At 49.8% G+C, this 115,343-nt stretch carries 109 protein-coding genes and 2 tRNA genes (2 of these 111 cut by a window edge); 33 read left to right on the top strand and 78 right to left on the bottom strand.

Translation table 11 applies throughout. The features are described 5' to 3' along the window. Positions 1 to 169 carry the 5' end (the start) of a cytidine deaminase gene (locus tag C7T94_RS07155; RefSeq protein ID WP_107214569.1) on the bottom strand. 320 nt of this gene lie to the left of the window's left edge, so only the first 169 of its 489 coding nucleotides appear in the window; it begins with the start codon at positions 167 to 169; its stop codon lies beyond the left edge, outside the window. A gap of 137 nt (positions 170 to 306) precedes the next feature. Between C7T94_RS07155 and C7T94_RS07150 the strand changes: the two genes are divergently transcribed. The 3 genes from C7T94_RS07150 to C7T94_RS07140 are packed head-to-tail and all read left to right on the top strand — an operon-like array spanning position 307 to position 8,585. Further along, the gene (locus tag C7T94_RS07150) at positions 307 to 5,319 is read left to right on the top strand and encodes a translocation/assembly module TamB domain-containing protein (RefSeq protein WP_107214568.1); all 5,013 of its coding nucleotides are present in this window, start codon (positions 307 to 309) and stop codon (positions 5,317 to 5,319) included. After that, positions 5,303 to 7,594, top strand: coding sequence for a translocation and assembly module lipoprotein TamL (tamL, locus tag C7T94_RS07145; RefSeq protein ID WP_107214725.1), 2,292 nt, complete (start codon positions 5,303 to 5,305; stop codon positions 7,592 to 7,594). Before C7T94_RS07150 ends, tamL begins: the two co-directional genes overlap by 17 nt. Positions 7,595 to 7,598: 4 nt before the next feature. Next, on the top strand, positions 7,599 to 8,585 hold the full coding sequence (locus C7T94_RS07140) for a YihY/virulence factor BrkB family protein (protein ID WP_107214567.1): 987 nt from the start codon (positions 7,599 to 7,601) through the stop codon (positions 8,583 to 8,585). Positions 8,586 to 8,587: 2 nt separating this feature from the next. Here the strand turns inward: C7T94_RS07140 and C7T94_RS07135 are convergent, their stop codons facing one another. Continuing rightward, the gene (locus tag C7T94_RS07135; RefSeq protein WP_107214724.1) at positions 8,588 to 10,477 is read right to left on the bottom strand and encodes a DNA topoisomerase IV subunit B; all 1,890 of its coding nucleotides are present in this window, start codon (positions 10,475 to 10,477) and stop codon (positions 8,588 to 8,590) included. A 154-nt stretch (positions 10,478 to 10,631) separates the two neighbouring features. Here C7T94_RS07135 and C7T94_RS07130 point away from each other — a divergent pair, with 154 nt between their 5' ends. Together C7T94_RS07130 and C7T94_RS07125 are read left to right on the top strand one after the other, a co-directional pair. Further along, positions 10,632 to 11,969, top strand: coding sequence for an APC family permease (locus C7T94_RS07130; RefSeq protein ID WP_107214723.1), 1,338 nt, complete (start codon positions 10,632 to 10,634; stop codon positions 11,967 to 11,969). 257 nt (positions 11,970 to 12,226) lie between these two features. Further along, positions 12,227 to 13,492: a DEAD/DEAH box helicase gene (locus C7T94_RS07125; RefSeq protein WP_107214566.1), complete on the top strand. Its 1,266-nt coding sequence runs from the start codon at positions 12,227 to 12,229 to the stop codon at positions 13,490 to 13,492. Positions 13,493 to 13,585: 93 nt separating this feature from the next. On the opposite strand, the gene C7T94_RS07120 is transcribed toward C7T94_RS07125, so the two are convergent. Both C7T94_RS07120 and C7T94_RS07115 read right to left on the bottom strand, forming a co-directional pair. Continuing rightward, a complete protein-coding gene (locus C7T94_RS07120) occupies positions 13,586 to 14,314 on the bottom strand; it encodes an acyl-CoA desaturase (protein ID WP_107214565.1) in 729 nt (242 codons plus the stop codon). Between the two features lie 60 nt (positions 14,315 to 14,374). Beyond that, positions 14,375 to 14,875: a cupin domain-containing protein gene (locus C7T94_RS07115; RefSeq protein ID WP_107214564.1), complete on the bottom strand. Its 501-nt coding sequence runs from the start codon at positions 14,873 to 14,875 to the stop codon at positions 14,375 to 14,377. A gap of 205 nt (positions 14,876 to 15,080) precedes the next feature. Between C7T94_RS07115 and C7T94_RS07110 the strand changes: the two genes are divergently transcribed. Continuing rightward, on the top strand, positions 15,081 to 15,977 hold the full coding sequence (locus tag C7T94_RS07110) for a nucleotidyltransferase family protein (RefSeq protein WP_107214563.1): 897 nt from the start codon (positions 15,081 to 15,083) through the stop codon (positions 15,975 to 15,977). A gap of 138 nt (positions 15,978 to 16,115) precedes the next feature. Here C7T94_RS07110 and dnaK read toward each other — a convergent pair whose 3' ends face one another. Further along, entirely contained in the window at positions 16,116 to 18,038 is a 1,923-nt protein-coding gene (dnaK, locus tag C7T94_RS07105) for a molecular chaperone DnaK (protein WP_107214562.1), read from the bottom strand. Positions 18,039 to 18,196: 158 nt separating this feature from the next. Beyond that, a complete protein-coding gene (locus tag C7T94_RS07100; RefSeq protein ID WP_107214561.1) occupies positions 18,197 to 19,396 on the bottom strand; it encodes a class I SAM-dependent methyltransferase in 1,200 nt (399 codons plus the stop codon). Positions 19,397 to 19,637: 241 nt separating this feature from the next. On the opposite strand from C7T94_RS07100, the gene C7T94_RS07095 reads away from it, so the two are divergent. Further along, complete coding sequence (locus C7T94_RS07095) at positions 19,638 to 20,192, top strand: 2'-5' RNA ligase family protein (protein WP_107214560.1); 555 nt, start codon at positions 19,638 to 19,640, stop codon at positions 20,190 to 20,192. Positions 20,193 to 20,310: 118 nt separating this feature from the next. Here the strand turns inward: C7T94_RS07095 and rplQ are convergent, their stop codons facing one another. The 31 genes from rplQ to C7T94_RS06940 all read right to left on the bottom strand — a co-directional run bounded on the left by rplQ (position 20,311) and on the right by C7T94_RS06940 (position 36,738). Next, entirely contained in the window at positions 20,311 to 20,895 is a 585-nt protein-coding gene (gene rplQ, locus C7T94_RS07090; protein ID WP_107214559.1) for a 50S ribosomal protein L17, read from the bottom strand. Positions 20,896 to 21,008: 113 nt separating this feature from the next. Next, positions 21,009 to 22,001 (bottom strand): DNA-directed RNA polymerase subunit alpha, encoded by a 993-nt coding sequence (locus C7T94_RS07085; protein WP_107214558.1) that lies wholly within the window; start codon positions 21,999 to 22,001, stop codon positions 21,009 to 21,011. Positions 22,002 to 22,080: 79 nt separating this feature from the next. Beyond that, the gene (gene rpsD, locus C7T94_RS07080; protein WP_107214557.1) at positions 22,081 to 22,689 is read right to left on the bottom strand and encodes a 30S ribosomal protein S4; all 609 of its coding nucleotides are present in this window, start codon (positions 22,687 to 22,689) and stop codon (positions 22,081 to 22,083) included. A 65-nt stretch (positions 22,690 to 22,754) separates the two neighbouring features. Beyond that, positions 22,755 to 23,144, bottom strand: coding sequence for a 30S ribosomal protein S11 (gene rpsK, locus C7T94_RS07075; RefSeq protein WP_107214556.1), 390 nt, complete (start codon positions 23,142 to 23,144; stop codon positions 22,755 to 22,757). A gap of 22 nt (positions 23,145 to 23,166) precedes the next feature. Continuing rightward, positions 23,167 to 23,544: a 30S ribosomal protein S13 gene (rpsM, locus tag C7T94_RS07070; RefSeq protein ID WP_107214555.1), complete on the bottom strand. Its 378-nt coding sequence runs from the start codon at positions 23,542 to 23,544 to the stop codon at positions 23,167 to 23,169. A 74-nt stretch (positions 23,545 to 23,618) separates the two neighbouring features. Next, positions 23,619 to 23,735: a 50S ribosomal protein L36 gene (gene rpmJ, locus C7T94_RS07065; protein ID WP_107214554.1), complete on the bottom strand. Its 117-nt coding sequence runs from the start codon at positions 23,733 to 23,735 to the stop codon at positions 23,619 to 23,621. Between the two features lie 2 nt (positions 23,736 to 23,737). Then, entirely contained in the window at positions 23,738 to 23,956 is a 219-nt protein-coding gene (gene infA / locus C7T94_RS07060; protein ID WP_079643278.1) for a translation initiation factor IF-1, read from the bottom strand. Between the two features lie 71 nt (positions 23,957 to 24,027). Beyond that, a complete protein-coding gene (gene map / locus C7T94_RS07055; protein WP_107214553.1) occupies positions 24,028 to 24,813 on the bottom strand; it encodes a type I methionyl aminopeptidase in 786 nt (261 codons plus the stop codon). Between the two features lie 9 nt (positions 24,814 to 24,822). After that, a complete protein-coding gene (gene secY / locus C7T94_RS07050; protein WP_107214552.1) occupies positions 24,823 to 26,157 on the bottom strand; it encodes a preprotein translocase subunit SecY in 1,335 nt (444 codons plus the stop codon). Continuing rightward, the gene (gene rplO, locus C7T94_RS07045; RefSeq protein ID WP_107214551.1) at positions 26,157 to 26,603 is read right to left on the bottom strand and encodes a 50S ribosomal protein L15; all 447 of its coding nucleotides are present in this window, start codon (positions 26,601 to 26,603) and stop codon (positions 26,157 to 26,159) included. The genes secY and rplO overlap by 1 nt, the downstream gene beginning before the upstream one ends. Before the next feature lie 101 nt (positions 26,604 to 26,704). Then, positions 26,705 to 26,884, bottom strand: coding sequence for a 50S ribosomal protein L30 (rpmD, locus tag C7T94_RS07040; RefSeq protein WP_204353223.1), 180 nt, complete (start codon positions 26,882 to 26,884; stop codon positions 26,705 to 26,707). A gap of 4 nt (positions 26,885 to 26,888) precedes the next feature. Next, positions 26,889 to 27,407: a 30S ribosomal protein S5 gene (gene rpsE / locus C7T94_RS07035; protein ID WP_107214549.1), complete on the bottom strand. Its 519-nt coding sequence runs from the start codon at positions 27,405 to 27,407 to the stop codon at positions 26,889 to 26,891. 18 nt (positions 27,408 to 27,425) lie between these two features. Beyond that, positions 27,426 to 27,779, bottom strand: a complete 354-nt coding sequence (gene rplR, locus C7T94_RS07030) for a 50S ribosomal protein L18 (protein ID WP_107214548.1) — start codon at positions 27,777 to 27,779, stop codon at positions 27,426 to 27,428. Between the two features lie 6 nt (positions 27,780 to 27,785). Next, complete coding sequence (gene rplF / locus C7T94_RS07025) at positions 27,786 to 28,343, bottom strand: 50S ribosomal protein L6 (RefSeq protein WP_107214547.1); 558 nt, start codon at positions 28,341 to 28,343, stop codon at positions 27,786 to 27,788. Between the two features lie 15 nt (positions 28,344 to 28,358). Continuing rightward, entirely contained in the window at positions 28,359 to 28,757 is a 399-nt protein-coding gene (gene rpsH, locus C7T94_RS07020) for a 30S ribosomal protein S8 (protein ID WP_107214546.1), read from the bottom strand. A 148-nt stretch (positions 28,758 to 28,905) separates the two neighbouring features. Beyond that, a complete protein-coding gene (gene rpsN, locus C7T94_RS07015) occupies positions 28,906 to 29,175 on the bottom strand; it encodes a 30S ribosomal protein S14 (RefSeq protein WP_107214545.1) in 270 nt (89 codons plus the stop codon). Further along, a complete protein-coding gene (gene rplE / locus C7T94_RS07010; RefSeq protein ID WP_107214544.1) occupies positions 29,168 to 29,740 on the bottom strand; it encodes a 50S ribosomal protein L5 in 573 nt (190 codons plus the stop codon). The genes rpsN and rplE overlap by 8 nt, the downstream gene beginning before the upstream one ends. Further along, positions 29,740 to 30,078, bottom strand: a complete 339-nt coding sequence (rplX, locus tag C7T94_RS07005; protein ID WP_107214543.1) for a 50S ribosomal protein L24 — start codon at positions 30,076 to 30,078, stop codon at positions 29,740 to 29,742. Before rplX ends, rplE begins: the two co-directional genes overlap by 1 nt. A gap of 1 nt (position 30,079) precedes the next feature. Continuing rightward, positions 30,080 to 30,448: a 50S ribosomal protein L14 gene (rplN, locus tag C7T94_RS07000; protein ID WP_107214542.1), complete on the bottom strand. Its 369-nt coding sequence runs from the start codon at positions 30,446 to 30,448 to the stop codon at positions 30,080 to 30,082. Position 30,449: 1 nt separating this feature from the next. After that, on the bottom strand, positions 30,450 to 30,704 hold the full coding sequence (rpsQ, locus tag C7T94_RS06995; RefSeq protein WP_010599901.1) for a 30S ribosomal protein S17: 255 nt from the start codon (positions 30,702 to 30,704) through the stop codon (positions 30,450 to 30,452). Positions 30,705 to 30,717: 13 nt separating this feature from the next. After that, the gene (gene rpmC, locus C7T94_RS06990) at positions 30,718 to 30,930 is read right to left on the bottom strand and encodes a 50S ribosomal protein L29 (RefSeq protein ID WP_107214541.1); all 213 of its coding nucleotides are present in this window, start codon (positions 30,928 to 30,930) and stop codon (positions 30,718 to 30,720) included. Positions 30,931 to 31,004: 74 nt separating this feature from the next. Next, positions 31,005 to 31,427 (bottom strand): 50S ribosomal protein L16, encoded by a 423-nt coding sequence (gene rplP / locus C7T94_RS06985; protein ID WP_107214540.1) that lies wholly within the window; start codon positions 31,425 to 31,427, stop codon positions 31,005 to 31,007. 51 nt (positions 31,428 to 31,478) lie between these two features. Then, on the bottom strand, positions 31,479 to 32,294 hold the full coding sequence (gene rpsC, locus C7T94_RS06980) for a 30S ribosomal protein S3 (RefSeq protein ID WP_107214539.1): 816 nt from the start codon (positions 32,292 to 32,294) through the stop codon (positions 31,479 to 31,481). 8 nt (positions 32,295 to 32,302) lie between these two features. After that, positions 32,303 to 32,662: a 50S ribosomal protein L22 gene (gene rplV / locus C7T94_RS06975; protein WP_107214538.1), complete on the bottom strand. Its 360-nt coding sequence runs from the start codon at positions 32,660 to 32,662 to the stop codon at positions 32,303 to 32,305. A gap of 7 nt (positions 32,663 to 32,669) precedes the next feature. Next, on the bottom strand, positions 32,670 to 32,936 hold the full coding sequence (rpsS, locus tag C7T94_RS06970; RefSeq protein ID WP_107214537.1) for a 30S ribosomal protein S19: 267 nt from the start codon (positions 32,934 to 32,936) through the stop codon (positions 32,670 to 32,672). Continuing rightward, positions 32,936 to 33,763 (bottom strand): 50S ribosomal protein L2, encoded by an 828-nt coding sequence (gene rplB / locus C7T94_RS06965; RefSeq protein WP_107214536.1) that lies wholly within the window; start codon positions 33,761 to 33,763, stop codon positions 32,936 to 32,938. Before rplB ends, rpsS begins: the two co-directional genes overlap by 1 nt. 18 nt (positions 33,764 to 33,781) lie before the next feature. Continuing rightward, on the bottom strand, positions 33,782 to 34,072 hold the full coding sequence (rplW, locus tag C7T94_RS06960; RefSeq protein WP_107214535.1) for a 50S ribosomal protein L23: 291 nt from the start codon (positions 34,070 to 34,072) through the stop codon (positions 33,782 to 33,784). A 1-nt stretch (position 34,073) separates the two neighbouring features. Beyond that, positions 34,074 to 34,703 carry a 50S ribosomal protein L4 gene (rplD, locus tag C7T94_RS06955; protein ID WP_107214534.1) on the bottom strand — a complete coding sequence of 210 codons (630 nt, stop codon included), beginning with the start codon at positions 34,701 to 34,703 and terminating at the stop codon, positions 34,074 to 34,076. Positions 34,704 to 34,708: 5 nt separating this feature from the next. Beyond that, positions 34,709 to 35,326, bottom strand: a complete 618-nt coding sequence (gene rplC / locus C7T94_RS06950; RefSeq protein WP_107214533.1) for a 50S ribosomal protein L3 — start codon at positions 35,324 to 35,326, stop codon at positions 34,709 to 34,711. A gap of 183 nt (positions 35,327 to 35,509) precedes the next feature. Further along, the gene (locus C7T94_RS06945) at positions 35,510 to 35,905 is read right to left on the bottom strand and encodes a DUF1634 domain-containing protein (protein ID WP_107214532.1); all 396 of its coding nucleotides are present in this window, start codon (positions 35,903 to 35,905) and stop codon (positions 35,510 to 35,512) included. Next, positions 35,902 to 36,738, bottom strand: coding sequence for a sulfite exporter TauE/SafE family protein (locus C7T94_RS06940; protein WP_107214531.1), 837 nt, complete (start codon positions 36,736 to 36,738; stop codon positions 35,902 to 35,904). The genes C7T94_RS06945 and C7T94_RS06940 overlap by 4 nt, the downstream gene beginning before the upstream one ends. Before the next feature lie 184 nt (positions 36,739 to 36,922). Here C7T94_RS06940 and C7T94_RS06935 point away from each other — a divergent pair, with 184 nt between their 5' ends. Further along, entirely contained in the window at positions 36,923 to 37,540 is a 618-nt protein-coding gene (locus C7T94_RS06935; protein ID WP_107214530.1) for a hypothetical protein, read from the top strand. A 248-nt stretch (positions 37,541 to 37,788) separates the two neighbouring features. Here C7T94_RS06935 and rpsJ read toward each other — a convergent pair whose 3' ends face one another. The 7 genes from rpsJ to C7T94_RS06900 form a co-directional block, all read right to left on the bottom strand. Next, positions 37,789 to 38,094, bottom strand: coding sequence for a 30S ribosomal protein S10 (gene rpsJ, locus C7T94_RS06930; protein ID WP_084237698.1), 306 nt, complete (start codon positions 38,092 to 38,094; stop codon positions 37,789 to 37,791). Positions 38,095 to 38,226: 132 nt separating this feature from the next. Then, on the bottom strand, positions 38,227 to 40,341 hold the full coding sequence (fusA, locus tag C7T94_RS06925) for an elongation factor G (protein WP_107214529.1): 2,115 nt from the start codon (positions 40,339 to 40,341) through the stop codon (positions 38,227 to 38,229). Between the two features lie 90 nt (positions 40,342 to 40,431). Continuing rightward, on the bottom strand, positions 40,432 to 40,899 hold the full coding sequence (gene rpsG / locus C7T94_RS06920) for a 30S ribosomal protein S7 (protein ID WP_107214528.1): 468 nt from the start codon (positions 40,897 to 40,899) through the stop codon (positions 40,432 to 40,434). Positions 40,900 to 40,918: 19 nt separating this feature from the next. Continuing rightward, positions 40,919 to 41,332 carry a 30S ribosomal protein S12 gene (gene rpsL / locus C7T94_RS06915; protein ID WP_107214527.1) on the bottom strand — a complete coding sequence of 138 codons (414 nt, stop codon included), beginning with the start codon at positions 41,330 to 41,332 and terminating at the stop codon, positions 40,919 to 40,921. A 350-nt stretch (positions 41,333 to 41,682) separates the two neighbouring features. After that, positions 41,683 to 42,060, bottom strand: coding sequence for a VOC family protein (locus C7T94_RS06910; protein ID WP_107214722.1), 378 nt, complete (start codon positions 42,058 to 42,060; stop codon positions 41,683 to 41,685). A gap of 138 nt (positions 42,061 to 42,198) precedes the next feature. Next, positions 42,199 to 43,011, bottom strand: coding sequence for an AraC family transcriptional regulator (locus tag C7T94_RS06905; protein ID WP_239494949.1), 813 nt, complete (start codon positions 43,009 to 43,011; stop codon positions 42,199 to 42,201). A gap of 6 nt (positions 43,012 to 43,017) precedes the next feature. Further along, positions 43,018 to 43,200: a hypothetical protein gene (locus C7T94_RS06900; protein WP_107214526.1), complete on the bottom strand. Its 183-nt coding sequence runs from the start codon at positions 43,198 to 43,200 to the stop codon at positions 43,018 to 43,020. 138 nt (positions 43,201 to 43,338) lie between these two features. On the opposite strand from C7T94_RS06900, the gene C7T94_RS06895 reads away from it, so the two are divergent. Then, entirely contained in the window at positions 43,339 to 43,764 is a 426-nt protein-coding gene (locus C7T94_RS06895; protein WP_107214525.1) for a MarR family winged helix-turn-helix transcriptional regulator, read from the top strand. A gap of 1 nt (position 43,765) precedes the next feature. After that, complete coding sequence (locus C7T94_RS06890; RefSeq protein ID WP_107214524.1) at positions 43,766 to 45,016, top strand: MFS transporter; 1,251 nt, start codon at positions 43,766 to 43,768, stop codon at positions 45,014 to 45,016. 23 nt (positions 45,017 to 45,039) lie between these two features. Here C7T94_RS06890 and C7T94_RS06885 read toward each other — a convergent pair whose 3' ends face one another. Continuing rightward, on the bottom strand, positions 45,040 to 45,549 hold the full coding sequence (locus tag C7T94_RS06885) for a phosphoribosyltransferase family protein (protein ID WP_107214523.1): 510 nt from the start codon (positions 45,547 to 45,549) through the stop codon (positions 45,040 to 45,042). 121 nt (positions 45,550 to 45,670) lie between these two features. On the opposite strand from C7T94_RS06885, the gene C7T94_RS06880 reads away from it, so the two are divergent. Beyond that, positions 45,671 to 46,378, top strand: coding sequence for a head GIN domain-containing protein (locus tag C7T94_RS06880; protein WP_162618582.1), 708 nt, complete (start codon positions 45,671 to 45,673; stop codon positions 46,376 to 46,378). 51 nt (positions 46,379 to 46,429) lie between these two features. On the opposite strand, the gene C7T94_RS06875 is transcribed toward C7T94_RS06880, so the two are convergent. The 4 genes from C7T94_RS06875 to C7T94_RS06860 all read right to left on the bottom strand — a co-directional run bounded on the left by C7T94_RS06875 (position 46,430) and on the right by C7T94_RS06860 (position 50,391). Beyond that, positions 46,430 to 46,822 carry a hypothetical protein gene (locus tag C7T94_RS06875; RefSeq protein ID WP_107214521.1) on the bottom strand — a complete coding sequence of 131 codons (393 nt, stop codon included), beginning with the start codon at positions 46,820 to 46,822 and terminating at the stop codon, positions 46,430 to 46,432. A gap of 11 nt (positions 46,823 to 46,833) precedes the next feature. Further along, positions 46,834 to 48,276, bottom strand: a complete 1,443-nt coding sequence (gene rlmD / locus C7T94_RS06870; RefSeq protein ID WP_107214520.1) for a 23S rRNA (uracil(1939)-C(5))-methyltransferase RlmD — start codon at positions 48,274 to 48,276, stop codon at positions 46,834 to 46,836. A 408-nt stretch (positions 48,277 to 48,684) separates the two neighbouring features. Then, positions 48,685 to 49,410: a YebC/PmpR family DNA-binding transcriptional regulator gene (locus C7T94_RS06865; RefSeq protein WP_107214519.1), complete on the bottom strand. Its 726-nt coding sequence runs from the start codon at positions 49,408 to 49,410 to the stop codon at positions 48,685 to 48,687. Between the two features lie 33 nt (positions 49,411 to 49,443). Further along, a complete protein-coding gene (locus C7T94_RS06860; protein ID WP_107214720.1) occupies positions 49,444 to 50,391 on the bottom strand; it encodes an NAD-dependent epimerase/dehydratase family protein in 948 nt (315 codons plus the stop codon). 533 nt (positions 50,392 to 50,924) lie between these two features. Between C7T94_RS06860 and C7T94_RS06855 the strand changes: the two genes are divergently transcribed. The 10 genes from C7T94_RS06855 to C7T94_RS06810 all read left to right on the top strand — a co-directional run bounded on the left by C7T94_RS06855 (position 50,925) and on the right by C7T94_RS06810 (position 61,326). Beyond that, positions 50,925 to 51,545 carry a gluconate 2-dehydrogenase subunit 3 family protein gene (locus C7T94_RS06855; RefSeq protein WP_107214518.1) on the top strand — a complete coding sequence of 207 codons (621 nt, stop codon included), beginning with the start codon at positions 50,925 to 50,927 and terminating at the stop codon, positions 51,543 to 51,545. Positions 51,546 to 51,564: 19 nt separating this feature from the next. Then, positions 51,565 to 53,265 (top strand): GMC oxidoreductase, encoded by a 1,701-nt coding sequence (locus tag C7T94_RS06850; RefSeq protein WP_107214517.1) that lies wholly within the window; start codon positions 51,565 to 51,567, stop codon positions 53,263 to 53,265. Between the two features lie 62 nt (positions 53,266 to 53,327). Beyond that, positions 53,328 to 54,485: a Gfo/Idh/MocA family protein gene (locus C7T94_RS06845; RefSeq protein ID WP_107214516.1), complete on the top strand. Its 1,158-nt coding sequence runs from the start codon at positions 53,328 to 53,330 to the stop codon at positions 54,483 to 54,485. 3 nt (positions 54,486 to 54,488) lie between these two features. Continuing rightward, complete coding sequence (locus C7T94_RS06840; RefSeq protein WP_107214515.1) at positions 54,489 to 55,541, top strand: sugar phosphate isomerase/epimerase family protein; 1,053 nt, start codon at positions 54,489 to 54,491, stop codon at positions 55,539 to 55,541. A gap of 33 nt (positions 55,542 to 55,574) precedes the next feature. Further along, positions 55,575 to 56,000 (top strand): c-type cytochrome, encoded by a 426-nt coding sequence (locus tag C7T94_RS06835; RefSeq protein WP_107214514.1) that lies wholly within the window; start codon positions 55,575 to 55,577, stop codon positions 55,998 to 56,000. 34 nt (positions 56,001 to 56,034) lie between these two features. Next, entirely contained in the window at positions 56,035 to 57,492 is a 1,458-nt protein-coding gene (locus C7T94_RS06830) for a Gfo/Idh/MocA family oxidoreductase (RefSeq protein ID WP_107214513.1), read from the top strand. Positions 57,493 to 57,552: 60 nt separating this feature from the next. Then, positions 57,553 to 58,227 (top strand): 3-keto-disaccharide hydrolase, encoded by a 675-nt coding sequence (locus C7T94_RS06825; RefSeq protein ID WP_107214512.1) that lies wholly within the window; start codon positions 57,553 to 57,555, stop codon positions 58,225 to 58,227. Between the two features lie 76 nt (positions 58,228 to 58,303). Further along, positions 58,304 to 59,539, top strand: a complete 1,236-nt coding sequence (locus C7T94_RS06820) for a nucleoside permease (protein WP_107214511.1) — start codon at positions 58,304 to 58,306, stop codon at positions 59,537 to 59,539. Positions 59,540 to 59,547: 8 nt separating this feature from the next. After that, positions 59,548 to 60,429: a hydroxypyruvate isomerase family protein gene (locus C7T94_RS06815; RefSeq protein WP_239494948.1), complete on the top strand. Its 882-nt coding sequence runs from the start codon at positions 59,548 to 59,550 to the stop codon at positions 60,427 to 60,429. Positions 60,430 to 60,453: 24 nt separating this feature from the next. Next, complete coding sequence (locus tag C7T94_RS06810; RefSeq protein ID WP_107214509.1) at positions 60,454 to 61,326, top strand: sugar phosphate isomerase/epimerase family protein; 873 nt, start codon at positions 60,454 to 60,456, stop codon at positions 61,324 to 61,326. 77 nt (positions 61,327 to 61,403) lie between these two features. Here C7T94_RS06810 and C7T94_RS06805 read toward each other — a convergent pair whose 3' ends face one another. From C7T94_RS06805 to C7T94_RS06780, 6 genes are all read right to left on the bottom strand, one after another. Beyond that, the gene (locus C7T94_RS06805) at positions 61,404 to 62,948 is read right to left on the bottom strand and encodes a S10 family peptidase (RefSeq protein WP_107214508.1); all 1,545 of its coding nucleotides are present in this window, start codon (positions 62,946 to 62,948) and stop codon (positions 61,404 to 61,406) included. Between the two features lie 87 nt (positions 62,949 to 63,035). Further along, complete coding sequence (locus C7T94_RS06800; RefSeq protein ID WP_107214507.1) at positions 63,036 to 64,568, bottom strand: SusD/RagB family nutrient-binding outer membrane lipoprotein; 1,533 nt, start codon at positions 64,566 to 64,568, stop codon at positions 63,036 to 63,038. Positions 64,569 to 64,592: 24 nt separating this feature from the next. Further along, positions 64,593 to 67,880, bottom strand: coding sequence for a SusC/RagA family TonB-linked outer membrane protein (locus C7T94_RS06795; RefSeq protein ID WP_239494947.1), 3,288 nt, complete (start codon positions 67,878 to 67,880; stop codon positions 64,593 to 64,595). A gap of 168 nt (positions 67,881 to 68,048) precedes the next feature. Further along, positions 68,049 to 69,104: a FecR family protein gene (locus C7T94_RS06790; protein WP_107214506.1), complete on the bottom strand. Its 1,056-nt coding sequence runs from the start codon at positions 69,102 to 69,104 to the stop codon at positions 68,049 to 68,051. 83 nt (positions 69,105 to 69,187) lie between these two features. Beyond that, a complete protein-coding gene (locus tag C7T94_RS06785) occupies positions 69,188 to 69,739 on the bottom strand; it encodes an RNA polymerase sigma factor (RefSeq protein WP_107214505.1) in 552 nt (183 codons plus the stop codon). 38 nt (positions 69,740 to 69,777) lie between these two features. Further along, positions 69,778 to 71,028: an alkaline phosphatase family protein gene (locus C7T94_RS06780; protein ID WP_107214504.1), complete on the bottom strand. Its 1,251-nt coding sequence runs from the start codon at positions 71,026 to 71,028 to the stop codon at positions 69,778 to 69,780. A gap of 363 nt (positions 71,029 to 71,391) precedes the next feature. On the opposite strand from C7T94_RS06780, the gene C7T94_RS06775 reads away from it, so the two are divergent. Further along, on the top strand, positions 71,392 to 71,988 hold the full coding sequence (locus C7T94_RS06775) for a GIN domain-containing protein (protein WP_162618581.1): 597 nt from the start codon (positions 71,392 to 71,394) through the stop codon (positions 71,986 to 71,988). A 72-nt stretch (positions 71,989 to 72,060) separates the two neighbouring features. On the opposite strand, the gene C7T94_RS06770 is transcribed toward C7T94_RS06775, so the two are convergent. The 5 genes from C7T94_RS06770 to C7T94_RS06745 form a co-directional block, all read right to left on the bottom strand. Further along, the gene (locus C7T94_RS06770; RefSeq protein WP_239494946.1) at positions 72,061 to 73,338 is read right to left on the bottom strand and encodes a sulfite exporter TauE/SafE family protein; all 1,278 of its coding nucleotides are present in this window, start codon (positions 73,336 to 73,338) and stop codon (positions 72,061 to 72,063) included. A 26-nt stretch (positions 73,339 to 73,364) separates the two neighbouring features. After that, positions 73,365 to 74,780: an arylsulfatase gene (locus C7T94_RS06765; RefSeq protein ID WP_204353221.1), complete on the bottom strand. Its 1,416-nt coding sequence runs from the start codon at positions 74,778 to 74,780 to the stop codon at positions 73,365 to 73,367. Between the two features lie 4 nt (positions 74,781 to 74,784). Beyond that, a complete protein-coding gene (locus C7T94_RS06760; protein ID WP_107214502.1) occupies positions 74,785 to 76,284 on the bottom strand; it encodes a RagB/SusD family nutrient uptake outer membrane protein in 1,500 nt (499 codons plus the stop codon). Between the two features lie 5 nt (positions 76,285 to 76,289). Next, entirely contained in the window at positions 76,290 to 79,400 is a 3,111-nt protein-coding gene (locus C7T94_RS06755) for a SusC/RagA family TonB-linked outer membrane protein (protein WP_107214501.1), read from the bottom strand. Positions 79,401 to 79,767: 367 nt separating this feature from the next. Next, positions 79,768 to 80,661, bottom strand: a complete 894-nt coding sequence (locus C7T94_RS06745) for an ATP-grasp domain-containing protein (RefSeq protein ID WP_107214499.1) — start codon at positions 80,659 to 80,661, stop codon at positions 79,768 to 79,770. Between the two features lie 88 nt (positions 80,662 to 80,749). Between C7T94_RS06745 and pdxR the strand changes: the two genes are divergently transcribed. Then, entirely contained in the window at positions 80,750 to 82,282 is a 1,533-nt protein-coding gene (gene pdxR, locus C7T94_RS06740; RefSeq protein WP_162618580.1) for a MocR-like pyridoxine biosynthesis transcription factor PdxR, read from the top strand. Positions 82,283 to 82,328: 46 nt separating this feature from the next. On the opposite strand, the gene C7T94_RS06735 is transcribed toward pdxR, so the two are convergent. From C7T94_RS06735 to C7T94_RS06720, 4 genes are all read right to left on the bottom strand, one after another. After that, positions 82,329 to 85,022: a TonB-dependent receptor gene (locus tag C7T94_RS06735; protein ID WP_107214497.1), complete on the bottom strand. Its 2,694-nt coding sequence runs from the start codon at positions 85,020 to 85,022 to the stop codon at positions 82,329 to 82,331. Then, complete coding sequence (locus C7T94_RS06730; protein WP_107214496.1) at positions 85,019 to 86,044, bottom strand: FecR family protein; 1,026 nt, start codon at positions 86,042 to 86,044, stop codon at positions 85,019 to 85,021. Before C7T94_RS06730 ends, C7T94_RS06735 begins: the two co-directional genes overlap by 4 nt. Before the next feature lie 44 nt (positions 86,045 to 86,088). After that, on the bottom strand, positions 86,089 to 86,712 hold the full coding sequence (locus C7T94_RS06725; protein WP_239494945.1) for an RNA polymerase sigma-70 factor: 624 nt from the start codon (positions 86,710 to 86,712) through the stop codon (positions 86,089 to 86,091). 413 nt (positions 86,713 to 87,125) lie between these two features. Beyond that, a tRNA-Asn gene (locus tag C7T94_RS06720) sits at positions 87,126 to 87,199 on the bottom strand. Between the two features lie 442 nt (positions 87,200 to 87,641). Here C7T94_RS06720 and C7T94_RS06715 point away from each other — a divergent pair. Then, positions 87,642 to 88,730 (top strand): PAS domain-containing protein, encoded by a 1,089-nt coding sequence (locus C7T94_RS06715; RefSeq protein ID WP_107214495.1) that lies wholly within the window; start codon positions 87,642 to 87,644, stop codon positions 88,728 to 88,730. Positions 88,731 to 88,807: 77 nt separating this feature from the next. Here the strand turns inward: C7T94_RS06715 and C7T94_RS06710 are convergent, their stop codons facing one another. The 3 genes from C7T94_RS06710 to C7T94_RS06700 form a co-directional block, all read right to left on the bottom strand. Continuing rightward, positions 88,808 to 90,412, bottom strand: coding sequence for a SusD/RagB family nutrient-binding outer membrane lipoprotein (locus C7T94_RS06710; protein WP_107214494.1), 1,605 nt, complete (start codon positions 90,410 to 90,412; stop codon positions 88,808 to 88,810). Between the two features lie 10 nt (positions 90,413 to 90,422). Next, entirely contained in the window at positions 90,423 to 93,467 is a 3,045-nt protein-coding gene (locus C7T94_RS06705) for a SusC/RagA family TonB-linked outer membrane protein (protein ID WP_107214493.1), read from the bottom strand. 945 nt (positions 93,468 to 94,412) lie between these two features. Further along, a tRNA-Asn gene (locus tag C7T94_RS06700) sits at positions 94,413 to 94,486 on the bottom strand. Positions 94,487 to 94,573: 87 nt separating this feature from the next. Between C7T94_RS06700 and C7T94_RS06695 the strand changes: the two genes are divergently transcribed. Further along, positions 94,574 to 95,488, top strand: a complete 915-nt coding sequence (locus tag C7T94_RS06695) for a PfkB family carbohydrate kinase (protein WP_107214492.1) — start codon at positions 94,574 to 94,576, stop codon at positions 95,486 to 95,488. A gap of 47 nt (positions 95,489 to 95,535) precedes the next feature. Here the strand turns inward: C7T94_RS06695 and C7T94_RS06690 are convergent, their stop codons facing one another. From C7T94_RS06690 to C7T94_RS06675, 4 genes are read right to left on the bottom strand one after another with little or no spacing between them, the layout of a single operon-like run. Beyond that, a complete protein-coding gene (locus C7T94_RS06690; protein ID WP_107214491.1) occupies positions 95,536 to 95,778 on the bottom strand; it encodes a cytochrome b5 domain-containing protein in 243 nt (80 codons plus the stop codon). Beyond that, complete coding sequence (locus C7T94_RS06685; RefSeq protein WP_107214490.1) at positions 95,765 to 96,457, bottom strand: lycopene cyclase domain-containing protein; 693 nt, start codon at positions 96,455 to 96,457, stop codon at positions 95,765 to 95,767. The genes C7T94_RS06690 and C7T94_RS06685 overlap by 14 nt, the downstream gene beginning before the upstream one ends. A gap of 36 nt (positions 96,458 to 96,493) precedes the next feature. Next, positions 96,494 to 97,027 (bottom strand): hypothetical protein, encoded by a 534-nt coding sequence (locus tag C7T94_RS06680; RefSeq protein WP_162618579.1) that lies wholly within the window; start codon positions 97,025 to 97,027, stop codon positions 96,494 to 96,496. Further along, positions 97,024 to 97,866, bottom strand: a complete 843-nt coding sequence (locus C7T94_RS06675) for a phytoene/squalene synthase family protein (RefSeq protein ID WP_107214488.1) — start codon at positions 97,864 to 97,866, stop codon at positions 97,024 to 97,026. Before C7T94_RS06675 ends, C7T94_RS06680 begins: the two co-directional genes overlap by 4 nt. A gap of 80 nt (positions 97,867 to 97,946) precedes the next feature. Between C7T94_RS06675 and C7T94_RS06670 the strand changes: the two genes are divergently transcribed. After that, positions 97,947 to 99,425 carry a phytoene desaturase family protein gene (locus C7T94_RS06670; RefSeq protein ID WP_107214487.1) on the top strand — a complete coding sequence of 493 codons (1,479 nt, stop codon included), beginning with the start codon at positions 97,947 to 97,949 and terminating at the stop codon, positions 99,423 to 99,425. Positions 99,426 to 99,528: 103 nt separating this feature from the next. Here C7T94_RS06670 and C7T94_RS06665 read toward each other — a convergent pair whose 3' ends face one another. Next, positions 99,529 to 100,059: an RNA polymerase sigma factor gene (locus tag C7T94_RS06665; protein WP_107214486.1), complete on the bottom strand. Its 531-nt coding sequence runs from the start codon at positions 100,057 to 100,059 to the stop codon at positions 99,529 to 99,531. Positions 100,060 to 100,185: 126 nt separating this feature from the next. Beyond that, positions 100,186 to 101,205, bottom strand: a complete 1,020-nt coding sequence (gene murB, locus C7T94_RS06660) for a UDP-N-acetylmuramate dehydrogenase (RefSeq protein ID WP_107214485.1) — start codon at positions 101,203 to 101,205, stop codon at positions 100,186 to 100,188. A gap of 188 nt (positions 101,206 to 101,393) precedes the next feature. Here murB and C7T94_RS06655 point away from each other — a divergent pair, with 188 nt between their 5' ends. The 6 genes from C7T94_RS06655 to C7T94_RS06630 all read left to right on the top strand — a co-directional run bounded on the left by C7T94_RS06655 (position 101,394) and on the right by C7T94_RS06630 (position 109,319). After that, positions 101,394 to 101,999 (top strand): TetR/AcrR family transcriptional regulator, encoded by a 606-nt coding sequence (locus tag C7T94_RS06655; RefSeq protein WP_107214484.1) that lies wholly within the window; start codon positions 101,394 to 101,396, stop codon positions 101,997 to 101,999. A 113-nt stretch (positions 102,000 to 102,112) separates the two neighbouring features. Further along, entirely contained in the window at positions 102,113 to 102,727 is a 615-nt protein-coding gene (locus tag C7T94_RS06650; protein WP_107214483.1) for a TetR/AcrR family transcriptional regulator, read from the top strand. An 11-nt stretch (positions 102,728 to 102,738) separates the two neighbouring features. Beyond that, complete coding sequence (locus C7T94_RS06645; RefSeq protein WP_107214482.1) at positions 102,739 to 104,067, top strand: TolC family protein; 1,329 nt, start codon at positions 102,739 to 102,741, stop codon at positions 104,065 to 104,067. Beyond that, on the top strand, positions 104,064 to 105,125 hold the full coding sequence (locus tag C7T94_RS06640) for an efflux RND transporter periplasmic adaptor subunit (protein ID WP_107214481.1): 1,062 nt from the start codon (positions 104,064 to 104,066) through the stop codon (positions 105,123 to 105,125). The genes C7T94_RS06645 and C7T94_RS06640 overlap by 4 nt, the downstream gene beginning before the upstream one ends. Before the next feature lie 61 nt (positions 105,126 to 105,186). Further along, entirely contained in the window at positions 105,187 to 108,387 is a 3,201-nt protein-coding gene (locus C7T94_RS06635) for an efflux RND transporter permease subunit (protein WP_107214480.1), read from the top strand. A gap of 110 nt (positions 108,388 to 108,497) precedes the next feature. After that, positions 108,498 to 109,319, top strand: coding sequence for a hypothetical protein (locus C7T94_RS06630; protein WP_239494944.1), 822 nt, complete (start codon positions 108,498 to 108,500; stop codon positions 109,317 to 109,319). A gap of 250 nt (positions 109,320 to 109,569) precedes the next feature. Here the strand turns inward: C7T94_RS06630 and C7T94_RS06620 are convergent, their stop codons facing one another. From C7T94_RS06620 to lpdA, 5 genes are all read right to left on the bottom strand, one after another. Continuing rightward, positions 109,570 to 109,815, bottom strand: coding sequence for a hypothetical protein (locus C7T94_RS06620; protein WP_107214478.1), 246 nt, complete (start codon positions 109,813 to 109,815; stop codon positions 109,570 to 109,572). Beyond that, complete coding sequence (locus C7T94_RS06615) at positions 109,812 to 111,215, bottom strand: radical SAM protein (protein WP_107214477.1); 1,404 nt, start codon at positions 111,213 to 111,215, stop codon at positions 109,812 to 109,814. Before C7T94_RS06615 ends, C7T94_RS06620 begins: the two co-directional genes overlap by 4 nt. Next, the gene (locus C7T94_RS06610; protein ID WP_107214476.1) at positions 111,208 to 111,981 is read right to left on the bottom strand and encodes a prolipoprotein diacylglyceryl transferase; all 774 of its coding nucleotides are present in this window, start codon (positions 111,979 to 111,981) and stop codon (positions 111,208 to 111,210) included. Before C7T94_RS06610 ends, C7T94_RS06615 begins: the two co-directional genes overlap by 8 nt. Positions 111,982 to 112,047: 66 nt before the next feature. After that, on the bottom strand, positions 112,048 to 113,232 hold the full coding sequence (locus tag C7T94_RS06605; RefSeq protein ID WP_239494943.1) for an MFS transporter: 1,185 nt from the start codon (positions 113,230 to 113,232) through the stop codon (positions 112,048 to 112,050). 95 nt (positions 113,233 to 113,327) lie between these two features. Then, a complete protein-coding gene (gene lpdA, locus C7T94_RS06600) occupies positions 113,328 to 114,734 on the bottom strand; it encodes a dihydrolipoyl dehydrogenase (protein ID WP_107214714.1) in 1,407 nt (468 codons plus the stop codon). Positions 114,735 to 114,982: 248 nt separating this feature from the next. Between lpdA and C7T94_RS06595 the strand changes: the two genes are divergently transcribed. Beyond that, on the top strand, positions 114,983 to 115,343 hold the start of the coding sequence (locus tag C7T94_RS06595) for a CocE/NonD family hydrolase (protein ID WP_107214474.1). Its footprint extends 1,505 nt past the window's final position; the window shows 361 of its 1,866 coding nt (coding positions 1–361); it begins with the start codon at positions 114,983 to 114,985; the stop codon falls past the right edge of the window.

The following is a 115,343-nucleotide window of genomic DNA, read 5'->3' as shown; positions in this document are numbered from 1 at the left end:
TCTCGCCGGTCTCAAGTTGCAGAGCCGCGCCTACCCGGAAACCCGAGTAAGGCGAATAAGAGCTCTCTGTCGCGGCGACTGCGGCTTCGCACAACCGGCGTTCTTGCTGATCCAGCTCCGAAACGTCGGTATGCCGGGTATAATTTATTTGCAGGCTTATTTTTTCCATTGTAGACAAGTTGACCCGAAAGGTCAAACAAAAGCTGATATTTTCGAACAATTTAAGTTATTTTTTTGTATTAATGGTGACGAAAGCGGCGCAACGCATAGCCCGGATTATATAATAACCGCAAACTGCCATTACCCTTGAACAAATATCTACGTAAAACCCTGAAAGTACTGCTTTGGACCGTTGCCATACTGATTATCCTGGTGGTCGGTTTGGCGGCCTCACTGAACATTCCTGCCGTTCAGAACTTCGTAAAAGACAAGGCCATAGCCTGGTTGAAGAAAAAAACAAATACCGAAGTCAGCCTGGAAAGCATCAAGATCGCGCTTCCCAAAGATGTGGTGCTCAACAAATTTTACATTGAAGACCGCAACAAGGACACCTTACTATATGCCGGAAAGCTCCAGGTAGATATCAGTCTGCTTAAACTGCTCAAGAACCAGGTGGAAGTAAATGATATCCAGCTGAAAAATGTGAGGGCCAATGTAAAGCGAATTGCGCCCGATACCAGTTTCAATTTTTCCTTCCTTGTCGATGCATTCGCCTCAGAGCAAAAAAAACCTGAAGAAGAAGCCAAAAAAGACACGACCTCTACCCTCAAATTTTCAGTCAGCAAAGTATCTTTCGAAGACATCGGGATCAATTACCGCGACGATGTGGCTGGTAACGATGTGCGCGTCTACCTTGGGGCTTTTAAGACACGCATCAAAGATTTCGACCTGGCCAATCAGCGTTATGTAATCAGCAGTTTTACGCTCGACAACACAAACCTTTCCTATCTGCAGCAAAAGCCCCTTGTGCACCTGGCCGAACACCTGGAAGAAAGCGTCGACACGGCCAAAGCATCATCCGGCAAGCTCCCTTTTATCGAGGTGGAAGACTTCAGTTTCAGACAGGTCAAGGTTCTTTTTAATGACCGGATCTCGAACATGAACGCCGATCTGAAGGTTGGCGATCTGGGGTTGAGCAATCTGTCTGTCGATCTGACCAACTCGAAATACAGCGTGAAAGACGCCCACCTGAACAATTCTGATATCCGTTTTGCTTTTAAACCGGCTGAGGTCAAAAAGGTGGACAAACAGCTTGACAAGCAGGAAGCGGCAGCCGCACAGCCCTCGCCGCTTGCGCTGGCTATTCAAAAGATCGCCCTGAAAAACAACACCCTGCGGTTCGACAATTTGGCGGCAAGGCCGGTCAATAGCGGCCTGGACTTTAACCACCTGCTGATCTCCGGCCTGAACCTGGGTGCAGAAGAGGTACGTTACGGCCAGGCAGGTATTCACGCCAGGGTTACCAATGGCTCCCTCAAAGACAAAAGCGGCTTTGTGCTGAATGAACTCAAAGGCGAAGCCATCTATACAGATAGACTGATCAGTCTTCAGAATTTTGTGCTGCGCACCCCAAATACCACGATTAACAACAAAACTGACCTGCGTTTCAGTTCCATGGACGACCTTACGAAACACCCCGAACGTGTTAAGATCGATCTGGAGCTGAAAAACACCACGATCGGGGTAAAAGACGCAGGCTATTTTTCTAATGCTGTACCTGCAGCATACAGAAACGAAAAGCTCCGCGTTAACCTGCGCATGAGCGGATACCTGAACAACCTGAACATTCCGCAGCTGCAGGTAAACGGTCTCAAAAGTACAGTCATCGACATCAGTGGCCGTGTAAAAGGCCTGCCCGATGTGAACAAAGCCTTCCTCGATCTGAATATTAAACGGTTTGCGCTGACCAAACAGGATCTGCTGGTTGTCGTTCCGCGCAGATCATTGCCGGCAAACCTGAGCCTGCCAAATGCGATTAGCATGAATGGAACCTTCAGGGGAAGCATGACCAACTTCAATACTGCCCTGCAGCTGCGCTCAGACATGGGCAATGCCAGCGTCCTGGCTAAAATGACCGGATCCAAAGGCCGCGAAAAATACGATGCCACGGTCAGGCTAGACAACTTCCATGTCGGGCGTCTTCTTCAACAGCAACCCAAACTGGGGCGTGTTACCCTGCGGGCCAAGGTCGCTGGTACAGGCATCGATCCGAAAACGCTGAACGCCAGGTTTACGGCAGACCTCGTAAATGCCTATTACAACCAGTATACTTACCGGAACCTGCGCCTGCAGGGCTCCTATACCCGGCAGAAGATCAGTGTAAAAGGCAGCATGCCAGACAGCAACGCAAATTTCAGGCTTGATGCTACCGCCAACCTTGCCGGTAAATACCCGGCGGTTAAACTTGACCTTGATTTGCGCAGGCTTGATTTGCAAAGGCTTAATTTCAGCAAAACTGAACTGGCCGCCCTCGGCCGCATTAAGGCCGATTTTTCGACTGCCGATCCAGACTACCTGAACGGCCGACTTGATGTAACCGGACTACAGGTAGCCAAAGACGGCCAGCGGTTCAACGTGGATACGATCGCCCTCCGGGCCGCCAGCAGCGCCACAGAAAACCGACTTACGCTGCGATCGGAGATTCTGGATGCGACGATCGATGGTAAATACCAGCTCACAAAAATCGGTGCCGCAATAGTCAACGAAATCAATAAGTACTACCAATTCGGTACGGTTGCCAAAATACCTGAACAGCGGATGCGCTTTTTTATGCGCGTTAAGAATGCAAAACTGATCCAGAATTTCGTGCCTGAGCTAACAACCTTCAAACCTGCAGTACTCTACGGATTGGTAGACACCCAGAAAGACAGCCTAAAGATCAATGCAGACTTTCCCGGCATTGTTTATGGCGACCTGGCGGTAGACAGCACACGGCTGGTCGTTGACAATAAAGAACAAAGGCTGGATTACCGGCTGTTTGTAAAAAGCGTAAAGAACCCCTCGATCCAGCTGTTCAATACAGAGGTTACGGGGAATGCAGCAGACAATAAATTGGGCGTAAATATTTTCCTGCGCGATAGCCAGGCTAAAGACAAATATGTTCTGGGCGGCACGTTCCAGTCGATCAATAAAGATTACCGCTTTAGCATGGATCCGGCCAAACTGGTGCTGGCGTACGAAAAGTGGACAGTTTCTGCAGACAACTTTATACAGTTCGGTAAGTCAGGCATTTTGGTCAACCAGTTTGAACTCGGCAACAACAACCAGTTGCTCGCTATAAACAGTACCGGCAGCACACCAAACTCGCCGCTCGAGGTGCGTTTCAAAGACTTCCAGATCGAAACAATTACCCGGCTGGCCGAAACAGATACCACCCTGGTTGGCGGACGCATCAATGGCAGTGCGACCGCGAAAGACCTGACCGGATCGCCCAAATTTGAGGCGAACCTCACCGTTGACCAGCTTCGGTACCAGAAAGATCAGCTCGGCACACTGCGTCTGGCCGTGAATAACAATACTGAAAACGCGTTTGAAACAAATATCGCGCTAAGTGGCACCCACGAATTGCGTGCAAACGGCTTCTATTACACGGCACCACAGAGCGCGCTTGACCTGACCGTTAACATTGACAAAATTGACCTGAAAGAAATAGAAAGTCTTTCGGGCGGACAAATCAGGCAGGGAACAGGTAGACTCACCGGTCAGTTAGCCGTAAAAGGCGCATTGACTGCGCCCCGTGTAAACGGCAACCTGACCTTTAAAGAAGCCGGCTTTAATGTGGCGATGATCAATTCCTTTTTCCGTTTGCCGAACGAACGCATTTTGTTCGATGATCAGGGCATTGCATTCGACAACTTCACGCTGATCGACTCGCTCAACCAAAAAGCCGTGATCAAGGGTCGGGTGTATACGCAGACCTTCCGGGATTTCCGCTTCGGGCTTGACATTACCACCGATAACTTCCGGGCGCTGAACTCGACGGTGGCAGACAACGAACTGTTTTACGGCACGGTTTACCTGAGCAGCAACATCAAGGTACGGGGCGACCTGAACCGGCCCGATGTGGATGCAGATATCCAGATCAAAGACAAAACGCGATTTTACTTCGCCATTCCGTCGAATGACCCGTCAGTGATCGAGCAGGACGGCATTGTGCAGTTTATCGATGAAGATGCAGCGCCATTTAACGGCAAACCGGCCCTGAATGTAGACAGCCTGACCAAATCGCCGGTAACGGGCATCAGCTTCAGCGCAAATATTGGCATAGACAAAGACGCTGAATTTAATGTTGTTGTGGATCCTGCCAACGGTGATGCACTGCGGGTGAAAGGCGAAGCCGATCTGAACGCAACGATGGACCCAAGCGGTAAAATCAGTCTGACTGGCACCTATGAACTTGCGGATGGCGGTTATAACCTGAGCGTAGGGCCGCTGAAAAGAGAATTTAAAATCCAGAACGGAAGCACCATCACCTGGACGGGAGAACCTACAGCCGCGAACCTGGATATGACCGCGATTTATGACGTGGAAGCCGCCCCAATAGACCTGGTTGCAGACCAGATTGAGAACCGCTCCACGCTTGAACAAAACCGGTTCAAGCAAAAATTCCCTTTCCGGGTGTTGCTTAACCTGGATGGCGAACTGATGAAACCGGCAATTAGTTTCAAGCTTGAAATGCCCGAGGGCCAGGGCGGCCCGGTGCGTGCAGAAACAGAAACCAAAATCCAGCAGGTAAATGCGAACGAGAACGAGTTGAACAAACAGGTCTTCGCCTTGCTTGCCCTGGGACGCTTCATTGCCGACAACCCCTTCCAGAGCCTTGCCGGCGGCGGCGGCGTATCTACGCTTGCGCGTCAGAGTGTGAGCAAGTTGCTGACCGAGCAGCTTAATAACCTCGCTTCTGACCTGGTAAAAGGCGTTGACCTCAATTTCGGTGTAAACTCAACTGAAGACTATTCGACCGGACAGCTGGAAAATAAAACCGACCTGGAAATAGGTTTGTCGAAACGCCTGCTGAATGACCGCCTTACTGTTTCTGTAGGCAGCTCTTTCGGGCTTGAGGGGCCAAGACAGGAAAATCAAAAGACCAGTAATATTGCCGGTAACGTCAACATTGAATACCTGCTTTCGAACGATGGGCGCTACAGGCTTCGTGCCTACCGCCGGAACGAATATGAGGGAGTAATAGAAGGACAGATTATTGAAACGGGCGTCGGCTTTGCGCTGGTTGTCGATTACAACCGCTTCCGGGAAATTTTCCAGCGCAGCCGTGAAAAGAAAAATAAAGAACAAAGACCAAGGGATGACAAGAACAACTAGCCGTTTATGCCTTCTGCTGGGCGTCGGTTTACTCACGGCCTGCAGCAATATCAAATACCTGAAACCGGGACAGAACCTGTATACCGGCGCTGAGATCAGGATAAATCCGGATTCTTCGGGCCGAGTTAAGGATGAGAAATCGCTGAAGGCCGAACTGAAAGGCAAGACCCGTCCAAAACCAAATAAAAAAATTCTCGGTCTGAGGCCGAAACTATACATCTATAACCTTGCCGGCGAGCCTAAAAAGAAAAAGGGTATCAGGCACTGGCTGCGTACAAAGGTGGGCGAACCGCCGGTACTTAGCAGCGAAGTACGCCTAAAACTGAACAACGACGTGCTGCGCAGTTATCTGATCAGCCAGGGATACCTGCAGGCGGCCGTAACCGGCGACACGGTGACCAGGAAACGCAAAACAAAAGCGATCTATACTGCCAACACAGGTCAGCGCTACACCATCAATAAAGTCACTTTCCCGCCAGATAGCTCGCCCGTTGCGGCAATCGTGAATGCGAACAAAGAAAAGTCCCTCCTGAAACCAGGCTCCTATTACAGCCTGGATGTCTTCAAGCAGGAACGTGAGCGCATCGATAACGACCTCAAGGAAAGGGGATTCTTTTATTTTGGTCCGGACTACCTGATCCTGAAAGTAGACAGCACCATTGGTAAACACCAGGTAAACGTAAATTTGCGCGTGAAGGAAACGACACCCGATGCCGGGCTCAAACCTTATACCATTAACGATATCCGCATTTACCCTAATTATTACCTGAACCGCGACTCCATTATCAGGAGGACGCAACCGCTGGAGTATAAAGACTTTAAAATTTATGACCGCCGGAATACCTTTAAACCGCGGGTATTCGAACGCATGATCTTTTTTAGCAAGGGCGATACGTACAGCAGGAAAAACCACAACCTTTCGCTGAACCGCCTGGTTAACCTGAACACATTCAAATTTGTAAAGGCCGAATTTACACCGCTTGACAGTTTCAAAAACAACCAGCTTGACCTCAGCGTTTACCTGACTCCCTTAAAAAGAAATTCCCTTTCGCTTTCGGTAACCGGAACCAGTAAATCCAACAACTTTGTCGGGTCAGAAGTCACCCTGACACAGCTTACACGCAATGTGTTCAGGGGAGCCGAGCAGCTTAATATCAGTGTAAGCGGCGGCTTCGAAACGCAGGTCAAAGGCACACAGGCTGGCGTAAGCTCGTATTCGCTGAGTGCTGAAGGCAAACTATCGTTTCCGCGCTTCATTACGCCTTTCTTCGAACCCAGGAGCACGAGTGCCTTTGTGCCGAAGACCAATGTCAGTCTTGCTTTCCAGCTGTTGAACCGGGCAAATTATTTCTCGCTGGGCTCTGTAAAAGGCGAATTTGGTTACAACTGGAAAGAAAGCGCCTTTAAAGAACATGTGCTGAACCCGATATCGGTCAACTTCGTTAAACTGATCAGCCAGACAGATTCCTTCCGCCTGGCCAGGCAAAACAACCCGGTACTGTTCAGCACCTATGAAAACCAGTTTATTATCGGTTCGAACTATACATACACCTATAACAACCAGATTGACCAGACCCGACGCAACAATCTGTTCTTTATGGGCAATGTGCAGACGGCGGGCAATGTTGTAGGGCTTTTCTTCAAAGAAAAAGAAGACGGTTCTAAACGTCTGTTCAACACATCGCTAACCCAGTTCGTGCGATTCGAAGCTGACCTCCGGGATTATTTAAAGATTAACCGTGGCTTGATCTGGGCAAACCGTCTGAACCTAGGTTATGGTTACGCATATGGCAACAGCAGTTCGCTGCCGTTTGTACGGCAATTTTTTGCCGGCGGCAGCAACGACATCCGTGCTTTTGCAGCCCGGTCGCTTGGCCCGGGTACGTATCGTGTAAACCCGAATGCCCTGTTTGCCGACCAGGGTGGCGATGTGAAAATGATGCTGAACACCGAATTGCGTGCAAAGCTGGTCAGCATCCTGTATGGGGCAATTTTTGTTGATGCCGGTAATGTCTGGCTGCGGCGCGAAGATCCGCTCAGGCCAGGCTCCCAGTTCAGGCTTTCAAAAGCGCTTGACGAACTGGCCTTAGGCACAGGTGCCGGTTTACGTGTCGACGCCAGTATCTTCGTGATACGGCTGGACCTGGCCTTCCCGATTCGCAAGCCTTACCTGCCCGAAGGACAGCGCTGGGTCATAAATGATGTTGCTTTTGGAGACAAGGGCTGGCGAAAAGAAAACCTGATCCTGAACATCGGTATTGGCTATCCATTCTAAGAACATGACACTGGCAAAAATAAAGAAGTTTGGCAAGGAGACATTTCAGCTCCTTGTTGCCGCAGGTAAAGGTTTTAGCGAAGATCGGGTGATGAAGTTGAGTGCCGCTTTAGCCTACTACACACTGTTTTCATTAACCCCTCTCCTGCTCATTATTCTATCAGTAACAAGCATTATTTATAAAGAAGAAGCACTCAGGGGCCAGCTCTTTGGTGAGATCAATGAATTTGTAGGAGCAGAGGCAGCATCACAGATCCAGGGCTTTGTTAACAATGCAAACCTTTCGGGCAAAAGTTCAATCGGACTAATTATCGGTATTGTTACCCTGATCATGGGTGCAACGGCGATTTTTATCGAAATCCAGGACAGCATTAACCTGATCTGGAAAGTAAAAGCCGTGCCTAAAAAGGGGTGGAAAAAACTCATTACAAACCGGCTGTTGTCGTTTTCCCTGATTATTTCGATGGGTTTTCTGTTGCTGGTCTCGCTCATCGTGAATAGCATTGTATTAAGCTTCGGCGATAAGATCCAGCATTTTCTTGAAGGCTACCTGCCGGGAATAGACAGTACCACCACCTTCATTGTGATGATCGTAAACAATGTGCTTACCTTCACCATTGTCACGACCATATTTGCCATCATCTTCAAAGTGCTGCCCGACGTGGTCCTGAGGTGGAAATCGGCGCTTGTTGGCGCCGGCTTTACCGCTTTACTTTTTGGTCTCGGCAAGTGGGCCATAGGTCTATACCTGGAAAAAACGAACCCCGGGCTTGCATTTGGCGCCGCGGGGTCAATTATCGTGATCCTCACCTGGATCTATTATACAGCCGTCATCCTGTATTTCGGGGCTGAGTTTACACAGGCCTTTGCAGAGAAATTCGATGAGGGAATCAAGCCGACAAAGTATGCTGTGCACCTGAAAACGGTTGTAATTGAAAAAGAAGTCAGCCAGTTACCCCCGCAGCATCCCGAAGAAACAGCTGGGAGTTAGCATCAAGCCACTTCTTCGGTTACAACCGGCTCACTGAGCTCAATGGCTTTCTCTGGCTGTATCTCGTCTTTCTCAATACGCAGGTTTCTGATAATATGCTGCTGACGCTCCGGTGTATTTTTTCCCATGTAATATTCCAGCAGGTTTTTAATGGTCTGCTCTTTGAGAATAACCGGGTCAAGCCTGATGTCTGCGCCGATAAACAGGCCAAACTCTTCAGGCGAAATCTCGCCCAACCCCTTAAACCGGGTAATTTCCGGCTTGTTGCCAAGTTTTTCAATTGCATTGCGGCGTTCTTCTTCACTGTAGCAGTAAATCGTTTCTTTCTTGTTGCGCACACGGAACAGCGGCGTTTGCAGGATATAGACATGCCCTGCCCGGACCAGGTCGGGGAAAAACTGCAGGAAGAAGGTCATCATCAGCAAACGGATGTGCATACCATCCACGTCCGCATCGGTTGCAATGACAATGTTGTTATAGTGGAGGTTTTCAATTCCGTCTTCAACATTAAGCGCATGCTGCAGCAGGTTAAACTCCTCGTTCTCATAGACCACCTTTTTGGTCAGTTCATAACAGTTAAGCGGCTTTCCCTTCAGGCTGAAAACCGCTTGTGTCTCCACATCGCGCGACTTGGTGATTGAGCCTGAGGCAGAATCTCCTTCGGTGATGAAAAGCGTTGTTTCATAACGGCGTTCATGGGTTGAGTTAAAATGCACCTTGCAATCGCGCAGCTTTTTATTGTGGAGCGAGGCTTTTTTGGCGCGGTCGTTCGCTAGTTTTTTGATACCAGCAATATCCTTCCTTTCACGCTCGCTTTGCTGAATTCTCTTCAACAGGGCCTCTGCTACGTCGGCATGTTTGTGCAGGTAATCATCAAGTTCCTTTTTAACGAAATCGTTTACGAATGTGCGTACGGTTGGGCCATCGGGTCCCATATTCAGCGAGCCGAGTTTCGTTTTGGTCTGGGACTCGAAAACCGGCTCCTGCACCCGTACAGAAACTGCTGCGATAATAGACGAACGCACATCGGCTGCGTCAAACTCTTTTTTATAAAATTCCCGTATCGTTTTAACCACCGCTTCGCGGAAAGCCGCCTGGTGTGTGCCGCCCTGGGTGGTGTGCTGCCCGTTTACGAACGAGTGGTAGTCTTCCCCGTATTGCTGGCCGTGCGTCATGGCAACTTCGATGTCATTCCCTTTCAGGTGGATGATCGGGTAACGCAGGCTATCCACGTCAGCTTCACGCATGAGCAGGTCGTAAAGACCCCGTTCTGAGAAATATTTCTGGTTGTTGAAATTGATGGTGAGGCCGGTGTTGAGGAACACATAATTCCAGATCATCTTCTCAACGAAATCTGGTATAAAATGGAAATTCCTGAAAATGCTTTCGTCGGGAACAAAATTGATGGCGGTACCGTTACGCTGGGTCGTTTCAATTTCAGGGTGCTCCATGCTCAGTACGCCCTGCGAAAATTCCGCTTTCTTGGTCCGGCCATCGCGGTAGCTTTGAACGGTAAAAAAAGTGGAAAGAGCATTTACTGCTTTTGTACCCACGCCGTTCAGACCGACCGATTTCTGGAAGGCATTGCTGTCGTACTTACCTCCGGTATTAATTTTTGAGACGCAATCGATCACCTTTCCAAGCGGAATGCCACGGCCATAGTCGCGCACGCTCACCTTCTGATCAGAAACGTTGATCTCAATGGTTTTACCCGTCCCCATCACAAATTCATCAATCGAATTATCGACGATTTCTTTCAGGAGCACGTAGATCCCGTCGTCGGCAGAGGAGCCGTCGCCGAGTTTACCAATATACATGCCCGGCCGCAGTCTGATGTGTTCTTTCCAGTCGAGCGAGCGAATACTGTCATCATTATAGGTTGCTTCAGCCATGTGTTTACTTTTTGCAGTCTTTGTTTGCGGGTCACCGCCTGATGATCCAGGCGGATTTTTCAACATGCAAAGTTAGGCTTTTCTGCATGCCTGCAACTTGTAAAGTTTCAACAAATACACAATTACCCGTATCTTGCCCGCCATAAACCGCAACATGAAAATCAAAAAACAGCTCTCCCTGTTCGACCTGGCCATGATCGTCGTAAGCCTGGTTATCGGAATGGGAATTTTCCGTACGCCGGTCAACGTGGCTGCCAAAGCGGGTACCGAAGAATTGTTTTTTGGCGCCTGGATAGCCGGCGGCATTGTGGCGCTTTGCGGGGCGCTGACTTTTGCAGAGATCGGCTCCCGTTATCCGTTAACAGGCGCGTATTATAAAATCTTTTCCATAGGGTACCATCCGGCTGTCGCCTTTTCCATTAATTGTATTGGTATCGTTTCGTCGGCGGCATCGGTTGCGGCAGTCAGCCTGATCGGGGCTGAATACATCTGCAGCGTTATCCTCCCGCCCGGAGCGGCAGACCAGGCTTACCGGAGCGGCATCGCCATCGGCAGCCTGCTTGTGTTGTATGGTGTCAATTTACTGGGCCTGAAGGCCAGCTCGAAAACGCAGAACGTGCTGACGATCGTAAAGATCGTCACGGTATTGGTGCTGATCTGCGCCGTGTTTTTTGTACCGCAAGCGGCCACCCCCGCCCGCACCGTGCAACCTGTGGGCAGCTGGCAGGACTTCGGCAGGCTGCTGGGACTGTGTCTCATTGCCGTTTCCTTCAGTTTCGCAGGCTACCAGGCAACGATCAATTTCGGCGGCGAAACCAAAGAAGCCAAGCGGATTCTGCCGAAAGCCATCATTATTGGTCTGCTGCTGATCATTACGCTCTACCTGCTCATCAACTTTGCTTATGTGTGGGTCATTGGCTTTGAGGCGCTCGGCTCGGCAAAAAGCATTGCAGCCATTCTGGCCGGCAGCATTTTCGGCCCCAAAGGTTACACCGTTCTTTCGGTTCTGATCTTCGTTTCTGTTCTTGGTTATGTCAATGTAAACCTGCTGAGCAATCCACGCATTATGTTTGCCATGGGGCAGGAACACGCGTTGCCGGCTGTGTTCGCGCAGACAAACGGGAAAAACAATGTCATGGCTGTAAGCCTGAGCGTGTACACGGCGATGGCCGTACTGATCATCTTTTTCGCCAAGACCTTCGATAAGATTTTGAACTACACCATATTTCTTGAATGTATCAGCATGGCAAGTGGTGCGGCAACCATTTTCATGCTCAGGAAGGCCCAGGCAGCAGCAGATGATTCAACGTTTTACAAGGTCAGCTTCTATCCTGTTGTGCCGTTGCTTTTTATCTTAGCTTATGTGTATGTGGCCATCAGTATTTACGGTGACGATCCGGCGGCAGCCCTGACCGGTGTGGCGGCGTTTATCGGATTTGGTATTCTTTATTTTATTTTTCAAAAGCTGACGCGAGGGAAAAATGCCATGTAGCAAATCGTTGGGTTTGTATGCACGGTCTGTTCATTGGCAGTCCAGCGACTCACTAAATTTATTATTTTGATTTTTTTTATTAAAAAATTTAACTTAAAGTTGGTAACTTTACGAAAGTTACCAACTTTGCAGGACTCGAAGTGTATCCGGCGCAGCCGTGACATGTCCATATAAGCTCCCAATTTTCCCATCCCGCCTTTTTACCGTATCTTTGCGGCGCAGATGCCGACAGAGCGTATCTGATTTATTTAATTGACATGTCATTCGAAAAATTGAACCTGATCGCCCCGATTGCTGAGGCACTCCAGAGCGAAGGTTATACCAAGCCTACCCCTATTCAGGAACAGGCGATACCCAGTATCCTCAAACTAAAAGATCTTCTTGGTTGCGCACAAACAGGAACCGGTAAAACCGCTGCCTTTGCCATTCCCATGCTGCAGATTCTGCACATGCGCCACCGCCAGAAACCAAAAAAGGCAATTAAAGCCCTGATTCTTACGCCAACCCGCGAACTGGCCATCCAGATCCAGGAAAGTTTTGCAGCCTATGGAAAAAATCTGCCAGAGAAATCGACCGTGATCTTTGGCGGCGTAGGCCAGCAGCCCCAGGTGGACGCGCTGAGGCGGGGTACAGACATTCTGATCGCTACGCCCGGACGCTTACTTGACCTGATGAACCAGGGACACGTGAACCTTTCCGATCTCGAAATTTTCGTTCTTGATGAAGCCGACCGCATGCTCGACATGGGTTTTATCCACGATGTCAAGAAAGTTGTTGCCAAACTTCCGCAAAAAAGGCAAACGCTATTCTTTTCGGCCACCATGCCCCCTGAAATTGAAAAACTGGCCAACACCATTTTAAATAATCCGGTAACGGTAGAGGTAACCCCGGTTTCCTCTACTGCCGAAACCATCAACCAGTCGGTTTATTTTGTAGACAAAGGCGAAAAGAAGAAATTGCTGATCCACCTGCTGCAGGACGAAAACATCGTTACAGCACTGGTGTTTACACGGACAAAACATGGCGCCGACCGCATTGCCAAAGACCTGTGGAAAGCCGGCATCAAGGCCGAGGCTATTCACGGCAACAAGTCGCAGAACGCGCGGCAGCGTGCATTGACCAACTTCAAAGACAAAAGCACCCGCATCCTTGTTGCAACAGATATTGCGGCCCGCGGCATTGACATCGACGAGCTGACGCACGTTTTCAACTATGACCTGCCCAATGTGCCTGAAACCTATGTACACCGCATTGGCCGTACCGGACGTGCCGGCGCGAGCGGTCATGCCATTTCTTTCGTAGACTCAGAGGAAAATGAATACCTGATCGATATTCACAAACTTATTAAACGCACCATCCCGATTGTGGAAGATCACCCTTACCCGCTCAGCTGGCAGAACATGCTGGCCAAGAACGAGGTGAAACGTCCTGCACAGCAGAATTCAAAAGGCGGTACAGGCAGCGGACCTGCGAAAAACGGGAACAAGAGACGTTACCACAGTCGCGGGAACAGACACCATTAAACACACAAAAGCCACCGATCAGTCGGTGGCTTTTTTATTTAAAACCATTTCTATGCCCCGCCCCAGGCATCGGGCGGGCTTCCGGCCATCCGGCTAAACTTTCCTGATGCGAATGATCCGCATCCAATGCAGCATTTTCATGACCGGGTAAGTCGGATCAAATTCGAACCAGCGCGAAGCAAAATTCGGACTGTTAGGCCGTTTGTGGTGGTTGTTCTGAAAAAGCTCGCCGAGCATCAGAAAGTCCAGCGGCAGTGAGTTTTTACTATGGTCATCGTTATCATGGTTCGAATAACCGTATTTGTGCCCGCACCAGTTAACAACTGCTCCGTGAATAGGCCCCATGAGGAAATGAACCGGAAGCAACAGATACATCCACCAGTGCGTAGCGAAAGTCACGTAAAAAGCGATGTACAGGAGTGCAACCCCAACGCGCCAGAACCAGGAATCGCCTATGCGGTCGATCAGCGGCCATTCAGGGTACTTACCACGAAAAGCCGGTTCCGGTTCAATCTTGAAACGCAGGTAATTCAGGTACATGTTTTTGGTTGCGATCATCATACCGAACACATCTTTAAAGAAATGCGGAGAATGCGGATCCTTTTCGGTGTCGCTGTATGCATGGTGCATGCGGTGCAAAATGGCGTAAGCCCGAGGGTTTAAAAAAGAAGAACCCTGCGCAATCAATGTGAATGCATAAAAGAACCGTTCCCAGAACCGCTCCATGCGAAACATCTTATGGGAAGCGTACCGGTGAAGAAAAAAAGTTTGGGAAAAAAGTGACAGGAACCAATGCGTAAGAAAAAATATTAAAATGATCATTTATGTGTAGTCTACTCTTAATACGCAAAAAGCGGGGCTTTAGTTCTTGTTTTTTTAATCTTATCTGCCAAAATCATCCTGAACGCGTACAATGTCATCTTCGTCTGAAGGATTGGATGCATCTGTATGCTGCCAGATCTCTGCGACAACACCCCAATCGTCAAGCCCAATCAGACGGTGGCGTTCGCCCTGCTGCAATTTGATCTGGTCTTTTGGGCCATAAGTTTTCAGTTCTCCTTCTTCGTCCGTATCGCTGATTTTAATGCCAACTGTACCCGTAACGACCTGCCAGATCTCCGCACGACGATGATGATACTGCCAGGACAGCCGTTTTTCCGGGCCCACAACAAGGATTTTAGGGCTTAACTTGCCGCCAATTTTCAGGCTGTTTACATCAAGACCGTCAAAATACGTGTCTGCAAACTGCTGAGCCTGCGCTTCATCGAGCACGAAGAAGCCACCCCATGGCCGTGTATCATCTCTGGTCACAACATTGAAACCTTCCAGCTTTAGTCGCTGGGCTACATTGTCGAAAATTTCGTTCTTTGCTTGAATACTCATTGTTCAGTGTTTAAGTTCTGGCAGGTTCGCTGCCAGGGCCTGCAAAAATAACAAAATTGTCCGGGCCGGCAAACGTGCAGCGTGCAGCCGGGATGTGTGGTGCGCGGCGGCGTGCGGGCGATAACCGCATGAATGACAGTTAGAAAAAAGACATTTTTTTGGCACACTTTACCTGAAGGTTCCATTGAATTGTTATTTTCGTTGCATGAAACCAACTTTATTAATCTTGGCAGCCGGAATGGCGAGCCGCTACGGAAGCATGAAACAAATCGATGGTTTTGGTCCGAATGGCGAAACGATCATAGATTATTCCATATACGACGCAATTCAAGCCGGCTTCGGTAAGGTTGTGTTTATCATCAAAGAGGAGTTCCTTGACAACTTCAAAGCGATCTTCGAACCAAAACTGAATGGCAAGATCGAGACTGATTACGTATTTCAGAATTTTGATCTGAAGCAATTTGGTATCAACGAAGAAATTTACCGGGAAAAACCTTGGGGAACAGCGCATGCCATTCTTTCGGGGCGTAAGGTGATCAACGAGCCGTTTTGCGTAATCAACGCAGACGATTACTATGGCGCTGATGCATTTAAAAAGATGGTAGAGTTCCTAACCTCAGAAGCCAATGGCAGCAATTACAGCCTGGTCGGCTATGAAATCAGCAAGACACTTTCAGAGTACGGATCGGTATCCCGGGGCGTGTGCAGCGTGGAGAACGATAAACTTACCGACATCAACGAACGCACCAAAGTTTATAAAAAAGGTGACGTTATCGTGTATGAGGAAGATGGGAAAGAGTTTCCACTTGCTCCGGATACGCGTGTGTCCATGAATTTCTGGGGTTTCACGCCCGAGGTATTTAAAACGACTGAAGATCTGTTTGTTAAATTTGCCCAGGATAACAAAGAAAAGCCGAAAGCAGAATTCTTTATTCCCCTGGTCGCAGACCACCTCGTCCAGACACAAACAGCAGATTTCAAAGTGATCCCGACCAGCAGCAAATGGTTTGGCGTAACTTATAAAGAAGACAAGCCGATTGTGCAGGACAGCATCAATGAACTGGTTAACAATGGTACCTACCCTGAAAACCTCTGGGCATAACAGTTTATCTTAAACATCAAGCCGGTTATTGAACGCTCAATAACCGGCTTTTTTGTTTCGAACAGTGGCGCAGCCTGTACTTAACGCAAAAAAGCCGGTCATCATTACTGATAACCGGCTTTCGTCTTGTACAACAATCTATTTTTTATCGTCTTCTTTTACTTCTTCGAAGTCCACATCGGTCACGTTGTCGCCGCCTTCCTGTGGCTGCTGTGCTCCGCCCTGTGGCTGTTCGGCGCCGGGCTGCCCCTGCGGATCCTGACCGGCTTTGTACATCTCTTCAGAAGCTGCATTCCATGCATTCTGCAGTTCGGCCTGAGCCGCATCAATGTCTGCAAAATTGCGGGCGGCATGCGCATCTTTCAGTTTCTGCAGGCCTGCTTCGATAGGCGCCTTTTTGTCTGCAGACAATTTCTCACCAAACTCTTTCAGCTGTTTTTCTGTAGAGAAGATCAGGGCGTCTGCACCGTTGATTTTATCAGCTTCTTCTTTCGCCTTTTTATCTGCGTCGGCATTTCTTTCTGCCTCCTCTTTCATCTTTTTGATTTCCTCGTCGGTAAGACCTGAAGAAGCCTCGATACGGATCTTCTGCTCTTTTCCGGTCGCCTTGTCTTTAGCGCTCACATGAAGAATACCATTTGCATCGATGTCGAAAGCAACCTCTACCTGTGGAACACCTCTTGGTGCCGGCGGAATGCCGTCGAGGATAAACCTGCCGATGGTCCTGTTCTGGTTTGCCATCGGGCGTTCGCCCTGCAGAATGTGTATCTCAACCGACGGCTGGTTATCTGCCGCTGTCGAGAATGTTTCTGATTTTTTTGTAGGAATGGTCGTATTTGCCTCGATCAGTTTGGTCATGACACCCCCCATGGTTTCGATACCCAACGAAAGTGGGGTAACATCCAGCAGCAGGACATCTTTGACATCGCCGGTAAGTACACCACCCTGAATTGCTGCACCGATTGCAACAACCTCATCCGGGTTTACACCTTTGCTTGGTTCCTTGCCAAAGAATGCTTTTACAGCTTCCTGAATAGCAGGGATTCGGGTCGAACCGCCTACAAGAATAATTTCATCGATATCTGATGTGCTCAAACCGGCATTTTTCAAAGCCGAACGGCAGGGATCAATGGTGCGTTTGACCAGGTCGCCTACCAGCTGTTCAAATTTTGCACGGCTAAGGGTACGAACCAGGTGTTTCGGACCGGTAGCGTCAGCTGTGATGTAAGGCAGGTTAATTTCTGTCGAAGTCGTACTAGACAACTCAATTTTTGCTTTTTCAGCAGCTTCTTTCAGCCTTTGAAGCGCCATCGGATCCTTGTGCAGATCCATGCCGTTTTCGCTCTTGAACTCTTCGGCTAGCCATTCGATCACGACGTGATCAAAATCATCGCCACCAAGGTGTGTATCGCCGTCTGTACTTTTTACTTCAAACACGCCGTCGCCGAGTTCCAGAACCGACACGTCGTGTGTACCACCACCGCAGTCGAACACAACGATCTTCATGTCCTTGTGCGCTTTGTCAAGACCATAAGCCAGTGCAGCCGCAGTTGGCTCGTTAATGATACGTTTTACATTCAGGCCGGCAATTTCGCCCGCCTCTTTGGTTGCCTGACGCTGCGCGTCGTTAAAGTAGGCTGGCACAGTAATGACCGCTTCTGTTACTTCCTGACCCAGGAAATCTTCTGCGGTTTTTTTCATTTTCTGAAGTACCATGGCAGAAATTTCCTGCGGGGTATATTTGCGGTCGTCGATCTCAACGCGCGGAGTATTGTTATCTCCTTTTACAACCTTATAAGGAACGCGAGCCACTTCCTTGCTGCTCTCGTCAAAGCTGCTTCCCATAAAGCGCTTGATCGAATATATCGTTTTTGCCGGGTTGGTGATCGCCTGGCGCTTCGCCGGCTCACCAACTTTACGTTCACCGTTGTCTGCAAAAGCAACAATAGACGGTGTAGTACGTTTACCTTCACTGTTCGCGATAACGACTGGCTCGCTGCCTTCCATTACTGCAACACAGGAGTTGGTTGTTCCTAAGTCTATTCCAATTATTTTTCCCATCTTGATGTATATTTCCTTTTCGTTTCGTGTTTCCTCTCTATAATCAAGGGTTGTGCCAAGAGATTTTTAGCATCAAATTGTCATTATTCCGACGTTATGATACAGCACAAGGCAAACCCTGACTGTACTGCGCTGACACCTTGTCAGAAAACGAGCAATCAGACTTCGTGTCTTTCATGCAGCAACAAGCCTTGCAGGCGTTGCCTGGTTATGCCAAAATTTGTCATGGTTTCTTCGATCCGCCCTCGCAGTTCAGACAATTGGCTACCGCCCGGACACTTGCTGCGGATACCCACAATGAGCACGTTTTTTGGGGTGTGTGCGTCTGATATAAATTCAAATACCCGGGTTTTGTATCCTGCATATTCGAGCAGCATGGCGCGCAAACCGTCTGTAACCATTTCTGCCTGCCGTTCCAGGAAGATACCGTGCCGGGTAAGGAAAGACACCTGGTTTAGCTGCCTATTCTTCTCCATTTCGCGGCGCACCTCTTTGTGACAACAGGGCGCAACCACGATCAGTTTCGCCTGCGCCTCGATACCTTTGTAAATGGCGTCGTCTGTGGCCGTGTCGCAGGCATGAAGTGCAATAAGCAGGTCCGTACGGTTAGCCGGGAAATCTGAAATGTTTCCCTGTTCGAACCGGAGATTTTCAAACCCTGTTTCGGCCGCAATCTGGTTGCAGAGAGCGACAAGGTCTTCACGGTATTCGACACCGGTTACTGTTGCTGGTTTGGCCAGCACATTGGTGAGATAATCATATAAGGCAAAGGTCAGGTAACCTTTTCCCGAACCCATATCGGCCACCTGGCTGATGTCTCCCGCCTCGCGGATCAGCGGTTCCAGCAGCTTGATGTATTGATTAATCTGTTTATATTTATCCTGCGCATGTTTTAGCACCTGACCGTCGTTCCCGGTTATGCCGAGTGCACGCAGGTAGGGCTGCGCGCCGTTCGCGATAGGCCGCTGTTTAACATGATCATGCCCTGTTCCCGGCCTGACGGTCTTCGTAGCCGGCTGCTGCCTGCATTTCCAGCCAGATTTGACGTGGTGTTCAAAGATATAATCGGCGGTCAGACTGAAGAGGGTGGCGATCCTGAAACCTGTTTGAAGCAGACCGGCAACCTGGGCAGTACCCGCGTCAAAGTTCAGGTTCTTAACAATGTCCCGCGTTCGGTACCTGAACGTAAAAGCCAGCATGGGCTTACGTTTAACCTCCACCTGGCGAATCAATACCTGCTTCAGGTCCTGCTCGGGGCCCTGGTAATTGCCCAAAGACAGCTTGACAAAGTTATCGGCCTGCAGGGTCTCGTTCAGAAGCGAGGTGAATGTTTCGGGGGTATCGGGTAGTTCATGCATCGCAGCAAAGTTACGACTTTGGGACGGCAGTCGAGCAGCATCCAGGCAAAGTGGCAATTGTCAGGAAAGCAGCTGCAGCACCGTACTTTGCGCCGGCCCCGTGCGCCGCTATAGCCCTCTGCCCGGGTTTGGCCCGCAAGGCCTGTGCGAATCTGTAAAGTCTGTTCCCTGCATGACGCTTTGGGCATAAGCGGATTGACGCACACTTGACAAATACTAATATATTTAGTATTTTAGCCTGATGGAATCTTTGTACCTTCTCGCAATCCTGCCGCCGGCAGAACTCTCAGCACGTATACATGCCATTCGCCAGGAATGTGCCGAGGCGTTCGGCACCACGGCTGCACTGCGGCCACCGGTTCACATGACCCTTGCTGCGCCACTTAGAATGGATAGCGCACGCGAAGACAGCCTGTTGCGCAGCTTAGAAGCTGCTTGTAATCAGAGCCCTTTTAACATCGAACTGGAAAACTTTTCCGGCTTCGAGAATACTGCCGTTTTTATAAACGTAAAAAAAACGCCACAATTGAGCCGTCTGCGCCAGGAGATTATGAGGCGCCTGCCTGTAAAAGGCCCGGTAGGTCCCTTTCATCCGCATTTTACGGTTGCCTACCGTGACATTGCGGAGGTTTATCCCATGATCATGGCACGTTACCGGCGCAGGAAGTTCTTTGCTGCCTTCGTATCGTCAGGTTTTACGTTGCTTAAGCATGACGGCCAAAGCTGGCAGCGCTTCCATGAATTCAGCTTTTTGGCTGGGCCCCGGCAACTTAGCTTGGATAACCTGTTTGCCTGAACACCGCCTGGCTCTAGGTCCTGACTGGGGCAACTGCCGGCCGGGAACGCCGACACCGGCATGCATAAAAAAACCCGGAACAATGTTCCGGGTTCTCATCAGATGGTATATGTAAGACTTATTCGCCTTTACCTTCTTTGTTTTCTTCAGTTTCTGAAGCAGGTGTTTCTGCAGCAGGTGCTTCCTCAGCAACCGGAGCTTCAGGAGCCTCTTCTGCAACTGGTGCAGCCTCCTCTTTGGCTTCAGCTTTAGGCGCATCAGCCTTCTTGGCAGCACCGGCTTTGCTTCTTCCGCGACGGGTAGTTTTCTTCTCTTCCTTCGCAGCAGCATCTTTGCCGTAAACTTCATTGTAATCAACCAGTTCGATCAGCGCCATCTCGGCGTTATCGCCCATCCGGTTGTTCAACTTGATGATGCGGGTATAACCACCCGGACGGTTAGCAACTTTCTCAGCTACCTCGCGAAACAGGATGCTTACAACCTCTTTGTCCTGCAAATAAGTAAATACAGTACGGCGCGAGTGTGTCGTGTCGTTCTTTGACTTAGTGATGATCGGCTCTACATAGGTGCGCAGTGCTTTTGCTTTTGCAAGGGTTGTTGTAATCCTTTTGTGCAGGATCAATGATGAAGCCATGTTGGCAAGCATCGCTTTGCGGTGGCTGTCGGTTCTTCCGAGGTGGTTTACTTTTTTACCGTGTCTCATTTCGTTTTAATTGGGTGCATACCGTCTCTTGCCGAGGGAATTATGCACCGTGAATAACTTTGTTTATTCTATGCCAGGCCGCTGCAGGGCACCCCGCTGCGGCAAAACATTCTTTATTCTTCGTCCAGCTTAAATTTGGACAGGTTCATACCAAAAGATAGACCTTTTGATTTTACAAGCTCCTGGATCTCTGTCAGTGATTTCTTACCAAAGTTCCTGAATTTGAGCATGTCAGCTACATCGTAAGAAACCAGGTCAGCCAGTGTACGGATGTCTGCGGCTTTCAGGCAGTTCAGCGCACGTACAGAAAGGTCAAGGTCAACCAGTTCAGTTTTCAGGATCTTGCGCATATGCAGGATTTCCTCATCAACTTCCTTGGTTTCTTCTTTGGTTTGTGATTCAAGCACCAGGTTCTCATCAGAGAACAGCATAAAGTGCTGGATCAGGATCTTTGCAGCTTCCTTAAGCGCTTCTTCCGGATGGATAGAGCCATCGGTGGAGATGTCAAGTACCAACTTCTCATAGTCGGTCTTCTGCTCTACACGATAGTTTTCAATGGTATATTTTACATTCTTCATTGGCGTGTAGATCGAATCGATCGCAATCACGCCAACAACCGCATCACTTGATTTATTTTCTTCTGCAGGAACATAACCGCGACCTTTGTTAATGGTCAGCTCAACCTCGAGGGTTACTGATTTTTCCATGTTGCAGATCACCAGGTCTGGGTTCAGAACGGTGAAGTTATTTGAAAACTTAGTGATGTCGCCGGCTTTGAACTGGTCTTGTCCGTTAACGATAATGAAAACTTTTTCAGAATCGCCGGAATCTCCGGTTTTTTTGAAACGTACTTGTTTCAGGTTCAGGATGATCTCGGTTAAATCTTCAACAACACCTTTGATGGTCGAAAACTCATGCGAGACACCAGAAAACCGAATGGTCGTAATGGCATACCCTTCCAGTGAAGAGAGTAAGATTCTTCTGAGGGCATTACCGATTGTCACACCGAAACCGGGTTCTAAAGGACGAAATTCAAATGTACCATCGAAATCTGTTGATTTCTGCATGATCACCTTATCCGGTTTTTGAAATGCTAAAATTGCCATTTATAATGTTTCTTTTTCGTTAGTAATTATGTAAAGCCAGAAATGCCAATTGCCTTTACAGGCAATCGACACTAACAGTTTACTTAGAGTAAAGCTCGACGATCAGGTTTTCCTTGATGTTCTCAGGAATCTCATCGCGGTTTGGATAAGTAAGGAACTTTCCGCTTAACTCGTCAGCGTTCCAGTCTAACCAGGAAAACTTGTTGATCTTCCGGCCGGCAACCGAAGCAGAAATAGCTTCGAGCGACTTAGACTTTTCGCGAACAGCTACCACGTCGCCGGCACGCAGCTGGTACGATGGAATGTTCACTACTTCGCCATTAACGGTGATGTGTTTGTGGCTAACAAGCTGCCTTGCACCAGAGCGGGTGGTCGAGATGCCCAGGCGATACACAGTGTTATCAAGACGGGCTTCCAGCAATTGCAACAGGTTATCACCGGTAATGCCCTGACGTGATGAGGCCTTTTTGAACAGGTTACTGAATTGTTTCTCCAATACACCATATGTGTATTTTACTTTCTGCTTCTCCATGAGCTGGATTGCATACTCTGATTGTTTACCTCTCCTTTTAGACACACCATGTTGTCCTGGAGGATAATTTTTTCTTTCTAATGCCTTATCTGGGCCGAAGATCGGCTCTCTGAATTTACGGGCGATTTTGGATTTTGGTCCGGTATATCTTGCCATTGTCGTATATTTTAAAGTATCGTCCGGCCTCTAACCGGCGACTCTTAGCTTTAAAAACTGATTGATTAAACTCTTCTTTTCTTTGGAGGGCGGCAACCGTTGTGCGGAAGCGGTGTAATGTCTTTGATCGACATAACTTCGATACCTGCAACCTGCAGGGTACGAATTGCCGACTCGCGACCAGCGCCTGGTCCTTTAACGAACACTTCAACCTTACGGAGACCCAGGTCGAATGCAACCTTTCCGCAGTCTGAAGCAGCCTGACCTGCTGCATAAGGTGTGTTCTTTTTAGAACCCTTGAAACCCATTTTACCAGCAGAAGACCATGAAATAGTCTGACCGTTGTTGTTGGTCAGTGTAACGATGATATTGTTAAAAGTAGCATTGATGTGCGCCTGCCCAACAGGTTCGATCACAACAATACGCTTTTTGGTAACTTTTTTACTCTTAGCCATGATTATTGTTTGATACTACTTGTTATTTAGTAGCTTTTTTCTTGTTTGCAACTGTTTTTCTCTTGCCTTTACGGGTACGTGAGTTATTCTTTGTACGCTGGCCACGTGAAGGAAGACCCTTTCTGTGGCGAAGACCACGGTAGCAACCAATATCCATCAAACGTTTAATGTTCAGCTGAACTTCAGAACGCAGAGCACCTTCTACTTTGATCTCGTCGTTAATAATGGTACGGATGGCTGAAAGCTCGTCGTCAGACCAGTCCTGTACTTTCTTGTTGAAATCGATACCTGCCTGCGTTAAGATACGCTGTGCAGTTGACCGGCCTACACCATAAATATAGGTCAGCCCGATTTCTCCTCTTTTGTTTCTTGGTAAATCAATACCTGATATCCTTGCCATGCTTTTGTTATTTTAAAGTATCGTCCGGCCTCTAGCCGGCGACTCTTAGCTTTAAAAATTGATTAATTTTCTCTTTAACCTTGACGTTGCTTGTATTTCGGGTTCTTCTTGTTAATCACGTAAAGTTTCCCTTTACGGCGAATTACCTTGCAATCAGCGCTACGCTTCTTGATTGATGATCTTACTTTCATTGTTATTTATATCTATAAGTGATCCGGCCTTTCGTTAGGTCGTAAGGCGACATCTCCAGTTTTACTTTATCGCCAGGAAGAATTTTGATGTAGTGCATCCGCATCTTTCCTGAAATATGTGCAATGATCTCATGACCGTTTTCCAGCTCTACCCGGAACATGGCATTTGATAATGCTTCTTTAATTACGCCGTCTTGTTCAATTGAGGCTTGTTTAGCCATATTTTATTGATTTTTACTTAATTAGCTGCTTCTAAACAGGGTTGCAAAATTAAATAAAAAAATCTAAATATTTATTTTTTTTGTTGCAAAACTTCTTCTATAGGCAAAAAGCTCGACAACACGTCCGGTTTGCCCTTCCGTACAGCCACCGTGTGTTCAAAATGTGCCGATGGTTTATTGTCTTTTGTCGTAACCGTCCAACCGTCCTGCCAGAACTTTACACCGGCTACGCCGGCATTGATCATCGGTTCGATGGCGATCACCATGCCTTCTTCAAGTTTTACGCCGCTGCCGCGTTTGCCGTAATTCGCTACCTCCGGTTTTTCATGGAGGGCAAAACCCACACCATGCCCGACCAGTTCGCGCACCACCCCAAAGCCGTTCGACTCTGCATGCTGCTGACAGGCGTAACCTACATCGCCAACACGCATTCCTGCTGTTGCTTTGCTGATGGCCAGGTCCAGGCATTCCTTGGTTACAGTAACCAGCTTCTGCTTCTCAGCACTTACCGCTCCGATTGAAAAAGTATAAGCTGAATCGCCGAAAAACGCGTTCTTGATCACACCGCAGTCAACCGAGATCAGGTCCCCTTCCTGGATCACATAATCACTTGGAAAGCCGTGTACCACCTGTTCATTCGGTGAGATACACAGGGAAAAAGGAAAACCATTGTAGTTGAGGAAGGCAGGCACCGCACCATGGTCGCTGATAAACTCATAAGCCAGCTTATCCAGCTGCAGGGTGGTTACACCCGGCGCAATGACCTTTGCTACTTCGGCAAGCGTCAGGGAAACCAACATTGCGCTTTCCCTGATCAATTCAATTTCTTCGTCAGACTTGTAAAGGATCTTTGACATGCGTTCCGATTACAACGCGGCGTTGCTGCCTGCTGCTGGAATACCGGTACGTCCGGTTACCCGGCCGGTTTTCATTAAACCATCGTAGTGACGCATAAGGAGGTAACTTTCCACCTGTTGCAAGGTATCAAGAACCACACCTACAAGAATAAGCAGTGAGGTTCCGCCGTAGAAGTGCGCAAACTCAGAGGCGATTCCAAACTTCACAGCCACAGAAGGCAGGATGGCGATAATGGCCAGAAAAATTGCTCCCGGGAAAGTGATCTTTGAAATAACATCATCGATGAATGATGAAGTAGCTTGTCCTGGTTTAACTCCGGGAATAAAACCGCCGTTCTTTTTCATATCATCAGACATCTGGGTCGGGTTAACCGTAATGGCGGTATAGAAAAAGGTAAAGGCAATGATCAGCACAGCAAACGTGACGCTGTACGTTACCGAAGTATAGTCGCTGTAGGCGCTTAGCCAGCTGTTCTGCAGGGATGGGAAAAATCCGGTCAGGCCCGCAGGAATAAACATCAATGCCTGGGCAAAGATGATCGGCATAACGCCGGCCGCATTTACTTTAAGGGGAATGTACTGACGTACACCGCCAAATTGTTTGTTGCCGACGATTTTCTTGGCATACTGCACAGGGACTTTACGCACGCCCTGTACGATCAGAATGGTAAACATGACGACCGCAAACAGCGCTACGATCTCAACAACCAGCGCGATCAGGCCACCACCTTGTCCGGCAGCACGCGAGGTCACTTCCTGTTGCAGTGCAATTGGCAAACGGGCAATGATACCGACCATGATGATCAGTGAAGTACCGTTTCCAATGCCCTTGTCTGTAATTTTTTCGCCCAGCCACATCACGAATAATGTTCCTGCCGTTAGTACAAAGGTAGACAGGATATAGAACAGTGTGTGGTTAATCAGGATGGCTTCTTCAGGAACCTGTGTTTTTACATAACCAACAGATTGTACGATGGTAATGGCAACGGTCAGGTAACGGGTTATTTGGTTTAGTTTTTTGCGTCCGCTTTCACCTTCTTTCTGCATTTTCTGGAAAGAGGGAACGGCGATACCCAGCAACTGCACCACGATTGATGCAGAAATATACGGCATAACACCGAGCGCTACGATAGACACCTTCGAGAAGGCGCCACCGGCAAACATATCTAACAGGCCGAGCAGACCTGATTTTTGATTTTGGCCCAACAGATTCGCATCAACACCGGGTAATACAACCTGGCATACGAACCGGTAGATAACAAGAATTAAGAGCGTAAATAAGATACGCTCTTTTAATTCTTGAATTTTCCAGATATTACTTAAAGTAGTAAATAGCTTTTTCATTACAATTTTTCGATTGACCCGCCGGCTGCTTCGATCGCTTTTTGTGCCGATGCTGAGAAGGCGTGTGCTTTAACATTCAATTTAGCTTTAACTTCGCCGCGGCCCAGGATTTTAACCAGGTCGTTTCTTGAAACAAGACCGTGCTCCTTTAAAGTAGCGAAATCTACGCTTTCTAAATTGAATTTTTCAGCAAGACCCTGAAGTACATCCAGGTTTACACCAACGTATTCGGTACGGTTAATCGGCTTGAAACCAACTTTAGGTACGCGACGCTGAAGTGGCATCTGGCCACCTTCAAAACCTACTTTCGTACTGGTTCCTGAGCGGGATCCGGCACCTTTATGACCACGGGTTGAAGTACCGCCACGGCCTGAACCTGTACCACGACCAATTCTTTTTCCACCTTTAACAGAACCTTTTGCAGGTTTCAGATTACTTAAGTTCATTTTTGAAACTTGTTGTGTTGCCCTTCGCTTTCACTAATCAGGGTCAACGATTAAACATGATGAAAAGCTGTACCCATTGTTCAACGGGCACAGCTTTCCGGTTATATACTTTCTACCGCTACGAGGTGATTCACTTTTCTCACCATCCCGATGATCTGGGGAGTAGCTTCAACCTCTACAGATTGGTTTATTTTTGACAAACCTAAAGCCTGAACGGTTTTCTTCTGGCGCTCGCTTCTGTCGATAACGCTCTTGATCTGGGTTATTTTAATCTTAGCCATTTGATTATCCGTTAAATACTTTGTTAAGATCAACCCCACGGTGCTGGGCAACCGTATAAGCATCGCGCATTTTGGTCAGCGCGTCTACAGTTGCTTTAACCACGTTGTGCGGGTTAGATGAACCTTTTGATTTAGCAAGTACGTTGTGGATACCTGCACTCTCCAATACAGCACGCATCGCACCACCGGCAATAACACCGGTACCAACAGCAGCTGGCTTGATCAGGACGAAACCGCCCGAAAATTTACCGATCTGCTCATGGGGAACGGTACCATTCAGAACCGGAACTTTTACCAGGTTCTTTTTGGCGTCGTCTACACCTTTTGCAATGGCTTCTGTTACCTCTTTGGCCTTACCCAGTCCGTAACCAACTACACCGTTCTCATCTCCTACAACCACGATGGCAGAAAAGCTGAAAGTACGGCCGCCTTTGGTTACTTTGGCAACACGTTGAATGCTAACCAAACGGTCTTTCAACTCGATCTCGCTAGACTTAACTCTTTTTATATTGATAGTTGACATTTTGATCTCTGTTATGAATTAAAATACTAAACCACCTTCACGTGCACCTTCTGCAAGTGATTTGACACGTCCGTGGTACAAGTAACCATTCCTGTCAAAAACAACTTCTTTTACACCGGCAGCAATGGCTTTCTCTGCGATCAGCTTGCCAACAGCCATTGACTGTTCAGATTTGTTGCCAGTGGCAGAGAAATCTTTTGATAAGCTGGAGGCTGAAACGATGGTACTTCCGGTAACATCATCGATAACCTGTGCGTAAATGCCTTTATTGCTTCTGAATACCGATAAACGTGGGCGCTCAGCAGAACCGGTAAGTCTTTTTCTGATCCCTTTTTTGATACGATCTCTTCGTGATAATTTTTTACCTGCCATGATTCCTTATTTTTTAGATGCTGATTTACCTGCTTTTCTTCTCAATACCTCACCTACAAACTTGATACCTTTACCTTTGTATGGCTCTGGTGCACGCAGCGAGCGGATTTTTGCCGCTACCTGGCCAATCAGTTGTTTGTCAATGCTCTCTAAAATGATCTTTGGCGTCTGGCCTTTCTCAGAAGCGGTCGTTACTTTAATTTCTTTAGGCAACTGGAACACGTAGTGGTGCGAGTAACCAAGAACGAGATCAAGCGTGTTGCCCTGGTTGCTGGCGCGGTAACCCACACCTACCAGTTCCTGCTCGAGCTTATATCCTTCGGTTACGCCAACAACCATGTTGTTGATCAATGCGCGGTACAAACCGTGCAGTGCTTTGTGCCTTTTTTGGTCTGAAGGACGAGCGACTGTTAAAACGCCGTCTTCCTGTTGTACAGTGATGTCTGAATCAACTGCTTGGTGTAATTCTCCTTTCGGACCCTTAACCGTTACCACGTTATCGTTTGAAACCGTGATGGTCACACCTGCGGGAATTGTAATTGGGGCTTTTCCTACTCTTGACATTGTGTTTTTCTCCTCTTAATAAACGTGACACAATACCTCACCGCCAATATTCAATTTGGCTGCTTCCTTGTCGGTCATTACACCTTTGGAAGTAGATAAGATTGCGATACCTAAACCGTTTAATACTCTTGGCATATTGTCTACGCCGGCATACTGTCTCAAACCTGGTTTACTTACTCGCACCAATGTACGAATAGCAGGAATTCTTGTAATCGGATTGTACTTCAGGGCGATTTTGATTGTTCCCTGGGCATTGTTGTCCTCAAACTTGTAATTCGCGATGTAACCTTTGTCAAAAAGTACTTTGGTAATTTCCTTTTTAAGGTTTGATGCAGGAACTTCTACAACTCTGTGGTTGGCCTTGATGGCGTTCCTTACTCTTGTTAAATAATCTGCTATTGGATCTGTATTCATTATGGATTTGTTGTGGTAGTGGTTTCCTCTCCAATATTGACGGACCTTCTACCGGTTAAAATTCTGTTGTATGCACAAAAGGCTGAAATCCGGATACAAAGCAGGCCCAAGCCCGCTTTGTTCTCCGGTTTTATTTCCTTCTGACTGTTTACCAGCTTGCTTTCTTTACCCCGGGGATCTTGCCTGCGAGTGCCATCTCACGGAAAGTTACCCTGGAGATACCGAATGTACGCATGTAACCACGCGGACGGCCGGTCAGCTTGCAACGGTTGTGTAAACGTACCGGCGATGCGTTCTTTGGCAGTTTGTCCAAAGCTTCGTAATCTCCGGCTGCTTTCAATGCTGCACGTTTCTCTGCAAATTTTGCCACCAGTTTCTGGCGTTTTAATTCGCGCGCTTTTACACCTTCTTTAGCCATTGGTATTGTTATTTTGATTTTTAAATGGTAAACCGAATTGTTTCAGTAATTCCAGCGCCTCTACGTCAGAATTCGCCGAAGTTACGAAAGTAATATCCATCCCTAAAATTTTATTGATCTTATCAATGTTGATCTCAGGGAAAATGATCTGCTCAGTGATACCGAGTGTATAATTTCCTTTTCCGTCAAAGCCTTTGTCGTTGATGCCTTTGAAGTCACGGATACGTGGCAGGGCTACAGCGATCAGGCGGTCCAGAAACTCATACATGTTGTTGTCGCGCAGTGTTACACGAACACCAACAGGCATGCCTTTACGGAGTTTGAAGTTCGAGATATCCTTTTTAGATTTGGCACCTACAGCCTGCTGACCGGTAATGGTGGTCAGTTCAGCGATCGATGTATCCATGATCTTTTTATCGGTTACCGAGAAACGGCCAACACCCTGGTTGATCGAGATCTTCGTGAGTTTAGGAACCTGCATAACCGTTTTGTAGTTAAACTTTTCCTTGAGATTGTTAACAATCTCCTCTTTGTATTTGCTCTTAAGTCTTGGTGTCTGTGCCATTATTTGATCTCCTCTCCTGAAATTTTAGCTACTCTTACCAGTTTGCCGTCTGCATTCAGTTTCCTGCCTACACGGGTGGCTTTGCCTGTCTTTGGATCAACCAGCATCAGGTTTGAGATGTGAAGAGGAGCCTCTTTTTTAATGATACCGCCATTCGGGGTAGCTGCATTCGGTTTGGTATGTCTTGACACCAGGTTGATGCCTTCTACGATGGCTTTGTTTTTATCGGTCAGTACCTGCAGTACTTTACCCTGCTGGCCTTTTGAGTCGCCGGCAATTACTTTCACTAAATCACCTGTACGGATCTTTAATTTTGGATTTGCTACTTTCTTTTCCATTTTATAATACCTCCGGTGCTAATGATACAATTTTCATAAATTGTTTTTCACGTAATTCCCTGGCAACCGGGCCAAAAATACGTGTACCGCGCGGCTCGTCCTGTGCATTCAGCAATACTGCTGCATTGTCATCGAAACGAATGTAAGAACCATCTTTCCTTCTGATCTCTTTCTTTGTCCTTACCACCACTGCTTTAGAAACGGCTCCTTTTTTGATGTTACCTGAAGGAAGCGCGCTCTTTACGGTTACAACGATCTTGTCGCCGATAGATGCATAACGCTTGCCGGTTCCACCAAGCACACGGATAACCAATACTTCTTTTGCGCCGCTGTTGTCAGCAACGTTTAATCTTGATTCCTGCTGTACCATTTTATTTAGCCCTTTCTAAAATTTGTACCAATCTCCAGTTTTTGTTCTTACTCAGCGGACGAGTCTCCATGATCAATACCGTATCACCGATACCACATTCGTTTTTCTCGTCATGAGCCATAAATTTGGTAGTCTTCTTTACAAACTTACCATAGATCGGGTGTTTCACTTTACGCTCAACTGAAACCACAACAGATTTATCCATCTTGTTGCTTACTACCAAGCCCGTTCTTGTCTTTCTTAATTGTCTTTCCATTTCGACGCTAAAATTATTTAGTTTCTGAAGCTGACCCGGCTTTCTTAACCGCAGTCAGTTGAGTGTTTAAGCGGGCAATATCCTTTCTCACTTTTGATATCCGCGAAGGATTTTCAATAGCTGAGATGGTGTGGGCAAACTTTAACTTGGTCAAGTTTTCCTTTTCTTCCGCAATTTTAGCTACTAACTCCTCTTTTGAAAGCCCTGTAATTTCTGAGTTCTTCATTTTATTCTTCTTTTACGTTGACAGTTGCAGGTTTGAGATGGCCTCAAGCGCCTGCTAACCTCAACTTTTGAACTTTATGCTTCTACGTAATCTCTACGTACTACAAATTTTGTTTGAATCGGTAATTTCTGAGCGGCTAAACGCATCGCTTCTTTGGCAATTTCCAAAGGCACGCCTTCAGCTTCGAAAATTACACGTCCGGGTCTCACTACCGCAACCCAGTATTCAGGGGCACCTTTACCTTTACCCATACGTACTTCTGCAGGCTTTTTGGTTACCGGCTTGTCCGGGAAAATCCTGATCCATACCTGGCCTTCACGTTTCATATAACGTGTTACGGCGATACGGGCAGCCTCTATCTGCCGACTGGTAATCCAGGTAGCTTCCAGGGACTTGATTCCGAAAGAACCGAATGCAAGCTCAGCCCCACGGGTGGCTAAACCTTTCATCCTGCCCTTTTGCATCTTCCTGAACTTCGTTCTTTTTGGCTGTAACATTTTCTTTTAAAATAGGATCGTTTAAAAAACGATTATGATAAACTGAATTAATTATTTGCGGGGACCTCTGTTTTGTCCGCCGCCTCTGTTGTCTCTTCCGCCACCACGGTTGTCTCTGCCACCGCCACGGTTGTCTCTGCCACCACCACGGTTATCTCTGCCACCGAAAGAAGCCGACTCTGAACGAGGACCGCCTTTGGTGTTCGTGTTGGCTGCACCGATGTTCGGCGACAGGTCGCGTTTACCGTATACCTCGCCTTTGCAGATCCAAACTTTAACACCGATTTTACCATAGGTTGTCAAAGCTTCTGCCAGTGCATAATCGATATCGGCACGGAAAGTATGCAGGGGAATTCTTCCTTCTTTGTACTGCTCGGTACGTGCCATCTCGGCACCACCCAAACGGCCCGAGGTCATTACTTTGATACCTTCAGCACCCATACGCATGGTAGAAGCGATTGAAGATTTCATGGCCCGGCGGAAAGAGATTCTTGCTTCCAGTTGTTTTGCGATGCCTTCAGCAACCAGCTGTGCGTCCAGTTCCGGTCTTTTGATCTCAAAAATGTTGATCTGAATTTCCTTTTTTGTCAGTTTCTTCAGCTCTTCCTTGATCTTGTCAACCTCCTGGCCTGCTTTACCGATCACGATACCCGGACGGGCAGTGTGAATGGTTACAGTGATGCGTTTCAGCGTGCGCTCGATCACTACTTTAGCTACGCCACCTTTTGCAATACGTGCAGAAAGGTATTTTCTTATTTTTTCGTCCTCAACTAATTTATCGGAGTAGTTGTTGCCACCGAACCAGTTAGAATCCCAACCTTTGATGATTCCTAATCTGTTACCTATTGGATGTGCTTTTTGTCCCATTTCTCCTATTAGTTTTGAGTTTCTTGATTTTTGCTGTCTACAACCAGCGTAACATGGTTAGACCGTTTGCGGATCCTGTAACCACGACCCTGAGGTGCTGGTCTGAGGCGTTTAAGCTGGCGGCCACCATCTACAGTCGCTGTCTTCACGTACAGTTCACTTTCTTCAGGGCGGGCACCTTCGTTCTTGTTTTCCCAGTTTTTGATCGCAGACAACAGGAGTTTCTCAACTCTGATTGCTACTTCTTTGTTGGTGAATTTTAAGATATGCAATGCTTTCTCCACACGTTCACCTCTGATAAGATCTACAACCAGGCGCATTTTGCGCGGTGAGGTTGGACAATTATTTAATTTTGCTACTGCTTCCATTGTCTAATTATTTTTTCTTTTCAGCGTGTCCTCTGAATGTACGGGTCGGAGCAAACTCTCCCAGTTTGTGACCTACCATGTTTTCTGTTACATACACCGGGATAAACTTGTTACCGTTGTGTACTGCGAATGTATGACCAACGAAATCCGGAGAGATCATTGATCTGCGTGACCAGGTCTTGATTACAGACTTTCTGCCTGCGTCATTCATAGAGACGACTTTCTTCTCTACGTTATGGTCAATATAGGGTCCTTTTTTTATCGAACGAGCCATTATTTTTTCCTTCTCTCTATGATGAAACGATTAGAATATTTCTTGAGCGTACGGGTTTTGTATCCTTTCGCCAGTACACCTTTGCGTGAGCGTGGGTGACCACCTGATGAACGGCCTTCACCACCACCCATAGGGTGATCTACAGGGTTCATGGCAACACCACGAACGCGCGGGCGACGACCAAGCCAGCGTTTGCGACCAGCTTTACCCAATACCTCATTTGCATGGTCGGAGTTTGATACGGTACCAATGGTAGCCATACAATCTGCCAGGATCATGCGTGTTTCACCCGAAGGCATTTTAACGATGGCGTACTTGCCGTCGCGGGCTGCCAGCTGTGCATAAGCACCTGCCGAGCGGGCCAGCTGAGCACCTTTACCAGGGTGGATCTCCAGGTTATGGATGATCGAACCCAAAGGAATGTTCGCCAGTTTCAATGCATTACCTACCTCAGGTGCTACCGATACACCAGACACCAGGGTCTGACCTACCTGAAGACCTTCAGGAGCAATGATATAACGTTTCTCGCCATCTGCATAATGCAGCAGGGCAATGCGCGCAGTACGGTTCGGATCGTATTCTACAGATGCTACTGTAGCCGGAATATCAAACTTATCACGTTTGAAATCGATCAGACGGTAAGATTTCTTGTGGCCACCACCCAGGTAGCGCATGGTCATCTTACCACTGTTGTTACGTCCACCGGACTTCTTTATTACTGATACAACCAATGATTTTTCGGGCTTGGTTGCTGTGATCTCCGTAAATGAAGCACCTACCCGGAAGCGGGTGCCCGGAGTAACCGGTTTAAATTTTCTTAAGCCCATAGTTATAAATGATTCTTATTAAATGTTTGCGTAATAATCAATTGTTTCTCCTGCTTTCAACGTCACCACGGCTTTCTTGTATTTCGGGCTGCGGCCTGAAACAAATCCTGCTTTGGTGTAACGTGATTTAGCTTTACCATCTACTACCATGGTATTGATAGCAACGATGTTTACGCCATACATTTTCTCGATCGCTTGTTTGATCTGAAGCTTGTTTGCTTTATGATCCACTTTGAACGTGAAGCGGTTAGACTTTTCTGTTAATGCAGAAGCCTTTTCTGTTAATATTGGTTTCTTTAAAATCTCCATATTACTTGGCAAATGCCTCCTCCAGCGTTTTAACAGAATCAGCGGTCAACAAAAGCTTGCCGGCGTTCAATACGTCGTACGTGTTCAGCTCTGCAGCTGTGATCACTTTTGCTTTTTGGATGTTTCTGCTTGATAAATAGATATTGTTGTTTTGCGCAGGTAATACCAACAGGGTCTTTTCATTACCCAGGTTAAGGGCATTAACCAGGTTGATATAGTTTTTGGTTTTGATTGAATCAAAGCTGAAATCTTCAAGCACCACAACATTGTTGTCTTTTGCTTTGTACGCAAGCGCCGATTTACGGGCCAGCGACTTCAGTTTACGGTTCAGTTTGAAACCATAGTCACGGGGCTGCGGACCGAAAACACGACCACCACCATTAAACAATGGCGATTTGATATTTCCTGCACGGGCACCACCGGTACCTTTTTGTTTGTACAATTTGCGGGTAGAACCTGCAATTTCATTACGCTGCTTAGCTTTGTGCGTTCCCTGGCGCTGGTTGGCAAGGTATTGCTTCACATCTAAGTAAATCGCGTGGTCGTTAGGCTCAATCCCAAATACCGACTCAGGAAGCTGCACCTTGGCACCTGTTTCTTGTCCTGAAATGTTTACTACTTTAACTTCCATCTTGCTTACTTATCTAAGATTACGTAAGATCCTTTAGCTCCCGGTACGGAACCACTAACTACCAGCAGGTTTTGCTCTGCGTAAACTTTCAGCACCTGAAGGTTCTGAACCTTTACCCTGTCGCCACCAGTCCTGCCCGCCATGCGCATTCCTTTGAATACACGTGAAGGGTAAGAAGACGCACCCAGTGAACCTGGCGCACGCATCCTGTTGTGCTGACCGTGGGTCTGCCCGCCAACACCACCGAAACCGTGACGTTTCACAACGCCCTGAAATCCTTTACCTTTTGAGGTTCCTACCACATCAACGAAATCGCCTTCCTGGAACAGATCCACAGTAACAACGTCACCCAGCGTAAGCTGAGATTCGAAAGTTGTGAACTCTACCAGTTTGCGTTTCGGAGTGGTGTTCGCTTTCGCGAAGTGACCTTTCAAAGGAGAAGTGGTGTTTTTTTCTTTCGCTTCATCGTATCCGAGTTGAACTGAAGCGTAACCGTCTGTCTCAGCGGTCTTTACCTGTGTTACTACACAAGGCCCAGCTTCGATTACAGTACAAGGTATGTTTCTACCCTCTGCATCGAAAATACTGGTCATTCCTACTTTTTTTCCAATAATTCCTGACATTTTCTATTTTAGTTTAACACCCATCGAAGCAGTAGGGCTTCGTTCAAGGTGGTTGTACATCCCCCTAAAAGGGACGGCAAAAATAGGAAAGAATTATTAATTTTCAAATAGTTAGCGAATTATTTTTGCAAATAGTTCGGGCGAAACACCCGGGCTTCTGCAGCGGTCTGCGAGCCTCCCCCCTTAGTGCGTAAAACCCCCGTTCATGCTGAGGGCAATGATAGCCAGAATGACCAGGCCAATCCCCACATACAGGTAGTCGCGTTCAATCAGAAAACCGAAAATTGAAAAAACCACCCGTGCAATGGGTGTGAAGATCAGCAATAGGATACCGAACTGGATCACCGCCATGCCGTCCAGGCTGAACAAGCCTTTCAAAATACCGCCAATAGATGCCAGGCCGGCCGGCTGCGGCCGGAAACTCGCATAGTCGACGGCTTTCCCAGCATGCCCGGCCATGAAGATTACACCACCAAGCAGCACAATGGCCAGTGAGGTGTACACGCCAACCCGAAGCAGCGTGCCAATAATCACCTGGATGTCTTTGTCGCCAATGTAGTGCCTCGGTTCCTTTTTCATATTTTTCCTGAAAAGCCGTTATAGATCATCTGCAGTGCGAGGAAAATAATGACTACAGCAAAGACTTTTTTCAGCAGACCTGTATTTGTACGCAGCAGGACCCGCGACCCAACCTGTGCACCGGTGAGTACGCCAAGCGCCACCGGCATGGCAATACCCGGGTCGATCTGTCCCCGGTGCAGGTAAACCACTGCACTTGCCGCCGCGGTTACCCCCATCATAAAATTACTGGTCGTGGTCGATACCTTAAAGGGAATACGCATGATGTTGTCCATGGCAAGCACCTTCAGCGCGCCAGAGCCAATGCCCAGCAGGCCCGATAGGGTTCCGGCAAACAGCATCATGAGAAAGCCGCCAGACACGCGCTTTACTGTATAAGGGTGCTGCCGCCCCGCGTCAGGATAACTCCCATTCAACTTGAGCCGGTCTGCAAGGCCGCTGCTGACCAGGTTATCGCTCCGGTCTGTCTTTTTCTGCAGCCCGGCAAGCGCAGAAAAGATCAAAATGCAGCCAAACACCACCGCGATGTAACCCGGGTCCAGGTAAACCGCCAGAATTGCGCCGATCACCGCACCGACCGTCGTGGCAATTTCCAGGAACATGCCGATGCGGATATTGGTGATCCCTTCCTTAACATAAGCCGCGGCAGAACCCGAAGACGTAGCGATCACCGAGATGATCGAAGCACCGATGGCATAATGGATGTCTACCCCCAGCACGAGTGTAAGCAGCGGGATAATGATCACGCCGCCGCCCAGACCGGTGAGTGAGCCCAGGAAACCCGCCAGTAGTGACCCAAAGAGCACAATAAGCGTAAAAACAACCACGGTCATGGGGCAAATATACCATCTGCCGGTGCTCCAGAAGAATATAAAAAGACAAATTAAAATCTAGTTTTTTGCTGGTTTTTATAGATTTTAGCTGCTTTTGGCGAAGGGCTGGCGGCCACTAAAATCCCTTCACGCACAATAAATCTGCCTAATTTTTGTTAACTTACCTGAACCGTATATTTAAACCATGAACAGAAAAACTACGCTGACAACGCTTATTTTATTTTTCATCAGTTTGACTTTTTGCCAGGGACTGAACGCCCAGGTACGTGATACCAGCCGCAACACTGACCCTTCCTTGCGTGGCCAGTACAATTTCATGCTTTCTAAATCGCGCAACATGAACGGCTACAGGCTGATCAACCCGAGCCGCCTGTCGGCCTTGTGGAAAAACGCAAACGATTCGCTGCGCGCAGAACGCAGTCAGCTGGCTGCTGCCAGGAAAAAGATCCGGGAACAGGAAGCTACCATCGCAGCGCTGAACAAAGACATTACCGGAAAGGAAAGCTCGCTGAACGAAGCGACCACCCGGGTCGATGAGATCCGTTTCCTTGGCATTCCGTTTAACAAAAGCACCTACAGCACCATGGTATGGGCCATCATCATCGTTCTTGGGGCCGTGCTGGCGTTCATCATCTTCCGGTCGGCCAGTTACCGCCGGGAGGCGCGTTACCGCGTTCAACTCTTCCAGGAAATATCTGAAGAGTACCAGCAGTACAAGATCAAGGCAAACGAAAAAGAGAAGAAACTGGCCCGCGAACTGCAGGACGAGCGAAACCGGATGGACGACCTGCGGGGCAGATAACCGGGCCGCCAATGGTCATTGCGAGCCGGTTGGCCCGCACGTCATGAATGGTTTGCACGGCCTGAGCAGGCGCTTTGACAGCGCAGACGACAGGAATCCGGCCCGATCCGCAGCAGCCAGCTCAAAATGTATGGAAACCACCTGGGCGTGTCCAATCGGCTGCTGATTTACATGAAGACAGACCAGGCGGGCCTAAAAATAAAAAATCCCGGCTGTTGGGCCGGGACCTTCTTTAACCTTCTGCGAAATCACACCTTGATCTCAACTTCAACGCCGCTTGGCAATTCGAGTTTCATCAGGGCATCTACAGTTTTAGAGTTGGAACTGTAGATATCCAGCAGCCTTTTATAGGCGCACAGTTGGAACTGCTCACGCGCTTTTTTGTTTACGTGCGGTGAACGCAAAACGGTAAACACTTTCTTTTCGGTAGGCAACGGAATCGGACCGCTAACCACTGCGCCTGTAGGCTTTACTGTCTTTACGATTTTTTCTGCTGATTTGTCAACCAGGTTGTAATCGTAAGATTTCAATTTGATTCTGATTCTTTGGCTCATCTTATTTGTTATATGGGGCCGTTGTTAGAGCTATTTATAACAGCGACCGGATTATGTTTAGAAAACAATGGAAGAACAACGGCCGGGCCTGGGAAAACCGGGACGGCCTTTGTTCTTCCGGTCTATACCGAATTAGTCGGTAGATTTTACTTTACCTTTTGATTTGGCGATTACTTCGTCCTGAACGTTTTTAGGTGCAGGCTCGTAGTGATCGAATTCCATCGTCGAAGTAGCACGACCTGAGGTAATGGTACGCAACTGGGTTACATAACCAAACATCTCAGAAAGTGGAACCAGGGCTTTGATTACCTGCGAACCGTTACGGGTATCCATGCCTTGCAGCTGGCCACGGCGACGGTTAAGGTCACCCATTACATCACCCATGTTTTCTTCAGGAGTCAAAACTTCGATCTTCATGATCGGCTCCATCAGCACAGGTTTACACTTCGGCAATGCCTCACGGAAAGCTGAACGGGCAGCGATCTCAAAAGACAGGGCGTCAGAGTCGACTGCGTGGAATGAACCGTCGATCAGGCGAACCTTCATGTCAGGAAGCGGGAAGCCTGCCAGTACACCATTGCTCATGGCTGCAGCGAAACCTTTTTCAACTGAAGGAATAAACTCACGTGGAATTGAACCACCTACGATCTCGTTCACGAACTGCAGACCACCTTTTTCGAAATCAGCATCGATCGGAGAAATGATAACCTGGATATCGGCAAATTTACCGCGACCACCGGTCTGTTTCTTATAGGTTTCACGGTGCTGTGTTGTACCGGTGATGGCCTCTTTATAAGCAACCTGCGGAGCGCCCTGGTTAACTTCTACCTTAAACTCGCGTCTCAGGCGGTCAATCAGGATGTCCAGGTGAAGCTCGCCCATACCAGAGATCACAGTCTGACCAGTTTCCTCGTCGGTCTGTACCCGGAAGGTAGGATCCTCCTCTGCCAATTTACCCAAAGCAATACCCAGTTTATCAACGTCTGCCTGAGTTTTAGGCTCAATGGCCAGACCGATAACCGGATCAGGGAATACCATAGACTCGAGGATGATCGGGTTTTTCTCATCACACAGGGTATCGCCTGTTTTGATGTCTTTAAAGCCTACCACCGCACCGATATCACCGGCACCGATGTTATTGATCGGGTTTTGTTTGTTGGCGTGCATCTGGAAGATACGTGAAATACGCTCTTTGTTCTCCGAACGGGTATTGTACACGTAAGAACCGGCATCCAGGTTACCTGAGTAAACGCGGATGAAACACAGACGGCCTACAAACGGGTCAGTTGCAATTTTGAACGCAAGGGCAGCAAACGGCTCTTTCACGTCTGGTTTACGGGTTACTTCTTCACCGTTGTTCGGATTGGTTCCGGTTACACCGGCAGAATCCAGTGGAGAAGGAAGCAGTTCCATCACCAGGTCAAGCATGGTTTGCACACCTTTGTTTTTGAATGACGAACCGCATACCATCGGTACGATCTTCGCATCAAGTGTGGCCTGACGCAGGGCGTTCAGGATTTCACGCTCAGTGATCGAAGCAGGGTCGTCGAAGAATTTCTCCATCAGGCTTTCGTCGTACTCAGCTACAGCTTCGAGCAGTTTCTCACGCCATTCAGTAACCTCGTCGGCCATGTCGTCAGGAATCGGAACTTCGGTAAAGGTCATCCCTTTATCGTGCTCATTCCAAACGATACCGCGGTTGTTGATCAGGTCTACCACACCTTTAAATGCATCTTCAGAGCCGATTGGCAACTGAAGCGGCACCGCGTGGCTGCCCAGCATCTCACGAACCTGCTTAACAACTTTCAAAAAGTCAGCGCCTGAACGGTCCATTTTGTTCACGAAACCGATACGCGGAACTTCATAGTTGTTTGCAAGGCGCCAGTTGGTCTCAGACTGCGGCTCAACACCGTCCACAGCCGAGAAAAGGAACACCAGACCGTCAAGTACGCGCAGCGAGCGGTTTACCTCTACGGTAAAATCCACGTGGCCGGGAGTATCGATGATGTTGATGTGGTATTTGTCGCCCCTGTAATTCCAGTTTACGGTTGTGGCCGCAGACGTAATGGTGATACCGCGTTCTGCTTCCTGAACCATCCAGTCCATTGTCGAAGCACCTTCGTGAACTTCGCCAATTTTGTGGTTAACACCCGCGTAATAAAGAATACGCTCGGTGGTTGTTGTTTTACCGGCATCGATGTGTGCGGCGATACCTATGTTTCTGGTATATTTTAAGTCTCTTGACATTTTCTTTTAATTTCGAAAGAACGAACCGATATGAAGATCAAAGCAGCTGTGCCGCTTCAGTTTCCGGCATCCGGCCGTCCAGTCATTTAATTAGAACCTGAAATGTGAGAATGCTTTGTTGGCTTCAGCCATTTTGTGCGTATCCTCTTTCTTTTTCACAGCGGCACCTTCACCTTTGGCAGCAGCAACGATTTCACCGGCCAGCTTCTCTTTCATGGTCTTCTCGCCGCGTTTACGGGCGAAAGAAATAAGCCATTTCATACCCAGCGCTGTTTTACGCTCAGGCCTTACCTCGGTAGGAACCTGGAAGTTTGCACCACCCACACGGCGTGATTTAACCTCTACAGCAGGCATAACATTACTTAAAGCACGTTTCCATACCTCAAGGCCGTTTTCATTTGCTTTTTTCTCTACCAGGTCTACTGCATCGTAGAAAATAGAATAAGCGATTGATTTTTTACCGTCGAACATCATGTTGTTCACAAAACGGGTAACCTGAACGTCGTTAAATTTCGGGTCAGGAAGAATGATTCTCTTTTTTGGTTTTGACTTTCTCATCGTGATTTTCCTCCCTTAATTATTTCTTTTTGCCTTTTGCAGGAGCCGCAGCTGCTTGTCCTGGTTTAGGGCGTTTAGTACCATATTTAGAACGACGTTGGTTACGGCCATTCACACCTGATGTATCCAATGCGCCACGAATGATGTGGTAACGTACACCTGGTAAGTCTTTTACACGACCACCACGAATCAGAACGATCGAGTGCTCCTGCAGGTTGTGACCTTCGCCAGGAATGTAAGCATTCACCTCTTTGCCGTTTGTCAAACGAACACGGGCTACTTTACGCATGGCTGAGTTTGGTTTTTTAGGGGTAGTGGTGTACACACGTGTACATACACCTCTTCGCTGTGGACAGCTGTCCAACGCCGGAGACTTACTCTTGAACTCCAGTGCTACTCTACCTTTTCTAACTAATTGTTGAATGGTTGGCATTTTGCTCTTTTTGTTTTTTCTCTTTTTTTATTTAAAAACTTTACCCCTACAATAAGGGACTGCAAAAGTAGAACAATTCTTTTTAAAAATCAAGATGTTATGGAAATTTCGCAGCGCGCTGGGCGCATCACACACATGTACCCGCCGCAGCAGCGGTTTGACGATGAGAGGCTTGCGTAACGGCTTACCGCCATGACCCTAATGGTCAGGAAAGCAGCGCCCTGCACATCAGTCCTGCAGTCCGGCTGTTCGCTGTAGCCCTCATACTTCGGGGCTGCCGCTGCCATCCGGTTTAGAAATGCCTGATTGTGCTGTCCATGCCTGTGCACCGCCCCGGGCCTAGCCGGCGCCTATTTGCGCGGCGCATAGGTAACCAGGTCTATACCGATGCCGTTCGGATCCTCGATGGCAAAATGCCGGTCTCCCCAGGGTTCATCGCGCAGTTCGATCCGTATGGGCACGCCCTTCTTTTTTATGTCTGCGTACCAGCGGTCCACGTCTGCCACTTCGATGGTCAGGTACGTCCCTTTGCCGGCATAAGCCGGCTGGAAAAGCGGCTGCTGCGACGGGTGGTCGGGCAGCAGAAAACTGAGCTCTGCCTCCGCTCCGGGCGTGTGCAGCAACAGGTAAAATTCGTTTTCAAACGTAACACCGAAGCCCAACACCCCGGTATAAAAAGCTTTGCTCTCGGCCAGCTTGCTCGTAATCACTCCTGCATTTAATTTCATTGTACTGTTTTTTTTAAGTTGACCGCGTGTCTGCGCCTGTGCATTCGCCAGCACCAGAACAAACAGCGGTATAAAGAAAGATTTCATATCGGCAAAGTTCAGGCAGGAGACCGGCAGCCCATTGTAAAAAACGGACAATCAGCGCCCGAAGGCATGACCCGGCGTAACGCCGTACAGGTTTCTGAACTCTTTGATGAAATGCGCCTGGTCATAGTAACCGGCATCAAGGAACACCTTGTTGTATTTAAGGCTCTGCGCGGATGGTTTGGCATGAAGCACGTGCTGAAAGCGAACCACCTTGCTGAAAGTCTTCGGCGTGTCGCCAACGTACTGGGCAAATACCCGCCTCAGTTGCCTGGCACTCAGGCCAGTGTTCAGTTCTGTTTCGATGTTCAGCACACCCGAGCGTTCCAGGATCATGGTAAGGGCACCATAAAAACGCATGTCGGCCCGGGCAACTGCGCCCAGCCGGCCCAGAAAATATGCATCCAGCAGGGCGGCCAGCTGTGTAACCGGCAAAGCCGGGTCTGCCTGCGCGGCTAAAAAAGCAGCAAGCTGCGGCAGCACGCTGTCAAGTGCTTCGTACCGGTTGCTTAGTTCGGCAGCATGCACACCAAAAAGCAGCGGCAGCATGCCCGGCAGGAAGCGGATGCCGATATAATCGAAACTGTTCTCGAGCGCAAACTCGGTATAGCGGCGGCAAAAACCCATGACATACGCTGCCGCCGGATTGCACCTTTCCAGGTAAATGTCAATACAGCCATCTGCCACGACCCGGTATACAAAGGGCTCCTGGAGTTGTTCGCGAGTCTGCAATTGCCAATAACAATAAATGTAAGGCTGCAGTTCGGGAGCGGGCAGGTGCTCAACATAGCCAACCTGTCCGTTATGCCCGCTAACCGTTGGCTGAACCGGCACGTACAGCCTTCGTATAGCTGAAAGCACTGTCACCGGCAGTTACTTTTTGATCACGATCTCCCGGCCGGTTACCAGGCAGAACCTGAACAGCCGGTAAATTCCTTCATCGATCACTTCGACCGATTCGACCAGGCCGGTCTTTGAAAAGGTATCGGTCACTACATCACCAGCCTTTACTGACTGCAGAACCTCCTGCGGGGTATCCTCATTTAATCTGATCATGCAAAATGGAGCAGCTGGTGCCGCCTGTACAAACATACCGATAACCTTTCAAAAGGAAGAAGCAGGCTTGCCTTCAAAAGACAGAAAGATGACATGTAGTAAAGAAAATTAATTAAGTTACTTTAGTATATTTGCGGCATGACAACAGCAGAAAAGGTTTCAGCATTCAGACTGGGTTTATTCAGACTTGCCCGCCTGTTGCGCAGGCAGCGACTCGACCTGCCGATTTCGCACACAGAATTTAACATCATGGCATTGCTTGGGCGCAGGCAACGGGTACTTCCCTCTGAAATTGCCACCGAGGAAAAAATTTCCGCCCAGGCCATCTCTCAAAACCTGAACGCATTGGAAAACCAGGGCCTGATCATCCGAACAACCGATCCGGCAGACCGCCGCAGGGCACTCATCTCGCTCAGCGAACAGGGCCGGGAGCTCCTGGACCAGATCAAACATGACCGGGACGCCTGGTTGCTTGCAGCCATGCACGAGCGGCTTGACGCGGCTGAGCGTGACCAGTTGCTTGCGGTATGGCCCTTACTTCAGAAACTTACAACCAACGAATAAGATGTTCAGATCGTTCAGGTACTATAATTACAGATTACACTTCAGCGGACAGGCCCTTTCCCTGATCGGCACCTGGATGCAGCGGGTGGCGATTAGCTGGCTGGTTTACCGGGTAACCGGCTCAGCCTTCATGCTGGGTCTGGTGGGTTTCCTCGGACTCATTCCCTCGCTGGTGCTGGCACCTTTTGCGGGCGCGTTTGCCGACCGGAACAACAAATATAAAATCGTGCTGTGGTGCCAGGTGGCTTTTATGGCCCAGGCGGGTATGCTGGCGCTGCTCACCTTCAGCGGCAATTACAACATGGTGCTCATTTCGCTATTGAGCCTGATGCAGGGCGTTGTCAGCACATTCGAAACCACCGGCCGCCAGTCGCTGGTAGCCGAGCTGATCGGTAACCGGGACGACCTGCCCAATGCATTGGCCCTGAACTCTTCGGCCTTTAACGCAGCCAGACTGCTGGGCCCGGCACTTGCGGGGATTGTGCTGAGCACATTTGGCGAAAACGCCTGTTTCCTGATCAATTTTCTTAGCTTCATCCCTGTAATTACCTGCCTGCTCTTCATGCGGCTCGAGCCTTATGTACCGCAAACGCTAACCGGAAACACCTGGCACGGGCTGAAAGAAGGATTCCGCTACCTCGAGCGCACCCACGACATTTCCTCGCTCATTGTGGTTCTGGCTCTTTCCAGCTTGCTCGTTATCCCATTTTCGACGCTGTTGCCGGTTTTCGCGAAAGACATTTTTAGCGGCGATGCAACCACTTTCAGCTGGTTTGAAAGTGCCGGCGGCCTGGGCGCCCTGATCGGTGCCGTTTATATGGCCAGACTTAAGGGCGCGAAAAAACTGCGCACCATCGTGATTGGCGCAAACCTGATTTTTGCCCTTGGTGTAATATTCCTTTCCTTCTCCCCCACCCTGTGGATGGCCCTGATCTTTACAGCGATGGCCTGTACCGGCCTGATGACGCAGAATGCGGCCATCAACACCTATATTCAAACCCACGCAGCACCCGAAATGCGGGGCCGGGCCATCAGTTATTACATCATGGCTTTCCAGGGCGTGCTGCCGGTGGGCACCCTGCTCATTGCAACGGCTGCCCATTTCTTTGGTACGCAGGCAACTGTGCTGGCCGAGGGACTCATCGGCCTGCTTATCATCGGGCTGTACGGCCGTTACCTCAGGAAGAAAAAAAGTATGGAAAAAGGCCGCATCATTCCCATGGCCGAATGGTGGAGAAAATTAGCCAGCTGAATGCCGCAGGCAGGAGTGAAGGATCAGGAAATGTAAACGGCGTCTTCCTGGCCTTCCACATCCATCACAACATCTACATGTTCTTTCAAGATCGTGGCGAGTTCAAGCCCGACATAGTCGGTGGCAATTGGAAATATTTTATGACTGCGATCTACCAGTACCACGGTCCTGATCTTCTTGTGCGGGGTATTTAAGAACAGTCCGAAACCGTAGGCCAGCGTTTTGCCGCTGTTCAGTACATCATCGACCAGGATAATCACTTTTCCGGCCCATTCGGCTTCCTGCAGATTGGTTTTGGCCATGAGCCTGCTGCTCTCGCGCTCAAGATCGATGCGCATCATGGTCACTTTAAACCTGGCTATTTGCTCCAGCACCTGTTGCAGCCGCACGGCAACACGGTAACCGCGTTCCCAGATTCCTGCAAGAACAACTTCTTCTTCGTCCATATTGTCTTCCAGGATCTGGTAAGCGATACGGTCTATCTTTTGCTGAATTTGCTTCTGGTCAAGGATCAGTAACTGCGATGCTGGCATGGCGCTGGGTTTGAATTGCAAAAAGAATGATTTTGAGCTGGAAAATCAAGTACAAAATATTATTCGGTTTGTGCAACCTTTCTGGCTTTCGCGTCGTCTAATGAAAAAAACCAGACAGATCATGAAAAACTTATTTTACGGCAAACTCTTAGGCGCCCTCGCACTGGGCCTTGTCAGTCTCCAGTCCGTCGCACAATCCCGGCAGGTGGCATTGAAAAATTACACAGGCATTTCGGTTGCAAGCGGCATTGACCTTTATCTAAGGCAGGGCGCAACGGAAACAGCCGTGATCGAGGCAGATAGGGATATTTCCGAGCAGGTGCTTATCGAGCAGCAGGGTGAGTCGGTAACGATACGGTTTAAAAATGGTTTCAGCTGGAAAAACGTATTTAACAGCAAACCGGTAAAGGTATACGCTTCTTACAAAAACCTGAAAGCGATTACCGCTTCGGGTGGAAGTGATGTGTTCGGCCAGAACGCGGTCAAATCGGCAAGCTTGTACCTGAAGGCCTCGGGTGGCTCTGACCTTAAACTGCAGGTAGCCTGCAGCAACCTGAAAGTCGAGGTATCCGGCGGCTCTGATGCAGACCTGAGCGGAAAAACCACCAATATGTCACTCAGCGCCAGTGGCGGCAGTGATATCGATGCCTTCAACCTGGTTTCAGATTACGCGCAGATCCGCGCGGCGGGCGGCTCTGACGTGAATGCGCGGGTTAATAAAGCCCTTGAAGCCGGAGCAAGCGGCGGAAGTGATGTAACATTTAAAGGCGAAGCGACTCTAAAGAAAACAACATCCTCGCACAGCGGCGATGTTAAAAGAGCAAAATAAATTTAGGTTAGTTTTTAGTTAAACGCCGGATGTGGATGCATCCGGCGTTTTTTATGCTTTGTAGGGATAATAAACGAAGTTGGCTCCTTCAGGAACGATGACGAACAGACACATGAAATCTTCGGGCTTTTTATAGCTTTTCAAAAACTGTTCTTTCCTTTTCGGATCGATCACCCCCTTTTCAATAAACTCTTCGAGGGTTGAGGCATGGATGGTCCATTCTGTATTCAGTTCCTCTTTATCCAGGATCATTTCTCCCAGGTTCACCTGGTGCTGGTGGGCCACAAACACCGGATGGGCAGATATGCCCTCCACCATGATCTCGACCGCCACCTCTTTAATCGATTCCATATAAAACCGCAGGTCTTTTTCGAGACTCAGCAATGGGCTTTTCTTTTGCTCTTCGCCGGGGGCTCCCGCTCCCAGCAGGTCTTCTCTATCCATTGATCTTCAATTTATCGTGGCAATGTGTTTAGTTCCAGCAAAACGACGTTCTCGACGTGCTGGGTGTGCGGAAACATATCTACCGGCCTGATGCGCAGCACCCGGTATTTGTCTGCGAGCAGGGCCAGGTCTCTGGCCTGCGTAGCGGCGTTGCAGCTTACATAAACAATACGCGGCGATTCCATTTCCAACAGGCGGGCCACCACATCGGCGTGCATCCCTGCCCGCGGCGGGTCGGTAATGACCACATCAGGCTTGCCGTGCTGGCTGATGAATTCTGCCGTCAGGATATCTTTCATGTCGCCTGCATAAAAGACCGTATTTTCAATCCCGTTCAGGACCGAGTTAAAACGGGCATCTTCTATCGCAGTGGGTACGTATTCAATCCCAACCACCTGTTTCACCTCGGGTGCAATAAAGTTGGCAATGGTGCCGGCGCCGGTATACAGGTCGTAAACAAGCTCGTCTCCCCTGAATCCTGCAAATTCGCGGGTTATCTTATAAAGTTCCCAGGCCTGCAGCGAATTGGTCTGGTAAAATGATTTGACACCGATCTTAAATCTGATCTCACGGGCAGTATCTCCGCTGCCCGCCAGCATTTTTTCAAAAATATGGTCGCGGCCCGCATAGAGTTTCACCTCCTGGTCAAAGATCGTATCGTTTCGTTTCTGGTTTTCGATATATAGCCATGACGTCACTTCGGGAAATCGCGATACCAGGAAAGACATCAGGCCAGCGATCTGTTCGGCAGAAGCATAAGCAAAGACCACGGCAACCATAACCTCGCCCGTACTGCTGGTGCGAATAATCAGATTGCGCAACGTGCCTTCATGATTACGCAGGTCATAAAAACTCAGTCCATGTTCGAGTGCATAGGCCCGGACCTGGTTGCGAATGCTGTTTGATGGCTCATCCTGCAGCCAGCAATGGTTGATATCAAGGATCTTATCGAACCGCAAAGGAACATGAAAACCAAGGGCATTTAATTCCAGCGCCTCATCGCTGCCCATATCGTTCTGGTCCAGCCAGCGTTTATTTGAAAACGTAAATTCCAGTTTATTCCGGTAATATTTGTTTTCGGGTGCGCCCAAAATCGGTTCCATCTGGCTGGTATCTACCTTGCCCAGCCGCTCAAGGGCGGCTCCGACCGAACGTTGTTTGAACCGGAGCTGTGCATCGTAATTCATGTGCTGCCATTTACAGCCGCCGCAAACCCCGAAATGTTCGCAAAAAGGCTGGGTGCGATGCTCTGAAGCGCGCTCCAGTGTGTCGATAATGCCTTCGGCAAAGTTCTTTTTCTTGCGCAGCTGACGAATGCTGACCACATCGCCGGGAACAGCCTTTTCAACAAAATAAACCATATCGTCGGCCTTCCCGACACCCTTGCCTTCTTCTGCAATATCTATGATCTCGATCCCTTCAATGATCCGGATCTCGGTATTCTTTTTTCTCATGAAGCCGCAAATATACGGACTTGAGGGGAAGGATGGTAGTCAGGAAAAACAAAGGGGTATTGCTGAAAGCCCTGCCAGGCCAGGCACAGTCAGATCGGGGCGGCTGGTAGCCGCAACTAAGGAAAGTTTGGGGCGGCAATGTGTTACAGCGCCATGACCCGAGCGCAAAGGCGAAGCATCCAGTGCGGTATATTTTCAAGAAAATCAAAAGAAAAATCGAACTTCTGATCTATATAAACGCTAAATTCTAAAGTTTCCTGACTCATGATTAAATACATTGACTGCTTGCAAGATAACGATTTAAACCAAAAACCAAAGTAGTTCAATTGTAATTTAATACAACCTTAACGGTATTAAAACGAGAAAGCCCCGGCACAGGCCAGGGCTTCATATGTTAGTATGGGCGGGCTATCCGGCCATGTTGTTATATACCGCCTGAACATCATCATCCTCTTCCAGTTTATCGATGAGTTTGAAAACATCGGCCGCCTGTTCTTCACTTACTTCGGTTGTCGAAAGCGCGATCCGCTCCAGTTTTGCGCTGGTCAGTTCAATGCCTTTTTCTTCAAGGGTTTTCTGCATTTTTCCGAAATCCTCAAAAGCAGTCTGCACCACGGCTACATCGTTTCCCTCTTCATCAGACTCGACATACAGCTCTTCAAGCCCCGCGTCGATTAGTTCGAACTCCAGTTCTTCCAGATCCATCTCGCCCGGGTTAAAACGGAAAACGGACTTGCGGTTGAATATAAAATCCAACGAACCGGTTTTTCCCAGCGTGCCGCCGGTCTTGTTGAAATAGCTGCGCACGTTGGCAACGGTACGGTTTGTATTGTCTGTAGCGGTTTCGATCAGGATGGCCACGCCGTGCATGGCATAACCCTCGTATACATGCTCCTCATAGCCCTTTTCGTCTTTACTCGATGCGCGTTTGATGGCTGCGTCTACCCGGTCTTTTGGCATGTTGACCGCCTTTGCATTTTGAATGGCGGTACGCAGCCTGGAGTTTGATTCGGGACTCGGGCCGCCGTCTTTTACAGCGATAGCGATCTCCTTACCAAGGCGCGTAAATTGTACGGCCATTTTCGCCCAGCGTTTAAATTTTCTTTCCTTCCGGAATTCGAATGCTCTTCCCATCTTCTTATGATCTGGATTTGGTTGATATCGTAGTTAGCTTTTTGTCAGGTTGCGCAGCATGTCTGTTGTCATTTTCGCCAGGTCGAACTCAGGTTTCCAGCCCCAGTCTTTGCTGGCAACACTATCGTCGATTGATTTCGGCCAGCTGTCTGCAATAGCCTGCCGGGGGTCGCTTTCCGTATACTGCAGGCTGAAGCCCGGTATATGGTTCTTAATTTCGGCAGCGAGAACCTCGGGAGTAAAACTGAAACCGGTCAGGTTGTAACTGGAACGGATGCTGATCTGTTCTGCGGGGGCTTCCATTAATTCGATGGTACCGCGAATGGCATCGTCCATATACATCATTGGCAACTCGGTTTCTGCGTTGAGAAAACAATTGTACGTTCCTTTTTTCAGCGCGTCGTGAAAAATATGGATCGCATAATCGGTTGTTCCGCCGCCCGGGGCAGCTTTCCAGCTGATCAGGCCGGGATAACGTATGCTGCGTACATCAAGCCCGTAACGCTGGTGGTAATATTCACACCAACGCTCGCCGGCCAGTTTACTGATGCCGTAAACCGTATTTGGGTCCATGATACAAAACTGGGGCGTATGCTGTTTCGGTGAATTGAGACCGAAGGCAGCGATCGAACTGGGCCAGTATACTTTAGCGGTTTTGTAAGTAAGGGCCAGGTCAAGGATATTTAACAGGCCGTTCATATTGAGATCCCAGGCCAGCTTGGGGTTTTGCTCGCCGGTTGCAGAAAGCAGCGCGGCCAGCAGGTAAACCTGCGTAGGTTTATAACGTGCAAAAAGATCGGCAAGCGTATCTTTTTCCAAGACATTAACGAACTCGAATGGTCCGGCGTTTTTGATGTCGTAGTCGGGCCGGCGAATGTCACAGGCGACCACGTTGCTTTCGCCGTGGGCCTTTCGCAGTGTATGCACCAGCTCGGTACCGATCTGGCCGTTTGAGCCAAGAACAAGTATAGTTTCCTGCATGTATATCTGAATTTGAGCAAAGGTATAAATTTGGCCATTATGCAGGTAAGGAGTTTTATTTTTCTTAACTGAAATGCAGGCTCGCAACTTCAGGGCCAGGTGCTTAGTCATGTTGAATCATCCGGGATTCCGGTCTTACAGAAAAAAAAGCGAATGCAGGCGGCCTGTTGTTTCAAAGTTTATTTGGTCGAAAACGGGTACGGGGCGGGACGTTCAGGCCGCAGCAGGCTGTAATAAAAAAAGTACATCTTATTTGCAGATAATTATTTGCACTATGAGGCGTTTTCTTGTTACATTTAGCAAACGAATAAAACCGGAGAGCCAGCAGAAAAGTCGGAAAAGACGATTCTAAAACCATTTATCAGGCCAAACAGAACTTGTCCAGAATCGTAACAATCCTGTTTCAGCAAGGATACTTAGCGTATAATTTACACACTCTTCGGTATTATTAATTATCATTACTTCCCCAAAATGCGGCGCCAGCTGCACGGTGGAGCAACAGTTATAACGAGTACCAACAAATAAACAACAAAATGCACAGGAGAGAAGCATTAAAAAATGTAGCCATTCTGATGGGCGGCGCCCTTTCGGCTACAACCCTCAGCGTCATTTTTGACAGCTGTAACGCGCCTTCCAAAGATTCGGATAAGCTCATCTCGGCCGATCACCAGGCGCTGATCACAGAGATGGTCGACGTCATTCTGCCTAAAACGTCGAGTCCGGGTGCAAAAGAAGCAGGCGTAGGCCCGTTTGTGGCCATGATGATCAAAGATTGTTTCCCTGCGGAGGCCCAGAAAGTTTTCGTTGACGGTCTGAATGACATAGACAAACGCGCAGAAAAGGCACATAACAAAAAATTCGTTGAGCTTGGCACCTCCGAAAGAAACAAAATCCTCTCGGAGGTTCGCGACGAGACGGTAAAAACCATGGCTGCCGACAAGGAAAAGGCTGAAAAGGAGAAAACCAGCGGAGACAACGCATCGAAGAAAGAAAAAGAAAAGAAATCTTATTTCTTTGCCATGTTGCGCGATCTGACCATTCTCGGCTTCAGAACTTCTGAACTGGGCGCCACCAAGGCCTTTGCTTATGTCGATATCCCTGGCCGCTACGATGGCTGCACTGACATGAAACCTGGTCAAAAACTCTGGGTATAACCACAAACGAACAAAACATATGAATTTAAATATCAAAGCAACAGCTGAGAACACCTACGATGCCATCGTAGTGGGTTCAGGCATCAGCGGCGGCTGGGCAGCAAAAGAGCTGACCGAAAAAGGATTGAAGGTACTTTTACTTGAGCGTGGCCGCAATATCGAACATATAAAAGATTACGATACGGCTATGAAAAAACCCTGGGAGTTCCAGCACCGCGGCTGGCTAACCCAGGAGCAGGTGGCCTCTCACCCTGTGCAGAAACGTGATTACCCGTATTCTGAGTTCAACGAAAAATTCTGGGTTAACGACCTGGAATGCCCATACACCGAAGTTAAACGTTTCGACTGGTACAGGGGCTTTCATGTTGGCGGCAAATCGCTAATGTGGGGACGCCAGAGCTACCGCCTGAGCGATTTGAACTTTGAAGACAATGCAAAAGACGGTCACGGTGCCGACTGGCCCATCCGTTACAAAGACATTGCGCCATGGTATGATTATGTTGAAAAATTTGCCGGTATAAGCGGGCAGGCCGAAAACTTCCCGCATTTTCCCGATGGCCAATTCCTGCCTCCGATGGAGCTGAACTGCGTGGAAAAATCAGTTAAAAAACGGGTAGAAGAACACTATAAAAAACAACGCATCATTACCATAGGCCGTGTAGCCAACCTGACCAAGCCGCACAACGGCAGGGGCAACTGCCAGTACCGCAACCTGTGCAGCCGCGGCTGTCCGTTCGGCGCCTATTTCAGCACGCAGTCCTCTACCCTGCCGGCTGCCGTAGCAACCGGAAATCTGACGCTCCGTCCTTTCTCTATCGTAACCGAGGTCATTTATGACAAGGAAACCCGGAAAGCAAAAGGCGTACGGGTGATCGATGCCGAAACCAACGACACCATGGAGTTTTTCTCTAAGGTGCTTTTCCTGAACGGCTCTACCCTGGGCACCACCTTCCTGCTGCTTAATTCAACTTCGAACGAGCATCCTGAAGGACTGGGCAACGGCAGTGGCCAATTGGGTCACAACCTGATGGACCACCATTTCCGCTGCGGTGCATCGGGCGAGGTGGAAGGCTTTGAAAACAAGTATACCTATGGCCGCAGGGCGAACGGTGTATATGTACCACGTTATCAAAACATTGGCAGCGACAAGCGCGATTTCCTTCGCGGCTTCGGTTACCAGGGCGGCGGAAGCCGCGGCGGCTGGCACAAAGATGTTGCCGAGCTGGCATTCGGGGGCGACTTCAAGGACCAGATGACGACTCCCGGAATCTGGACCATGGGTCTGGGTGGATTCGGTGAGACCCTCCCTTACTACGAAAACCGCGTCTATATCGACAAATCGAAAAAAGACAAATGGGGTCAGTATGTCCTGGCGATCGACGCTGAGTTTAAGGATAACGAAACCAAAATGCGCAAAGCCATGATGGACGATGCGGCAGAAATGCTCGAGGCTGCAGGTGTTAAAAACATCAAGACCTACGACAATGGTTCTTTCCCAGGTATGGCGATCCATGAAATGGGAACCGCACGCATGGGTAAAGATCCGAAAACTTCTGTCCTTGATAAATGGAACCGCATGCACGAAGTTCAGAACGTTTATGTAACTGACGGATCATGTATGCCTTCTATTGCCTGCCAGAACCCGTCGCTTACTTTCATGGCCCTGACTGCACGTGCAGCAGATCATGCGGTGAACGAACTTAAGAAAATGAATGTTTAAGCTTTAAAGCGCTTTTCGGAAAGGCAAAGGGCCACAAGCTGTTTGCCTTTCCTTTTATACTTATGAGAAGAAAAATCAGAATGGGCATGATCGGTGGTGGCAAAGACGCCTTTATTGGCGCCGTTCACCGCATTGCCGCCAACATAGATGGCCAGATCGAATTCTGCTGCGGTGCGCTGAGCGCCCATGCCGACATTGCCAGAGAGTCTGGTGAGGAACTCTACCTTCCTGCAGACCGCATTTACACAACGTACCAGGAACTTTTTGAAAAAGAAAGCGCACGGCCCGCAGCCGAGCGCATGGATTTCGTAACCATCGTTACGCCTAACTTTGCACACTTTGAGCCCGCTATGATGGCGCTCGATCACGGCTTTAACGTAGTGATTGAAAAACCGATCACCCTGAACCTCGAGCAAGCCAAACAGCTGAAACAAAAGGTTGAGGAGACCGGGCTTACCCTTTGCCTCACGCACACCTACTCAGGTTACCCCATGGTGAAACAAGCCCGGCAAATGGTGAAAGAGGGAAAATTCGGCAAGATCCGCAAGGTAATGGTCGAGTACCCTCAGGGCTGGCTGAGCCGGCTCAGCGAACGTGAAGGCAACGCACAGGCCGCCTGGCGCACCGATCCCGCTAAAAGCGGCAAAAGCGGCTCAATGGGCGACATCGGCACACATGCCGCCCACCTTTCAGAATACATTACAGGTCTGAAGATCACACAGGTTTGCGCAGACCTGAATATCGTCGTGCCAGGACGCGCGCTTGACGATGACGGCAACGTCCTGTTGAAATTTGATAATGGCGCCAGCGGCGTGCTGGTTGCAACACAAATTGCCGCAGGCGAAGAAAACGCACTAAAAATTAAAGTCTATGGTGAAAACGGCGGCCTTGAATGGCACCAGATGGAGCCGAATACCCTGCTTATCAAGTGGCTGGACGAACCGGCACAGGTTTACCGTGCAGGCCAGCCATACCTTTCAGACATTGCGAAACACAACCTTCGCGTACCGGGCGGGCACCCAGAGGGTTACCTGGAAGCCTTTGCCAACATTTACCGCAATTTTGCCCTGACGCTTCAGGCGAAAGCTGCCGGCAACACCCCGACCGAAGAAATGCTTGATTTTCCTTCAGTCGAAGACGGAATCCGTGGCATGGCATTCATAGACAATGTCGTCGCCTCCAACAGTTCGGACCAGAAATGGTATGACCACAAAATTTAAGCGATGACAACAATTAAAGGACCTGCCGTATTCCTGGCACAATTTATTGGCGACACCGCACCTTTCAACTCACTGGAAGGAATTTGCAGCTGGGCTGCCGAACTGGGTTTCAAAGGCATCCAGATGCCTACCCTGGACGAACGTTTCATTAACCTTCAGCTGGCGGCTGAAAGCAAAACCTATGCTGACGAACTCAAAGGCCGGGTGGCTGCTTTCGGGCTGGAAATCTCTGAGCTTTCCACGCACCTGCAGGGGCAACTTGTTGCAGTTCATCCTGCATACGACGACATGTTTGATGCCTTTGCACCCAAAAACCTGCATAAAAACCCGGTTGAGCGTCAGAAATGGGCTGTTCAACAAATGAAGTATGCCGCTAAGGCCTCTGAGAACCTGGGTCTTAAAGCGCATGCCACTTTTAGTGGCTCCCTGTTGTGGCAGTTTTTTCACCCCTGGCCGCAGCGTCCTGCAGGCCTGGTCGAAGAAGGTTTCCGGGAACTGGGGAAACGCTGGATGCCGATCCTCAACGCCTTCGATGAATCGGGTGTTGACGTATGTTACGAAATTCACCCCGGCGAAGATCTTTTTGACGGGCAAACCTATGAAATGTTCCTGGATGAAGTGGACCAGCATCCCCGTGCCTGCCTGCTTTACGATCCTTCGCATTTTGTGCTGCAGCAGCTGGATTACATCCAGTATATCGATCTTTACCACGAGCGCATTAGGGCTTTCCATGTAAAAGATTCGGAGTTTAATCCAACGGGCCGCCAGGGAACGTTCGGCGGCTACCAGAACTGGGCAAACCGGGCCGGACGCTACCGCTCTCCCGGTGACGGACAGGTTGACTTTAAAACCATATTCAGCAAACTGGCCCAATACGATTACCAGGGCTGGGCGGTTATGGAATGGGAATGCAGCATTAAAGACGCAAATGTCGGTGCACGCGAAGGCGCCGAGTTTATAAAAAAGAACATCATTAAAGTAACCGAACGTGCGTTTGACGACTTTGCAGCTTCAGGCGGCGACGACGAATTCAACCGCAAAGTACTCGGTCTCTAGACGTAAGCAGGAGACCACAAATTCCAACAACACATGAAAAAAACGATTTTCACACTTGTATCCATGGCCGCCATTACCCTTTATGCCTGTGGTGGCGGAGAGAAAAAGGAACAGACCACGGCAATCGGTCAGGAAGAACAAACCGAGGCAACAACAGATACGTCGACCACTTCGGGCAGCGCTGCCGCCTCTTCAGGCGCGAACATGCCGGGCGAAAAACTGATCGCTAAATCAGACTGTATCGGCTGCCACAACAAAACGCAAAAAGTAATCGGGCCATCTTATCAGGACGTTGCGGCCAAATATGAAGCGACCGACAAGAATATCGACGATCTGGCAGGCAAAATCATCAAAGGCGGAAAAGGCGTTTGGGGCGAAGTGCCCATGACTCCGCACCCGACCGTGAGCCAGGACGATGCCAAAGAGATGGTCAGGTACATCCTGTCCCTGAAAAAATAACACCCAAAAAAACCATATTATAACCAAAAGAATCATGGAAAAAGAACCACAAAAGGCCAATCCAACGGGCCGGCGCGACTTCCTCAAAACTACAGCAGTAGCGGCGGCCGCATTTATGATCGTACCCCGCCATGTACTGGGCGGTCCCGGTTTCCTGGCCCCCAGCGATAAGCTGCTTGTTGCAGGTATCGGTGCCGGCGGCAAAGGACAGTCTGACATTGCCATGTTTGCAAAAAGCGGCAAGGCTGACATCGCTTTTCTCTGCGACGTAGATACCCGTCGTGCTGCGAACAGCGTAAAAAACTTCCCGAAAGCAAAATTCTACAAAGATTTCAGGGAAATGATGGACAAGGAGCACAAAAACTTTGATGCAGTTTCTGTATCAACTCCTGACCACAACCACGCCATTCAGGCATTGGCAGCCATGCAACTCGGCAAACACGTTTATGTGCAAAAACCTCTTACGCACGACATTTACGAAGCCCGTATCCTGACTGCAGCGGCAAAAAAATACAAAGTAGTTACGCAGATGGGCAACCAGGGTGCGTCGAACGACGGCCCGCGCCAGATGAAGGAATGGTATGATGCCGGCCTGATCGGCGATGTACATACCGTTTACGCCTGGACAAACCGGCCGGTATGGCCACAGGGTATTCCATGGCCAACCACCAAAGGCCAGGTTCCTGCCGAGCTTGACTGGGATCTGTGGCTGGGTACCGCTCCTTACAAAGATTATGTCGATAAACTGGTACCGTTCAACTGGCGGGGATGGTGGGACTACGGCACCGGCGCCCTGGGCGATATGGGCTGTCACCTGCTTGAAGCACCTTTCAGCGTACTTAACCTGAAATACGCCAGCGAAGTTGAAGCCAGCGTTGGTTCGGTATATGTTGACGAGTTCAAACGCGGCTATTTCCCTGAAAGCTGTCCGCCGTCAAGCCACGTAACCCTTAAATTCCCAAAAACCAACAAAACTAAAGGCGAAGTTACCGTTCACTGGATGGACGGAGGTATTCAGCCCGAGCGTCCTGAAGAATTGCAGGCAAACGAGACCTTCGGCGACGGCGGTAACGGAACCCTCTTTATTGGAACCAAAGGAAAAATGATGGCCGAAACCTATAGCGCGAATCCGAAATTGCTTCCTCTTAGCCGGAATAAGGACATCAAAGTTCCGCAGAAATTTAAACGTGTACCCGGCGGAGCCGACGGACACTATGCACAGTGGGTGGAAGCGGCCATTGCCGGCTATGGCAAACAGGAAGTGAGCTCGCCATTTGAAATTGCAGGTCCGCTTACAGAAGCCCTGTTAATGGCCAACCTCGCCATACGCGGTTTTGACATCAAAGAAACCAAAAACGGCAAAGACAGCTATCCTGGCCGTTATGTGAAATTGCTGTGGGACAATGACAACATGAAAGTAACGAACCTGGATTCGGCCAACCAATTCGTGAAACGCGAATACAGACAAGGCTGGAACGATCTGAAATTGTAATACCTTGCCGGCTGCATCAGCTAAAACCTTTATGCAGCCGGCCTTTCAAGAAAAAACGATATGAAAAAATCTTTTGTAGTAGCCGCACTCCTGCTGGCTACCACGTATGGTGCGCAAGCACAGAAGGGCTTCAAGTCCCTCTTCGACGGAAAAACTACCACCGGCTGGCACACTTACAACAAATCTGCCGCAGGCAGTGCATGGCAGATCGATAACGGGGCGCTGATGATGAACCCCGCCACTAAAGAGGGCCGCGGCGATCTGGTTACTGACAAGGAATACAGCAACTTTCACCTTAAACTGGAGTGGAAAGTTGCGGAGGGCGCAAACAGCGGTATTATCTTCTTCGTTCACGAAGATCCGAAATTCCATGCTACCTATTCGACCGGTCCTGAAATGCAGGTGCTTGACGATGACAAGCACCCCGACGGCAAGATCAACAAACACAATTCCGGCGACCTGTACGACCTGATCAAAAGCAGCTCAAGAGCTACCAAACCGGTCGGTGAATGGAACCTGGCAGAGATCATTGCTAAAAACGGCAAGCTCGAGCTGAAACTGAACGGCAAAAGCCTGGTAAAGACCACCATGTGGGACGACAACTGGAAAGCGCTGATTGCTGGGAGCAAGTTTGCCAAATGGGAAGGCTTCGGTGCATACAAAAGCGGAAAGATCGCACTGCAGGACCACGGCGATAAAGTCTGGTACCGCAACATCATGATCAAAGAGCTTTAAGCAGATAAGTTTTGAGAAAATGGGCAACAATTGTTGTCCATTTTTTTTATTTTTAGAACCTAACTCTACAAACCAAATGAATTCTTCTACACGTTTCAAACTGTCCTTTATGATGTTCCTCGAGTTCTTTATCTGGGGAGCATGGTTTGTTACCCTCGGAACGTTCCTGGCCAACAACCTGAAGGCAACGGGATCTGAGAGTGCAACCGTATTTTCGACACAATCGTGGGGCGCCATTATTGCTCCCTTTATTATCGGGCTGATTGCCGACCGCTATTTCAATGCAGAGAAGATCCTGGGCATTCTGCACCTGGCAGGCGCATTCCTGATGTACCAGATGTACCAGGCTACGGATGTGAGCGTGTTTTACCCATATGTACTGGTGTATATGATCCTGTATATGCCTACCCTGGCCCTGGTTAATTCGGTATCATTTAACCAGATGAAAGATCCCGAAAAAGAGTTTTCAAACATCAGGGTGTTCGGAACCATTGGCTGGATCATTGCCGGACTGTCTATCAGTTTCCTTTTCCACTGGGATTCTGCAGAAAATATTCAGGCAGGCATGCTGAAGAATACCTTCCTGCTGGCAGGTATCGCATCGGCCGTGCTGGGTTTGTTCAGTTTTGCACTTCCTGCTACACCACCGAAAGCTGTTAAAGGCGAAAAAGTAAAAGTCGGCGAACTGCTGGGCCTCGACGCCCTGAAGTTGCTTAAAGATAAAAACTTTGCAATATTCTTTATTTCTGCCATCCTGATCTGTATTCCACTGGCATTTTACTACCAGAATGCAGGTTTGTTCCTGGCTACCATTGGCGTTGACAATCCCACAGGTAAAATGGCTATCGGCCAGATCTCAGAAGCAGCATTCCTGCTGCTGATCCCCGTATTTTTTAAACGCTATGGCTTCAAAAAAACGATTCTTGTCGGCATGCTGGCCTGGGCAGTGCGTTATGTGCTTTTTGCTTATGGAAACGCGGGTGACCTGGCCTTTATGCTGCTGCTGGGTATTGCATTGCACGGTATCTGTTACGACTTTTTCTTCGTCTCCGGACAGATCTATACAAACTCCAAAGCGGGCGATCGCTATAAAAGTTCTGCACAGGGTCTGATCACGCTGGCTACCTACGGTGTGGGCATGCTGATCGGTTTTGAAGTAGCAGGAATGATCACAGATACTTACAAAACCGGCGATTCCGTTCAATGGCAAATGGTCTGGCTGATTCCGGCCGGTATTGCAGCGGTTGTATTTTTGCTGTTCGCGGTTCTCTTCAACGATAAGAAAGAGAAAGAAATTCCCGCAACCATTTAGACCCGCAAGTGAAAAAGGGCATTAGCAGGCGGACCGTTGTCAGGCAACTCACTGTAGGAGCCATGGCGATCGGTCCGCTTTCGCAAGTATCCGTACTTGCAGCAGAACCACAAAACAGAACCACCTTGAAAGGAAATATTCATCATTCCGTATGCCGCTGGTGTTACGGAGACCTTGACCTTGACACGCTTTGTACCGAGGGCAAGAAGATCGGCCTCAAAGCAATCGACCTTGCAGGCCCCAAAGACTGGCCGATCCTGAAAAAGCACGGACTTGACTCGTCCATGTGCAATGGCGCGGAGATCAACCTGGTAGATGGCTGGAACGACCCGAAGTTTCATCCGGTGCTCATCAAAAACTACAGTGACATGATTCCGAAAGTGGCGGCAGCAGGTTATAAGAACCTGATCTGTTTCAGCGGCAATACACGCGGAAAAACCGATGAAGAAGGCTGGCAGAACTGCGTAACCGGCTTGAAACAAGTGCTGCCGCTGGCAGAAAAGCATGGGGTGGTGCTCGTGATGGAACTATTGAACAGCCGCGTAGACCATCCTGATTACCAGTGTCACCACACAGCATGGGGCGTTGAACTGGCCAAACGGCTTGGATCAGAAAACTTCAAACTGCTGTACGACATTTACCACATGCAGGTAGATGAGGGCGATGTGATCGCAACCATTCGCAAACACCACAGGTACATTGGCCATTACCATACAGCCGGCGTACCCGGCCGGCACGAAATCGACGAAAACCAGGAGCTTAATTACCCGGCCATTATGCGGGCAATTGTTGCCACGGGGTTCAAGGGTTACGTAGCACAGGAGTTTATTCCCGCAGCAAAAGACAAGCTGGCTTCGCTGCAGCAGGCCATCCGCATTTGCGATGTGTAGAGATCCCTATTAAAAAACGATGATATGAGTACCAGGAGAACATTTATGAAACAAGCCGGCGTAGCCGGAGCCGCGGCTCTGCTGCTTCCTTCCTTTGCCTGCGGCACTGCGCGCAAACCCGTCGGCCTGCAATTGTACACACTTCGCGACCAGTTGCCGAAAGATGTAAAAGGCGTGATTGCAAGGGTCGGCGCTGCAGGTTACAAAGAGGTTGAAACGTATGGTTTCGATCTGAAAACAGGTTTTTGGGGCATGCCTGCCAAAGATTTCAAAACATTGCTTCGGGACAACGGGCTGCATGCGGCAAGCGGGCACATGGGCGTAGACAGTTTTATTGAAACAGGGAACACAGATGAGCTGAAGGCAAACATCGAAGCAATGAAAACCCTGGGTGCGAGTTACGTAACCGTTGCCTGGCTGGGCGAACAGGTGCGAAAATCGGCCGATGACTACAAAAAGATTTCAGAGAAATTCAACCAGGCCGGCGAAATGGCGAAAGCTTCGGGACTCGGTCTTGCCTATCACAACCATGATTTCGAATTTCACAAACATGGCGACACCACCGGTTACGAGATCATGCTGAAAAACACTGACCCAAAACTGGTCAAATTTGAACTCGACCTGTACTGGGCAGTACGGTCTGGCAACCACCCTACAAAATTGTTTGGGGCACACCCTGGCCGTTTCGTGATGTGGCACGTGAAAGACATGGACAAACTGAAACCGGAAAATAATACCGAGATCGGCAATGGAGATATTGATTTCAAAGAGATTTTCGCGAAGGCCCGGCAATCAGGCCTCGAGCACTTCTTCGTAGAACAGGAAAGCAATTACCGGCCAAACGAGCTGGACTCAATCAAAGTAAGCTTTGATTACATTAACAAAAACCTGATTTAACAAGCTGTAAACTAAAAAGCCCCCTTTGGTTCTGTACCAAAGGGGGCTTTTTATTGATCCTGCTGGGAAAGCTGGCGCTAAAATTTTGCAGCCTGACCTTCCTTCGGTAATGCTTTCAGAATAAAGGTGCGGATGTTCTCATTGCCTTTTTTCAGGTCCTCTTTGCGCAGGTACATCATGTGGCCGCTGCGGTAACCTTCCCAGCTCAGGCGGTCTTTAAGCCTGCCCGATGCATCGAGCTGCCACAGGTTGTATTTGGCATTAAAATAATCACAGGCGCCATCATAGTAACCAGATTGCACCAATACGTGCAGATAGGGGTTCTGGGCCATGGCCTGTCGCAGGTTCTCCCCGGTATTGTCGCCCGTATTGTCCCATGGATGCACAGAACCGAACATATTGTATTTAAGATCCGTTTTATAATTGAGTTCGTTGCGCAAATACATGTTAATGGCCGGGGTAAACGAATGCAGCCATGAGGTCAGTTCCGCGTTGTAATCAGGCCGGTCGCCGGCATCCTGCCGGTCTATGCCCAGGTAGCGGGAATCGAGCCGGCCGATCGTAAAGCCCCGCTCACGCAACAGTTCTTTCCAGAACAGGTTTGTTGAAACCACCAGGTTATTCTGCAGGATCACTTTTTCAGACAGGCCTGAGTAGCGCGACATTTTCGCTGCGATGGCCTTTTTGCGGGCGTCGTCAAGTGTGCTGCCGCGCGAAATGGCGGGGATCAGCTCGTTCATGGTAAACTCTTCCACCTCCGGCAGCATGGCGGTCAGGTCTTTCTGCTGAAGGTCTGCCGGGAGCGCTTTGTGATACCAGGCCGCCGCTGCGAAATAAGGCCAGCGCAGTGCTGCATCGACCGGGCCGCCGCGCTCAATGCCCAGTTCAGTGGGCGATACCAGGATCACGCCGTTCAGGTACATCCACTGTGAGTTCTGCAGTTCAAGCGCCAGGCCACTGACACGCGTTGTTCCATAACTCTCTCCGATCAGGAATTTTGGCGAGGCCCAGCGGTTGGTTCTGGTTACGAAGGTATTGAGCCATTCAGCGAGGTATTTAATATCGGCACGCACGCCGAAAAATTTGCTTCCGGGTATATCTTTTGAGACAGCACGGCTGTATCCGGTATTGACCGGATCAATGTAAACGATATCGGCCACATCCAGAATGGAATAAGGGTTTTCTTTGTATCCGTAGGGCTGAACGGGATAACCCTCATCGTCAATCTTTAGAACAACCGGTCCGGTGTAGGCAATATGCATCCATACAGACGCCGAGCCGGGACCACCGTTGAAAGAAATAACCAGCGGACGCTTATCACGGTTTTGCACGTCAGAACGCTCGTAATAGGTATAAAAAATTCCGGCAATCGGTTTTCCGTCTTCGTCCCAAACGGGCAGTGTTCCGGCAGTTGCTTTATAAGGCACGCTCTTGCCGTTGATGTTGACCGTATGGCGGGTCTCGGTCGCACTTTCGGTTACAATGGTTCGGCCTGGGCTGGCTTCTTTACCTTTCTGCGCCGCAGCTGCAGACGGTGTGCCGGCGGCTTTCGGGTTACTTTCCTGTGCTACCGCAGCCAGGGAAAGACAGGCTAATGCCAGACTTATCATACGTTTCTTCATAATCGTCAGGTTTGGGACTTTAAAGATCGAAAAAACAAAAAACCCGGCAAATTTATGCCGGGTTTCTGTCTGTTCATAACAGGTTTATTACTTATCCCACCAGACCCTTCCGGTCAGGTTGTCTCCTCCGGGAACGCTGTTCCTGGCAGGGTTGTAGTTGTCGGGGTTGGTATTGGCCTCAGATTGCGGGTAGGGAAAGCGCCTCGGAATAGTTCCCTGTGTTACATTACCCACATAATTTACCGGAGTCAGCGCCGGAAACCCGCTGCGCCTCCAGTTTGACCACGATTCGTAGAAATCGAACATGGTGTTTGTCAACATCCAATACTGCGTATTAATCTGGTTCAGACCCGTGGCCGGGTTATAGGGAATGTTCGCATCAACGTAAGCAGCGGCAGCCGTTTCACTGACCGCGGTCAGGCCATACTGGCTTAGGTAAGTAATGGCGGCAACAACACCAGCTTTATAATGCGCAGCGGCGCTGCCCGCAATGCCCCAGCGTTGGGCCGCATCGGCCAGCAGCAGTTCTGACTCCCCGTAGGTAAGAATAAATGTCGGGGTATTGAGGCGCAGCATGGCTTCGGCCGGTCTGGAATAATCGGCTATCGTCGTGTATCCCGGAGCGCTCGAAATATCTCTTCCGGCAACACCGCTCAGGTCATAGCCATTTGGCATGCCTTTCTGCGCTGCCGCTGCGGTGTTGCTGCCAACGCGCGCAATTACCGAAAGCCGTGGATCATTCGTGTTTTTCAGCAGATCAATAAAGGTCCTTGACCACTTGACATTGTCAGCCTCGGGGCTGCCTAGCAGCACCTGTGCATTCCTGTTTACTGTTGGCCGGCCGCCGCTTGCGTCATGCGCCAGCAGGGCATTGTCTGCATTGCTGGTCATGGTTTTCCCGATGGCCTTCGCCACGTATGCTTTGGCTGTATTCTCGTCGGCTTTGCTTAGGCGCATGGCTGCCCTGAGCATCAGGGTATACCCAAAGCGCTTCCATTTGGCGATATCGCCGCCCAGGTAAGCATCGCCGCTGGGCTTGTCTTTAGCCGGATCAAGTTTGTTTGCGGCGTCTTCATATTCGTTCAGGATGTCTTTGTATATGGCTTCCTGTTTATCATATTTCGGAAAATAAGTTTTGCCATAGTATCCCAGTCCGGCTTCTGAATAAGGTACATCACCATAGATGTCAGAAATGCGCTGCAGGATCAGGGCACGCATAATGCGGGCAATCTGGTGCAGGTTCGCATACTGCTCTTTGCCCTCGGTCAGTTTAACAAGGTCTACCACTGGCTTTACCTGCTCAGGGTAGGCAACTGCCCAGTACGAAGCGGTGTAGTCCGCATTCAGCAGGTACTTGTCGCCGGCCCAATAACCGATCACGGTAGACAGTCCCTGCACCATCGTGGAACAATAGATCAGGTTGGAACGCCAGGTTTCATAACTGAAATCGAAACTGCCGGTATAGGTAAGCTGAGATGTAGTAAGCAGGTAATTCGGATCGAAATTTCCTGGCCCGTATGATACGGGATCTGTATTTAATTTTGCAAAATCTTTGGTGCAGGCAGACAGGAAGAGGCTTGTGCTCAATGCCACCGCTAAGAATCTATAGATCGTTTTCATGAATTTCTCTTGTGGGGTCAATAATTAAAACTTTACATTGAGGTTAAAACCAAAGGTTCTGACCGGCGGTACGCCGCCCAGCTCAAGTCCCTGGGTAATGCCTGCATAACTGGACTCCGGATCGATGTTCTCAGTTTTCTTCATCAGAATAAACAGGTTCCTTGCTACGAAACTCAGGTTGAGCCCTTTAATGTGGTTGTTGAAATATTTAGCCGGGAAGTTGTAGCCCAGCACGACCTGCCTGAATTTGATAAAGCTGGCATCCTGCACGAGCATACTTGAAACGCGTTGCACCATCGTGCTGTAATAAGTATTGGCATTGGTTGCGCCAGAGGGCCCGAATCCGGATTCCCTGCCTTCGAGGGTTGCCTGATGCAGGCCATTGAAATAGCCGTAATAATCGGTGGCAGAGAAGATCTTGCCGCCAAATTTGCCATCGATCAGGAACGCCAGGTTAAAATTATGATAGCTGAATTCATTGTTCCACCCGGCGGTGTATTTGTGGTATGCCGAGCCATAAGGCACCAGTTCGCCCTGTACGGGAATACCGCTGGCATCGCGCACAATGTTTCCCGACGCATCATACTTGTAATCAAAGGCCATAATCTGGTTTGATGGTAAACCGACGATATTCCGTGTGAAACCATTACCGGTACGGGAGATGGCTACAGCAAGCTGCGACTGTCCTGCCGCCAGGGTCAGCACTTTATTGTTATTCAGAGACGCATTAAACGAGGAAGTCCAGGTCAAACCTGCCGACTTAACCGGCTGACCGGTCAGCAACATTTCTACACCCTTGTTCTCAATTTCCCCGATGTTGAGGTAAACGCCGGTATAACCTGAGGTAATAGAAGCCGGCGCCGCCACAATTTCATTCCTGGATTTTTTATTGTACCAGGCCAGATCCAGGCTGATGCGGTCTTTAAGAAAACGCAGTTCAGTACCGATCTCGAGCTCAGACGCTTCAGATGGCCGGAGGGCGCTGTTCGGAATGGCAACGTTTACAATATTGCCAAGGGGTTTACCATTCAGCTGCGGACTGAACAGGCCGTAATTGAGCAGGGTTTGGTAAGGGTCAACACCCGAGCCAACCCGCGCATAACCGGCCCGCAGTTTCCCAAACGAAAGCCAGGAAGGCTGAGCCAGCTCTGAAAATACAAACGAGCCGCTTACTGCCGGATAAAAAATGCCCAGTTCTGAAGAGGGGGCCAGCGCCGAGAACCAATCGTTCCTGCCACTTGCGTTGAGGTACAGGTAACCTTTATAGTTCAGCTCAACGGTACCGTAAACCGATTGCACTTCTTGTTTAAGGTCGGTATAGGTGATGCTTTTGCTGGCCGCATTCATGATGTTATAGACATAGGGAACCAGGAAGCCAGTACCAAATTCTGTGTTGGTTTCGGCGCGCGACTTGCGCAGGTTGGCGCCTACATTGGGGGTAATGGTCAGGTCATTGCCTGCTTTGAACGTTTTACCGATCAACACATCGGCATTCCATTCAGAAACCGTAGCAAACCGCTCCTGGATGTTCCAGGGTGCTTGTGCATAATAACCGGCTCCGTTCGGAACAACACCTGTGTAACGGTCCTTGTAAATGTCCTGCCCCATCCTGATCTGTCCGAAAAGCCCGTTCTCGAACGTATAACGCGCACTGGCTGATGCGATCAGGCGGTTGCGGTCGGTATTGTTAACGAACTTATCGGTCGCAAACCAGGGATTAGTTGCGTAGTTGTTGTTTGTAAACAGGAGTTCCGAGCCGTCAGGGCGGGTACCTGGTTTCAGGGTATTGACATCAAGACTGCTTGGCAGAAACATGACCTGGAAATTGGCATTTCCTGCGCCATCTGCCAGCACGGGCCGGTTTTCGGCTTTGTCGATCACATAATTGACCCGCGCATCGATCGTGACCCTGGGGCTTGCGTTAAAGTTACCGGCAAAATTAAAGTTCTGGCGTTTCAAACCGGAGTTTGGTACGACCGAATGGTTGTCCAGATTGCTGGCAGAAAAACGTACAGAGCCACCGTCAAAGCCTTTGCTGAAGGAAAGTGTATTGGTAAAAGTTCCTCCCTCGCGGTAGAAATTCTCCATGTTGTCCTTTTGCGCTACATACGGGCGGGCTACCCCATCAAACTGTACCACACTGCTGCCATCCAGCCTGGCTCCGTAACTGGCATTGCCGGCATTAAATGCGGCAGCGGCAGTTGTCGGCTTTACGCCATTGGCGCCATTGCCATACACATATTGCCAGTTGGTCAGGTCCATGATCTGCTCTGAGACATAGTTGCTGTTAAATTCAATTTGGCCGGCGCCTTTGGCTCCGCTTTTCGTGGTGATGAGGATAACCCCGTTTTTGGCCCGCGAGCCATAAAGCGCGGCTGCCGCGGCGCCTTTCAGTACCGACATCGATTCGATATCATCAGGACTGATGTTCGATATCCCATCGCCCATATCAGGCGAATTGTCATATTGACCGCCGGTATTACCGCTGCGTACGTTATTGATCGGAATGCCGTTTACCACAAAGAGCGGCTGGTTATCTCCGCTCAGGCTCGCGTTGCCGCGGATCAGGATATTCGTCGAGGCGCCGGGACCACCCGAGACCGAGTTTACGTTCAGGCCCGCAACTTTACCCACCAAAGAATTGGCTACATTCAACTCGCGTGCCTGGTTCAGGTCGCTGCCATTGACCTCTGTTACTGAATAACCCAGTGACCGTTTTTCTTTTTTGATACCCAATGCCGTGACAACCACTTCGCCGAGCTGCTGTGGATCTTCTTCCAGTACGATGCTCAGCGTGCGCTGGCTGCCCACCACAATTTCCCTGCTCATGTAACCGGCATAGGAAATAACCAGTGTTGCGTTTTCGGGAACAGACAGGCTGAAACTGCCCGAGGCATCGGCCGAAGTACCTTGCCGGGAACCCTTTACAAGGATGCTTGCACCTGCAAGCGGTTGCCCTGTCGCATCCCTTACCGATCCCTTCACCACCACATCGCGGGTAATGAGGTCTGCACGGGTTATGACGATGAGCCCGCCATCAGATACAGCATAGCCTAAATTGGTGTTTTTCAGTATGGTAGCCAGTACATCGGTAATGGGGGTCTGGTCTACCTTCAGCGTAATGTCTTTATCGACCGGCACATAGGTAGAGCTGTACACAAAGTGATAAATGCTTTGCTTTTCAATGATCTTCAGAACTTTCGAAAGCTTTGTGTTTTTCAGGTCGAGTGATATCTTATCTTGCGAAAAGACAGCTGCCGAAACGTGAAAGCAGCTGAGAAACACAATGACACAAGTGAGTTTGATGAGCATAATCAGTTTCAAAACCTTCTGTCTGAGAGGGCGTTTTTTGAATAAGTAATAATTAATCATATTTTTGTTTTTTGGTTGCGTAAAAAATTGGCAGATCCATGTTTGCGCAAGACTGCCAATGATCAGATCAAAAAAATTGATTGGGCGGTGCGCCAACACCGTCCTTTCTTATTTTGAAATGAATACTTTTTCTCCTTTTATTTCATAATCGAACTTTTCCACCTTTTTTAATGCATCAAGAACCTGCCGCAGGTCTTCATTGCCTATGGTTGCCGTAAAATGATAGTCTTTCAGATCCGGATCGCGGAATTTGATTTTCACATCGTACCAGCGTTCCAGCGTTCGGCTGATGTCTTCGAAGCGCTGATCGTAAATTTCCAGCCGGTTGCGTACCCAGGCCGTTTCAACGATACTGCTGTCTTTAACCCGGGTATAGTGGTTAATGGTAATCTCAGAAGTTTTAGCAGCCTGCAAGCCACCCCTTTTCTTTCTCTCCTCGCGGAAAATGGTTACTTTTTGGCTGGGTTTGAGCGTTATGCTGCCGCTTTTAATGTGTATTGGCTGCATGCTGATCGAGCCCCTGATGAGCGTAGCTTCTGAAAAACGTTCGTCAGGATAAGCCTTGACATTAAAAACCGTGCCCAGTACGCGGATATCAAAATCTGCTGTCTGCACGCGAAACGGCTTTTTACTGTCGTGTGCCACTTCGAAGTATGCTTCGCCCACCAACCGCAGTTTTCGCTGGTCATTATTAAACCCGGGCAGCAATTCGATACGGCTCTCGGCATTCAGGACCACGAGACTTCCATCCTGAAGCGTGATGCGTTTTTTTTCACCTTTCTTTGTCGCAAAAACGCTCCGGTAAGCGGTTTCGTCTGCGCCGGGCCCGGGTTTGCGGCTCAGGAAGATGGCCAGGAACCCGGCAATAAGCAGAATGGCTGCAGCAGCAACCCAGCGCGCCAGGCTAAAAGGTGTACGCCTTACTTGCTCAGACCTGGACACACTATTCCTAAACCGCTGCAAGCTGACCTCAAGCGGCTGTTTGTTTCCGCTTAAGATCGTGTACAACCTGCGCGCCTCTGCCACCGCGCCGGCCTTTTCCGGGTGTGCCGCGATCCACTTTTCCCAGTAAGTTACACATGCCGGATCTTTGCCTGAACAATATAGCTGGAAACTATTGTCTATCAGGAAGTCTTCGGCCTGAAAGTTACTGCGGTCGGTCATCGTGCTCTTTTTATTACCAGTGCCCGTAACCTTAACTTTTTCCTAAAGATTTTTTTATTTTTTTTTAACCCTGGCAGGGATCCCTACCTGAGTGCCTTGCGAAGCACCTTCAACGCATCGTAGATCGTGTTGTAAGCGGTTTTCACTGACTGTTGGGTTTGCGCAGCAATCTGTTCATAACTCAGTCCTTCAAAAAATTTGAGGTGTATGAGCTGCTTTTGTCTGAAGGTCAGTCCCTCGAGTGCAGTTTTCAGCTTGTAACGAAGCAATTCATCGGTCTGAACGATCACGATAAATTCCTCATAGCTCAGTTCGGTCCACTCTCCTTCAGCACCGGCACGAAAGAGCGCTTCGTGCACGCGCCGTTTACGCTCGAGCATACGCAGCAGCCGGCGCTTCAGGAAAGTGCGCAGGTAAGCTTCCACATTGTCTACGCGGCTAAGTCCTTCATGCTTCTCCCATATCGTAGTAAAGACATGGTCTGTAGCTTCTGCAGAGCGGTCTGCATCGCCGCTTGTACGGATGCCAAAGTTAACAAGCGGATAATACAGCTCTTTGTAAAGGTCAAAAAAAGCATCCCGGTCGCCGTTGCGCATGCGCTCCCAGAGCAAATGATGCTTTAATTTATTTTCCATCCCTCACAATATTAACAAATTGTTACCACAAAGCGGCTTCAACGAAGCAGGCCTTCCAGCACTTCGGCCCGTCCGTCTACCGCTTGTGTAATCCTGAGTCCAAGAATTCGCGCCACAAGCGGGTAAATATGAATGTTATCGAACCCACGGATGGTTCTGTTTGGTCTGAACGCCGGTCCCCAGGCGTAAAAAACGCCCCGCATATCGCGAAGGGCGGGATCGTACCCATGTTTGCCAGGCGTTAGTTTTTTCGCCGACAGGTTAAATACATAAGGCCGTTCAGCCACCAGGATGAGATCACCGATCCGGCCATAGCGGTCATCTTTTTTTGCGTAATGCCACCGGGTGGGAACCTCTTCTGCCCGGTACACACGAAAGTGCCGGGCTTCTTTCTTCAGTTTGCGGTAGGCGGGCGCAATATCATCGTGATTTTTTGCATACAGGTGGATCACCACATCGCCCGCCGCGACCACGAATTTTGCGGTGTCGACCGAAGGTGGTAGAGACAGCCACTTATCGGTCCGCACTTCCGTCATGCCATGATCGGATACAAAAATAAAATTAACCGGCAATCCAAGCGGCGCTATGGCCTGAACGAGTTGCCCGATGGCATCATCGACGAATTTTACCGCCGCCCCTGTCTCGGCAGCAGCAACGCCGTGGCTGTGGGCGGCATGATCTACTTCCGGCATATAGAACGTGATGAGGTGCGGCCGTTCGGCATCCGGCAACTGCAGCCAGGCTTTAACCCCCGCAATGCGCTCGCCGATCGGGGCATGCTCGGTATAAGGAAAACGGTAAGTCTGGAATGATCCGCCTATGGGTGCTTCAGACCCTACCCAGAAATAACTGGCGGCAAGCATCTGCTGTTGCTCTGCCAGCGTCCACAGCGGTACCCCGCCATAAAAAATGCCGTCCTGCACGGCCTTCTTGTTGTTCATGGCATACCTGCGCTGCAGGGCGGGGTCAAAGAAATTGTTATCTACAATGCCATGGCCCGAGGGGTAAAGGCCGGTTACGATGCTGTAATGGTTTGGAAACGTCAGGCTGGGAAAGCCGGGGCGCAAGTACCGGGCCTGCACCCCCTGTTGCCGCAGTTTGAGAAGATTGGTGGCGCCGAATTGCTCAGCAAAGTCCCACCTGAACCCGTCGGCTGAAATGAGAATCACGTAAGGCTGCTGCATGGCAGCCGCACTGTTGCTGCGCCCGGTTAGCCTGATCTCCTGCCCCTGCTGTGCCACTGCGCCCAGGTGTATACACACCAAAGCCATCAATACATAGTTTTTCATGAATACAGCAAAATTAGGCAATTCTGTTCAGAATGCCGGGGCAGGCAAGGAGCCCGTAAAGTCTTTTTATTTATATGCGAATACCACCTAAATATTTCGTTCAAAACAAGCCAATGCGGTCAGGAACGCAATAAATAACGTTGCCGATCCGAAAAATTAGCGACCACAAACACAAATAAACAATTGGTAATCAATAACTTAAAAAAAGATGGAGTGATAAAACCCGTTTGTCCGGAGTTTTTGCCCGTTGGTCGATTGCGTGGCGCGGCTGGTATAAAGACCGGGAATGCGCTGCAACTTTCGGGCAGAGCCGGCGTCTTATCATCAAAACCCTCGAACAAGAAAACTTTAACATACAAAATCATGAAAACCTCATTCAAAACCTTATTCGCTGTCGCCATGTCTGCAATCCTGTGCACTTCGGGTGCCTTCGCCGCTTCAGCAACAACCGTACATCCCCTTAACATTGGAAAAGCCAACCATCCGAATGGTGTGAGAAAAATCATTGCAGAAGGCAATGTGGAAATCATTGTCGTGCAGGGAAAGACCGAAGCGGTCAGATACCTGGGCGAGGCAAACTGCCGGGCACGCATAACACAACGCGGTGATGCACTGCGCATTGTATCAAATGAAACAGAGCCCGAGCGCATTGAAGTGAGCGTTAAAGACATTTACCGCATCGAGGCATCGGGCAAGGCTAAAATCATAACGCGCGACGAACTGAAGATGCAATTTCTACAGATTATCCTGAAAGATGACGCGCAGGCCGATGTAAGCGCAAATGTTGAAGGTCTGTATACCCTGCTCCAAAATAAGTCAGCGCTGAAACTTCGCGGCTTTGCCGGAGACCACAGCCTGAACATGGGCCGCGTAGCAAGCATTACCATGGACAAGTTCAACTCGTTGCGCTCCAGCGTCTACCCGCTCCCGCTCGAAAACGAGAAGGTCGCTGCCAGATAAACACCCGACCGCACTGCGCATGTATTCCGGAAAAAAGTGATGCTGTAGCATCACTTTTTTTGCTTGCAGAAATTACCATTTCGCCAGCACACTCCAGAGAATACGCAGGCTGGACAGGATTACAATAACACCGACGCCGATGAAAACCTTTTTCACCGGCAGTTTGCCCACCAGCCGGGCGGCCAGCGGCGCGGCCAGCAGCCCGCCAACAATGAGTCCTGCAATAGCCTGGATATGGCTCAGGCCCAGCATAATGAAAAAAGTGACCGCACTTGACAGGGTTACAAAAAATTCGGTTACGCTGACCGAGCCGATCACATACTTGGGGCTGCGCCCTTTCGAGATCAGGGTACTCGTTACAAGCGGGCCCCAGCCCCCGCCCCCAAAAGAATCCAGGAAGCCGCCCGCCCAGGCGAGCAGGCCGACGTGCTTTACTTTTTTTGGTTTCTGTGCCTTTCTGAAAGCGTTCACAAGAATGCGAATACCGAGAAAGAGTGTATACACCGACAGCAGCGGCCTGATAAACCAGGCTTCAGCCTCTCCCAACCAACTGAGCAGCAATGCACCCAGGATCGCTCCGGCCACCCCGGGCAGCAGCATGTGTTTGAACAATTTCTTGTTTACGTTCCCGAATTTGTAATGGCTGTACCCCGAAGCGCCGCTTGAGAACATTTCTGCAGTGTGAATGCTGCCACTGATGGCAGCCGGGTTCAGCCCGGCCGTAAGTAGCACCGATGTAGAAATGACGCCGTACCCCATGCCCAATGCTCCGTCTACCAGTTGCGCAAAAAAACCGGCGGCAAGCATCCAGAGAAATGTGGAATCCATATTTCCCCAAACATCTGCAAGGCCGTAGAGGAGTGGGTCCAGACCGATATAACTGAACAGCGCATGCCCGATAAACATACAGGCCAGCGCAAATAACGACCAGTTCGCAATTTTGCGCCATTTGCGTTCGGGCCTGATGCGGTCTGTCTCAGTCGATCCGGTTACCGGGAGGCTGATGTTGCTGAATGCCGGCCTTTCAGGACTAAACACCAGTTTACCCGCATGGCTGGCTTCTGTAAAAATGCGGCCTGCATCGGCTTCCTGACCTGAAATGACAAAGAGTGCATACCTGCCGGTCATCCAGGAATCGTACGGGTAGGGAATGATCTTGACAGTCTCGTTTACAGCCGCGAGTTCGCGGAGTTCTTCTGGTGCGTCCTGTATCAGTACATCGATCCAGGCTCCAGAGGCCTGATCGCCAAAATCTTTGATCAGGCCGGCAACGGTCTGGTCATAGCCGATGACCAGGATCCGGTCGTTCCTTGTCGTCGTGACAACGGGCATATCTAAAATGGTTTTCATTACGTGGGTTTATTATTGCAGCCAGGCTATTCTTCTACCGAATCCCAACGGAATCTCGGGTTTTCAGCCGGCGTTTTGGCGGCAAGCATCAGCTTTCGGAGTGCCGCAACCCGCTGGGGCTGCGACCTGGCCAGATTGCGTGTTTCAGACCGGTCCTGCGCAATGTTGTAAAGCTCAAGAATTTCCGGCGTTCCCTGCTGCTTGAAACGGATTAGTTTCCAGTCGCCTTGCGTAATGGCTTCTTTGAGTCCGTTTTCATTGAACTGCCAGTAAAAGTGATCATGCAGCCGGGTTGCGGGTTTTCCGTTCAGTACCGGTGTAAAAGGCAAGCCATCTATGTGTTTCGGTGTAGCCGTACCCGCCAGCGCCGTTAAGGTCGGTAAAACATCCCAGAAGGCCCAGGGCTGATTGACGATACCGCCAGGCTTGATTTTTCCTGGCGCACGAACCAGCAGGGGCACGCGGATACCGCCCTCGTACAGATCGCGCTTGATACCCCGCAGGCCGCCCGCACTGTTAAAAAATTCAGGATCTGCGCCGCCTTCTTTGTGCGGACCGTTATCACTGGTAAAAAAGACATAAGTATTCTTGTCAAGGCCGAGTTGCTCAAGCTTGTCGAGTACCCGCCCCACGTCAGCATCGAGCCTGTGTATCATGGCCGCGAAAGCTGCATGTGGCTGGGCCTGACTGTCATAATGGTTTTTTCCCTCGAACGGCGTTTCAGGCGTGAACTTGCTTGAGCCGTCGGCATTTTGAAACTGCCGCATCAGGCTGTCGGTTACCCGAAGTTCGGCATGCGGAAGGGTTAAGGGCAAATAGAGAAAAAAAGGCTTTTCATGGTTATCACCAATAAACTTCAGGGCCTTGTCCATGATCAGGTCCTGGGCATATTTTGCCGAATCGACAGGGACCTCGACGGTCTGTCCGCCGGCAGTCTCGTACAGCCTTTTTGTGAAATAGTCATGCGCATGCGTCTGGTCCAGGTATCCGAAGAAAGAATCAAAGCCCTTCAGGTGCGGCGCACCCTGGCTGTCCTGATCGCCGAGTCCCCATTTCCCGTACATGCCGGTGGCGTACCCGGCGGCCTGAAGCCGCTGCGCCAGCGTCGTGTCCTGGCTGCGCAGGGCGGCGAGACCGTCTTTGCCCTTGGCATTTCCCCGCACCCAGGCGTGGCCCATGTGTTTACCGGTCATTAACGCGCAGCGCGAAGGTGCGCATACGGTGTTCCCGGAGTAAAAGCGGGTAAACTTCAGGCCCTCTTTTGCCAGGCGGTCAATATGTGGCGTGGGTGTCTTTGATGCAGCCTGGTAGCTGCTCAGGTTGCCATAACCAAGATCATCTGCAACGATGAATACAATATTCGGTTTGGCAGGTCTCTGCGCTGCCGCCGGTACCAGCCCGGCCAGAAGCGCGCCGAAAAATAGCATGTTGATGATTTTCATGTTGTTATTTGTTGTAGCCCGGATTTTGGGTAAGTGCAGGATTATTTTGAATAGCAATGGAGGGTATCGGCCAGAGGTAATCGCGCGTAGCATTAAACTGGCGGGTATCGATCCGGTTGCCGGCCAGGTTACGTATCTCGCCGTTGAGCAGCTGGTCGGCCTTCCGCCAGCGGCGCAGGTCATGATAATACAGCCCTTCGCCGGCCAGCTCGATGCGGCGTTCATGCCTGATCTCTGCCCGAAGTTGTTCGCGGCTTAATCCGCTGGCCAGGGAAGGCATGCCTGCACGGCCACGAACAGCATTGATGGCATCAAAAACGCTCTGTTCCGGCCCTGAGGCCTCGTTTTTAGCTTCGGCATAACTCAGCAATACGTCTGCATAGCGCAAAAGAATGAAATTGAGTTCTGAAGTATTGCTGGTTGGCGCAGCCACGGGTTTCTCGTTGTCTTTAAAAATCGTGTATTTTTTCATACCCAGGCCGGTGCTTGGGTATTGGATTGGCGTAACCGTGGCGCCTTTAAACTGGCTGCCCGGTACGATCACCGTTGCCTGAAGCCGGGAATCGCGGTTCTCATAAGGCCGCTGGGGGTTATAAACGACAGATTCCGATATCGGTTTCCCATCTGTTCCATAATAATCGTTCAGCAGATCGGGCAGCGGCGCAGAGCCCAGCTGCTGGTCCAGACTGATATCGAGCGAATGCGTAAATTCAGGAAAGCGGTATTGAACGTCAAAAATAACTTCGGCATTGCCTTCGTTTTCAAGAAAAAAGAGGGCCCGGTAGTTGGGGAACAAAGTATAGGCCTTTAGGTCCATAACCTGGCGGGCAGTTGCCGCCGCTTCTTCCCAACGTGAGGCGTACAGCAATACGCGCATTTTCAACGCCAGCGCAGCCCCGCGCGTTGCCCGGCCCTTGTCGGTTCCTGAATAGCTGACTGGCAGTGCCGTGCCGGCGGCCGCCTCGTCCAGGTCTTTGAGGATCTGCGCGAGCAGCTCTTCGGGCTTGTTTCTGGGCAGGGAACCCTGGTTCTCGAAATCGGTCGCCGCAGTAATCAGCGGCGCGCCGCCAAAGTTATTCCAGAGCGGCAGGTAAAAAAGTGCCCGCAAAAATTTTGCTTCGGCGATGAACCGGTCTTTCAGCGCAGCATCCATGGGAACCTTAGCAATATTGGCCAGCAGGTTATTTGCCCGTCCAATGCCACGGTAGGATCCGTTCCAGGCCTCATTGAAATAACCGGTAGCCGCATTGTGCAGGCCGCGCGAAATAAGGTTATAGTCGCCATTGTACTGGTAGGAGTTTGGTGTCAGTGCATCGGTATACACAGAACCCGCTGCATATACATTGTAGTAGAGGGCGGCATAGGTGCCATTCAGCGCGGCTTCGGCCTGCTCTTTGGTGGTCCAGTATGTCTCCTGCGTAAAGCGGTCAGTCGGTGTGACATCGAGAAAATTGTTACAGGCTGGCAGGAGCGGTAGCAGAAACAGGTACAAATATTTTTTCATGGTGATTATTTAAGGGAAAGGTTCAGCCCCGCGGTCAGGGTTTTTGCGTTTGGATACTCGACCAGATCAGCGCGGGTCAGGTTGCGCTCGGGATCGCTGAACTCGAAGTTCGTAATGGTCAGGTAATTCTGGGCATTAACAAACACTTTGATCTGGGCAATGCCCGCTTTTGCAGTCCACTGCTGCGGAAAAGTATAGGCCAGCTGCACATTTTTCAGTCGCAGGTAAGAGGCATCGCGAACCCAGAAGCCCGAGGTCTGAAAGTTTTGCGGGTAACCGTTCGAAGTGGTCAGACGCGGAAGCCGGGCCGACGGCTGCTGCGGGGTCCAGGAATCTGTAAGCCACTCGCGGGTTACCCCTGCGCCATTCTTGAAGGGCTGTGCCAGGTTGCCGGTCAGGTAGGTATCTACATCCTGCAAACCCTGGAAAATAAAACTAAAGTCAAAGCCCTTCCAGCCAATACCGCCTGAAAAGCCGTACACAAACCTGGGTATGCTGTTGCCGACCACGACACGATCATTGTTGTCAACCACGCCGTTGCCATCTACATCGCGGTATTTCAGGTCGCCGGCCTGCGTACCGCTGTTCTGAAACGCATGCGCGGCCACTTCGGCAGCAGACTGAAAAATGCCTTCAGCTTCAAGCCCGAAAAAAGAATCGATTGCAGAACCTTCCTGGATCACCGTATTGCTCCCAAAGTACCGTTGTCCATTCAGGTTGGTGACCCGGTTTGTAACTTGTGTCAGGTTGGCCTCGATGTTATACCTGAAGTTGGTAAAGGCATCTTTCCAGCCAGCCGTAACCTCATAACCCCGGTTAGACACCGCACCGATATTGCGCACCGGTCCTGCAAGGTTCCCCACCTGCGCGGGAATGCTGATTTGCCGCAGAATATTTGTTGTTTCCTTGTTGAACCAGTCGAACTCTACATGAAACCGCCCTTTAAAAAAGGCAGCTTCCAGGCCAATGTCGGTCATGTCTGTGGTTTCCCAGGTAATGTTCGGATCAGCGACCTGCGTAATGGCCGCGCCGCTTACGACCGAACCATTAAAATTGTAATTCTGGCCCAGGCTGATGGCATCTACATAACTGAAAAGCGGCAGGTTCTGGTTACCCAGCCGGCCATAGGAGGCGCGGAGCTTCAGGTTGTCAAAAATGCCGGTTTCTTTCAGGAAAGTTTCCTCGCTGAGTCGCCATCCGGCAGAGAACGACGGGAAAAACCCCCAGCGCCGGCCGCGTGCAAATCGCGAAGAGCCGTCATACCTGAAATTGGCCTCGAGCAAATAACGCTCGCGGTAATTGTAATTGAGCCTGCCGAAGTAAGACTGAAGTTTGGAAAGTCCCGAACGACCGCTCACTTGCGGCGAGCTGCTGCCGGCATTCAACTCTTCCAGATCATTGCCCAGGTAGCCCTGATTATAAGCAGAGAAATCTGCATCACTGAAACGTTCCATACTGAAGCCGGCCAGTGCATTCAATGCATGCTGCCCAAAACGCTGCTCCCAGGTTAGCGTATGGAAATTGGTCAGGTTGATGGCATTTTCGCTAGCCTGTCTGACGCCCCGTGCCGGTGTGTTACCAATAGGCGTAACGACACCCGTCTTCGGGTTTTTCAGGTTGATGGCGGGGTAATTGTATTTGTTGATGCCGTACATGAGGTTAGCGGCAAGGGTCGTTTTATACCGGATATTGAAAGGCAACTGGTATTCGCCAAAGAGGTTGGCAAGCGTACGGAACTGGTCTTTTTTGTTAAAGCCCTCTCTGGATAGAGCGACCGGATTCCTGAAAAAATTATGGCCAGGCACACGGATCCACTGGTCGGCATAACTGCCATCCTGTGCATAGGGTGTTTGAAAGGGCAGGCCCCGGTAAGTCAGGCCCATAAGCCCGCCTTCCCCATTCCCATCGTCTGCGCTGTAAGCGCTTTCTTTGCTGTACCAGAAATTGCCGGTAATTCCTGCGCCGATGCGCAATTTTTTTGTCAGATCGGCATTAACGTTTGCATTTAATGCGTAACGTTTGCCGGAAGTCTCGATCATGATTCCGTCCTGGTCAAGGTACCCCAGGGAAACCGAGAATGTTGTTTTCTCGCTGCCTCCCGACACGCGCAGGTTATGTTCCTGGATGGCTGCACTGCGAAACATGAGCTTGAACCAATCGGTATTTGGATAAATAAAAGGATCGGTCCCATTTCTGAATTCCTCTATTAATGCCAGACTGCTCTCTGCAGGCTTGCCCTCGTTTGCCAGTGCCCGGTTTTTTCCCTCCATGTAATCTACCGTATTCGTTACCGCATCGGGAAATTGCGTGGCCCGCTGCGAACCCGCATAAAAGCTGTAGTCCAGGCTGAACACACCCTTTTTTCCACCTTTCGTTTTCACCAGAATAACCCCATTCGCGGCACGGTTGCCATAAATAGCGGCCGAAGCAGCATCCTTCAATACAGTGATGCTTTCGATGTCGTTCGGATTAATATCTCCAAGCGGATATTCAATACCATCGACCAATACCAGCGGGTTGTTGTTGTTCAGTGTACCGCTGCCCCTGATGCGGATGGCCGCGCCATCGGCACCAGGCCGGCCTTTGGTTTGGTTGGTAAATACACCAGGCACATTCTGAAGTGCCTGGCTGGCATTGGTAATGGGACGGTTCGCCAGTGTTTTCTGGTCTACAGTAGCTATCGAACCGGTCAGGTTTACCTTTTTTTGCGTACCATACCCCACAACCACCACATCGTTCAGGTTGTGGTTCAGCTCGCGAAGGGCAATGACTGCCGGACTTGCAGCTACCTGCACTTCTGCCGGTTCATAACCTACATAATTTACTTCCAGGACAAATGGCAGCTTCTGCCCGGTAACAAGCGTAAATTTCCCGGAAACATCTGTTGTTGCGCCATTCGTCGTTCCTTTTATGCGGACAGTAGCGCCAATAAGTGGTTCTTTTGTCTTCATGTCGACAACCTGCCCCTGCAGGTTGGCATGAATGACAGGCTGGTTTTGACCGTGAAGTCTCGAGGCGAGTAAAAGGGAAAACAACAGGATACAGGTTCGTCGGATCTTTCCCGGTAACCGGGTCGCCGAAATGAAAACCCCTCGGTTTTCTTGCTGAATATGCATATTTTTGAATTGGGTTTACAGGTAATTTGTAAGCAGGCCCGACGCCAATCTGAGACCTGATTACGATGCTTAAATCCAGGGAAGCCCTGGCTTCCCTTTTTTATTTTTCTTTACAGGCGAGACCGCTGCAAAGGAATTTCAATAACACATCTGAACTGAATGGATTGCCGCCGCAGGCGACAAAAATTTACCTGGAAACCGTTGGGGGGATGCTTGCTGAAATGCGCGTAAAATGGAGTTATCATGCGCCAAATGTAAAAACTAAAATTAAAACTACAAAATAGGTAGATTTAATAGTTTAACATGCTGCGCCTCGTTAACCTGTAGGGTATTCAGATTTGGCGGGGCCGGACTCTAATCTGCCGGCCTATCGGGTGGTTGAAAGCAGCACGGTCAGCGCATCGGCAAAAGCTTCTGCAGACCCGGATGCATTTTCCAGAAAAAGGTAAGGTTCGATCAGTTCGAGTTCCATCAACTGCAGTCCGCTGGTTGTGGCAATTGCATCAACCCGGGCATACAGGCTGCCTGCAGCGAAGGCCTGCACATAGGCCGCTGCCTGTTCCAGGTGTTCAGGGGCAGGATCTGGCCTGAGAATGGAGCCGCCGTGGGTATGCTGCACCCTGAAATCGCCCGATTTCGGAACCTTAAGTACCGAGTGACTGAACTGCCCGTTAAAAAACAGAAACGACCATTCGCCTTCCTTAACCTCTTCCATAAAAGGCTGTACAAGGTAACTTTCAGCACGAAGCCAGGAATTGATCTCGCCGGAAGTTGTATGGACCGTCGGCCTTTCGAGTACCCTGGTATTTCGCGCACCCCCGCTAACGCAGGGTTTAATGATAAGTTTTTCGCAGCCGAGCCTGTCAAACAGGGCAGCCAAATCCGGACTTGTGCCCTTTTCCAGGAAAACAGAGGGAATGACCGGCAACCCGGCACTGCCAATGTGCTGCAGGTAGTGCTTGTCACTGTTCCAGCGCAGCATCGCGTAAGGATTAAACATCGGGAGCCCACTTTTTTCCATGCGTTCCAACCATTCCATAAATTCAGTGTACCGGTGGTGGTAGTCCCAGGGCGAACGAATGAAGGCAAGGTCAAAGACCGTCCAATCTGCTCCTTCTGCATCCCAGGCCACACGCGAAACTTCGAACCCCTTCTGATGTAAAACAGCAGCGAGGTGTTCATCTTCGCTGAAAAGCGTGTCGTACACAGTTCCTGCAGGCGGGCGGAATGTAATCAGGGCAAGTTTTGTTCGCGGTGTCATTGGCTGTCAGGCTTTTTGTTGCCACCAAAAATAATTTTAAATTGGCTTGGGCAAAAGAACCATTACGATAAAAAAGAAGGAACCACTTATGACCAAGATTCCGCCGCAGATCCTCCTTACCTTCATCACGCTGGAGCGAAATAAACAGCAGTCGCTGGGCCGGCAACTTTATACCCAACTGCGCAATGCATTGCTCGGGGGAATGCTCAGGCCCGGCGACAGGCTTCCCTCTACCCGCGACCTGGCGGTTGAACTGGGCATTGCGCGGAACACGGTCCTGCATGTTTTTGAACAACTGCTGATCGAGGGTTTTCTGTCGGGAAAGACAGGTTCGGGAACTTTTGTAAGCGAAGGCCTGCGCAACCTGTCGCGCCGGTCTGCCGCAGCCATACCCCCACCCGAGCCGGCACTGCGGCAAATAAAAAGACCGCTGGGGCTGAACGAAGCCTTCGGCGGACATGAGAGCAGCCTGGAAGAAATTCGCCCCTTCCAGATTTCTGTACCCCTGGTGAGCAGTTTCCCTTTTGATACCTGGACCAGGCTGGCGAATGCGGTGCACCGTGACCTTCACCGCCTGCACCTGGGTTATGACGACGCGCAGGGATACCTGCCTTTACGGGAGGCGCTGGCCGCCCATTTACGCATCAGCCGGTCCATTCATTGCGAGGCAGAAAACATCCTGATCACCCATGGTTCCCGGCAAGCCATCCACCTGGCGGCCGAGTTGCTGATTGGTCCGGGCGACGCCTGCTGGATGGAAGAGCCGGGTTACAACGGAGCAAAATCGGCCATCCAGCGCTTTGGGGGAAAGACCTGCGCCATTCCCGTGGGCGAACATGGCATGGACCTGGACTACGCCATAGCGCATTACCCGGGGGCAAAACTCGCTTATGTAACGCCTTCGCACCAGTTTCCGCTGGGCAGCACGCTCTCGCTTGACGCCCGGGTCAGGCTTCTCAACTATGCCGCTGCACAGGGCATGTGGATTATTGAAGACGATTATGACAGTGAGTTCAGGTACAACAGCCGGCCGCTGCCGGCCCTGCAGGGTCTTGATACGGCCGGCAACGTTGTGTACCTCGGAAGCCTGAGTAAAGTGCTGTTCCCGGCCCTGCGCCTGGGGTACCTGGTTTTACCAAACCGCGAACTGGCACGGGCATTCACCATTGCAAAATCTGCCATAGATGGCCAATGCAATATTGCCAGCCAGGCCATTGCCGCGCAGTTCATAGCCGGCGGCCATTTCAGCCGGCACATCCGAAAAATGAAGCTGCGTTACAAGTCAGCCCAGGATGAGCTGGTTTCTCTTCTTGGCCGGCACTTGCCGGGCTTGGTCAAACCTGTTCCGGCAGAGGCGGGTATGCACCTGGTGGCCTGGCTGCACCCCGATCTCGATGCCGAATTTCTGAGTGCGAAGGCGCAGGCGCAGGGAATGGTGTTACACAGCCTTCAGCGCTACAGCCTGGGCCCGGCCGGTAACGCCGTCGTGCTCGGCTTTAGCGGATTTACAAAAAAGGAACTGGAACATGGCGTACTTGAGCTGAAATCGCTGATTTCGGATTTCTACCCGCTGGTGCCGGAAAGCGAAAAAGAACGTGCGCAGGTCCGATCACCAGGCTGACCATTGTTACGCGGGTGCCTTGCAAACCGGCGCCGGCGCCATTTCATCACCTGATCCTGCCGTTCTCATTTTCGAGTGCCGAACTCCGGTTTCTCGGCCCGGTCGAACTGCCCCTTGCCCAGCGGTAGCTGAAGTTCAGTTTAACCTGTCTGGTCTCGAAATAGCTGTAGTTGTATACATACAAGTCGCCAACACTTTGTGTCGATCTGGCCCTGCTGCCCTTGTAGATATCGCTGAACACCAGCCTCAGGCTGGCCCGGTCTTTCATAAAACTGCGCTGAAGCCCCAGATCAACCTGGCTGGTCGACCGCGGAAACTGGTTTGCACCCGACAGGCGGCGGGAGTTATAAAATGCCATAACCTCTCCACTGAGCCTAAACGGGAGTTTGAAGGTTTGCTGCAAACTAAACCGTCCGGCGGCCTGCTTCAGGTTAAGTTTGCGCCCGGCGCCAAAGTCGATGTCGTTGTGAATGCCAAAAACGGTTCCGTTGAAAAGAATGTTCCACCAGGCATAAGGGCGAAGTGTTTGCGTGAGCGTTAAGGCAAGGTGCTGCTGAATGCCCAGGTTTCTTGGAACCATGACCACCCGCGTCCGGTCTATGGTATCCGTTACCTCGACACTGAAGTCGTCTGTGTACGTGTAACTGAGCCCCGCAATGGTGGCGCTTTTATACGCATATTGCAGCAGGACACGGTGACTGAGCTGCGGCCTGAGAAAGGGGTTGCCTTGCCAGAATGACAGCTCATCCAGCAAATAGATAAAAGGATTAAGGTTCTGATAGGCAGGCCGATCGATGCGGTTGGAATAACTGAGCGAAAAACTGTGTGCTGCCGAGGACTTCAGATTCGCGGAGAAAAAGGGAAAAAGGTTGGTATATTTCCGGCCGGTAGACCGCTCATTCCCCGAAATCGGGCTTATCGTGGCCAGTTCACCTAACGATTTCGAATGCTCAGCGCGCAGCCCGCCCTCCAGTTGCCATTTTCCGAGCTTTCGCTTGTAATTCACATACAGGCTGCTTATTTCCTCCCGGAAAGCAAACGCATTCGAGCGGGTCTGGTCAAGCACCTCGGCGCCAGGAACAATTTCAAGAAACCTGGAGTCATTTCCGGACGATACGGAGGAATATTTGGCGCCGGTTTCCAGTTTTCCTCTCGCAAAGTTGGTGGTGTAATCGACCTTTACGGCCCTGAGCCCAATATCAATACCGTTTACAGAACGGTACAGGTTATCGCTGAGCACCTGCCCCCCAGCCGAGTTGTAGCGGTTTGACTGCAGGTTGCCCGAACGTTTTGTAAAATCGCCATAATCTGCATCAAAATTGATCACCCTGCCAGCCGTGTCTTCATATTTGTAGTTGACATTGACATTATACCGCTGTGTTTGCTGCGCATAATAATCGTTAATTGCCGTCAATACCTGGTCGGTAGTCATGCTTTGCAGCGGGCCAATAGCTGTGCGGGTATCGGTAATGCCGCCGCCAAACAGAAAATTCCCGTTCAGCAGCACACCAACCGTGTGTTTCTGATCAATCGCAAAGTCTGCACCCAGGCGCGTTCCCATCTTATTGCGCTTATCCACATCGTCGGTAAAGCTGTTGTAAAACATGCCCTGCTGCATGCGGTCTGCTCCATACAGATAAGAATAGTAGCCGATAAAGTGGCTGTAATTGCCAAAGATGCTAAGCTTGTCTTTTTTGTAGTTCAGGCTAAGATCCTGGTTATTTCTGAGGTAAACACCATAACTTAAACCGCTGGTCAGCGAACCGTTAAAGCCCTGCACAGCAGACTTTGCCGTTCGAACATTGATAATTCCAGCCGTGCCAGATGCGTCGTACCTCGGGCCTGGGCTGTTGATGATCTCAACCGAGCGGATGTCTGAGGCAGACATGGATTTGAGCAGCTCTGCAATTTCCCGGCCCGAAAGATAAGTCTGTTTCCCATCAATCAGCACCGCGGCACCAGCCTTGCCGTTCAGCGAAATGGTATTGTCTGCGCTTACAGTCACGCCCGGCGCCCGGCCCAGCAGCTCAAGCGCGTTCGTACCCTGTGCGGTCATACTTCTTGAAACATTGAAGATGAGGTTCGAGCCATCCAATTCAACGAGTTGCTGACCGCCCTTAACCATTACATCTTTTAAACGTTTCGCTTTTTCTTCCAGGTGGATATCGCCCAGATCTATCTGACCGGCGTCTGTAGCTGGACCGGCCACATTGACCATTACAGTCTCGTAACCCAGCGATGATATTTTCAGGCTATAATGTCTGCCCGCTTCCATTTTCTGGTTAATCGAAAAAGTCCCCTGTTCATTGCTCAGCGCGCCGCTCAGGTGCATTTTGTTTTCAAAAAACGAGATCGTGGCGAATGGCACAGCCGCTCTGCCGCTCTGGTTGACCACCCGCCCGGAAATAAGGGTGTACTTACCTGTACCCATGGTTTCCCGGAGCAGCCGGCTGCTCCCGATCACGATCATCTGCTCGGAGAGCCGTTGGTAAAAAAGCATTTGTTCAGGCAAAACGGCATTGAGCACCTGGGAAACAGGCTTTCGAACTGCGCTTACAGAAACAATCATCGTGTCTGAAATGACCTCATCGCTATAGACGAAGGTATACCCGCATTGCAGTTCGATCTCTTTAAGCAGGATTTTTAACGGCTTTTTCTGCAGATCAAGGGTTAGTTTGCGGTCTTGTGCCTGAAGTTGAATGCAGACGAAGATCAGCAGCATGAAGACTAAATTTCTCATTGCAAAGCGTCGATGATAACCAGCCTGTTGCGGACGGTATAGGTCAAGGGATAGGATACTTTCAACGCTTCAAGCACCTGCTGAATGGTTTCGGTTGTGATGGTACCGCTGAACCGTTTTTCCTTCAGTTCCTCGCTTCGGATCTGAATCTCCACTCCGTATTTCTTCTCCAGGCGAACGGCCAGATCCCTAAGCTTTTCTTTATGGAAAACAAGGGTATCTGCAGTCCAGCCAATCTCTCTGAGCAGGACTTCCGGCTTCAGGGCACTAACGCTGAATACAGACTGCCCGCGCCCGCCGCTCGCAACCAGCTTCTCGTTAGGTTTAAGCAGCACAGCGGCTCTTACACCCTTTGTATGGGTAACTTTTACGCTTCCGCGGATGAGCGCCACCTGCACCGGAGCACTGTTGCCATACGAGCTGACATTAAAGGCGGTACCTTTTACCTCGATATCGATACTTCCGGCGTGAACGACCAAAGGAATTCGCTGGCTGTGCACAACGTCAAAGTAGGCTTCTCCCTCAAGTGAGATCTCGCGCCTGTTTTTTCCAAAGGCATCGTTGAACCGGATGACCGAGTTCCGGTTAAGCCAGACACGCGTGCCATCGTCCAGGGTGCAGGCTACAGTTTCGTTCCCGGCGGCGACCCGCTCAGGCAGCCGAGCTGCGTTGCTGTGCAGGTATGTGTAACCAAAGAAACAAACAGCCCCGCTCAGGAAGAGAATCGCTGCAATTTTACTGAGCATCAACAAGCCCGCCCGTAAGCTGCGCGGCTGCGAATAGTCGTATTTGCCGGAAAATTCTTGTTTTTCTGCCATCTCTATTTGCTCCCATACCCTGTCAAGCTGTGCTTTTCGTGGCTGCACATGCCTCCTGCTACCCAGGTAAGGCCACAAACGACTGTAAAGCCTTCCATACTCCCCGTTGCCTGCAACTGCCCGGTCAAAAGACCTGAGCTTGTCGGCATTGATCGTACCTGAGAACTTTTCAGACAGCAATCGTAAAAATTTTTCTTTATTCATGATCAAAAGCTGGTATGGAAATCGAAAAACAGGACATAGGACGCTCAGATTAAAAAAAAGGACAGACCTGACGGCACCTGTTTCCTGGCTACCCGCGCCTGCGGATTGTACCCAAGATATGCCGTAGCTGACTCGGCCAGGACTTTGATGGCTTTATAAAGCTGGTTCTCAACCGTGCGTATCGAAATGCCCAGAACGGAAGCGACCTCGGCACTTTTAAACCCTTCTTCCTTAACAAGTCTGAATATCAGCCTGCGCTGTGCCGGCAGGGCGCCCACAGCCAGGTCCAGGATGCGTTGCAGTTCCTTATCTTCCATGTGGTTGGCACGGTCGTTTGCCGGCGGGTCGAATGAGTCTTCGACAGGTTGAGGACTGAGCACCGCTGTACGTTTCCTATTTGCCCTGCTCAAATTAAAGCAGGCATTTTTAATGGAAATATACAAGTAAACTTCGGGCTGCATAATGGCCGATAAACGGGTTCGCATGAGCCAGATTCTGACAAAAAGCTCGGAAGTGATGTCTTCCGCGCTTTCTGCCTGCCGGGTATAATGTTTCGCAAAACAGACCAGGCGGTCATAATAAAGACCGAAAAGTTCGTCAAATGCAGTTTTGTTACCCGACTGAATTTCCCTGAATAGCAGGACAATTTTTTTATTTTTTTCTGGCATTAATCTAAAAGTGCTAGGGCAGCATCCTGGCATCCTGAATAAATGACACCAGAATTTGAAGATATACTTATTGGGTAAAAAATTATATGAAACAGGCAGGCGAATAGCTGCTCGGCTCGCACACTTCCAGTCCTGCAAAGTTGGTAACTTGATCAAAGTTACCAACTTTAAGTTAACAAATCAACTATAAATTAATTATAACGATTGCAAATTATTGATTGTTGTGCGCCATCTTCCAAACAGGCATGCATGATCATAGGCAAAATTCGTCTATAATATATTGAAAAGCCAACTTTTTCAAGTTGGCTTTCGCTCCTGAGGCTGGGCTTGCCTCCAAATGAAAATGCTTTTGTCGGCACAAGCTTCTCACCCAGTATAAATTAAAAAAGCCAACTTTTTGAAGTTGGCTTTCGCTCCTGAGGCTGGGCTCGAACCAGCGACCCTCTGATTAACAGTCAGATGCTCTAACCGGCTGAGCTACTCAGGAATTCCGGTTATCCACTCCATCAAAACACTGTTTTTCTTGAAGGGAGTGCAAATATAGATACATTTTGATACTTATCAAGCCGAAAATAAAAAAATTCAGAATGCCTGCAATGACTGCAAGCCGCCTGTACAACCGGCACTTTGCAGGAGCAGACGCAGAATCGCAGTACTGTTGCAACCAGGCTAAACCCGACCGCAGCGGCAGCCCTGAGGAATGAAGGCTATAGCGCAGGGCGGGAATTCCAGGACAAAAGAACCACGGTACTTTCTTTTCCACCTCCATTGCACCCAGCGCCCGGCTCCATTTGTCCGATACGGCACGAAAAAAGACAAGTTGAATGGACACCCGACACTTCTTGCCGGCAAGAGGTTGCCGGGTCATGCCAAATTATTATCTTTAGATACCTGCGGGCCATTCATGCCGCTAGACCCTGACCAAAGCCATGGAAAATTCATCCCGGTTGTTTGTCCTGTTTATTGCCGCGTGCAGCGTACTGGCGCTGGCATTCATGATCGTTTACTGGTCCAGGGTCAAGGAGCTCCGCATTACCTACCAGAAATTGTTTGATAACAATCCCTTGCCCATTTATGTCCTGCACCGCGGCACGTTAAAAATTCTCGCGGTAAACCGTGCCATGTGCAACCTGTATGGCTATACGGAAGCGGAATTCCTAAAGATGACAGCGCTCGACATTCGTCCGGAAGCAGACAGGGAACCGTTCAGAAAGTATGTGAACCGGAAAAATAAAAGGGAAAACACGGGTGGCGAAGCCGTTCATTGCAAGAAAGACGGCAATTGTTTTACAGTGAGATATACTTTCCACCGGCTTCCGCCCGCCAGCAGCCAGGCTGTGCTTGTTACCATTACCGACCTCGAGCAGCGCTTGAAAGACCAGGCCCGCATCGGCGACCTTTTGTCGATGTACGAAGCAGTGAACAGAGCAACACACGACGTGATCTGGGAATACGACCTTGTTAATGACAAATTATACTGGATGCAGGGTTTCCAAGAAACGTATGGCTATACCCGCGAATTGAGTCCTGCCGATTTCTGGCGGATGGAACGGGTACATCCTGAAGACCGCCTGCAAACCATATCGGTATTTCGAGACATTGTTCGGAATTGCCAGCCAGACTGGGTGGTTGAATACCGCTACCTCTGCGCTGACGGCTCATCTAAATTTGTGCGGGATAAGGGCTGCCTGCTTTGTGCGCCCGATGGGTCAGCCCTTAGGCTGGTCGGCGCCATGCAGGATATTGACCGTCAGAAACGATATGAGCAGCAATTGCTGGAGCAAAATAAGCAGTTGAGAGATATAGCCTGGATCAATTCGCATGAGGTACGCAGGCCTTTGGGCAACCTGCTTGGACTGACCGGTTTGTTACTCGATACGGCCAGGTCTGGCGGAAACACCCTCCAGCTCGCCGAATTGCTTGAGCAATCATGCGGCGAGCTTGACGAAGCGGTTGCCAGAATCAATGCCAGAGCAACCGAAAGGGATGCGTTTCCCGGGAATGCGGCGACCGGCTAGCTGCCACGCAGGCCCGATACAAAAAGCCCCCTGCAGAACGGTTCCTGCAGGGGGTTATAAATTGGAATGGTACGCGCCTAGTTCGGGTTATCCCACCACAGCGGAGTAAGCAGTCTTGTTCTTTCCGAATTGTCGCCTACCGCGTTCGGATTGCGGGTTTGTTCGTTAGACTCGTAAACCATACCCCTGATCCACTGATTTGGATTGCCCGTATCAAACACTGCGGTATTCAGGTTCAGCGGCCGTAAAAGTGAGGGACCGTATATCGCCTGGCTGAAATCGCTGCGCCGCATGTCTACCCAGGTTTCTGGATTGAGACACAAACTGATGTATTTCTGACGCATAATATGGCTCAGTCCACCGATCAGACTGCCAAAATGTGCAGCAAGATCGTCTGCCAGTTGAGCCGTCCAATAGGCATTGATATCTGCCGCCGAAACGCCCAATTTCCGCATATTGGATTTTACGCCTTCTTCATAGGCCAGCAAGGCGCCGGGCACATCGCCAGAACGCAGCCGCGCTTCAGATTCGATCAATTTCACTTCTGAATACGTAATGAACGGGAAAGGCGACGTGCGGCTGGTGTAAAAACCACTGTTGCTGAAGCGTCCATAATCATTGCCGTTGGTTTTCGTCGCATCGCCCGGCTGTCCGTTGGCAAGAACACCTTGGCCACCTGCCAGCCCTGCACCCGACCTCAGGCCACGGTACCGCCCGTCTGACGCGGCCGGCTGCATGATTTTACTGATCCGCGGATCCTGCAACGGCGTGTTGGTTACCGGCAGGGAAGTTAACATGTTGACGAAAAACTGGCTCCATGCAAAGTACCGCGGGTCATAAGTACGGTCGTTGGGGTCTGTACCGGTAGTTACGAATCCGCCCCAGCTGAACCAGGGATTCTCATCGGTTTGAATACCTCCGGCCTGGTAAGGAAACTCAGCATCCATGCCATCGGCATTAAATGAATTGGTACAGGCTTCGATAATTTTCGCCGGATTGTACAGCGTACCTTTTTTTGAAAGATGGTTCAGGTATCGAGCCTTCAGCGCCCAGGCAAACCTTTTCCACTTGGCTACATCGCCCTTGTAGAGGATGTCGCCGTTGGCTGCATTCAGGCCGGTCGCATTAGCGGGGTTGTCGAAAGCGGCGATGGCTTCATCCAACATCTTGTCAATGCGCTGGTACACTTCCTGCTGGGTCTGCATTTTCGGAAGCAGGTTAAGCTGGGTGCTGCCATTGTAAAAGTCATCGACGACAATGGCGCCGTATTGATCGGTCAGCATGCCGAAATTCAGTGCCAGGAGTGTTTTGCCGGCACCGACGAAATGCGGGCTTCCCTCTTCCTGGCCCAGGTTGATCAGGTCTACGCAATTGGGCATGGTAAATACGTAGGCATTCTGCCAGAAAAAATATCCGGATGTGAAACGCCAGGTCTCAGCATTTCTGTTCGTGCCGTCAAGCAGTTTGGTCGTTCCGTATTGTGCCAGGCCGGCAATTTCGCGTGCACCGCGCCACATGGATGCACCATTGGTGGTCGTAATGGCCCCCATTAGGCGATTTGCCGCCGGAATTTTTGTAGGGTTATTGGGGTCCTTGTTTACGTCAAGGTATTTTTTACAGCCGGTCTGCAGCATCATGGCCGCCAGCAGCATGCTTGTCAGTATTTTATAGGTCTTTTTCATGGTCGTGTGACTATAAGGTTAACTTTAATCCAAGGTCGAAACCGCGTGTGGCGGGAACGCCCAGGTTATCAAAACCAAAGGAGCCGGTTCCGCCGACACCGGCACCGCTGCCCGATACCTCGGGGTCTACTCCCGAATATTTGGTGATCAGCACCAGGTTACGTCCTGTCAGGGCAAACGAAAGCCCGTTTAACCCGAGCCTGGAAAGCATAGCTTTGGGCATGTTATAGGTGAGAGTCGCATAACGCAGCCGGTACCAGCTGCCGTCTTCAACGAAGTCGTACCCCTGATTGGCGTAGATGGTCTGGTAATAGTTTTGATTGAGCGGAACGGCCAGGGTATTTGGGGCGCCGGTTGCTTCGATGATGCCCTCGAACACACGGGTACCGCGGTCAAGTGTCTTCATGCTGAGTCCCGAGCGCACAAGTGAGTTTTCGGTGGCATTATACACATCACCACCCACCCGGACATCAACAAGAAAAGAAAAGTTCAGGTTTTTATACGTAAAACTGTTCGTAATGCCCGAAATAAAGTCCGGGTTGCGGTCGCCGATATTGGCCAGCGAGGTTTGCACCTGTGGATAACCGTTTGTTCCAAGGAGAAGCTGTCCCTGGGCGTTACGCTTCCAGACATTGCCATTGATCCCGAACAAACTTCCATTTAAAAAAGCTGCACCCTGCGCCGCGTTGTTGGCCACCCAGGCGTCTGATAGTTCTACCCGGTCAAGTGCCCCTGGCAGCGACCGCACGATAGACCGGTTGCTGGAAAAGTTAATGTCAATAGACCAGCTGAAATCCTGCGAAACGACCGGGCGTGCGTTCAGTACAAGCTCGACACCTTTGTTTTCAATCGATCCGCCGTTCAGGTAGGCCAGAAACGCACCAGATGATGGCGGGAGACGAGTAAGCAGGATCTGGTTATCAGATTTACTCCTGTACCATGTGAAATCGATTCCCAACCGGTTTTTAAAGAAACGGATGTCTGCGCCTGCCTCAATAGACCGCGTAAATTCAGGGACCAGGGCCGGATTGCCGAAGGGATTATTAGAGTTGATGATGAAACCGCGCGGATTAATGGTGAATGAATTGGTGACCGACGCCAATGAGGTACGGGTTACGTGCGGTGGAGCATCTTTGCCAGCGTCTGAATACGCAAAACGCAGCTTTCCGTAAGAGAAAACCTTATCTTCGGTCTTCAGTTTCATTTCCTTGAGCAGATCGCTTAAGACGACCGAAGCGCTGACCGAGGGATAGAAAAACGAATAGTCCTCTACCGGAATGGTAGAAGTCCAGTCATTCCTTGCGCGCGCATTCAGGTAAATGATATTTTTCCAGTCCAGGTTCAGATCGCCGAACACACCAACGATGCGCCGGCGGCTGATGGTTTCAGACACGGTGCGGTCTGTCGCCACCGTATTGTTGATGCTGGGAAAACTGGGGTCGATAAAATTGATCGCCGACGCAGTGAGGTTCTGCGTGCGCAGGTTTTCCAGGTTCTGGCCGGCAGCAAGGCTGAAATGATAATCGCCGAAATCTTTTTTAAATGTGGCGATGAGCGTCGATGTGGTGATCTGGTTGGTGTTGGTATTTTGCGTAATCGCACCGCGCAGGGCATCTGCCTCCCGGGTGCCAGGCATTCGGATTCCTTTAAAGTGTTCGGTATAAAAGTCGGTACCGATCCGATAGCTCAGGTTCAGGAAAGAAAAGGGATTGTAATCAATGTTGGCAATACCAATGAGCCGGTTCAGTGCGCTGCTCAGCGGCTTGTTTTCGATGGTCCAATAAGGGTTGTCTGTACCCGAGGGACTGAGAATGCGCTGAGAGCCGTTCGGGTTCAGGTAGTTGCTCATGTCATCGTTCCTGGGCCAGTAAATGGCGCCCATTGTGCCGTTGGCACTGCCCTGCGGAACGAAACGTCTGTCGGTACGGATGTAGTTTGCCGAGCCGCCAATGGTTAGTTTTTCACCGATCCTGGTATCGGCATTCAGCCTGAAAGACTTGCGCCCAAAGTTAATGTTGTCAACTATCGAGCCCTGGTCGAACAGTGACGCGGATGTATAATAAGTGGTTTTTTCAGAACTTCCGCTTACAGATACGTCATGGCTCTGGGTAAACGCCGTCTTGAAAAAATTGCCCAGGTTGTCATAGACCTGCTCACCCGAAGCAAAGGCAGGACCAAAAGACAGCTGCGCCGTGGGGCTGAACACACCCTGCTCTCCCTGTTTATAAGCAGATTGCAGCTCAGGCAATTTGTTCACATCATCTATTGAAAACGTATTTGTATAGCTGAGTCGGGCGGCACCGCCTGCGCCCTTTTTGGTGGTGATCACGATAGCGCCCGAAGCTGCCCGGATGCCGTATAATGCCGCCGCTGCCGGACCTTTTAATACGGTAACCGTAGCAATGTCTTCAGGATTGAGGTCGATGGCACGATTTGACCCGGGAGCCACGCCGGCCACAAGATTACCCTGGCTAATTGGCGTTGTGTTGTCGATAGGAATACCATCTACCACAAAAAGCGGCTGATTGTTCCCGCTGAGCGAGCTTCCACCGCGAATCATGATGTTGGCTGAAGCGCCGGCGGCACCGCTCGAATTGGTGATCTGCACACCCGCCACTTTGCCCTGCAGGGCATTGACGATGTTGGGTTGCTGCGATTCGACGATTTCCTTGGCTTTTACATTCTGGGTGGCAAACCCCAGGCTGCGTACTTCCTGTTTAATGCCAAAGGCGGTAACCGCCACTTCATCCAGGGTTTTCGAATCAGAGGCCAGCTGGACGTTGATGGGACCGCTGCCTGAAACGGTTCGTTCCTGAGAAACGGAGCCAATAAAGGAAAACACGAGGATATCGCCGCGGCTGGCCCGGATCGAATAACGGCCTTCAGCATCCGTAGAGATACCTGTGGTGCTGCCCTTTACCCGGACAGAAACGCTGGGCATGCTGCTGCCGTCATCGGCAGAAGTTACCCTACCGGTTACGGTCAATTGCTGCGCAATGCCCTGCATGACCAGCAAAAAAATCCCCGTAAAGACTAGGAGTAGTTTTTTTTTCATGAAATTAGAGTTATTGGTTGATTTTTGAGGGCAGCAGGGGCTGCGGCCCCACGTAAATATGGGGAATTCTTTTAACAAACGCGCTGACCACCAAAGCAAACACAAAATTTATTGCGAAATAGTATGGATTTGGATAAGTATAAGCCCAATACGAGCGCATTCGTTTATGAAGGGCTGGACAGCGTGCTGAAATATCGCGATTCACGCTTCGGCTGTTCATCATGTTGCTGAGCCTGCTCTTTTTACCGATGACAATGAAAACGCAATGGAAAATTTGCAGTCTTGCCAGCGTCTAGCCTTGGTCAGGGCTGGCCTGAATTTTCAGGGTGCTTCCCGCCAAAAGCTGACATGCCGTCTACACGCGGTTGGTGTATACAGGTGCTGAGTAATATGGGAGTGCCGGAGTCATTGACAGCAGCTGCAATCTTCCCGCAATGAAATTAATTTAGATGAGGCAAACCTGGCACAAGCAGCAACCTGGAAAATCAGGAGGATTCATGAAAGATACTATAGCCTGAACTTGATTCTGATGTGGCTGGCAGTACGACGATGTGCGGGGGCATATGGCACCTGGGGCATAACCCTGCATAGTTTATTGTTGAACTGGTGGTTCGGGCACGGATTATCGACAAAGCGGGAATAGCTACCCCGGCATGGCCGTGTGCGAACCCAGTTCGAGTCCTGCAAAGTTGGTAACTTGTCCAAAGTTACCAACTTTAAGTTAAAAATAAACCTTTAAAATTAAAATTGAGTTTGTATGCCGGCTGCCTGGCGTATTTCCAAACCAGATATTTGTTCCGCGCTCAGTATGCCAAAAAAGCCACAACGCTCATTGCGGTTTGTACCCCTGAGGCTGGGCTTGCCTCCAAATGAAAATGCTTTTGTCGGCACAAGCTCCTCACCCATTATAAATTAAAAAAGCCAACTTTTTCAAGTTGGCTTTCGCTCCTGAGGCTGGGCTCGAACCAGCGACCCTCTGATTAACAGTCAGATGCTCTAACCGGCTGAGCTACTCAGGATTCCGGTTGTCCCGTGTTTTGGGAATGCAATATTCGGGATTTTAAATTATTAATGCAATATTTGCAGCAGATTTTTTAAAAATATTTATGAGCCTTATTATCATCGGATCTGTAGCTTTCGACGCCATTGAAACCCCCTTCGGCAAAACTGACAAAATCGTCGGCGGCGCCGCAACGTATGCAAGCCTTGCGGCTTCTTACTTTTACGATCAAATAAAAATTGTTGGGGTTGTGGGCGACGATTTCCTTCAGTCTAATATCAAGGTTCTGAACGACCACGGTATCGACACCGAAGGCCTTCAGATCAAACAGGGCGAAAAATCGTTCTTCTGGTCGGGCCGTTACCATAATGACATGAACAGCCGTGATACCCTGGTCACCGAACTGAACGTACTCGGCGATTTCGATCCTATTATTCCTGAAAACTACCAGGACTGCGAATACCTGATGCTCGGAAACCTGACCCCGAAAGTACAGCAAACCGTTATTGGCCGGCTAAAAAACAGGCCGAAACTGATCGTCCTGGATACCATGAACTTCTGGATGGACATCGCGCTCGAGGATTTGCTCGAAACCCTCAAAATGGTTGATGTGCTCACCATCAATGATGCGGAAGCACGTCAGCTTTCAGGCGAGTACTCGCTGGTCAAAGCCGCGAGAAAAATCCTGACCATGGGCCCCCGGTATCTCATCATTAAAAAAGGTGAACACGGAGCCCTGCTCTTTGATGAACAGCAGATTTTTTCTGCCCCGGCCCTTCCCCTTGCCGAAGTTTTCGATCCAACCGGTGCAGGAGATACCTTTGCCGGCGGCTTTATCGGTTACCTGGCCAAAGTAGGAACAATCAACTTTAACAACATGAAAAACGCGCTCATCTATGGCTCAGCCCTGGCTTCTTTCTGCGTAGAGAAGTTTGGCACCGAGAAAATCGTAAATCTCACGAAAGAAGAAATCGACAACCGCGTCAGGGAATTTGTCAGCCTGAGTTCCTTTACCATTTAAAAGCAAGAACTTTCCTAGAAAATGCAGGCTCGTCCTGCATTTTTTGTTTACACCATCCCTGCCAGTTTACCCACCACTGGAAATTTTTCAAAAACTCCGGCTGTGTGCGGTGCATCTTCCAGTTCAGCGGTTAGGTCCTGCCCCGCCCAATGCTCATAATGTTTTCCGTCCCGCCACAAACGGCTCGCGGTTACTTCATAGATTAGCCCCCGGTAAGCCACCCAGATCTGTGGTTTGTCCTGACCGTTCCGCAGCGCCAGCTGTGCCCGGCTGTACTCAGGCAGTGCCATGACGTGCGGCCCGTTTTTTGAAAACTTCGTACAGGTAGATGTTCATCAGCAGCAGGCTCATGAGGTAAAAATGATCCTCGAACGGGATTGTCCCAACCTCCATCCCGCTGCGTTCAGCAGGATTATACAACACCACCGGGGCAGCAGTCAGGTATCCATTCACAATATAAAACGGCACCAGGCTGACCAGGAAAGCGCGGTAAAAAGCGGCCATGAACCGAACAGAATGGTTCAGATACTCCACAAAAAACAGCACCACAAACAGGAAAGCAAAATTGATCAGGGTATACCACCGGCTATACCCAAAAAAGATCATGGCAATGCAAAGCCCCATCAGCAAGTTGCTCAGCGGCAAGCTGAACCGATCCTTTTTTGTAATTGGGAAGTAAGCATCCAGGCAGGCATAAATGAACATGCAGGCATAAGGAACAGTAAGAAAGAAGAGCATCTCTTCTACAGGCAGCCCCATCAGCGCAGGACCAGTGATGTATTCCGGATTGAAAGACCAAACCTGCAACCGGGTAAACAGCAGGTCCCAAACGAGAAAAACCAGGCCGGTAATGCCTATAGCGGGAAACGCGAATTTCCACTTGCTGACAAAATGGACCTTTTTATCAAAAGAAAGTACCAGCGGAAAAAACACGCAGGCCAGGTTGATGAGCAAATAGGTGAACTTCATGCCACAAACATAGCCTGAATTACCGAATGTAGCCGCTTAGGCAGTATATTTCCTAAATATTTCCTCTTCTGCGCCTGTACAGCGGCCTGATTCGATCATAAAGCGCGCAATATTCCGAACCAGTTCCTTGTCGACTTTTGAAAACGAGCGTTCACGGTAGTGCTTCAGAATCTCCCTACGGTCTGTGTCCAGGTCCTTGCTCAACCCAAGAAAAGCCGGCATGTAATGCTGAATGGAAAACCGCATAAACCGCAGCTCCAGGTTTCCAGGGTCTGACCGGATCGCCTCTGCCATGGTCTTCGCAGACCGGTTGGCAAACTTGACCTTGTTATACGGATTCCAGGCATGTTTGGCTTTCAGCGCTTCGAGCGACGCCAGGTAGCCGCGTGTGAGCGGATCCTTATTTGAACCAGCAGCCAATGCTTTATAAAGCGAGTCTGTTACCTGGCTGCTTTCAATGGCTCGCACCATGGCCGACTTAACGCGCTGCGTCTGTCTGGCACTCATCTGTGCCCTGCCCGCCCACACGTTGCAGGCCAGGATCAATAGAAGGCAGGCCGATCTCTTCATGCGTAACGTTTAAATCGGTCGTTTACGACGGCTTTGCACAACAGCACCAGTTTTTGTGTATCCGGAACCCGGATCCGTCCGGCCTTTACTTTTACCGCCGGGGCACGCTTCAGTTTTTTAAATAAAGCCAGGTAATAAACATAGGCTACATACACGCCCCGCCTGAAACCGGCCGGCAACTTGCAGATCCCCTCAAGTCCGGCAGCAAAATCTGCAGCGATTTCTTTTTCAACGGCCTTTTTTTCGGCATCGCCGAAGGTTTCGAAACTCATACCTGGAAAATACACACGGTCGCGGTCAAGGAAGTCAGAACGGAAGTCGCGCAGAAAGTTCACCTTCTGAAAAGCTGCACCCAGGCGCCGGGCAGGTACAGACAGCCGGTCAAAATCCCCGTCATCCGGACAAAAAACGCGGAGGCACATCAGGCCGATCACTTCTGCAGAGCCATATATGTAAGCCTCATAAGCCTGCCTGTCAAAACGTTTCTGTTCAAGGTCACATTCCATGGAAGAAAAAAAAGCATCGATAAAGCGTTGATCAATCCGGTACCGGTTAACGGTATCCTGAAAGGCCTGCAATACTGGATTCATGCTCAGGCCGGTGGCTATGGCCTGTGTTGTTTCTGATCTGAATGCAGCAATTACACTTCGTTTGTCACAGCCCTGAAAAGTGTCCACAATTTCATCCGCGTACCTGACAAAGGCATAGATGGCGTAAATGGGAAATCGGTACCGTGCATCGAAGCTCCTTATACCCCAGCTGAAGGAAGTGCTGTACAACTGTGTAATGACTTTGCTGCAGCGATAGGTGCTGTAGGTATATAAGGAGGATTGATCCATTTTGCACATCAAACATAATAAAAATAGTATTGTTTACCCGCAGGGGGCATTTGTTTATCTAAATTTACGGCCACTTCATCATGCAGACTACAAAAAAAATAGCCGTTATAGGAGCAGGTTTTGCCGGAATGGCCGCAGCAGCCCTGCTGGCCCGCGCCGGCCACGAAGTAACCATTTATGAAAAGAATGACCAGGCGGGCGGCCGAGCCAGGAAATGGGAAAAAGACGGGTACACCTTCGATATGGGGCCAAGTTGGTATTGGATGCCTGAGGTTTTCGAAGACTTTTTCAAGTTATTCGGTAAAACCACCAGGGATTTCTACCAGCTTGAACGGCTGAGTCCCTCCTACCGCGTGTATTTCGGAAAGGATGATTTTGTCGATGTACCAGCGACCACCGATGAGCTCAGTTCGCTGTTCGAACAGCTCGAGCCCGGAAGTGCCGTCAACCTTCAAAAATTTCTTGCCCAGGCGCAATACAAATATGAGGTTGGCATGGGCGAGTTTGTTTTCAAACCCTCGCATAGTTTCCTGGAGTATCTTGATCCGCGGCTGGCCGTTCAGGGCTTGCGGCTTCAATTGACCGGCAACATGCGCAAGCATGTTTCAGCTTTATTTAAGAGCCCTAAATTACGCGCGCTGCTCGAGTTCCCGGTGCTGTTCCTGGGCGAGCGTCCTCAGAAAACGCCGGCACTCTACAGCCTGATGAATTATGCAGACCTGGTGCTGGGCACCTGGTATCCGATGGGCGGCATGCACCGCATTGTGCAGGCTATGGAATCGGTTTGCCGGGAGCAGGGCGTGCATTTCAAATTCAGCACCCCGGTAAAAAGCATCATTGTGGAGCAGGGACGCGCTACCGGTCTGCATTGCGGCGAACAAACCTTCAAAGCAGATTTTGTAATCGGCAATGCAGATTACCACCACCTCGACCGTGTGGTCTTGCCGGCCGGAAGCGGCAATTATGACGAAAAATATTGGGATAAAAGAAAAATGGCGCCATCGAGCCTGCTGTTCTACCTCGGGCTCAACTGCAAGCTTGATGGCCTGAAACACCATACGCTTTTCTTTGACGAGGATTTCGATAAACATGCGCACGACATTTATGAAGATGCCAGTTGGCCCGAAGCACCCCTGTTTTATGTATGCGCATCTTCGGTAACCGATCCCGCAGCGGCTCCGCCCGGCTGCGAAAATCTTTTTTTCCTGATGCCACTGGCGCCCGGCCTCACAGACAGCGAAGCCTTACGCGAGCAGTATTATGACCTGCTGCTTGAACGGTTTAGAAAACTGACCGGCCATGATATCCGGGGCCATGTGAAAGTTAAACGCAGTTATGCCATGAAAGATTTCGAGGCTGACTACAATGCTTATAAAGGGAATGCATATGGCCTTGCCAATACGCTGATGCAAACGGCCTTTCTGAAGCCAGCCATGCGCGCAAAGAAAGTCAGCAACATGCTGTTCACCGGCCAGCTAACGGTTCCCGGGCCGGGCGTGCCTCCTGCCCTTGTATCGGGACAGGTCGCCGCGGCCGAAGCCTTGAAGATGCTGGATTAACCGGCCTTGGCCCCATGGCTTACAGCCCTTGTACACATGGAAAGGGATACAAAAAGCAAAGGCCCGCTGTATGGGCGGGCCTTGACGTATGGGGCGATCCTGGCTACAGGACGTTTGCACCCAGTATTTCTTTCGAATATGTTTTCAGATATTTTTTCAAGATGCCTCTTGCTACGTGAATCCGGGTTTTTACTGTCCCGATCGGGATTTGCAGCATATCTGCGATTTCATGATACTTGTAACCTTCAAAGTAGCGGATAAAAGGCACATAATATTCTTGTGGCAGCTGGGCCAATGCTTTGTTGATGTCGCCCATCACGAATTTGCTTTCAGCACTGTTTTTTGTGGCGCTAAAAGACAGGTTTGCAGATGAGATCTCCTCCGATTGAGTGATCAGCGTGTTTGTTTTGACCAGCCGGCGGTAATTGTTAATGAAAGTGTTCTTCATGATGGTGAACAACCACCCCTTCAGATTGGTGCCTTCTTTAAATTTGTTGTAATAGGTAATCGCTTTTAAAATTGTGTCTTGCACCAGGTCGTTGGCATCTTCAGAATCTTTGGTAAAATTCAGCGCATATGAGCGCAATGAAACCGTGTGATGGTTAACCAGGTGATTGAATTCTAATTTTGTCATAATGTTTTCGCTTTAGGTGGTACTTGACAACTTGTTTAAGCTGCGACATCCGAACTTACACAAAGTTGATACCAAAAAACTGCCAGAAACAGACAAACGATGTTAATCAGGCAAATTGAGGGTGGGTCACAAAATATTTACTTCCCGCTCCAGTTCAATGCCAAAGACCTCTTTTACAGAACTGATGACCGCTGCAGAGAAGTCTAAAATCTCTTTTCCAGTTGCTCCGCCATGGTTTACCAGCACCAGCGCCTGATTTTTCCAGGTGCCGGTATGCCCTACGACTTTGCCTTTCCAGCCGCATTGTTCGATCAGCCAGCCTGCCGCAAGTTTGATCCGCCCATCAGCTGTAGGATAATGCACCACTTCGGGGTGTTTTGCCACAACTTCGGCAAATTCATATTTCTCGATAACCGGATTCTTGAAAAAGCTGCCGGCGTTACCGATTGTAGAGGGGTCCGGCAATTTACTGACCCGGATTTCGGACACCACCTGACTAACATCTTTGATGCCAGGATTGTTTATACCTCGTTTGGAAAGTTCAGCGGCAATTGCGCCATAGGATATGTTTACGGCTGCCGCTTTCTTCAACCTGAACCGTACCTTGGTAATCAATACACGGTTTTTAAGCTCCTGTTTAAAAATGCTGTCGCGGTAACCGAACCTGCAGGCAGCATTGTCGAACAACCTGAACGTGCCGGTTTCCAGGTCGAATGCGGTACAATCTTCAAAAATATCCTTCAGTTCCACCCCATAGGCGCCTATGTTCTGTACCGGCGACGCGCCGACCGTTCCCGGAATCAGGCTCAGGTTTTCAGCACCGGCGAGGCCTTCGCTTACTGCATACTGTACGAAGTCATTCCAGACCACACCTGCGCCCGCAGTTACAAGCACATCGCCGCCGGGCAAATCCTCGCGTTCCAGGCCTTTAATAGCCACCTGGACCACCAGGCCCTCGAAATCTTTGGTAAAGAGAATATTGCTTCCACCGCCCAGAACAAGCAAAGGGCGCTGACTTAATCCGCCGGCGGCGAAAAAGGCAGGCAGCATTTCCTCTTCTGTCAGCAATACAAAGCGTCGTGCACGCACGTCAATCCCGAATGTATTTTTGGTTTTAAGACTTTCGTTTTCTGTAATGTTCAGCATAAAATTTTCCCGGCGTTACCGGGGCAAAAGTAAAGTTTCCGTATCAATCTCTTCTTTGCCTTATCAATAAAAACATTTGCAGACTGTAATTTGTAATTAAGGCGCGCCATTTCATATAAAAATAGCATATTTAAAGGTTCAACAACCGAACAGGGAGAGGGAAACCCAAGTTCACGTATACATTATTAATGGAAAATCAGGATAAGAAAAGAATTTTGATACTGGAAGCTGCTTTGAAAAGATTTGCACATTTCGGGCTCGCTAAAACCACCATGACAGACATTGCCAAAGACCTCTCCCTATCAAAAGCCTTGCTCTACTATTATTTCCCAGATAAGATCAGCCTGTATGTGTCTGTGATCGACCACATCATGCATACCGTCAGCAACGAAATCAAAAAAGCTGTCAAAAAAGCAGACAACTGTGCCGATGCGATTATGGTGCTGATTGAGAAAAGACAGGCCTTCATCCAGAAATACCATAACCTTCTTGAGTACGGCACACTGATCAAAAATGACATTCCGCAAGACCTCTTCGAAAAATTCAATAAAGCAAAGGAATTTGAGGTCAATTACCTCTCTGAATTGTTCAGAAAAGGCAGCGAAAGCGGCGAATTTAGAACGGAAGACCCGGTTCTGAATGCCGAGATCTTAACAGATGCACTCTTCGGCATCCGTTTTAACGTGACCAGCAGCCGGCACACGATGTTTGCTGCAAATGAAGATTTCAAGAAAGTTTTCAGGAAGGAACGGCAGCTGGCCTCCGTTTTTATTCGTGGCCTGAAAAGCCACTGATTGTCATAATCATGTAACTTATCGATCATTATAAAAATCCGTTTCCGGAAATGCCGCAATCTTGCACTATTTTTGACCAGAAAGCTAAAAAAGTCAAAAAGTAAAAGAGTAGAATGGTCGTAACAGATAAAAAAAGAGAGCAGATCATTGACGGGGCAATCAGGCGGTTTATTCATTTCGGCATTAATAAAACCACAATGAATGAAATAGCTGAAGACTTGTCGGTATCAAAGCCTTCGCTGTATTACTATTTTCCTGATAAGAGCAGTTTGGTAGTGGGCGTAGTGGAACGGATTTTCTCCGACTACTTTGAGATGATGAGCGGCGAATTTAAAAAGGAAGGGGCCATTACCGATGCCCTGGGCCGCCTGGTCGAGGTGCGGAACAACTTTTTCCAGAAATATTATATGCTTCATTTGTCGCAGGGTGTTGCAGACACGCAGATCAACCTCGAGGCCATCAAACCGAAAATGGAAAAGATGCGCATCAAAGAACGGGTTCTTTACGAGCAGGTGTTGGAATGGGGAATTGCTAAGGGCGAAATCAGGGAAATTAATGTAAAACGGGTTGCCGAACTGTATATCGACAGCCTGAACGGAATTACGTCCCTTTGCATCATGCACGCCGGCAAAGACATCTTTCCGACAAAAAAGGATTTCAAAGCCATCGTTGAAAAGCAAAAAGAGCTCTCAGAGATATTTATTAATGGTATAACAGCAAGATCCTAATCAATTAACATATGTATCAGATAACAAGAATGATGAAAATGATCCTCCCGGTGCTCGGATTATTTTTGTCTGTTGGTGCTGCAGCCCAGCAACAGATCACGCTTAAAGAGGCGTTGAACTATGCGGTGCAAAACAACACCAACGCAAAAAAAGCCCGCCTGGATATCGAAAAAGGTCGCGCGAGAACAGCTGAAGTTCGCGCACAGGCACTGCCTCAGATAACCGGTAACACAGGGCTTACCTACAATCCGGTAATCGGTTCGATCGTATTCGGCGACCAGGCCATCAGGCTCGGTCAGACCTGGAACTCGCAGATCGGTGCGCAGCTCGAGCAACAGATTTTTAACCAGCAGGTCTTTACCGGACTGCAGGCGGCAAAGGCTAGCGAATCTTATTATCAGTTAAACGCAAGCCTGACTGAAGAACAGGTGATCGAACAGGTGGCTAACAATTATTACCAGGTGCTGGTAAACCGTGAACAGCTGAGTGTCATTGACACGAACATTAAAAATGTGAAGGTTGTTGAACGGATCATCAATACCCAGTACAAGAGCGGACTCGCGAAAAAGATTGATGTTGACCGCATTAGGGTGAACCTGACCAACCTGGAAACGCAGCGTTCGCAGACCATCAATGCGATCACCCAGCTTGAAAACCAGCTGAAGTTTGCCATGGGTATGCCCGTTTCTGCACAGATCAGCCTGCCACGCACTGAGCTAAGCCAGATACAGCAGCTTCCAGAACCGGCCGACTCGATCAATGTCGACAACCGTACAGAAATGCAATTGATGAACACCCAGCGAAACCTGCTTACGCTGCAGCGTAAAGCTTATGTCGCAGAGTATTTTCCTACTCTGTCACTCTCCGGAAACTACACGTACGCGGCACAAAGCAACCGCTTTGACTACCTCGGAACCAACCCTGTGGCCATCGCCTTCGGCTCTTCTGCCATCGGTGTAACACTCCGCGTGCCGATCTTCAATGGTTTTGCAACCCGTTCAAGGATCCGTCAGGCTGATGTCGATATCCGTAAAATTGACAACGATATTTACGACACGAAAAACGGGCTGAACCTGGCCTATGAAAATGCCAAGCTTGAACTGCGCAATAGTTTTAACACGATCAACTCGCAACGCCAGAATGTGGCGCTTGCAGAAGAGATCTACCGCAGTACGCAGAACAACTACAACAACGGACTGGCAGCCTTAACTGACCTGCTTGACACCGAAAATGCGCTGACCCAGGCCCAGAACAGCTATACACAGGCGCTCTTGAATTACAAGATCGCTGAAATACAATTAATAAAATCAAACGGAAATATTAAATCATTATTGAAATGAAAAGAGGAATAATTACAGTCATTATCGTTATAGCTGTACTGGCGGGGATATTCTTTGTGTTGAGTAAAAACAAAGAGTCGAACGATGCCAAAACAGCCCTGGTGGCGCAAGGCGGCGGAGCGGTATCCGTACGTACCGCAGCAATTAAGAGAGAGCCAGTCGACCTTGACTTCAGCGCAAACGGCAACTTTATTCCTGTACAACAGCTGAACTTTGCTGCAGAGAACGCAGGTCGCGTGCGGAACATCTATGTAGAAGAAGGCAGCCGCGTCAGCAAAGGCCAGGTCCTGGCCCGTATTGATGCTGAACTGCTGAATACAGACAGGCAAACCGCCGAAGCAAATTACCAGAATGCAGTCCGCGACCTGGCCCGTTATGAAAGTTCTTTCAAAACAGGCGGTGTAACCCAGCAGCAACTGGACCAGGCAAAACTTTCGGCCCAGAATGCCAAACTACGTCTGCAACAGGAGAACAAAAAACTGAACGATGCCAATATCCGCTCATCGATCAACGGTATCGTAAACAAAAAAATGATCGAGGTAGGCGCAGTTGTTGCACCGGGCACACAGCTTTTTGAACTGGTAGACGTATCAAAACTGAAACTGAAGGTAAATGTGAACGAAAGCCAGGTTGCACAGCTTAAACTGGGCGACCGTGTTCAGATTCGCTCGAATGTTTTTCCTAACGATTCGTTCAGCGGGAAGATCACATTCATTGCCGCCAAGGCCGATGAGAGCCTGAACTTCCCGATCGAGATCGAAGTGGAAAACAAGAATAAAAACACCCTCAAAGCGGGTATGTACGGTACGGCCGTATTCAAATTTCCACAGGAAGCACCAATTATCACGGTTCCCCGGGGTGCATTCTTCGGCAGCGTAAGCAGCAACCAGGTTTTTGTACTGGAAAACGGAAAAACAGCAAAGCTTAGAAAAGTAGTGGCTGGCCGCATACTTGGCGACCGTGTCGAAGTTCTTGAAGGACTGAAAGAAGGCGAAACTGTCATCACGAGCGGCCAGATCAACCTGGTAGACGGCACCGAGGTAAGCGTAATAAAATAAACAGGTTTCCGGGAAACCGGGGCCGGGTGCCGGAAGGCACCACCTAAAACAAGTATCTCTGATGAAAATTACAGACATATCCATAAAACGCCCTTCTTTAGTTATCGTGGTTTTTACCGCGCTGACGCTGATGGGCTTGCTCAGCTATTTTTCGCTGAGTTATGAATTGCTTCCGAAGTTCTCGCCGAATGTCGTTTCAATTTCTACGATCTACCCGGGTGCTTCGCCAAATGAAGTGGAAAACACCGTTACCAAAAAAATCGAGGACGCGGTGGCCTCGATGGAGAACATCAAAAAGCTGAATGCCGTATCGTACGAAAGTTTGTCTGTGGTGACCATTACCATGACCGACGATGCCGACATCGATTATGCCCTGAACGATGCACAGCGAAAGGTAAACGCGATCCTGGCCGACCTGCCGGAAGATGTTGACCCGCCCTCGCTGAACAAGTTTTCACTTGATGACCTGCCGGTCATCACCATGTCTGCCTCAGGCAAGCTGGACGATGCTTCATTCTATGACCTGATCGATCAGCGCATTGCACCGGTCATCTCACGGGTTTCGGGCGTCGCCCAGGTTAACCTCGTCGGTGGTCAGGAAAGAGAAATCCAGGTTGGCCTGGACATCAAAAAACTGCAGGGTTACGGGCTTTCTGCTTTACAGGTACAGCAGGCCATCCTGGGCTCTAACCTCGACTTCCCGACAGGAAGCGTAAAAACCCAGAATGAAGACATTCTTATCCGGCTTTCGGGAAAATACAAGACAGTCGATGAACTGCGCAACCTGGTGCTGACTACCAATAAGGATGGTGCCCAGATTCGCCTTCGCGATATTGCTGATGTGCAGGATGCACAGAAAGACGTTGAAAAACTGGCCCGTATTGACCGTAAAGGCGCCATCGCGATCCAGATCATCAAACAGTCTGATGCAAACGCCGTAGAGGTGAGCGAAGGCGTTCATGCCATTATTGCCAAACTTCAACAGGATTATAAATCGATCGACCTGAAGATCAACATTGCGAACGACAGTTCGATCTTTACGCTGCAATCTGCAGACGCGGTTATCCATGACCTGATCCTGGCCATTGTGCTCGTTGCATTCGTGATGCTGTTCTTCCTGCACAGCTTGCGAAATGCATTGATCGTTATGGTATCAATTCCGGCGTCCCTGATTGCGACGTTTATCGGTATCAGCTTGTTGGGCTATACACTCAACCTGATGTCCCTTCTTGGTCTTTCGCTCGTTGTGGGTATTCTCGTCGACGACGCGATTGTGGTACTTGAGAACATCTACCGCCATATGGAAATGGGTAAAAACCGGGTTCGCGCTGCCTTTGACGGAACGAAAGAGATCGGCTTTACAGTTGTCTCGATCACGTTTGTAATCGTGGTGGTATTTTTCCCGATCGCGGTAAGTACCGGACTGGTTTCAAACATCCTGCGCCAGTTCTGCGTGGTCGTTATTATCGCAACACTCCTTTCACTGGTAGCCTCTTTCACCATCGTACCGTTGCTGTCTTCCCGTTTCGGCAAACTGGAGCGCATTGAAGGCAAAAACTTCTTCGGTAAGTTTATCCTTTGGTTTGAAAGACAACTTCAAAAATTTACCGTCTGGATCACAGGCGTGCTGAACTGGGCGCTGGATCACAAAGCCATTACCTTGATTACGGTTGTCGTGATGCTGATCGGCTCGTGCGGATTACTTGCTACCGGCTACATCGGTTCAGAATTTTTCCCAAAAAGTGATAAAGGTGAGTTTCTGGTGCAGCTGGAGCTGCCGAAAGATGCTTCGATTGAACAGACAAACCAGGCTACGCAAAGGGCCGAAGAATACCTGGTCAAGAAACCCGAAATTACCCAGATCATTACCACCGTTGGCCAGTCAAGTGGCGGCTTCGGCGGTTCGCAGGCTACAGCCTACAAATCTGAGATCAACGTAAGGCTTGTTGAAAAAGACAAGCGTGAAGACGATGCGACGATCTACGCGACGAAGGTAAGCCGCGAGCTTGCCCGCATCATGCCCGGCGTAAAACTCAAAACGGTGCCAATCAGTATTCTTGGTATCGCTGAAGATGCGCCGATCCAGCTTGTCGTCATGGGATCAGACCTTGACAGTGCCCTGAAATATGCAGAGGGTGCAAAAGCTGTCCTGGCACAGGTTGCAGGTGCATCTGAGATCGAGCTTTCAGTTGAAAAGGGAAGCCCGGAAATTAACGTACAGGTAGACCGTGATAAAATGTCTGCGCTCGGCCTGGACCTGCAAACCGTAGGTGGAACAATGCAAACATCGTTCAGTGGAAACACCGACGGTAAGTTCAGAAAGGGCGAGTATGAGTACGACATCAACATCCGGGCGCAGTCTTTTAACCGCCAGAACATCGATGACGTGCGAAACCTCATCTTTATCAATAACCAGGGCCAGCAGATCAAATTATCACAATTTGCCAACATCCAGGAAGGTTCAGGACCAAGCCTGCTCGAGCGCCAGGACAAGAGTACATCTGTTTCCGTTAAAGCGCAATCAGTCGGCCGCCCAACCGGTACCATCGTTGCCGAATTCCGCAGCAAACTTGAAGAGCTCGACAAAAACGGCAAACTCCGCAAGCCGGTTGGTGTAAGTTATACCTGGGGTGGTGATGAGGAAAACCAGGCAGAAGGTTTTGGTACCCTCGGTATTGCCCTGCTGGCCTCAATCCTGCTGGTATACTTCATCATGGTTGCGCTGTACGACAGTTTCGTTTATCCATTCGTGGTTATGTTCTCGATCCCGCTTTCGGTAATCGGGGCACTGCTTGCACTCGGTCTTACGAACAACTCGCTTGGTATCTTCACCATTCTTGGTCTGATCATGTTGATCGGCCTGGTAGCCAAAAACGCGATTATCCTGGTCGACTTTACCAACCAGATGAAAGCTGAAGGCAAAACCACCCGCGAAGCCCTTATCCTGGCCAACCACGCCCGTCTTCGCCCCATCCTGATGACGACGATCGCGATGGTTATCGGTATGCTTCCTATCGCCATTGCGAGCGGTGCGGGCGCCGAATGGAAAAATGGCCTGGCCTGGGTAATCATCGGCGGACTATCGAGCTCGCTCTTCCTGACGCTGATCATTGTACCAGTTATGTACCTCATTTTTGACCGCCTGCTCGAAAGGTTCGGCTTCAATAAGAAAGGCAAATCGATCGATGAAATGATGACCGAAGAATATACCCATAAAGACGTTCACGAATATGACGTCAACCTCACGCACCCGTCTCACTAGACGCCGTGAACATACACAGAAAGGACCCGAACGGGTCCTTTTTTCATTTCCGGCCCTTTGCTGCGCGGTGCGCGCCAAACATTTTGCAGCAATAAATTGTCTGTTACCTTATGGTAAAAAATCTGCTCCTTCTGGCCGTTGCGGTCATGTTCTTCCAGATCCCCTTCACATTTGCCCAGCATCCGCCCGTCTTTGAGGGCATGACCATAGACAGCAGCCGGTTCCAGGTAAGCGACCTTGCTTTGAACCTGGTCAAGTACAGTTACGGCGGCTCGAATGTCCGCTTTCTGACCATTCACGACGATGAAGATACAGGCGTAAAGGCGGCATTCGATTACATCCAGATAAATGGGGGGAGCATTGTAGACTGCCAGTATGGAAGTGTGCGCAATTTCCGTTTTACCTTTGAAACAGACACCTATCAGGTCGATCCCAATTCAATTTACACGAAAGAAGGAGTGAAATTAGGTCTGGAGAAATACAGTGAAATTGTCAGCAACCGCGCCATGCGCCTGCTCATGGATGCCGGCGAAGAGATATTGCGGGTTTACAACCATAAAGATCATGGTTATTTTATAACCCTGCACAACAATGCCGACGGTGGTTTCGGCATTAGTTCTTACCTGAAAGGTTATGAACTGGAATCTACCGCAGATTCTGTACACATCAACTTTGAAATGGACAACGACGACCTCATTTATGTAACCGACCTTCGTCTCTTCAATTACATCAAAAAGCAAAACGTGAATGTGATCCTGCAATCGAAGAACGCACTAAACGACGGCTCCATGTCTGTGTACGCACAAAAACACCACATTCCCTATATCAATGTCGAGGTGCAGCACGGCCACCGTGATGAGCACCTGCGCCTGCTCTCCATAGCAGTAGAGGCCATGCGCGCGATCGGCAAGATCAAAGACGATGTGGATTGACCCTATTTCGTATCGAGGCGAAAGTTAGCCGAACACACCGAAAAGCCAATTACCACCCCCATGAGCCCGGACAACAACAAGGCTTTTCCCAGCACACGGGTACGGTTGCCGAAGCATAAAATGCTGCCAATCAGGCATTGTGCGCCGCAAACAAAAAAAGGAAAGAATAGCGCCTCACCTTCGCCCAGCCAGCAAAGTAAGATCAGTAGGCCATCAGCCGCCAGGCACCAAAGAAATGTCTTTTTAAAGCTCATCCGTTTACCAGCAAAAGCGTACAGACCGAAAACCCGACAACAAGCAGGATGCTGCATGCAGCAAGCATGGCCTGTCCTAAAGTACGTTTGCCTGCATCGAAACACATGATGGTTCCGGCAAGCAGCTGACCTAAAAATGCGATCAGCAGCACGCCAAAAAATGATTCAGCGGCCAGGCTGGCCAGGATCAGCAAGATGTTGCCGCCAATGAGCATCAGTGTGTATTTCCAGAATTGGTTCATAGGCCAAAAGTTGAAGGCTGCTTCAGCTCTCTGAGCCGGCTTTCCTTGTCATCACGGTAAAGCAGGTTCATTGTTTCGAAAGGAATAATACGCCCGTCTTTGTGCACAATGTGTACACAACTTTTTTTGATGGCCCTGACATCAAAATCATAACCGTCTATAAAACGCATGATGATGATGCGAAAAAGATTGTCATAGTTCAGGCCGGGCGCTTCGATCTGCGGAAGGCAGCACATCAGGTCATTGATGTTTTCCTGCACCCGGTCAACAGAAATACCGGTACTGAAAATGCTGATCATATGTTCGTGCAGGGCGGCATCCTGTTCATAGACAATGGTGTTGCGGCTGTTGTTGAGCAGGTGCGCCGGGTCTACATACCTGGTCATGGGAAAAACCTCGCCCGCCAGTTTGAGCGCATAACCCATAACCAGTGCATCGGGATTACAGGGAACAGGGATCAGGTCATTTTCCTGAAAAATGGGGCTTTGTTCAAGGATTTTACGGCGCACGTCTGTCATTGTGATCCGGTCGGTTGCCGGATCGAAGTTTTCAAGCCTGCCGGCTATCTGGGTAGGCTGGAAAGTCACGCCCCGCACGCATCGCTGCTTCAGGGCAAAATCAATGATCTCCCCGATCTCATCATCATTCAAACCCTGCTGCAGCGTAACGACCAGGGTTGTCGACAGGTTCACCTCATTCAGGTGCTCGAGCGCCCTGAGCCTGGTATCTGTCAGGTCCTGTCCGCGCATTTGCATGAGCACCTCCGGCCTGAACGAATCAAACTGCAGGTAGATCTCAAAATCGGGCATGTAGGTCGCAAGCTTTCGGGTAAATTCCAGGTCTTTCGCAATCCTGATCCCGTTGGTATTGACCATCAGGTGTTTGATGGGCTTTTGTTTTGCAATGTCAAGAATGGCAAAAAAACCCGGGTGGATGGTTGGCTCGCCGCCGCTGATCTGCACCACGTCAGGCTTCCCCTCATTTTCCACGATAAGATCGAACATGCGTTCCACTTCCTGCAGCGTACGGTGCCTGCCGTAGTGTGGCGAGCTCATGGCGTAACATGTTGGGCAGCTGAGGTTGCAGCGGTCGGTGATCTCGACTACGGTGAGACAGCTGTGCTGCTCGTGGTCGGCACACAGCCCGCAATCGTACGGACAACCATAATGCGTACTCGTATTGAATTTTAGCGGCACCTCAGAAGGCTTGTTATAGTTGCGTATGTTTTTATAATATTCAATATCGGTAGCAATGAGTACGCGCATAAAGCCATGTTCCCTGCAGGTCTTGTGCATGTAGACGTTCCCGTCCTGGAATACGATCTTTGCATCAATGCGTTCCAGGCAATGCGGGCATAAACTCAGTGTGAAGTCGTAATAGGTATATGGTCTTTCAGGCATCAGGTAGGTGTTGATTGTTGTTTATAAATTTTCCTGCAGGCTGGGCCCGGTCTATTGCATACCAGACCAGGCCTGCTATACACGCCATTTGAATGGTCGACAAGCCCGTATCCCAGGAAAAATGCGGTTTTATAAAATCCAGCGTAAAACGGAATACCAGGTAAGCGATCATAAAAAAGCGGAACAAGCCGCCGGGTGCAGGAAGACGGTCTTGCTTTAGCCAGATTAAATATAACCAAAGCAGGCATAAAAACAGAATCTCATACAGGCTGACCGGATGGCGGGGGATGCCATCGCCCAGATCGATTGCCCAGGGTAAAGATGCGGGCAACCCGTGCGTTTGCTCGGCCAGCCCCATGCTGAAACAGCCCAGCCGCCCAATGATCAGCGCGAGGATGATCGGAAAAACGAACAGGTCGCCCGACCGGCGCGTCTCACCAACAATTTTTTTGGTCAGTTCTACACCAAACAGCCCACCGAGCAGGCCGCCGACAATGGTCTTATTTGTAAAGAAATACAATAGCCTTTGCCGGGAGGCGAGCATTTCAGGGTAATTTTCAAGCGCGCCCAGCAGCCGGCTCCCGATCAGGGCACCGAACATGCAGCCGATGATGATCCAAATGCGGTTTTCGCTGTCTATCTGGTCACCCTCCCTGCGGCGCAGCAGCAGGTAATACCTGAAACCGGCAAAAAAGGCCAGCCATTCTGCAATGGCGTGCAGGTAAAGGGTATGACCATTGATATCAAAAGCGATTGGGAAATTCAAGATAAGCAGCGGGGCCCATGCGCGCCCATGGGGCTAAAATAACAAAATAACCAAAGTGTTGGCTATTTAATTGATGGCTTTGATTCTCCCAACCATGAAACACATGAGCAAACCAAAGCAGCCAATCACCGCATACGAGTATTGCAGGTTGGAAAGGGCCGAAATGTAACCGATCAGCGGCGGGCCCATCAGAAAGCCAAGGTAACTGACGCTGGATACCATGGCAATGGCCATACCAGGCGCCACCTTCGCATTTTTGCCTGCAACGCTGTAAACAGTCGGCACAATACTCGACACACCGAGTCCCACCAGCATAAATCCGGCAGTAGCCGGAACGATGTAGGGAAAAAACACCGAAATAAACATGCCTGCCGAGATCACCAGACCACTGGTCTGCATGAGCCGGCGCCTGCCAAAACGATCAATAAGCCGGTCGCCAATGAACCGGCCGGTTGCCATCATGATCATAAAAGAAGCATAGCCGAGCACCACGAGCGAAGAAGGTGCATGAATGATCTCGCGGAAGTAAACTCCGCTCCAGTCAAACATGGCGCCTTCAGTAGCCATGCTGCAAAAACCGATAATGCCGAGCTGAACCAGCATGCCCTCGGGTTTGCTCAGAAACTTCTTGCGCGTCTGGGCTGCCGGGTCAATGCCCCCCGCCAGGAACTTAAAATTCAGAAAAACGTTCAGCCAGGACAGCATGGCAATGATCCAGAAATGGGTGTAAGGCGTCAGGCCAAGGTTGATCATCAGCAGGCCAAGCAGCGCGCCGCTAAAGCCGGCAATGCTCCAAACCCCATGAAACGAAGTCATGATGGGCTTCGGGAACAATTTTTCTGCCGCGACTCCCTGGGTATTCAATGAAATGTTACACATGTTGCCCACCACCCCAAATAAAAACAGGAACAGGAATAACTGCCAGTCTGAGGTGGCCAGGCCCAAATTGGTCAAAGCAAGGGCATAAAGCGGTACTGTTGCTGTAAGTACCTTTTCACTGCCGAACCGGGTCACGAGTCGGCCCGAAAACGGCATGGTCAGGAGCTGACCGAGCGGGAGGGCAAGCAGAATGCTGCCCAGCTGGGCATCAGACAAGTGGAGCGTATTTTTGATATCCGGAATGCGGCTGGCCCAGGATGCAAAGGCAATTCCCTGCCCGAAATAAAAAAGGGAAACGGCAAGCCGCACCCGGTTTGGGTATGACAGGCGGCCGCGCGGAGCTGGTTCGTTCTTTTGTCTCAAAACTTCCAAAAACATCTATGCTAAAAGGAACAGGGTTTCCCGTATCCCGGCTGTGCGCCGGTTAAAAAACAACGGGCCTGCCTGCAGGCCCGTCATCGTGGCAACTAAATATGAATAGGCCGGTTGTCGGTTGCTGCGAGTGCAGCTTCTTTCAGGGCCTCTGTGTACGTAGGGTGGGCATGGCAAATGCGCGCAATGTCTTCGGCAGAAGCACGGAACTCCATGGCAACAACCGCTTCGGCAATCATGTCTGCCGCCCGCGGACCGATCATGTGTACGCCCAGAATTTCGTCGGTTGCAGCATCGGCCAGTACCTTCACAAAACCGTCGGTATCCATGCTTGCTTTGGCGCGTCCGCTGGCCTTAAAAGGAAAAGATCCTGCTTTATACTTAACCCCGCGTTCTTTCAGCTGCTCTTCGGTCTCGCCTACCGAAGCAACTTCCGGCCAGGTATATACCACGCCCGGAATCAGGTTATAATTGATATGCGGCTTCTGACCGGCAATCCGTTCTGCAACATAAATACCCTCATCTTCTGCTTTGTGTGCAAGCATTGCCCCTTTAATGACATCGCCGATGGCATATACGCCTGCTACGGCTGTTTCCAGGTGTTCATTAACCGAAATTTTGTTTCCGCGATCTTCGGTCTTGATACCGATATTTTCCAGGCCCAGACCGTCGGTGTAAGCGGTTCGGCCTACGGCCACAATGCAGTAATCACCCTCAAGCGTGATCGCCTCGCCCTTGGCATTTTCCATTGAAACGGTTACCGTTTCACCGTTCGCCTGTGCACCGGTTACTTTGTGGCCGAGTAAAAATTCCATACCAAGCGATTTTTTCAGCACCCGTTGCAATTCCTTACCAAGACCGCCATCCATAGTTGGAATGATCGATTTCAGGTACTCTACAACCGATACCTTAGCGCCCAGACGTGCGTAAACAGACCCAAGCTCGAGCCCGATTACCCCACCACCAATAATGATCAGGTGTTTCGGAACTTCCTGCAGGTTCAGGGCCTCGGTCGAGGTAATGATACGCTGTTTATCGACCGGAAGGAAAGGAAGCGATGTCGGCTTTGAGCCGGTGGCGATGATGACATGACGTGTGGTAATGGTCTCCTCCTGGCCTGCCTCGTTCCGCACCACGATTGTATTTTTATCTTTGAATGAGCCTACGCCCTGGTAACTGTCTATTTTGTTCTTTTTGAACAGGTACTGGATGCCCGCCGTATTTTGCTGCACCACATCATCTTTACGGGCAATCATCTGCTTCATATCAACGCTGAGGTCTTTCAGACCGATGCCATGCGTACCAAAAGTATGGGCAGCATTGTGGTAATGTTCTGAGGAATCGAGCAGCGCTTTTGAGGGGATACAACCTACGTTGAGGCAGGTACCGCCGAAAGTCTTGTATTTCTCAATAACTGCAGTTTTAAGTCCCAACTGCGCGCACCGAATGGCGCTAACATATCCACCCGGACCGGAGCCGATCACAACGACGTCGTATTGCATAGATTTTTCGTTTTTTTGTTCGGGCAAAGGTAAGAAAAAACCTACAAAGCAGCAGGAAGTTAGCCCGGCCATTGGCCTTGGGCGCAAAGCCTTTTAAAAATGAGATTGTTGCGACTAACAAATCTTTTACCACCGGTTGCCACACTGCAAACGAACAATACCTATCTTAGCATCAAGACAAACCGGTGGTCCAGGTTCGCCGCTGCACAGCGCATCCCTGCACCCGGTTCGATAACCAATACCTCTAAATGAACACCAGATTTTCTTTTCTCGTCATCCTGTTTTTTCTGAGCCTGACGGCTGATGCGCAGGAAACCGACTCCGCCTACATTGCGCAGCACTACACAAAAGTTGAACGCCGCATTCCCATGCGGGATGGCATCAAGTTGTTCACTTCGATTTATCTGCCAAAAGATCAGTCCAGGAAATATCCGATCCTGCTCAACCGCACGCCTTATACGGTTGCTCCTTACGGCGAAGCCATGAAGACCTCGCTGGGACCTGATCCGCTTTTTGCGCGTGAAGGGTTCATTTTTGTGTACCAGGACGTGCGCGGGCGCTGGATGAGCGAAGGAACGTTTGACGACATTCGCCCCCATCAGGCAAAAA

It is taken from the genome of Pedobacter yulinensis (assembly GCF_003029735.1).
Taxonomy (GTDB): domain Bacteria; phylum Bacteroidota; class Bacteroidia; order Sphingobacteriales; family Sphingobacteriaceae; genus Pedobacter; species Pedobacter yulinensis.
The sequence above is the reverse complement of the archived record's forward strand: the minus strand, read 5'-3'. Positions and strand labels throughout refer to the sequence as shown.

Excerpts from the sequence above, each read along its gene's own strand:
- C7T94_RS06845 (WP_107214516.1), top strand. The coding sequence starts at position 53,328 with ATGAGAAGAAAAATCAGAATGGGCATGATCGGTGGTGGCAAAGACGCC.
- C7T94_RS06640 (WP_107214481.1), top strand. The coding sequence starts at position 104,064 with ATGAAAAGAGGAATAATTACAGTCATTATCGTTATAGCTGTACTGGCG.
- C7T94_RS06765 (WP_204353221.1), bottom strand. The coding sequence starts at position 74,780 with ATGAAAATCATCAACATGCTATTTTTCGGCGCGCTTCTGGCCGGGCTG.
- rpsQ (WP_010599901.1), bottom strand. The coding sequence starts at position 30,704 with ATGGAAAGACAATTAAGAAAGACAAGAACGGGCTTGGTAGTAAGCAAC.
- C7T94_RS06880 (WP_162618582.1), top strand. The coding sequence starts at position 45,671 with ATGAAAAACTTATTTTACGGCAAACTCTTAGGCGCCCTCGCACTGGGC.
- map (WP_107214553.1), bottom strand. The coding sequence starts at position 24,813 with ATGTCAAAGATCCTTTACAAGTCTGACGAAGAAATTGAATTGATCAGG.
- fusA (WP_107214529.1), bottom strand. The coding sequence starts at position 40,341 with ATGTCAAGAGACTTAAAATATACCAGAAACATAGGTATCGCCGCACAC.
- C7T94_RS06885 (WP_107214523.1), bottom strand. The coding sequence starts at position 45,549 with ATGCCAGCATCGCAGTTACTGATCCTTGACCAGAAGCAAATTCAGCAA.
- rpsK (WP_107214556.1), bottom strand. The coding sequence starts at position 23,144 with ATGGCTAAGAGTAAAAAAGTTACCAAAAAGCGTATTGTTGTGATCGAA.
- C7T94_RS06630 (WP_239494944.1), top strand. The coding sequence starts at position 108,498 with ATGGTAAAAAATCTGCTCCTTCTGGCCGTTGCGGTCATGTTCTTCCAG.
- C7T94_RS07115 (WP_107214564.1), bottom strand. The coding sequence starts at position 14,875 with ATGAGTATTCAAGCAAAGAACGAAATTTTCGACAATGTAGCCCAGCGA.
- C7T94_RS07120 (WP_107214565.1), bottom strand. The coding sequence starts at position 14,314 with ATGATCATTTTAATATTTTTTCTTACGCATTGGTTCCTGTCACTTTTT.
- C7T94_RS06835 (WP_107214514.1), top strand. The coding sequence starts at position 55,575 with ATGAAAAAAACGATTTTCACACTTGTATCCATGGCCGCCATTACCCTT.
- C7T94_RS06755 (WP_107214501.1), bottom strand. The coding sequence starts at position 79,400 with ATGCATATTCAGCAAGAAAACCGAGGGGTTTTCATTTCGGCGACCCGG.
- rpsM (WP_107214555.1), bottom strand. The coding sequence starts at position 23,544 with ATGGCAAGGATATCAGGTATTGATTTACCAAGAAACAAAAGAGGAGAA.
- rpsJ (WP_084237698.1), bottom strand. The coding sequence starts at position 38,094 with ATGAGCCAAAGAATCAGAATCAAATTGAAATCTTACGATTACAACCTG.
- C7T94_RS06665 (WP_107214486.1), bottom strand. The coding sequence starts at position 100,059 with ATGACAAAATTAGAATTCAATCACCTGGTTAACCATCACACGGTTTCA.
- C7T94_RS07095 (WP_107214560.1), top strand. The coding sequence starts at position 19,638 with ATGGAATCTTTGTACCTTCTCGCAATCCTGCCGCCGGCAGAACTCTCA.
- C7T94_RS06800 (WP_107214507.1), bottom strand. The coding sequence starts at position 64,568 with ATGAAAACGATCTATAGATTCTTAGCGGTGGCATTGAGCACAAGCCTC.
- rplO (WP_107214551.1), bottom strand. The coding sequence starts at position 26,603 with ATGAACTTAAGTAATCTGAAACCTGCAAAAGGTTCTGTTAAAGGTGGA.
- C7T94_RS06940 (WP_107214531.1), bottom strand. The coding sequence starts at position 36,738 with ATGACCGTGGTTGTTTTTACGCTTATTGTGCTCTTTGGGTCACTACTG.
- rplE (WP_107214544.1), bottom strand. The coding sequence starts at position 29,740 with ATGGCACAGACACCAAGACTTAAGAGCAAATACAAAGAGGAGATTGTT.
- C7T94_RS07130 (WP_107214723.1), top strand. The coding sequence starts at position 10,632 with ATGAAAATCAAAAAACAGCTCTCCCTGTTCGACCTGGCCATGATCGTC.
- C7T94_RS06910 (WP_107214722.1), bottom strand. The coding sequence starts at position 42,060 with ATGAAATTAAATGCAGGAGTGATTACGAGCAAGCTGGCCGAGAGCAAA.
- rplW (WP_107214535.1), bottom strand. The coding sequence starts at position 34,072 with ATGGAGATTTTAAAGAAACCAATATTAACAGAAAAGGCTTCTGCATTA.
- C7T94_RS06645 (WP_107214482.1), top strand. The coding sequence starts at position 102,739 with ATGTATCAGATAACAAGAATGATGAAAATGATCCTCCCGGTGCTCGGA.
- rplQ (WP_107214559.1), bottom strand. The coding sequence starts at position 20,895 with ATGAGACACGGTAAAAAAGTAAACCACCTCGGAAGAACCGACAGCCAC.
- C7T94_RS06705 (WP_107214493.1), bottom strand. The coding sequence starts at position 93,467 with ATGAAAAAAAAACTACTCCTAGTCTTTACGGGGATTTTTTTGCTGGTC.
- rpsH (WP_107214546.1), bottom strand. The coding sequence starts at position 28,757 with ATGAATACAGATCCAATAGCAGATTATTTAACAAGAGTAAGGAACGCC.
- C7T94_RS06890 (WP_107214524.1), top strand. The coding sequence starts at position 43,766 with ATGTTCAGATCGTTCAGGTACTATAATTACAGATTACACTTCAGCGGA.
- rpmC (WP_107214541.1), bottom strand. The coding sequence starts at position 30,930 with ATGAAGAACTCAGAAATTACAGGGCTTTCAAAAGAGGAGTTAGTAGCT.
- rpsE (WP_107214549.1), bottom strand. The coding sequence starts at position 27,407 with ATGTCAACTATCAATATAAAAAGAGTTAAGTCTAGCGAGATCGAGTTG.
- rpsC (WP_107214539.1), bottom strand. The coding sequence starts at position 32,294 with ATGGGACAAAAAGCACATCCAATAGGTAACAGATTAGGAATCATCAAA.
- rplX (WP_107214543.1), bottom strand. The coding sequence starts at position 30,078 with ATGGAAAAGAAAGTAGCAAATCCAAAATTAAAGATCCGTACAGGTGAT.
- C7T94_RS06730 (WP_107214496.1), bottom strand. The coding sequence starts at position 86,044 with ATGAATAAAGAAAAATTTTTACGATTGCTGTCTGAAAAGTTCTCAGGT.
- lpdA (WP_107214714.1), bottom strand. The coding sequence starts at position 114,734 with ATGCAATACGACGTCGTTGTGATCGGCTCCGGTCCGGGTGGATATGTT.
- rlmD (WP_107214520.1), bottom strand. The coding sequence starts at position 48,276 with ATGAGAAAAAAGAATACCGAGATCCGGATCATTGAAGGGATCGAGATC.
- C7T94_RS06690 (WP_107214491.1), bottom strand. The coding sequence starts at position 95,778 with ATGGCACTGCCTGAGTACAGCCGGGCACAGCTGGCGCTGCGGAACGGT.
- C7T94_RS06650 (WP_107214483.1), top strand. The coding sequence starts at position 102,113 with ATGGTCGTAACAGATAAAAAAAGAGAGCAGATCATTGACGGGGCAATC.
- C7T94_RS06670 (WP_107214487.1), top strand. The coding sequence starts at position 97,947 with ATGCAGACTACAAAAAAAATAGCCGTTATAGGAGCAGGTTTTGCCGGA.
- C7T94_RS06775 (WP_162618581.1), top strand. The coding sequence starts at position 71,392 with ATGAAAACCTCATTCAAAACCTTATTCGCTGTCGCCATGTCTGCAATC.
- C7T94_RS06760 (WP_107214502.1), bottom strand. The coding sequence starts at position 76,284 with ATGAAAAAATATTTGTACCTGTTTCTGCTACCGCTCCTGCCAGCCTGT.
- rplC (WP_107214533.1), bottom strand. The coding sequence starts at position 35,326 with ATGTCAGGAATTATTGGAAAAAAAGTAGGAATGACCAGTATTTTCGAT.
- C7T94_RS06780 (WP_107214504.1), bottom strand. The coding sequence starts at position 71,028 with ATGAAAAACTATGTATTGATGGCTTTGGTGTGTATACACCTGGGCGCA.
- rpsS (WP_107214537.1), bottom strand. The coding sequence starts at position 32,936 with ATGGCTCGTTCGATAAAAAAAGGACCCTATATTGACCATAACGTAGAG.
- C7T94_RS07140 (WP_107214567.1), top strand. The coding sequence starts at position 7,599 with ATGACACTGGCAAAAATAAAGAAGTTTGGCAAGGAGACATTTCAGCTC.
- C7T94_RS07085 (WP_107214558.1), bottom strand. The coding sequence starts at position 22,001 with ATGGCAATTTTAGCATTTCAAAAACCGGATAAGGTGATCATGCAGAAA.
- rplF (WP_107214547.1), bottom strand. The coding sequence starts at position 28,343 with ATGTCAAGAGTAGGAAAAGCCCCAATTACAATTCCCGCAGGTGTGACC.
- rpsN (WP_107214545.1), bottom strand. The coding sequence starts at position 29,175 with ATGGCTAAAGAAGGTGTAAAAGCGCGCGAATTAAAACGCCAGAAACTG.
- C7T94_RS07100 (WP_107214561.1), bottom strand. The coding sequence starts at position 19,396 with ATGCATGAACTACCCGATACCCCCGAAACATTCACCTCGCTTCTGAAC.
- C7T94_RS06620 (WP_107214478.1), bottom strand. The coding sequence starts at position 109,815 with ATGAACCAATTCTGGAAATACACACTGATGCTCATTGGCGGCAACATC.
- C7T94_RS06900 (WP_107214526.1), bottom strand. The coding sequence starts at position 43,200 with ATGATCAGATTAAATGAGGATACCCCGCAGGAGGTTCTGCAGTCAGTA.
- rplR (WP_107214548.1), bottom strand. The coding sequence starts at position 27,779 with ATGGCAGGTAAAAAATTATCACGAAGAGATCGTATCAAAAAAGGGATC.
- C7T94_RS06685 (WP_107214490.1), bottom strand. The coding sequence starts at position 96,457 with ATGAAGTTCACCTATTTGCTCATCAACCTGGCCTGCGTGTTTTTTCCG.
- C7T94_RS06865 (WP_107214519.1), bottom strand. The coding sequence starts at position 49,410 with ATGGGAAGAGCATTCGAATTCCGGAAGGAAAGAAAATTTAAACGCTGG.
- C7T94_RS06770 (WP_239494946.1), bottom strand. The coding sequence starts at position 73,338 with ATGAAAACCATTTTAGATATGCCCGTTGTCACGACGACAAGGAACGAC.
- C7T94_RS06655 (WP_107214484.1), top strand. The coding sequence starts at position 101,394 with ATGGAAAATCAGGATAAGAAAAGAATTTTGATACTGGAAGCTGCTTTG.
- C7T94_RS06795 (WP_239494947.1), bottom strand. The coding sequence starts at position 67,880 with ATGCTCATCAAACTCACTTGTGTCATTGTGTTTCTCAGCTGCTTTCAC.
- C7T94_RS07110 (WP_107214563.1), top strand. The coding sequence starts at position 15,081 with ATGAAACCAACTTTATTAATCTTGGCAGCCGGAATGGCGAGCCGCTAC.
- tamL (WP_107214725.1), top strand. The coding sequence starts at position 5,303 with ATGACAAGAACAACTAGCCGTTTATGCCTTCTGCTGGGCGTCGGTTTA.
- C7T94_RS06715 (WP_107214495.1), top strand. The coding sequence starts at position 87,642 with ATGGAAAATTCATCCCGGTTGTTTGTCCTGTTTATTGCCGCGTGCAGC.
- secY (WP_107214552.1), bottom strand. The coding sequence starts at position 26,157 with ATGAAAAAGCTATTTACTACTTTAAGTAATATCTGGAAAATTCAAGAA.
- pdxR (WP_162618580.1), top strand. The coding sequence starts at position 80,750 with ATGACCAAGATTCCGCCGCAGATCCTCCTTACCTTCATCACGCTGGAG.
- rpsG (WP_107214528.1), bottom strand. The coding sequence starts at position 40,899 with ATGAGAAAGTCAAAACCAAAAAAGAGAATCATTCTTCCTGACCCGAAA.
- C7T94_RS06825 (WP_107214512.1), top strand. The coding sequence starts at position 57,553 with ATGAAAAAATCTTTTGTAGTAGCCGCACTCCTGCTGGCTACCACGTAT.
- rplD (WP_107214534.1), bottom strand. The coding sequence starts at position 34,703 with ATGGAAGTTAAAGTAGTAAACATTTCAGGACAAGAAACAGGTGCCAAG.
- rplB (WP_107214536.1), bottom strand. The coding sequence starts at position 33,763 with ATGGGCTTAAGAAAATTTAAACCGGTTACTCCGGGCACCCGCTTCCGG.
- C7T94_RS06805 (WP_107214508.1), bottom strand. The coding sequence starts at position 62,948 with ATGAAGAAACGTATGATAAGTCTGGCATTAGCCTGTCTTTCCCTGGCT.
- C7T94_RS06710 (WP_107214494.1), bottom strand. The coding sequence starts at position 90,412 with ATGAAAAAGACCTATAAAATACTGACAAGCATGCTGCTGGCGGCCATG.
- murB (WP_107214485.1), bottom strand. The coding sequence starts at position 101,205 with ATGCTGAACATTACAGAAAACGAAAGTCTTAAAACCAAAAATACATTC.
- C7T94_RS06855 (WP_107214518.1), top strand. The coding sequence starts at position 50,925 with ATGCACAGGAGAGAAGCATTAAAAAATGTAGCCATTCTGATGGGCGGC.
- C7T94_RS06810 (WP_107214509.1), top strand. The coding sequence starts at position 60,454 with ATGAGTACCAGGAGAACATTTATGAAACAAGCCGGCGTAGCCGGAGCC.
- rpsL (WP_107214527.1), bottom strand. The coding sequence starts at position 41,332 with ATGCCAACCATTCAACAATTAGTTAGAAAAGGTAGAGTAGCACTGGAG.
- dnaK (WP_107214562.1), bottom strand. The coding sequence starts at position 18,038 with ATGGGAAAAATAATTGGAATAGACTTAGGAACAACCAACTCCTGTGTT.
- C7T94_RS06935 (WP_107214530.1), top strand. The coding sequence starts at position 36,923 with ATGAACAGAAAAACTACGCTGACAACGCTTATTTTATTTTTCATCAGT.
- C7T94_RS06945 (WP_107214532.1), bottom strand. The coding sequence starts at position 35,905 with ATGAAAAAGGAACCGAGGCACTACATTGGCGACAAAGACATCCAGGTG.
- C7T94_RS07135 (WP_107214724.1), bottom strand. The coding sequence starts at position 10,477 with ATGGCTGAAGCAACCTATAATGATGACAGTATTCGCTCGCTCGACTGG.
- rpmD (WP_204353223.1), bottom strand. The coding sequence starts at position 26,884 with ATGGCTAAGATTAAAATAACCCAGATCAAGAGCGTTATCGACAGAAGC.
- C7T94_RS06680 (WP_162618579.1), bottom strand. The coding sequence starts at position 97,027 with ATGAAGAGATCGGCCTGCCTTCTATTGATCCTGGCCTGCAACGTGTGG.
- C7T94_RS06820 (WP_107214511.1), top strand. The coding sequence starts at position 58,304 with ATGAATTCTTCTACACGTTTCAAACTGTCCTTTATGATGTTCCTCGAG.
- rplN (WP_107214542.1), bottom strand. The coding sequence starts at position 30,448 with ATGGTACAGCAGGAATCAAGATTAAACGTTGCTGACAACAGCGGCGCA.
- C7T94_RS07125 (WP_107214566.1), top strand. The coding sequence starts at position 12,227 with ATGTCATTCGAAAAATTGAACCTGATCGCCCCGATTGCTGAGGCACTC.
- rpsD (WP_107214557.1), bottom strand. The coding sequence starts at position 22,689 with ATGGCAAGATATACCGGACCAAAATCCAAAATCGCCCGTAAATTCAGA.
- C7T94_RS06840 (WP_107214515.1), top strand. The coding sequence starts at position 54,489 with ATGACAACAATTAAAGGACCTGCCGTATTCCTGGCACAATTTATTGGC.
- C7T94_RS06895 (WP_107214525.1), top strand. The coding sequence starts at position 43,339 with ATGACAACAGCAGAAAAGGTTTCAGCATTCAGACTGGGTTTATTCAGA.
- rplP (WP_107214540.1), bottom strand. The coding sequence starts at position 31,427 with ATGTTACAGCCAAAAAGAACGAAGTTCAGGAAGATGCAAAAGGGCAGG.
- C7T94_RS06790 (WP_107214506.1), bottom strand. The coding sequence starts at position 69,104 with ATGACCGACCGCAGTAACTTTCAGGCCGAAGACTTCCTGATAGACAAT.
- rpmJ (WP_107214554.1), bottom strand. The coding sequence starts at position 23,735 with ATGAAAGTAAGATCATCAATCAAGAAGCGTAGCGCTGATTGCAAGGTA.
- C7T94_RS06735 (WP_107214497.1), bottom strand. The coding sequence starts at position 85,022 with ATGAGAAATTTAGTCTTCATGCTGCTGATCTTCGTCTGCATTCAACTT.
- infA (WP_079643278.1), bottom strand. The coding sequence starts at position 23,956 with ATGGCTAAACAAGCCTCAATTGAACAAGACGGCGTAATTAAAGAAGCA.
- C7T94_RS06695 (WP_107214492.1), top strand. The coding sequence starts at position 94,574 with ATGAGCCTTATTATCATCGGATCTGTAGCTTTCGACGCCATTGAAACC.
- C7T94_RS06675 (WP_107214488.1), bottom strand. The coding sequence starts at position 97,866 with ATGGATCAATCCTCCTTATATACCTACAGCACCTATCGCTGCAGCAAA.
- C7T94_RS06745 (WP_107214499.1), bottom strand. The coding sequence starts at position 80,661 with ATGACACCGCGAACAAAACTTGCCCTGATTACATTCCGCCCGCCTGCA.
- C7T94_RS06875 (WP_107214521.1), bottom strand. The coding sequence starts at position 46,822 with ATGGATAGAGAAGACCTGCTGGGAGCGGGAGCCCCCGGCGAAGAGCAA.
- C7T94_RS06615 (WP_107214477.1), bottom strand. The coding sequence starts at position 111,215 with ATGCCTGAAAGACCATATACCTATTACGACTTCACACTGAGTTTATGC.
- rplV (WP_107214538.1), bottom strand. The coding sequence starts at position 32,662 with ATGGAAGCAGTAGCAAAATTAAATAATTGTCCAACCTCACCGCGCAAA.
- C7T94_RS06860 (WP_107214720.1), bottom strand. The coding sequence starts at position 50,391 with ATGCAGGAAACTATACTTGTTCTTGGCTCAAACGGCCAGATCGGTACC.
- C7T94_RS06785 (WP_107214505.1), bottom strand. The coding sequence starts at position 69,739 with ATGGAAAATAAATTAAAGCATCATTTGCTCTGGGAGCGCATGCGCAAC.
- C7T94_RS06830 (WP_107214513.1), top strand. The coding sequence starts at position 56,035 with ATGGAAAAAGAACCACAAAAGGCCAATCCAACGGGCCGGCGCGACTTC.
- C7T94_RS06725 (WP_239494945.1), bottom strand. The coding sequence starts at position 86,712 with ATGCCAGAAAAAAATAAAAAAATTGTCCTGCTATTCAGGGAAATTCAG.
- C7T94_RS06850 (WP_107214517.1), top strand. The coding sequence starts at position 51,565 with ATGAATTTAAATATCAAAGCAACAGCTGAGAACACCTACGATGCCATC.
- C7T94_RS06635 (WP_107214480.1), top strand. The coding sequence starts at position 105,187 with ATGAAAATTACAGACATATCCATAAAACGCCCTTCTTTAGTTATCGTG.